Origin of the sequence: Myceligenerans pegani, assembly GCF_014892515.1 — a bacterium.
Lineage (GTDB): Bacteria > Actinomycetota > Actinomycetes > Actinomycetales > Cellulomonadaceae > Myceligenerans > Myceligenerans pegani.
In genome coordinates this window covers 1-115343 of the sequence record NZ_JADBGR010000057.1, presented here as the reverse complement: position 1 = coordinate 115343, position 115343 = coordinate 1, and the positions used below count along the sequence as shown (strand labels likewise).

The 115343-nt window shown below is 72.2% G+C and carries 96 protein-coding genes, 2 tRNA genes and 2 pseudogenes; 28 read left to right on the top strand and 72 right to left on the bottom strand.

Annotated elements, in window-relative coordinates:
- Positions 1 to 116 precede the first annotated feature (116 nt).
- The 4 genes from IIE03_RS05705 to IIE03_RS05690 all read right to left on the bottom strand — a co-directional run bounded on the left by IIE03_RS05705 (position 117) and on the right by IIE03_RS05690 (position 3927).
- A complete protein-coding gene (locus IIE03_RS05705) occupies positions 117 to 1724 on the bottom strand; it encodes a phytoene desaturase family protein (RefSeq protein ID WP_192861769.1) in 1608 nt (535 codons plus the stop codon).
- Positions 1725 to 1967: 243 nt separating this feature from the next.
- On the bottom strand, positions 1968 to 2171 hold the full coding sequence (locus IIE03_RS05700; RefSeq protein ID WP_192861768.1) for a cold-shock protein: 204 nt from the start codon (positions 2169 to 2171) through the stop codon (positions 1968 to 1970).
- A gap of 720 nt (positions 2172 to 2891) precedes the next feature.
- Positions 2892 to 3551 carry a hypothetical protein gene (locus IIE03_RS05695; RefSeq protein ID WP_192861767.1) on the bottom strand — a complete coding sequence of 220 codons (660 nt, stop codon included), beginning with the start codon at positions 3549 to 3551 and terminating at the stop codon, positions 2892 to 2894.
- 31 nt (positions 3552 to 3582) lie between these two features.
- Positions 3583 to 3927: a DUF3263 domain-containing protein gene (locus tag IIE03_RS05690; RefSeq protein ID WP_192861766.1), complete on the bottom strand. Its 345-nt coding sequence runs from the start codon at positions 3925 to 3927 to the stop codon at positions 3583 to 3585.
- Between the two features lie 175 nt (positions 3928 to 4102).
- On the opposite strand from IIE03_RS05690, the gene IIE03_RS05685 reads away from it, so the two are divergent.
- Both IIE03_RS05685 and IIE03_RS05680 read left to right on the top strand, forming a co-directional pair.
- A complete protein-coding gene (locus tag IIE03_RS05685) occupies positions 4103 to 4804 on the top strand; it encodes a uracil-DNA glycosylase (RefSeq protein ID WP_192861830.1) in 702 nt (233 codons plus the stop codon).
- Between the two features lie 623 nt (positions 4805 to 5427).
- Entirely contained in the window at positions 5428 to 6186 is a 759-nt protein-coding gene (locus tag IIE03_RS05680) for an SGNH/GDSL hydrolase family protein (RefSeq protein WP_408632829.1), read from the top strand.
- Between the two features lie 171 nt (positions 6187 to 6357).
- Here IIE03_RS05680 and IIE03_RS05675 read toward each other — a convergent pair.
- Positions 6358 to 6430 (bottom strand) — tRNA-Thr (locus IIE03_RS05675).
- 92 nt (positions 6431 to 6522) lie between these two features.
- Complete coding sequence (locus tag IIE03_RS05670; RefSeq protein WP_192861764.1) at positions 6523 to 6804, bottom strand: hypothetical protein; 282 nt, start codon at positions 6802 to 6804, stop codon at positions 6523 to 6525.
- A 111-nt stretch (positions 6805 to 6915) separates the two neighbouring features.
- On the opposite strand from IIE03_RS05670, the gene IIE03_RS05665 reads away from it, so the two are divergent.
- On the top strand, positions 6916 to 7101 hold the full coding sequence (locus IIE03_RS05665; RefSeq protein ID WP_192861763.1) for a hypothetical protein: 186 nt from the start codon (positions 6916 to 6918) through the stop codon (positions 7099 to 7101).
- A gap of 815 nt (positions 7102 to 7916) precedes the next feature.
- Here the strand turns inward: IIE03_RS05665 and IIE03_RS27120 are convergent.
- A pseudogene (locus IIE03_RS27120) lies at positions 7917 to 8098 on the bottom strand (hypothetical protein); the annotation flags it as partial.
- Positions 8099 to 9726: 1628 nt separating this feature from the next.
- On the opposite strand from IIE03_RS27120, the gene IIE03_RS05660 reads away from it, so the two are divergent.
- On the top strand, positions 9727 to 11013 hold the full coding sequence (locus tag IIE03_RS05660) for a low temperature requirement protein A (protein ID WP_225997305.1): 1287 nt from the start codon (positions 9727 to 9729) through the stop codon (positions 11011 to 11013).
- A 90-nt stretch (positions 11014 to 11103) separates the two neighbouring features.
- On the opposite strand, the gene rlmB is transcribed toward IIE03_RS05660, so the two are convergent.
- The 5 genes from rlmB to IIE03_RS05635 form a co-directional block, all read right to left on the bottom strand.
- Positions 11104 to 12090 (bottom strand): 23S rRNA (guanosine(2251)-2'-O)-methyltransferase RlmB, encoded by a 987-nt coding sequence (gene rlmB / locus IIE03_RS05655; protein WP_192861762.1) that lies wholly within the window; start codon positions 12088 to 12090, stop codon positions 11104 to 11106.
- A gap of 73 nt (positions 12091 to 12163) precedes the next feature.
- Entirely contained in the window at positions 12164 to 13603 is a 1440-nt protein-coding gene (gene cysS / locus IIE03_RS05650) for a cysteine--tRNA ligase (RefSeq protein WP_192861761.1), read from the bottom strand.
- A gap of 118 nt (positions 13604 to 13721) precedes the next feature.
- Positions 13722 to 14996: a DUF4032 domain-containing protein gene (locus IIE03_RS05645; RefSeq protein WP_192861760.1), complete on the bottom strand. Its 1275-nt coding sequence runs from the start codon at positions 14994 to 14996 to the stop codon at positions 13722 to 13724.
- Between the two features lie 81 nt (positions 14997 to 15077).
- Entirely contained in the window at positions 15078 to 16187 is a 1110-nt protein-coding gene (locus IIE03_RS05640; protein WP_192861759.1) for an ABC transporter ATP-binding protein, read from the bottom strand.
- A gap of 205 nt (positions 16188 to 16392) precedes the next feature.
- On the bottom strand, positions 16393 to 18693 hold the full coding sequence (locus tag IIE03_RS05635; RefSeq protein ID WP_192861758.1) for a bifunctional alpha,alpha-trehalose-phosphate synthase (UDP-forming)/trehalose-phosphatase: 2301 nt from the start codon (positions 18691 to 18693) through the stop codon (positions 16393 to 16395).
- 178 nt (positions 18694 to 18871) lie between these two features.
- Here IIE03_RS05635 and IIE03_RS05630 point away from each other — a divergent pair, with 178 nt between their 5' ends.
- Together IIE03_RS05630 and IIE03_RS05625 are read left to right on the top strand one after the other, a co-directional pair.
- Positions 18872 to 20737: a serine/threonine-protein kinase gene (locus tag IIE03_RS05630; RefSeq protein ID WP_192861757.1), complete on the top strand. Its 1866-nt coding sequence runs from the start codon at positions 18872 to 18874 to the stop codon at positions 20735 to 20737.
- A 291-nt stretch (positions 20738 to 21028) separates the two neighbouring features.
- Complete coding sequence (locus IIE03_RS05625; protein ID WP_192861756.1) at positions 21029 to 21934, top strand: DsbA family protein; 906 nt, start codon at positions 21029 to 21031, stop codon at positions 21932 to 21934.
- Between the two features lie 434 nt (positions 21935 to 22368).
- On the opposite strand, the gene IIE03_RS05620 is transcribed toward IIE03_RS05625, so the two are convergent.
- The 6 genes from IIE03_RS05620 to IIE03_RS05595 form a co-directional block, all read right to left on the bottom strand.
- Positions 22369 to 23568 (bottom strand): alanine racemase, encoded by a 1200-nt coding sequence (locus IIE03_RS05620; protein WP_192861755.1) that lies wholly within the window; start codon positions 23566 to 23568, stop codon positions 22369 to 22371.
- Positions 23568 to 24887: a D-arabinono-1,4-lactone oxidase gene (locus tag IIE03_RS05615; protein ID WP_225997327.1), complete on the bottom strand. Its 1320-nt coding sequence runs from the start codon at positions 24885 to 24887 to the stop codon at positions 23568 to 23570. The genes IIE03_RS05620 and IIE03_RS05615 overlap by 1 nt, the downstream gene beginning before the upstream one ends.
- 142 nt (positions 24888 to 25029) lie before the next feature.
- Positions 25030 to 25656, bottom strand: a complete 627-nt coding sequence (locus IIE03_RS05610) for a TetR/AcrR family transcriptional regulator (protein WP_192861753.1) — start codon at positions 25654 to 25656, stop codon at positions 25030 to 25032.
- Entirely contained in the window at positions 25653 to 26210 is a 558-nt protein-coding gene (gene ispF, locus IIE03_RS05605) for a 2-C-methyl-D-erythritol 2,4-cyclodiphosphate synthase (protein WP_192861752.1), read from the bottom strand. Before ispF ends, IIE03_RS05610 begins: the two co-directional genes overlap by 4 nt.
- 15 nt (positions 26211 to 26225) lie before the next feature.
- A complete protein-coding gene (ispD, locus tag IIE03_RS05600; protein ID WP_192861751.1) occupies positions 26226 to 26933 on the bottom strand; it encodes a 2-C-methyl-D-erythritol 4-phosphate cytidylyltransferase in 708 nt (235 codons plus the stop codon).
- 31 nt (positions 26934 to 26964) lie between these two features.
- Positions 26965 to 27447, bottom strand: coding sequence for a CarD family transcriptional regulator (locus tag IIE03_RS05595; RefSeq protein WP_192861750.1), 483 nt, complete (start codon positions 27445 to 27447; stop codon positions 26965 to 26967).
- Positions 27448 to 27832: 385 nt separating this feature from the next.
- Between IIE03_RS05595 and IIE03_RS05590 the strand changes: the two genes are divergently transcribed.
- On the top strand, positions 27833 to 28435 hold the full coding sequence (locus tag IIE03_RS05590; protein ID WP_192861749.1) for a hypothetical protein: 603 nt from the start codon (positions 27833 to 27835) through the stop codon (positions 28433 to 28435).
- A gap of 148 nt (positions 28436 to 28583) precedes the next feature.
- Positions 28584 to 29120 carry a septum formation family protein gene (locus IIE03_RS05585; RefSeq protein ID WP_192861748.1) on the top strand — a complete coding sequence of 179 codons (537 nt, stop codon included), beginning with the start codon at positions 28584 to 28586 and terminating at the stop codon, positions 29118 to 29120.
- A 155-nt stretch (positions 29121 to 29275) separates the two neighbouring features.
- On the opposite strand, the gene pstB is transcribed toward IIE03_RS05585, so the two are convergent.
- The 7 genes from pstB to IIE03_RS05550 all read right to left on the bottom strand — a co-directional run bounded on the left by pstB (position 29276) and on the right by IIE03_RS05550 (position 36825).
- Positions 29276 to 30055, bottom strand: a complete 780-nt coding sequence (pstB, locus tag IIE03_RS05580; RefSeq protein WP_192861747.1) for a phosphate ABC transporter ATP-binding protein PstB — start codon at positions 30053 to 30055, stop codon at positions 29276 to 29278.
- A gap of 46 nt (positions 30056 to 30101) precedes the next feature.
- Positions 30102 to 31046 (bottom strand): phosphate ABC transporter permease PstA, encoded by a 945-nt coding sequence (pstA, locus tag IIE03_RS05575; RefSeq protein ID WP_192861746.1) that lies wholly within the window; start codon positions 31044 to 31046, stop codon positions 30102 to 30104.
- Positions 31046 to 32062, bottom strand: a complete 1017-nt coding sequence (gene pstC, locus IIE03_RS05570) for a phosphate ABC transporter permease subunit PstC (protein WP_192861745.1) — start codon at positions 32060 to 32062, stop codon at positions 31046 to 31048. The genes pstA and pstC overlap by 1 nt, the downstream gene beginning before the upstream one ends.
- Before the next feature lie 132 nt (positions 32063 to 32194).
- Positions 32195 to 33301 carry a phosphate ABC transporter substrate-binding protein PstS gene (locus tag IIE03_RS05565; protein ID WP_318842819.1) on the bottom strand — a complete coding sequence of 369 codons (1107 nt, stop codon included), beginning with the start codon at positions 33299 to 33301 and terminating at the stop codon, positions 32195 to 32197.
- Between the two features lie 268 nt (positions 33302 to 33569).
- Positions 33570 to 34667: a phosphate ABC transporter substrate-binding protein PstS gene (gene pstS / locus IIE03_RS05560; protein WP_192861743.1), complete on the bottom strand. Its 1098-nt coding sequence runs from the start codon at positions 34665 to 34667 to the stop codon at positions 33570 to 33572.
- Between the two features lie 233 nt (positions 34668 to 34900).
- Positions 34901 to 35599, bottom strand: a complete 699-nt coding sequence (locus IIE03_RS05555; RefSeq protein WP_192861742.1) for a response regulator — start codon at positions 35597 to 35599, stop codon at positions 34901 to 34903.
- Entirely contained in the window at positions 35596 to 36825 is a 1230-nt protein-coding gene (locus tag IIE03_RS05550) for a sensor histidine kinase (protein ID WP_192861741.1), read from the bottom strand. Before IIE03_RS05550 ends, IIE03_RS05555 begins: the two co-directional genes overlap by 4 nt.
- Positions 36826 to 37037: 212 nt before the next feature.
- On the opposite strand from IIE03_RS05550, the gene phoU reads away from it, so the two are divergent.
- Positions 37038 to 37700: a phosphate signaling complex protein PhoU gene (phoU, locus tag IIE03_RS05545; protein ID WP_192861740.1), complete on the top strand. Its 663-nt coding sequence runs from the start codon at positions 37038 to 37040 to the stop codon at positions 37698 to 37700.
- A gap of 40 nt (positions 37701 to 37740) precedes the next feature.
- Here phoU and IIE03_RS05540 read toward each other — a convergent pair whose 3' ends face one another.
- The 24 genes and pseudogenes from IIE03_RS05540 to dacB all read right to left on the bottom strand — a co-directional run bounded on the left by IIE03_RS05540 (position 37741) and on the right by dacB (position 66969).
- The gene (locus IIE03_RS05540; protein WP_192861739.1) at positions 37741 to 38478 is read right to left on the bottom strand and encodes a phosphoglyceromutase; all 738 of its coding nucleotides are present in this window, start codon (positions 38476 to 38478) and stop codon (positions 37741 to 37743) included.
- On the bottom strand, positions 38475 to 39920 hold the full coding sequence (locus tag IIE03_RS05535; RefSeq protein WP_192861738.1) for a glycosyltransferase: 1446 nt from the start codon (positions 39918 to 39920) through the stop codon (positions 38475 to 38477). The genes IIE03_RS05540 and IIE03_RS05535 overlap by 4 nt, the downstream gene beginning before the upstream one ends.
- Positions 39920 to 41044: a lactonase family protein gene (locus IIE03_RS05530; RefSeq protein WP_192861737.1), complete on the bottom strand. Its 1125-nt coding sequence runs from the start codon at positions 41042 to 41044 to the stop codon at positions 39920 to 39922. Before IIE03_RS05530 ends, IIE03_RS05535 begins: the two co-directional genes overlap by 1 nt.
- 89 nt (positions 41045 to 41133) lie before the next feature.
- Complete coding sequence (locus IIE03_RS05525; RefSeq protein WP_192861736.1) at positions 41134 to 41463, bottom strand: histone-like nucleoid-structuring protein Lsr2; 330 nt, start codon at positions 41461 to 41463, stop codon at positions 41134 to 41136.
- A 189-nt stretch (positions 41464 to 41652) separates the two neighbouring features.
- Complete coding sequence (locus IIE03_RS05520) at positions 41653 to 41868, bottom strand: hypothetical protein (protein WP_192861735.1); 216 nt, start codon at positions 41866 to 41868, stop codon at positions 41653 to 41655.
- A 28-nt stretch (positions 41869 to 41896) separates the two neighbouring features.
- A complete protein-coding gene (gene lysS / locus IIE03_RS05515) occupies positions 41897 to 43417 on the bottom strand; it encodes a lysine--tRNA ligase (RefSeq protein WP_192861734.1) in 1521 nt (506 codons plus the stop codon).
- A gap of 41 nt (positions 43418 to 43458) precedes the next feature.
- Positions 43459 to 44382 carry a carboxylating nicotinate-nucleotide diphosphorylase gene (nadC, locus tag IIE03_RS05510; protein ID WP_192861733.1) on the bottom strand — a complete coding sequence of 308 codons (924 nt, stop codon included), beginning with the start codon at positions 44380 to 44382 and terminating at the stop codon, positions 43459 to 43461.
- A gap of 9 nt (positions 44383 to 44391) precedes the next feature.
- Positions 44392 to 48201 (bottom strand): hydantoinase B/oxoprolinase family protein, encoded by a 3810-nt coding sequence (locus tag IIE03_RS05505; RefSeq protein WP_192861732.1) that lies wholly within the window; start codon positions 48199 to 48201, stop codon positions 44392 to 44394.
- A 79-nt stretch (positions 48202 to 48280) separates the two neighbouring features.
- Positions 48281 to 48754, bottom strand: a complete 474-nt coding sequence (locus IIE03_RS05500) for a heme-degrading domain-containing protein (protein ID WP_192861731.1) — start codon at positions 48752 to 48754, stop codon at positions 48281 to 48283.
- A 114-nt stretch (positions 48755 to 48868) separates the two neighbouring features.
- Positions 48869 to 50551: an L-aspartate oxidase gene (locus IIE03_RS05495; protein WP_192861730.1), complete on the bottom strand. Its 1683-nt coding sequence runs from the start codon at positions 50549 to 50551 to the stop codon at positions 48869 to 48871.
- A 155-nt stretch (positions 50552 to 50706) separates the two neighbouring features.
- A pseudogene (gene panD / locus IIE03_RS05490) lies at positions 50707 to 51117 on the bottom strand (aspartate 1-decarboxylase); the annotation flags it as partial.
- A 101-nt stretch (positions 51118 to 51218) separates the two neighbouring features.
- Positions 51219 to 52313 (bottom strand): pantoate--beta-alanine ligase, encoded by a 1095-nt coding sequence (gene panC / locus IIE03_RS05485; protein WP_408632828.1) that lies wholly within the window; start codon positions 52311 to 52313, stop codon positions 51219 to 51221.
- On the bottom strand, positions 52313 to 53296 hold the full coding sequence (locus IIE03_RS05480) for a Rossmann-like and DUF2520 domain-containing protein (protein ID WP_225997303.1): 984 nt from the start codon (positions 53294 to 53296) through the stop codon (positions 52313 to 52315). The genes panC and IIE03_RS05480 overlap by 1 nt, the downstream gene beginning before the upstream one ends.
- Positions 53293 to 54837: a PH domain-containing protein gene (locus IIE03_RS05475; protein ID WP_318842818.1), complete on the bottom strand. Its 1545-nt coding sequence runs from the start codon at positions 54835 to 54837 to the stop codon at positions 53293 to 53295. Before IIE03_RS05475 ends, IIE03_RS05480 begins: the two co-directional genes overlap by 4 nt.
- On the bottom strand, positions 54834 to 55316 hold the full coding sequence (locus tag IIE03_RS05470) for a PH domain-containing protein (RefSeq protein ID WP_192861729.1): 483 nt from the start codon (positions 55314 to 55316) through the stop codon (positions 54834 to 54836). Before IIE03_RS05470 ends, IIE03_RS05475 begins: the two co-directional genes overlap by 4 nt.
- Before the next feature lie 139 nt (positions 55317 to 55455).
- Positions 55456 to 55935: a DUF3180 domain-containing protein gene (locus IIE03_RS05465; RefSeq protein WP_192861728.1), complete on the bottom strand. Its 480-nt coding sequence runs from the start codon at positions 55933 to 55935 to the stop codon at positions 55456 to 55458.
- A gap of 9 nt (positions 55936 to 55944) precedes the next feature.
- Complete coding sequence (gene folK / locus IIE03_RS05460; protein WP_318842817.1) at positions 55945 to 58413, bottom strand: 2-amino-4-hydroxy-6-hydroxymethyldihydropteridine diphosphokinase; 2469 nt, start codon at positions 58411 to 58413, stop codon at positions 55945 to 55947.
- Entirely contained in the window at positions 58410 to 59537 is a 1128-nt protein-coding gene (gene folP, locus IIE03_RS05450) for a dihydropteroate synthase (RefSeq protein WP_192861823.1), read from the bottom strand. Before folP ends, folK begins: the two co-directional genes overlap by 4 nt.
- A 14-nt stretch (positions 59538 to 59551) precedes the next feature.
- Positions 59552 to 60175, bottom strand: a complete 624-nt coding sequence (gene folE / locus IIE03_RS05445; RefSeq protein WP_192861727.1) for a GTP cyclohydrolase I FolE — start codon at positions 60173 to 60175, stop codon at positions 59552 to 59554.
- Complete coding sequence (gene ftsH, locus IIE03_RS05440; protein ID WP_192861726.1) at positions 60172 to 62187, bottom strand: ATP-dependent zinc metalloprotease FtsH; 2016 nt, start codon at positions 62185 to 62187, stop codon at positions 60172 to 60174. The genes folE and ftsH overlap by 4 nt, the downstream gene beginning before the upstream one ends.
- 186 nt (positions 62188 to 62373) lie before the next feature.
- A complete protein-coding gene (hpt, locus tag IIE03_RS05435; RefSeq protein WP_192861725.1) occupies positions 62374 to 62928 on the bottom strand; it encodes a hypoxanthine phosphoribosyltransferase in 555 nt (184 codons plus the stop codon).
- A 22-nt stretch (positions 62929 to 62950) separates the two neighbouring features.
- Positions 62951 to 64312, bottom strand: a complete 1362-nt coding sequence (locus IIE03_RS05430) for a tRNA lysidine(34) synthetase (protein ID WP_192861724.1) — start codon at positions 64310 to 64312, stop codon at positions 62951 to 62953.
- Between the two features lie 6 nt (positions 64313 to 64318).
- The gene (locus IIE03_RS05425) at positions 64319 to 65401 is read right to left on the bottom strand and encodes a zinc-dependent metalloprotease (RefSeq protein ID WP_318842816.1); all 1083 of its coding nucleotides are present in this window, start codon (positions 65399 to 65401) and stop codon (positions 64319 to 64321) included.
- Between the two features lie 161 nt (positions 65402 to 65562).
- The gene (gene dacB, locus IIE03_RS05420; protein WP_192861723.1) at positions 65563 to 66969 is read right to left on the bottom strand and encodes a D-alanyl-D-alanine carboxypeptidase/D-alanyl-D-alanine endopeptidase; all 1407 of its coding nucleotides are present in this window, start codon (positions 66967 to 66969) and stop codon (positions 65563 to 65565) included.
- A gap of 250 nt (positions 66970 to 67219) precedes the next feature.
- On the opposite strand from dacB, the gene IIE03_RS05415 reads away from it, so the two are divergent.
- On the top strand, positions 67220 to 67717 hold the full coding sequence (locus IIE03_RS05415; protein ID WP_123813025.1) for an inorganic diphosphatase: 498 nt from the start codon (positions 67220 to 67222) through the stop codon (positions 67715 to 67717).
- 22 nt (positions 67718 to 67739) lie between these two features.
- Here the strand turns inward: IIE03_RS05415 and IIE03_RS05410 are convergent, their stop codons facing one another.
- Positions 67740 to 69203 carry a C40 family peptidase gene (locus tag IIE03_RS05410; RefSeq protein ID WP_192861722.1) on the bottom strand — a complete coding sequence of 488 codons (1464 nt, stop codon included), beginning with the start codon at positions 69201 to 69203 and terminating at the stop codon, positions 67740 to 67742.
- 477 nt (positions 69204 to 69680) lie between these two features.
- Between IIE03_RS05410 and metX the strand changes: the two genes are divergently transcribed.
- The 3 genes from metX to IIE03_RS26330 all read left to right on the top strand — a co-directional run bounded on the left by metX (position 69681) and on the right by IIE03_RS26330 (position 74147).
- Entirely contained in the window at positions 69681 to 70865 is a 1185-nt protein-coding gene (gene metX / locus IIE03_RS05405) for a homoserine O-acetyltransferase MetX (protein WP_225997318.1), read from the top strand.
- A 201-nt stretch (positions 70866 to 71066) separates the two neighbouring features.
- A complete protein-coding gene (locus IIE03_RS05400) occupies positions 71067 to 71531 on the top strand; it encodes a VOC family protein (RefSeq protein ID WP_192861721.1) in 465 nt (154 codons plus the stop codon).
- Between the two features lie 390 nt (positions 71532 to 71921).
- Positions 71922 to 74147 (top strand): restriction system modified-DNA reader domain-containing protein, encoded by a 2226-nt coding sequence (locus IIE03_RS26330; protein ID WP_192861720.1) that lies wholly within the window; start codon positions 71922 to 71924, stop codon positions 74145 to 74147.
- A 17-nt stretch (positions 74148 to 74164) separates the two neighbouring features.
- Here IIE03_RS26330 and IIE03_RS05390 read toward each other — a convergent pair whose 3' ends face one another.
- The 4 genes from IIE03_RS05390 to cofD all read right to left on the bottom strand — a co-directional run bounded on the left by IIE03_RS05390 (position 74165) and on the right by cofD (position 78671).
- Positions 74165 to 75124, bottom strand: a complete 960-nt coding sequence (locus IIE03_RS05390) for a zinc-binding dehydrogenase (protein WP_192861719.1) — start codon at positions 75122 to 75124, stop codon at positions 74165 to 74167.
- Between the two features lie 131 nt (positions 75125 to 75255).
- Positions 75256 to 76476 (bottom strand): YncE family protein, encoded by a 1221-nt coding sequence (locus IIE03_RS05385; protein ID WP_192861718.1) that lies wholly within the window; start codon positions 76474 to 76476, stop codon positions 75256 to 75258.
- Between the two features lie 153 nt (positions 76477 to 76629).
- Positions 76630 to 77667, bottom strand: coding sequence for a hypothetical protein (locus IIE03_RS05380; protein WP_318842815.1), 1038 nt, complete (start codon positions 77665 to 77667; stop codon positions 76630 to 76632).
- Positions 77664 to 78671, bottom strand: coding sequence for a 2-phospho-L-lactate transferase (gene cofD / locus IIE03_RS05375; RefSeq protein WP_192861717.1), 1008 nt, complete (start codon positions 78669 to 78671; stop codon positions 77664 to 77666). The genes IIE03_RS05380 and cofD overlap by 4 nt, the downstream gene beginning before the upstream one ends.
- 190 nt (positions 78672 to 78861) lie before the next feature.
- On the opposite strand from cofD, the gene IIE03_RS05370 reads away from it, so the two are divergent.
- Positions 78862 to 79185, top strand: a complete 324-nt coding sequence (locus tag IIE03_RS05370) for a thiamine-binding protein (protein ID WP_192861716.1) — start codon at positions 78862 to 78864, stop codon at positions 79183 to 79185.
- A gap of 157 nt (positions 79186 to 79342) precedes the next feature.
- On the opposite strand, the gene IIE03_RS05365 is transcribed toward IIE03_RS05370, so the two are convergent.
- Positions 79343 to 80329, bottom strand: coding sequence for an aldo/keto reductase (locus tag IIE03_RS05365; RefSeq protein WP_192861715.1), 987 nt, complete (start codon positions 80327 to 80329; stop codon positions 79343 to 79345).
- A gap of 265 nt (positions 80330 to 80594) precedes the next feature.
- Between IIE03_RS05365 and IIE03_RS05360 the strand changes: the two genes are divergently transcribed.
- A complete protein-coding gene (locus IIE03_RS05360; RefSeq protein ID WP_192861714.1) occupies positions 80595 to 80762 on the top strand; it encodes a hypothetical protein in 168 nt (55 codons plus the stop codon).
- An 11-nt stretch (positions 80763 to 80773) separates the two neighbouring features.
- Here the strand turns inward: IIE03_RS05360 and IIE03_RS05355 are convergent, their stop codons facing one another.
- Positions 80774 to 83860: an FAD-binding and (Fe-S)-binding domain-containing protein gene (locus IIE03_RS05355; RefSeq protein WP_408632827.1), complete on the bottom strand. Its 3087-nt coding sequence runs from the start codon at positions 83858 to 83860 to the stop codon at positions 80774 to 80776.
- 70 nt (positions 83861 to 83930) lie between these two features.
- Here IIE03_RS05355 and IIE03_RS05350 point away from each other — a divergent pair, with 70 nt between their 5' ends.
- Positions 83931 to 84578: a nitroreductase family protein gene (locus IIE03_RS05350; protein WP_192861712.1), complete on the top strand. Its 648-nt coding sequence runs from the start codon at positions 83931 to 83933 to the stop codon at positions 84576 to 84578.
- 153 nt (positions 84579 to 84731) lie between these two features.
- Here IIE03_RS05350 and IIE03_RS05345 read toward each other — a convergent pair whose 3' ends face one another.
- From IIE03_RS05345 to IIE03_RS05300, 10 genes are all read right to left on the bottom strand, one after another.
- Positions 84732 to 85175, bottom strand: coding sequence for an OsmC family peroxiredoxin (locus tag IIE03_RS05345; protein ID WP_192861711.1), 444 nt, complete (start codon positions 85173 to 85175; stop codon positions 84732 to 84734).
- Between the two features lie 49 nt (positions 85176 to 85224).
- Complete coding sequence (locus IIE03_RS05340; RefSeq protein WP_192861710.1) at positions 85225 to 86730, bottom strand: hypothetical protein; 1506 nt, start codon at positions 86728 to 86730, stop codon at positions 85225 to 85227.
- A gap of 106 nt (positions 86731 to 86836) precedes the next feature.
- Positions 86837 to 87385, bottom strand: coding sequence for an RNA polymerase sigma factor (locus IIE03_RS05335; protein WP_192861709.1), 549 nt, complete (start codon positions 87383 to 87385; stop codon positions 86837 to 86839).
- Positions 87386 to 87527: 142 nt separating this feature from the next.
- Positions 87528 to 89384 (bottom strand): glycosyl hydrolase family 18 protein, encoded by a 1857-nt coding sequence (locus IIE03_RS05330; RefSeq protein WP_225997301.1) that lies wholly within the window; start codon positions 89382 to 89384, stop codon positions 87528 to 87530.
- 169 nt (positions 89385 to 89553) lie between these two features.
- On the bottom strand, positions 89554 to 91911 hold the full coding sequence (locus IIE03_RS05325) for a glycosyl hydrolase family 18 protein (RefSeq protein ID WP_225997300.1): 2358 nt from the start codon (positions 91909 to 91911) through the stop codon (positions 89554 to 89556).
- 155 nt (positions 91912 to 92066) lie between these two features.
- Positions 92067 to 94166, bottom strand: a complete 2100-nt coding sequence (locus IIE03_RS05320) for a helix-turn-helix transcriptional regulator (RefSeq protein ID WP_192861708.1) — start codon at positions 94164 to 94166, stop codon at positions 92067 to 92069.
- 131 nt (positions 94167 to 94297) lie between these two features.
- On the bottom strand, positions 94298 to 94723 hold the full coding sequence (gene dtd, locus IIE03_RS05315; protein ID WP_192861707.1) for a D-aminoacyl-tRNA deacylase: 426 nt from the start codon (positions 94721 to 94723) through the stop codon (positions 94298 to 94300).
- 271 nt (positions 94724 to 94994) lie between these two features.
- Entirely contained in the window at positions 94995 to 96044 is a 1050-nt protein-coding gene (locus tag IIE03_RS05310) for an asparaginase (protein ID WP_192861706.1), read from the bottom strand.
- The gene (locus tag IIE03_RS05305; RefSeq protein ID WP_192861705.1) at positions 96038 to 96364 is read right to left on the bottom strand and encodes a DUF2516 family protein; all 327 of its coding nucleotides are present in this window, start codon (positions 96362 to 96364) and stop codon (positions 96038 to 96040) included. Before IIE03_RS05305 ends, IIE03_RS05310 begins: the two co-directional genes overlap by 7 nt.
- Before the next feature lie 27 nt (positions 96365 to 96391).
- The gene (locus IIE03_RS05300) at positions 96392 to 96763 is read right to left on the bottom strand and encodes a DsrE family protein (protein ID WP_192861704.1); all 372 of its coding nucleotides are present in this window, start codon (positions 96761 to 96763) and stop codon (positions 96392 to 96394) included.
- 134 nt (positions 96764 to 96897) lie between these two features.
- Here IIE03_RS05300 and IIE03_RS05295 point away from each other — a divergent pair, with 134 nt between their 5' ends.
- The 3 genes from IIE03_RS05295 (at position 96898) to IIE03_RS05285 (ending at position 99858) form a co-directional block, all read left to right on the top strand.
- Positions 96898 to 97431, top strand: a complete 534-nt coding sequence (locus IIE03_RS05295) for a heme-binding beta-barrel domain-containing protein (protein WP_192861703.1) — start codon at positions 96898 to 96900, stop codon at positions 97429 to 97431.
- Between the two features lie 90 nt (positions 97432 to 97521).
- Positions 97522 to 98685: a CAF17-like 4Fe-4S cluster assembly/insertion protein YgfZ gene (ygfZ, locus tag IIE03_RS05290; RefSeq protein ID WP_192861702.1), complete on the top strand. Its 1164-nt coding sequence runs from the start codon at positions 97522 to 97524 to the stop codon at positions 98683 to 98685.
- A 51-nt stretch (positions 98686 to 98736) separates the two neighbouring features.
- Positions 98737 to 99858 (top strand): FUSC family protein, encoded by a 1122-nt coding sequence (locus IIE03_RS05285; RefSeq protein ID WP_225997299.1) that lies wholly within the window; start codon positions 98737 to 98739, stop codon positions 99856 to 99858.
- A gap of 152 nt (positions 99859 to 100010) precedes the next feature.
- On the opposite strand, the gene IIE03_RS05280 is transcribed toward IIE03_RS05285, so the two are convergent.
- Positions 100011 to 100751: a hypothetical protein gene (locus IIE03_RS05280; protein WP_192861701.1), complete on the bottom strand. Its 741-nt coding sequence runs from the start codon at positions 100749 to 100751 to the stop codon at positions 100011 to 100013.
- A gap of 236 nt (positions 100752 to 100987) precedes the next feature.
- Between IIE03_RS05280 and IIE03_RS05275 the strand changes: the two genes are divergently transcribed.
- Positions 100988 to 101827, top strand: coding sequence for a winged helix-turn-helix transcriptional regulator (locus IIE03_RS05275; protein WP_192861700.1), 840 nt, complete (start codon positions 100988 to 100990; stop codon positions 101825 to 101827).
- A 255-nt stretch (positions 101828 to 102082) separates the two neighbouring features.
- The gene (locus IIE03_RS05270) at positions 102083 to 103045 is read left to right on the top strand and encodes an alpha/beta fold hydrolase (protein ID WP_318842814.1); all 963 of its coding nucleotides are present in this window, start codon (positions 102083 to 102085) and stop codon (positions 103043 to 103045) included.
- Positions 103046 to 103145: 100 nt separating this feature from the next.
- Here the strand turns inward: IIE03_RS05270 and nth are convergent, their stop codons facing one another.
- Positions 103146 to 103916 carry an endonuclease III gene (gene nth / locus IIE03_RS05265; RefSeq protein WP_192861699.1) on the bottom strand — a complete coding sequence of 257 codons (771 nt, stop codon included), beginning with the start codon at positions 103914 to 103916 and terminating at the stop codon, positions 103146 to 103148.
- 155 nt (positions 103917 to 104071) lie between these two features.
- On the opposite strand from nth, the gene IIE03_RS05260 reads away from it, so the two are divergent.
- The 4 genes from IIE03_RS05260 to IIE03_RS05245 all read left to right on the top strand — a co-directional run bounded on the left by IIE03_RS05260 (position 104072) and on the right by IIE03_RS05245 (position 108622).
- Positions 104072 to 105700 (top strand): MmgE/PrpD family protein, encoded by a 1629-nt coding sequence (locus tag IIE03_RS05260; RefSeq protein ID WP_192861698.1) that lies wholly within the window; start codon positions 104072 to 104074, stop codon positions 105698 to 105700.
- A complete protein-coding gene (gene prpB / locus IIE03_RS05255; RefSeq protein WP_192861697.1) occupies positions 105700 to 106623 on the top strand; it encodes a methylisocitrate lyase in 924 nt (307 codons plus the stop codon). Before IIE03_RS05260 ends, prpB begins: the two co-directional genes overlap by 1 nt.
- Before the next feature lie 36 nt (positions 106624 to 106659).
- Complete coding sequence (locus IIE03_RS05250; protein WP_192861696.1) at positions 106660 to 107781, top strand: bifunctional 2-methylcitrate synthase/citrate synthase; 1122 nt, start codon at positions 106660 to 106662, stop codon at positions 107779 to 107781.
- Positions 107782 to 107944: 163 nt separating this feature from the next.
- Positions 107945 to 108622, top strand: a complete 678-nt coding sequence (locus tag IIE03_RS05245) for a Crp/Fnr family transcriptional regulator (protein ID WP_318842813.1) — start codon at positions 107945 to 107947, stop codon at positions 108620 to 108622.
- 84 nt (positions 108623 to 108706) lie between these two features.
- Here IIE03_RS05245 and IIE03_RS05240 read toward each other — a convergent pair whose 3' ends face one another.
- Both IIE03_RS05240 and IIE03_RS05235 read right to left on the bottom strand, forming a co-directional pair.
- The gene (locus IIE03_RS05240; protein WP_192861695.1) at positions 108707 to 109732 is read right to left on the bottom strand and encodes a metallophosphoesterase; all 1026 of its coding nucleotides are present in this window, start codon (positions 109730 to 109732) and stop codon (positions 108707 to 108709) included.
- A gap of 3 nt (positions 109733 to 109735) precedes the next feature.
- Positions 109736 to 112126, bottom strand: a complete 2391-nt coding sequence (locus tag IIE03_RS05235) for a transglycosylase domain-containing protein (protein WP_192861694.1) — start codon at positions 112124 to 112126, stop codon at positions 109736 to 109738.
- A gap of 107 nt (positions 112127 to 112233) precedes the next feature.
- On the opposite strand from IIE03_RS05235, the gene IIE03_RS05230 reads away from it, so the two are divergent.
- The 3 genes from IIE03_RS05230 (at position 112234) to IIE03_RS05220 (ending at position 113049) form a co-directional block, all read left to right on the top strand.
- Positions 112234 to 112398, top strand: coding sequence for a DUF4177 domain-containing protein (locus IIE03_RS05230; protein ID WP_170176929.1), 165 nt, complete (start codon positions 112234 to 112236; stop codon positions 112396 to 112398).
- Complete coding sequence (locus IIE03_RS05225; protein WP_192861693.1) at positions 112395 to 112880, top strand: RidA family protein; 486 nt, start codon at positions 112395 to 112397, stop codon at positions 112878 to 112880. The genes IIE03_RS05230 and IIE03_RS05225 overlap by 4 nt, the downstream gene beginning before the upstream one ends.
- 92 nt (positions 112881 to 112972) lie before the next feature.
- Positions 112973 to 113049 (top strand) — tRNA-Pro (locus IIE03_RS05220).
- Positions 113050 to 113221: 172 nt separating this feature from the next.
- On the opposite strand, the gene IIE03_RS05215 is transcribed toward IIE03_RS05220, so the two are convergent.
- A complete protein-coding gene (locus tag IIE03_RS05215; RefSeq protein WP_192861692.1) occupies positions 113222 to 113422 on the bottom strand; it encodes a helix-turn-helix domain-containing protein in 201 nt (66 codons plus the stop codon).
- Between the two features lie 171 nt (positions 113423 to 113593).
- Positions 113594 to 115231 carry an IS1634 family transposase gene (locus IIE03_RS05210; protein WP_192861465.1) on the bottom strand — a complete coding sequence of 546 codons (1638 nt, stop codon included), beginning with the start codon at positions 115229 to 115231 and terminating at the stop codon, positions 113594 to 113596.
- Between the last annotated feature and the right edge of the window lie 112 nt (positions 115232 to 115343).

The window sequence follows — 115343 nt, the reverse complement described above, 5'->3', positions numbered from 1 at the left end:
TCGCCCAGGAAAACAGACCTCGCCTGTCGGCCCTGCTGTCACTCTCAGTGCGAGAGTGCTAAGACATTATTGGCACTCTCGCCCCGAGAGTGCAAGCAGACTCCCGCGTCGGTCCACTACGGCGACAGGTCCGGCGGGCGGCGGATCTCGAACTCACGGAGAAGGGCCCGGCGCGCGGCGTGCCAGCCCGACATCCCGTGGACACCCGGACCCGGCGGCGTCGCGGCCGAGCACAGGTACACGCCGTCGGCCCCCGTCGCGTACGGATCCCAGCGCATCCCCGCCGGGCCGGGCGCGGCGAGCATCCTCCGCATCGTGGCCGCGCCCGCGCCGATGTCTCCGCCCACGTAGTTGGCGTTGTGCGCGGGCATCCACGCCGCCGGCACGCACCGCGCGGCCACGACGACGTCGCGGAACCCCGGCGCGAACCGCTCGATCTGGCCGACGACGTCCTCGGTGACGTCGCGCTCCGAGCCCGCCGGCACGTGCGCATACGTCCACAGCGGACGCAGGCCGTCGATCTCGCGTCCCGGGTCGGTCACGGCCGGATCGCTGAGAAGGCAGACCGGGCGCAGGGCATGCCGCCCCGCGGCGACGGCCGCCTCCGCCGCGGCCATCTGCTCGCGGGTCCCGCCGAGATGCACGGTCGCCGCGCGTCCGACGTCGGGCACGGACCATGGCACGGGACCGCGCAGCACGAGATCCACCTTCGCGGCCCCGCCCCCGAACCGGTGACGCCGCGACGCGGCGGCGGACCGCGGCGGCATCCGATCACCGAGGACCTGCGAGACGACGCGAGGGGCGGTGTCGAACAGGTACGCCCGGGCCGGCGGGAGGTCGGACCGGGTGCGGACCGGGCGCGAGGTCTCGATCTCGCCGCCGTGGGCGAGCAGGTCCGCGACCAGCGCGTCGACGATGACCCCCGACCCACCCACCGGCAGGGCCCAGCCGAGCGGCCCGTGCGCGAGCGCCCCGAGGAGGAGCGCGGTGCCCGCACTCGCGAGCGACGGCAGCGGGGACATGACATGGGCGGCGACGCCGGTGAGGAGCGCGGGGGCGACGTCGCCGGTGAACCGGCGGTTCCAGAGGCCGGTCCCCTGCTCGAGCAGGCCGGGCCCGAACGCGAGCGCTGCCCGCAGCGCCTCGGCTGCCTCGCGGCCGAGACTCCGGGAGCTCGCGGGCCCCGCGGTCGACGGCGTCGCGAGACTGCGCTTGTCGCCCATGGCCAGGGCCGTGACTCCGGGCCACCGGTCGGCGAGCGGGCCGATCAGCGCCCGCCAGGCGGCGCCGTCGGCCCCGAGCCCGTCGACCGTCCGGTCGAGCTCGTGGAAGGCGAGCCCGGCGCGAGGCTCGCCGGGCCCGGCGACCGCGTCGAGCGGCTGGGCGTACGAGACCTCCGGGGTGCGGAGCTCGACCCGTTCCGCCAGGCCGAACGCCCGGAAGAACGGCGACGCCCAGGCCATCGGGTGCACCGCGGAACACAGGTCGAAGCGCAGTTCCGCGCCCGTCGCACGGTCGGAGCCGATGACGGGGAACGACGCCCGCGGCTCGTCCGGCGCGGGCGCCGCCCCGGCCAGTTCCGCACCGGTGAGGGTTCGCGCACCACCGCCGATCGTGGACTGCTCCTCCAGCACGCGGACGCGGAGCCCGGCACGCGCGAGGGTGGCGGCGGCGGCGAGTCCGTTGGGCCCGGAACCGACGACGACGGCGTCCAGCACAGTCATGTCCTCATCGAACCACGAGCCTGCACCGCGGAGTCGGGACGCGCGATGCGGGGCCGACGACGTGGCAACGGGCCGACCACATCGTGGGGGCCTCATGCCTGCGGAACACGCATGCGAAGAGGCCCCGACCGCGTCGGGTCGGAGCCGGGAGAAGTGACGGGACGGGAGGCGAGCGGGTCGGGGCCGCACGCCGTCCCGTCGATCGGAGAGACCGGCCAGGGGGAAACCGGTCCGGGACTCAGATCAGAGGGGGCGGACCATCTCTGCCTGCGGGCCCTTCTGACCCTGTCCCACTTCGTACTCAACCGCCTGTCCCTCGTCGAGGGTGCGGTAGCCGTCCACCTGAATCGCGCTGTAGTGGACGAACAGGTCCTGCCCGCCGGAGGTCGGGGTGATAAAGCCGTACCCCTTCTCCGCGTTGAACCACTTGACGGTGCCCTGGGCCATGCACTTCTCCTTGCATCTCGCACGGGCCACTCGGTTCGACCCGTGGTGATTCGAGGCTAGTGCTCCAAGTCACACTATGGAAGGGGTAAATCGCTATTTGACGGATTCCGCGCAGGGCGAACGCCCAGGTCAGACGCCCTGGCCTGGGTGCGGCCACGCCCCTGATGGCCATGGTGGTGGACGACGCCGTCACACAGGGGTGAATTCAGTAACGGCCCGTAACGTTTCGACCACCATTGGATTCGACCAATGAATCCACGACCCGCCGAGGCCGCAATCGCACCCCGCCGCAATACATCGCCGGCACCGCCTACCGACGGAGTCGTCGAACAGCAGAGGCGCGCTCGCAATCTCGGGAATGGCATACGTGTCCCCCGACAACTGGGGACCGCGAGTCTCGCGCCGCCAATCGTGCGAGCCGCCAAGAATGCGGTGGGAAGCCGACGTGCCCATCCTGGAAAGCAGGATGGGCACGTCGGCTCGATGTCTCAGAAGGATGCGAGAGTGATCGTGGCACGTGGCCGGCCCTCCCCGGCTCTGGGCTCGCTCGCATCACTCCGCGTCACGAGCCCGTGCACGGTCAGGCCCTGCGGACTCACGAGGATGCCCCGGAGCCTTCCGACGGATACGCAGCAGCGTCCGCGGACTCCTGGATGTTGGCTCCCGAGGTGCCGAGCGACTCGACAACCGAGCGCTCGCAACGAGGACCGCCTTACGGGATCATGCGGGCGCCGTGAACATGAAGACCCAGGCGGCCTGCTGCGAGTTCGTGACGGCGTCGTTCATCACGACGTTCGAGTCCGGGATACCGAGCACCGCTGCGAGTGCCTTGCCTTCTGCTTCGCGCCCCTCGCCGTACCAAATGGTGTTCGCCGAGATACCGCTGACGTCGACGCCTTCAGGAGCGGCCGCGGTGCTCACCTCAGCACCGGAGACGCCCTCAGCCTCCAGATTCGTCACCGTCGTGGCGGCCAGTTGATCAATGGTGCGACCGGTGTTGTGGACGAGATAGGTCGCTGCCGGGTCCATCGCCGCAACGAGATCCGCGGTACTCGGCGCCGAAGGCTCCTCGCTGGGTTCGTTGCCGCCTTCACCGCCTTCGCCCCCGTTCTCGCCATTGCCTTCACCCTCGCTGGGGCTCGCGGACGGCGCGGCCGAGACGCTGGCGGTCGGCTCCGCTGCCGAGTCGCCCTCGTTCCCACCGCCGGACAGAAGAGTGATGCCGCCCCACGCGACACCGGCGCAGACCAGCGCGACCAGCAGGAACGGCCATGCCGAACTCCAACCGCTGCGCGGCGCGCGGTGCACGCCAACGGGTGCGCCGCCGGGCACGGCGACGTCGAACTCGTCGGGCGGGTAGCGGTACGTGCTGTTGGTCACGGCGGACAGGGTAGCCCAGACTGCTGGGCGCTCAAGGCTTCTCGTCCGCGAGCCGTCCGGCGGATCGTGCGCTACGCCGGGTCGAGCGCATCCGGCGCAGGCGCTTGACCAGCACCGGGTCATGGGCGAGGGCGGCGGGGGTGTCGATCAACGCGTTCAACACCTGGTAATACCGTGTGGAGGTCATGCCGAACAGCTCACGGGCCGCCTCCTCCTTGGCGCCGGCGAACCTCCACCACTTGCGCTCGAACGCCAGCATCTCGCGGTCGAGGTCGGTCAGCTCGCCCGTGGTCTCGTCCGACGCGGGTTCCGCGACGACGGCCCCCGTGGGCTCGACGTCTACTTCCTCCGAGGACTCGACCAGCATCTCGCTCATGCGGGCCACCTTACGACCAGGTGAACACTTGTGTCATTGTCCGGCGTGTCAGAAAGGTCGGTGCGGCCGCGGAGCCGGCCTCAGCCACCGGGCGCCGCGTGGATCTGCCACGATGATCGCCGGTAGGCATGCACTTTGTCAGTGTCCCCGAGTAGTGTCCCGACGCGTGGAGACCATGACGCCCGATACCGACGAAGCCCGAGCCCGCAAGCCGTTGTCCGAGGTCATCTCGCCCGATTGGGCGGAAGCGCTGGCCGGCGTCGAGCCGCGCATCCACGAGATGGGTGACTTCCTGCGCGCCGAGAACGCGGCGGGCCGCGGCTACTTCCCGCCCGGCCCGAACGTGCTCGCCGCGTTCCAGCGGCCGCTGGCGGAGGTCAAGGTGCTCATCGTCGGCCAGGACCCGTACCCGCGGCCGGGCCACGCGATGGGCCTGTCGTTCTCGGTCCAGCCGGATGTGCGCCCGCTGCCGCCGTCGTTGCTGAACATGTACAAGGAGCTGGAGACGGACCTCGGCATCCCGATGCCGTCCAACGGTGACCTGCGCCCTTGGGCCGATCAGGGCGTCATGCTCCTCAACAGGGTGCTGACCTGCCAGCCGGGCAAGTCGGACTCGCACGCCGGCAAGGGTTGGGAGGAAGTCACGGAGGCCGCGATCAAGGCCCTCGCCGCGCGCGGCGGCCCGCTCGTCGCCGTGCTGTGGGGCGCGAAGGCGCGCAACCTGAAGAAGTTCCTCGGCAACGTCCCGATCGTGGAGAGTGCGCACCCGTCGCCGCTGTCGGCCCGTAACGGCTTCTTCGGCTCCCAGCCGTACTCTCGTGTCAATGCCCTCCTGGAGGAGCAGGGCGCCGCGCCGATCGACTGGCGCCTGCCGTAGGCACGTCACGCCGCGCGCGGCCGACGAGATGCCGGTCGCGCGCGGCGACGGTTCGCGCAGACGACGCCGTTCGTGGCGCGCAGCATACCCATATCGGATGTGCACGACACGGCCTGGTCGGACATGCAAGCGCGGCCGAGTCGGGCGCACGACGCCGCCGGGCCGGGCGCACGAGGCACGGCCACGGCCACGGCGGGCGTGCCGCGAACACCCTTCCGTGGCGCGTCTCACCCGCCGGTTACCTCGTACCGGACTGCACAGAACCCGGAGTCCCGGCAAGAATGTGCGACGTGAGCGCGACTTCCTCCCAGAATCCCGAAGCTTCGCCCGACCCGGCGCCCGCGACGCCGCCATCGGATCCGACGGCGCCGCCGACCGGCCCAACGATGCCGCCATCACGCCCGACGACGTCCGACCTGGCGACATCGTCACCCCGCCCAACGGCGCCATCGACCGATCCGACAACGCCATCGGTCCATCCGACGCCGTCAGCACGTCCGACGCCGTCAGCACGTCCGACGACGACCGCCGAACCGGCGCCATCGCCGACCCAGCCGACGACGACCGCCGGCCCGGCGGCCCCGCACGACGACGCACCCCCGCGCTGGACGCGATACGTGGCGATCGGCGACTCCTTCAGCGAAGGACTGTGGGACCCGTATCCCGGCCTGGAGGACACCCAGCGTGGCTGGGCCGACCGCCTCGCGACGTCGCTCAGCGAGCGACGCACCGCTGCCGGCGAGCCGGCGATCGAGTACGCGAACCTCGCGATCCGCGGGCGGCTGCTGCGCCCGATCATCGCCGAGCAGCTCGACGTCGCGCTCGGCATGAAGCCCGACCTCGTGTCCCTGATCGGCGGCGGCAACGACATCCTGCGGCCCGGCGTCGACCTGGAGACCATCTGCTCGGCGCTCGAGGACGCCGTCGTGAGGATCCGCGCCACCGGCGCCGATGTCCTCATGGGCACGGGCTTCAAGGCCGGTGGCACCCTGGCGTGGACCAACAGCCGGGTCGGCGTCTACAACGCGAACATCTGGTCGATGGCGCGCCGCCACGGTGCCCATGTGCTCGACCTCTGGGGCATCCGGTCGCTGTTCGACCTGCGCATGTGGTCCGCGGACCGCATCCACCTCCTGCCGGAGGGCCACGAGCGTGTCAAGAACGCCGCGCTCGTCGGCCTCGGCCTGTCCCCGGACGACGACGCCTGGGACGAACCGCTCCCCCCGGCGCCGCGGCTGACCCGCATCGCGACCACGAGGGCGAACGCGGCCTGGGCCCGCGAACACGTCGGCCCCTGGGTGAAGCGCCGGGTCACCGGCCGGTCATCGGGCGACGGCCGCACCCCGAAGTGGCCGACGACGGAGCCCTGGCCCCGCACCTGAGCCGCCGCCACCGATTCCTCGCCCAGAAAGCGAACCGGCACGGCTCCCACCCCACGCACCACGGCGGGGGTCCGGGGGCGTGCCCCCGGGGGCGGGGTGTGGGGGGCTCCGCCCCCGCAAGAAGAGCGAGACAGCCGGGCCTACGGAGCAGGCACAGCTGTCTCGCTGTCGAGCCGCCTGTCGGGTTCGAACCGACGACCTTTCGCTTACAAGGCGAGCGCTCTACCAGCTGAGCTAAGGCGGCGATGCCGAGGTTTGTGGCCCGAGCGGAGTACAGCCTAATGCACCGGCCGGGCCCCCATGAGAACTGCCCCGGCTTCTGTGGAGAGTTCGGCCTCAGTTCTTCGCGTGGCGGGTAAACCCGGCCCGAGAGGCCATCGGCCGCACTCTCGGCTCAGCTCCGCAGGGGAAGCGTGAGGAGCCTGCCAGCCAGGCAGTGCCCTGAGACTCGCGGGTCGCGAGCCCGGAGAGCGTCCGTGTTCCGAGGTGTCGGCGTACGGCTGCCACGGCCCGGCCGACCGCCTCCAGCAGGTCGCCCATGACCATCCCGGCCGGGATGCCCTTCGCGATGTCGTCGCCCACCTCGAACACCCACAGTATGGACTGCCCGATCAGCACCAGTGCGTTCGCGGCAGGCCGCCCCGCGCGTAGCCCCAGGGCTGCAGCCGCCCCGGGGCGCGAAAGACACGACAGCGCTCCAGCAGCCAGGCGACGTCGACGCTGCCGGTCATGGCCACGAGCAGCGCGTCCGATGATCACAGATCCATGGCGAACGGCGCTCACTACAAGGGCGCGTTCGACGAGGCCGCCCCACCGCGTGGTGATCTTGCGGATCTTGACACGATCCTTTATGCCCGACATGATAAAGACGTCATCAACCGCTATACCGTGATTCAGGAGGCACGTCCGTTATGAGGGCTAAGATCCGTAGTCGGATCGCAGGAATCGCGATCGCGGCCACCGCACTCGTAGGCGCCGTCGCAGTTCCAGCCGAGGCGGTCGTCAGGTGCAGCGCCACTTACACGAACTTGAACGGATTGGAGGGCGTCGGTATCGACTGCTCGGGGTCCGGAAGCGCTCGCCACATCCGAGTGACCCTGCCGTGCGGCCGCTGGCCTGACCCGACAACGACGGGCTGGTACTCACCCGGCAACCACTTCTGGAGGGTGAGTTGCTTCACGGACCTCCCTGGGGACCCGTACATCACCTACCTTGACTAGGGGCATCCCTTCGGCGCAGACGCACTCTAATGCACGATGCACACGCGCCTGGCAACATTCGCCACGTCCGACAAGGAGAGACCGCTAGTGAATACCAAGATTCGAAGGCGGATGGCCGCAATCGCCGTTGCCGCAACCATGCTCTTGGGAGGCATAGCCGCTCCGGCGCATGCACAGGTCTACTGCGATGCCTATCTGACAACTGCGGGAGGGAATGAGGGTGCTCTCGTCAACTGTTCTGGCAGCGGCTCTCGCGAGGTCACAGTGATCATCCACTGCGCAGGACCAGACGCGTACTCGACAGGAACCTACTCGGCAGGCAACCATTTCTGGCCTGCGCCATGGTGGTGCGTGTCCCCGAGCGGGGTCTCTCTCGCCTACTAAACGTCAGCGACTCGGGTGACTTCCGTCGTTGGGGAATTCCGAGTCGTGAGGGTCTGACTCCCCTAGGAATCGCCCGCTGACCTGCCCAGACCCACGTCTTAGCAGGTCAGCGGGCCTCTTATGCCACTAGATGGTTGATTCCAAGGGGCAGTGGTCGTAGGCGGTGACGCGGCGGGTGTCGGCTCCGATGTGGTCGTTGTGCCAGATCGCGGGTTTCAGCGCGAGCAGTCGTTGCCAGACGCAGACGATGACGTCGGTGGGGTACGGCCGCCGTGGCGTTCGAGGCCGAGCTGGGATTTGAGGGGCTCGTTGGCCACCCGCCACGAACTTCTTGTTCATCACAAGCAACGAAGCATCCCGGCGGTGGCCGCCCCGCGTCCAACGTCACCCCAGGTCAGAGCCAATCTACGGCTGTAGTACTAGTTGCGCCCCTCGCTGATGCCCTTCAAGTACAGGACAACAGGGCAGTCCGGACGATCCGACTTGCGGACCTGTGCCAACCCTTGGATCGACTTGGGGAATAGTGGAGCCCCGCCCGGCTCAGTGACGCTACCCGACCTGATCGCCGCAATTAGGTCGGTTCAAGTGCGTAGAGCCTGGTTTTCCATTGGGTTTCGAACGTTGCAACGGAGCAGAGGCCCGGAATCGTCGAGATCCCGGACCTCTGGAGCCGCCTGTTGGGTTCGAGCCGAAGACCTTTCGCTTACAAGGCGAGCGCTCTAGCATCTGGGTTAAGACGGCAGAACTATGGCAGCACCGATGCTTACGCAGGTCTCAGGGTCGGAAACCGGCATCTCCCAGACCCGTCAGGGGTTGAGGAGGTAGATACCCGCGTCCAGTACACCGAGGGTGCAGGACTGTGTCCAGGTAGCGCTCTCACCCGGGTGCGGGTACGTCACCGTCCTGTAGTACGTGCCCGAAATGCAAATGACATACGATCGGACCATGGCGCCCCCCGAACAACTCGCCGTGAACCGGTAGGCGTATCCGTTGTTAATTGGGTACATGTCCATCGAGCTGCAAGACGCGGCCGTGGCCGGGGCGGCCGCAACCACACCACCGCCGACGAGCAGCCCTACCGCGATCATGAGGCCAGCAGCCCGCTTCTTCCAGGTCATGAGATCTCCATCCTATCTCGACCATTTCTATAGCTTTGAACGACCAACTCGTGGTCTGAGCCAGAAGCTAGCAGCATGCCAGGGTCCGACACAAGTACTTGATCCCGTTTTTTCCTAGCCACCAACATCTGTCGATCGCCCGCCGTCGCGGCGCCCATGTGCTCGATCTGTGGGGCACCAGCGCGATCTTCGACCTGCGTCTCTGGTCCGCGATGACGGCATCCACCTCCTCGCCAGGGGTATGAGCGCGTGAAGAGCGTCGCGTTCGTGGGCCTCGGTCCCTCCCCTCGGCTCAGCGGCTGACCGGCATCGAGAGTGCGAAAGCGTACGCGGCGTGCGCGAGGGAACACGTCGGCCCCAGGGCGAAGCGTCGGGTCACGGGCAGGTTATCGGGCGACGGCCGCACCCCGAAGTGGCCGACGACGGAGCCGTGGCCCCGCACCTGAGGATTTGGGCACAATCGATACGTTGATGTCGTGTTGGCGGCCAATATGTGTGTGTCTGCTGAGAAAGCCTCGACGCTGGTCGGAGGCGGTTTCCGACCCGCGGAGCAGAGTCTCCAGACTCGCCGGGGCGCCTCATACCTGCAGCAACGGGCAGACCTGCTCCCACAGCCGGCCAGGCCAATCCTCGATCACGAGCCCGCAGCCTGCACGCACCGCCAGGTCAGGCATAGCGGGCACGCTGGCCATTCTGAAATGAGGTCTAAGAGGGTTCGGCGCAGCGATGCACCGGGCTACCCGACCGAACCGGATTGTCAGCCCCCCCGGAGGACTGGCCTGGTGGTTCGATCCGCGGCGGGCGGGCAGGATGTGGCCATGGCACTTCACCACCACATGCGGCCCATGCGGGGTCGCGACCCGCGCGAGCCCCATCGTCCGGCGACCCCGCTGGAGCTGCTGTTCGACCTGGCGTTCGTCGTCGGCTTCGGCGTTGCCGGCGAGCAGGCTGCCCACCTGCTGGCGGAGGGTCACCTCGGCTCGGCGGTGGTCGGCTTCGCCTTCTCGATGTTCGCGGTGGTCTGGGCGTGGATCAACTTCACCTGGTTCGCCTCCGCCTTCGACACCGACGACTGGTTCTACCGCGTCACGACCATGGTGCAGATGACCGGCGTCGTGGTGCTCGCCCTCGGACTGCCGGAGATGTTCCACAGCCTCGACGAGGGAGGGCTGCTGCACAACGAGGTCATGGTGGCCGGGTACGTCGTCATGCGCCTGGCGATGCTTGTCCAGTGGCTTCGCGCCGCACGGCAGGCGCCCGAGCACCGGGCCTCCTGCTACGGGTACGTCTGGACGCTGCTGGTCAGCCAGATCGGCTGGGTAGCGCTCGCCGTCGCGCCCACCGGCGCGGGGACGTTCTTCGCCATCGGCGCCGTGCTCGTCGCCGTCGAGATGGCAGGGCCGTGGATCGCCGAGCGGGTCGTCCCCGCCGCCGGGCCGGAGGGCGGGGCCGAGGGCGGCGCGGCCCGCACCGGGATGTGGCGCGGCACGCCGTGGCACGCGCACCACATCGTGGAACGCTACGGGCTGCTCGCCATCATCACGCTCGGCGAAGGGGTCATCGGCACGGTGGCCTCGCTGAGCGCCCTCGTCGAGCACCAGGGCTGGACCCTGGACGCCGCCCTCGTCGCGTTCGCCGGGATGGCCCTGACCTTCGGCCTCTGGTGGACCTACTGGATCACGCCCGCCGCCGCGATGCTGCACGCGCACCGGGAACGCTCGTTCGTCTGGGGCTACGGTCACATCGTCATCTACGCGGCGCTCGCGGCGGTCGGGGCCGGGCTGCACGTGGCCGCGTACTACCTCGAAGGCGAGTCCCACCTGGACGCGACCGGGACCGTGCTGGCCGTGGCGGTGCCGGTGGCGGTCTTCATCGCGGCCGACTACCTGATCTTCATGGCTGTCACCCGCAGCACGCACCGCCTGCACGTCGTGCTCGTGGCGGGCGCGGGGGCGCTGCTGATCGCGGCGGTGGCGGCGGCCGGCGCCGGGGTGGCGATGGCGTGGTGCCTGCTCCTCGTGATGCTGGCGCCCGCAGTGAGCGTGATCGGCTACGAGACGGTCGGGCACCGGCACGTGGCGCGGCTGGTGGACGCGGCCGTGTAGACCGTCCTGGTGCCGGCCGGTCCGGCACCGGCGACGGGCGCCGGCTCGGCGTCGGCCGGCGCGGCGGGCTCGCCGTGGCGGTGCGGGCTGTCAGGCCTGCCGGCGCTGCCTGGCCACCTCGTAGAGTGCGATGCCGCCCGCCACCGCGGCGTTGAGGGACTCCGTGGTGGCGGCGATCGGGATGGACGCCACCGCGTCGCAGGCCTCGCGCACCAGCCGGGACAGGCCCTTGCCCTCCGAGCCCACCACCAGGACCAGCGGATCGGCCGTGAACGGCACGTCGCCGACCTCCGTGTCGCCGTCGGCGTCCAGGCCCACGACGAAGCAGCCGGCCTTCTTCAGCGCCTCGAGCTCCCGGGCCAGGTTCGTCGCCCGGGCGACCGGGACCCGTGCGGCCGCGCCGGCGGAGACCTTCCAGGCGGATGCCGTCATGCCCGCCGCCCGCCGCTCCGGCACGAGCACGCCGTGCGCCCCGAAGGCCCCGGCGGACCGCAGGACGGCACCGAGGTTGCGGGGGTCGGTCACGCCGTCGAGCGCCACGACGAGCGGAGGCTCGCCCGCGCTCGCCGCGGCGTCGAGCAGATCGTCGGCGTCGGCGTACTGGTACGGCGGCACCTGGATCGCGATGCCCTGATGCACGGCGTGGTCCGTCAGCCGGTCGAGCTCCAGCTTTGACCCCTCCACGAACTTCAGGGACCGCGCGGACGCCAGCTTCAGGATCTCCTCGGTCCGGTCGTCGGGGTCCAGCCGCGACGCGATGTACACACAGGTCACCGGCATGTCGGCGCGCAGTGCCTCCAGCACCGCGTTGCGCCCCGCCACGACCTCCGTCGCGTCGCCGCGGCGCCTGGCCTTCGCCGCGGGGCCGCGCGCCGGTCCCCGCTGCTCCTGCCGGGCGGCGCGCCGCTCGGCGGCGAGCTTCCGCTGATGCGCGGGGTGGTAGACGCGATCCTCCGCCTTGGGCGTGGGCCCCTTGCCGCGCAGTGCCTTGCGGCTGTGGCCGCCAGTGCCGACCTGCGCGCCCTTCTTGGTACCGGGCTTGCGGGTCGCCCCGCGGCGCTCCGAGTTTCCTGCCATGGTGCATTCCTTCCGGCCGCTACGCGGCGGTTGCGACGGCCAGTTCTGCCCGACCCGTCCGGTGGCGGTCCGGTCAGGACCCGGCCAGTGCCCACCGCGCGCCGTCGGCGGAGTCCTGGACCTCGATCCCCGCGGCCGTGAGCCGGTCACGGATGGCGTCCGCCGTGGCCCAGTCCTTCGCCGCGCGTGCCGCCACCCGAGCCTCCAGCTCCACCGTGACCAGTGCGTCGAGCGCTGCCGCGTGCCGGTCCCCGGTCGGCGCCGTCCACTGCGGATCCGCCGGATCGAGTCCGAGCACGTCCAGCATCGCACGGACCGCCACCAGCTCGGCGCGTGCCGCGTCGTCGTCCCCGGAGGCCAGCGCGCTGTTCCCGGCGCGCAGGTGCTCGTGCACGACGGCGAGTGCGGCCGGCGTGTTGAGATCGTCGTCCATCGCGGCGGCGAAGTCCTCCGGGACGTCCGCCTTGGCGATCTCGTCGGCCGGGACGTCGCCCACCGTCTCGCCGGCCCGGCTCACGAACCCGGTCAGTCTGTCCCAGGTGGTCCGTGCCTCGTCGAGCGTGTCCGGTGCCCACTCGAGCATCGAACGGTACTGCACCGACACGAGCGCATAGCGCACGACGGGGGCCGGAGCGTGCTCCAGCAGCTCGCTGACCAGCAGTCCGTTGCCGAGCGACTTGGACATCTTCGTGCCCTGCTGGGTCACCCACGCGACGTGCATCCAGGAACGCGCGAAGGCGTCCCCGGCGGCGCGGGACTGCGCCTGCTCGTTCTCGTGGTGCGGGAACCGCAGGTCGAGGCCGCCGCCGTGGATGTCGAACTCGGTGCCCAGGTAACGGCGCGCCATCGCCGAGCACTCCAGGTGCCAGCCGGGCCGCCCCCGACCCCACGGGGTGTCCCAGGACGCCGTCGCCGGCTCACCGGGGCGGGGAGCCTTCCACAGGGCGAAGTCGTGCGGGTCACGCTTCTGCGCGGCGACGGCGCCGGCCTCCGAGGGCAGTACGCCGTCGTCCTCGATGCCGAGGTCCTCCAGCTTCTGCCGGGTGAGCTCGCCGTAGGCGGGCCAGGACCGCACGTCGAACCAGACGTTCCCCTCCGTGGTGGCGTACGCGTGACCGGCATCGATCAGGTCCCGCATGAGGGCGATCATCTCGGGGACGTGTCCGGTCGCGCGGGGCTCGTAGGTGGGCGGCAGGACGCCGAGCGCGTCGTAGGCGCGGGTGAAGACGCGCTCGTACCGCGCGGCGTGCGCCCACCACTCGACGCCGGCCGCGGCCGCCTTGGCGAGGATCTTGTCGTCGATGTCGGTGACGTTCCGGATGAACGTCACCTTGAGGCCCTGGCGGGTGAGCCAGCGGCGCAGCACGTCGAAGGCAACGGCCGGGCGCAGGTGACCGACGTGCGGTGCGCTCTGCACGGTGGCGCCACACAGGTAGATGCTGACCTCACCCGGGTTGACGGGGTCGAGGTCACGCACTTCCCGCGTGGCGGTGTCGTACAGGCGAATGTTCACCTGACCAGCCTACCGGCGGGCGGGGTTCCCTGCGCCGGGTTATCCACAGGCGTGCGTCACGTCCGCGCGGGCTCGTGCCGGTCCGACGCGGGCAGGACGTACGCCGGCACCGCCGTCGTCACGTCGACAGGTGGAAGTAGTCCGACTCCGGGTCGTCCTCCGAGGGCTGCCTGCCCGGCGGGAGGCCGAGGAGGGCCTTCTCGTCGGGGCGGTGCCGCAGCACGTCCTCGACATAGGAGGCGACGGCCTCCGGGAGCGGGATGTCGCGCTCCGCGCGCTCGGAGACGTACCAGCGGTGGTCCAGCACCTCGTGGAAGATCTGCGCCGGCTCCAGCTTGCGGCGCAGCTCCCGCGGGACGGCGTTGACGGTCGGCTCGAACACCGTGCGCAGCCAGTCGTGCGCCACGAGCTGCTCGCCGTCGTTCTGCCGGCCCGTCGCGGCGGCGTAGGAGTCGAGGTCGTTGAGCAGCCGGCGCGCCTGGTTCTCCTGGACGTCGAGCCCGGTGAGGCGGAAGAGCCGGTTGGAGTGGTGGCCGGCGTCGACCACCTTGGGCTGGATCCGCACCGTGGTGCCGTCGATGTCCGTGGTCATCTCCAGCTCGCCGACGTCGAAACCGAGGCGGTTGAGGCGCTCGATGTGCGCGTCGACGCGCCAGCGGTCGTCGGCGACGAAGTACTCGGCGCCCGTCAGGGCGTCCCAGAGCTCGTTGTACCGCTCGACGAGGGCGTCGCCGATCCCCACCTCGTCGACCTCCTCGTCGAGCATCTCGCCCGCGGCCAGGTCCATGAGCTCGCCGATGATGTTGGTGCGGGCCAGGTCGATGTCGTAGTTGCGCTGCCCCGGGGTGAGCTCGCGGTGCAGGTCACCGGTCTCGGCGTCGACCAGGTAGGCGGCGAACGTCTCGGCATCGCGCCGGAAGAGCGTGTTCGAGAGCGACACGTCGCCCCAGTAGAAGCCCACCAGGTGCAGGCGGACGAGCAGCACGGCGAGGGCGTCGATGAGCCGGGTGGCGGTGTCGGGGCGCAGCGCCTGGCTGAACAGCGCGCGGTAGGGCAGCGAGAACTGCAGGTGCTCGGTGACCAGGACGGCCTCGAGCCGCTCGCCGTTCGCGTCACGTCGCCCGGTGATCACCCCGACCGGCACCACCGACGGCACGTCCAGCCGGTTCAGCCGCCGCAGCAGCTCGTACTCGCGGTGGGCGACGGACTCGCCGATCTCCTTGATGGCGAGCACCCGTCCGGAGAGGCGCACGAAGCGCACCACGTGGCGGGAGATGCCGCGGGGGAGAGCCGCCAGCACGTCGTCGGGCCAGGAGATCAGCGGGATGTCCCAGGGCAGGTCGAGCAGCGCGGGGTCGGGCCGCGCGGCGGTGATCTGCAGGTTCTGTGTCATGAGGACTCCCGGCAAGAGACGCGCCGAGGCAGTAGGCCCCGCCCGGGACCTACTGCCTCGGCGTCGTGTTCGGAGAAGGGATCAGCCCAGGCGCTCGCCCGTCGAGGCGGAGAACGCGTGGGTCTGCTCCGGCCTGATCGTGACGGAGATCGTGTCGCCCTTGTCCGGCACGTCGCGCGGGTCGATGCGCACGATCACCTGGTTGCTGTCGCCGGCGTGCAGGTCGCCGCCGTTCTTCAGCGAGCCGTAGACGAACGCGTCGGAGCCGAGCTCCTCGACCAGCGTGACGTCGACGTCGAAGGCGCCCTCGCTGCCCGCGGAGACCACCTCGAGCGACTCCGGGCGGAAGCCCAGGGTGACCCGGCCGCCGTCGGCCGCCGTGATGCCGTCCGCGACCGCGCGCTCCAGCGCGAGCGACGCACCGCCCACCTGGGCCCTGCCGTCGGTGACGTCGAAGGTGCCGATGTTCATGGCCGGCGAGCCGATGAAGCCCGCGACGAACACGTTGGCCGGCTTGTCGTACATCTCGCGCGGCGTGCCGACCTGCTGGAGGACGCCCGCCGACAGCACGGCGATGCGGTCACCCATGGTGAGGGCCTCGGTCTGGTCGTGCGTGACGTAGACCGTGGTGACGCCCAGGCGGCGCTGGAGCGACGCGATCTGCGTACGGGTCTGCACGCGGAGCTTGGCGTCCAGGTTCGACAGCGGCTCGTCCATGAGGAACACCTGCGGCTGGCGCACGATGGCGCGGCCCATGGCGACGCGCTGGCGCTGACCACCGGACAGCGCCTTCGGCTTCCGGTCGAGGTACTCGGTGAGGTCGAGGATCTTCGCCGCCTCCTCGACCCGCTGGCGGATCTCCGCCTTCGGGGTGCCGGCGATCTTGAGCGCGAAGCCCATGTTGTCCGCGACGGACATGTGCGGGTACAGCGCGTAGTTCTGGAAGACCATCGCGATGTCGCGGTCCTTGGGCTGCACGTCGGTGACGTCACGGTCACCGATGAGGATGGCACCGCCGTTGACGTCCTCGAGGCCGGCGAGCATGCGCAGCGACGTGGACTTACCGCAGCCCGAGGGGCCCACGAGAACGAGGAACTCGCCGTCCTCGATGTGCAGGTCGAGCTGGTCGACGGCCGGGCGCTCCGTGCCCGGGTAGACGCGCGTCGCCTTGTCGAAGGTGACCGTAGCCATGGTGAGACTTCCCTCCACCGGCAGGTACGTGCCGGACGATCCGTTGTGTCGGGTGTCGTTGCTTCCACTTGCGTGTCGGCGGTGACACAGATTGCAGCGTGATAGTACCCCGTCCGGGAGCGGAACCACTATCCACTGGTCAAGAGACCAGGTGATGGTGCACGACGGCGGTCATGACGGGGTCACGTCACACCGGCGTGGCTCATCACCGGGTCAGCTCGTCGGCGATCCGTTCGAGGACGACGGCGAGCGTGTCGGCGTCCGGCACGCGGTGCTGGGCCAGGGTGTCACCCATGCCCACCTTGACGGCCAGGTCGCCGGACTCCAGCGCGGCGAAGGCGTGTTCGTCCGTGGTGTCGTCACCGGAGTAGAAGATCCGTACGGTCTGCGCCCCGGTCTCGTCGGCGACGACGTCGCGCAGCTGCCGCAGGGCCTCGCCCTTCGAGGTCGAGACCACGGACACCTCGACGACGTCCTTGCCGTGCATGGGCTGCAGCCCGAGGTTCGCGGCGACCTCGTCGGCCGCCACCGTCACGGCGGCGGCGTCGTCGGGCCCGGCCAGTCGTGTGTGGATGACGGCGGCCCCCGGCTTGGTCTGCACCCACACGCCCTCACGGTCCGCGGCGGCCGCCTCGAACCCGGCGATCAGCGTGTCGAGCTGGGTGTGCTGGGCGGGGGAGAGCTGCAGCGGCACCGACTGGATGCCGTCGTCCGTGACGCGCCCCGTCTCGGCGCCGTGCGAGCCGACGAGGAACGTGCCGGGTGGCGCCTCGGTCACCTCCGCCAGATCCTCCAGGTCGCGCCCGGAGACGAGCGCGAACCGCACGGGCATGTCGTCGGCCAGCCCGGCGATCCGGTCGGCGGCCGCGCGGGCGGCCGGTGTCATCCTGCTCGCCTTCGGGTCGTCGACGAGCTGGGAGAGGGTGCCGTCGAAGTCGGAGGCGACGAGCCAGGCGACGGGAGGCTTCGCGTTCCTCCGACGACGGCGGGCGGCCGGCTGGGCGGTGAAGGCCCGGACCGAGTCGGCGAGGGTCCCCGTCGGCTCCATGTTGCGCGGCTCGGCCGAGACCGGCGGCTGCACCGCGTAGAGCACCGAGAGGAAGGACTCCGACCACTTGGCGACGTCGTCGGTCATGATCTTGCGGCGCAGCCGGCGCATCCTGCGGCGCTGTTCCTTCGGGTCCATGGCCGCGGCCGCGACGATGATGTCCTTCATCCCGTCGATGTCGTGCGGGTTGACCAGCAGCGGCCCGGGGGACAGCTCGTCGGCCGCGCCCGTGAACTCGGACAGCACGAGCACGCCCCGCTCGTCGCTGCGCGCGGCGACGTACTCCTTGGCCACGAGGTTCATCCCGTCGCGCAGCGCGGTCACGAGCATGACGTCCGCGGCGAGATAGAGCGCGGCCATCTCCTCGGGCGGGTAGGAGTGGTGCAGGTAGTGGATCGCGGAGTGGCCGAGCTCGCCGAACTCCCCGTTGATGCGACCGACCAGGATCTCCACGTGCTCACGCAGGTCCTGATAGGCGCCGACGTTCTCCCGGCTCGGGCTGGCCACCTGAACGAGCGTCGCGCGGGTCACGTCCAGCCGGCCGTCCTCGAGGAGCTCGCCGTAGGACTTGATGCGGTGGCGGATGCCCTTCGTGTAGTCCAGGCGGTCGACGCCCAGGTACACCGTCTCCGGATTACCGAGGTCGGCACGGATCTCCTTGGCGCGGTTCTGCACCTCCGGCGTCCGGGCCAGCTCGTCGAAGCGGCGCGAGTCGATGGAGATGGGGAACGCCTGCGCGCGGACGTGCCGGCCGGGACGGCCCTCGGCGTCGGGCATGGTGATGACCGGGCCCCGGGTCGCGTAGTCGGTGAGCCGGCGCACCGCCCGTACGAAGTTCGCGGCGTCGCCGTTGCGCTGGAAGCCGATGACATCGGCCCCGAGCAGCCCGTCCACGATCTGGCGTCGCCACGGCAGCTGCCCGAACAGCTCCACGGGCGGGAACGGGATGTGGTCGAAGAAGCCGATGCGCAGGTCCGGCCGCAGGTCCCGGAGCATGCGCGGGACGAGCTGCAGCTGGTAGTCGTGCACCCAGACGGTCGCGTCCTGTGCGGCCTGTTCCGCGGCGGCGTCGGCGAACCGCTGGTTGACCCGCCGATACGCGTCCCACCACTGCCGGTGGTACGTCGGTGGTGCGATGACGTCGTGGTAGAGCGGCCACAACGTGTCGTTGGAGAAGCCCTCGTAGTAGCGCTCGATCTCGTCCGCGCTCAGCGTGACCGGCACGAGGCGCACGCCGTCGGCGTCGAACGGCTCGTGGGCGAGGTCCGGCGCGCCCGACCAGCCGACCCAGGCTCCGTCCGCCTCGCGCATCACCGGTTCCAGGGCCGTGACGAGGCCACCCGGAGAACGCTGCCAGGTCAGATCCCCGGTGGGGCTCACCGAGAAATCGACGGGGAGGCGGTTGGCCACCACGACGAGGTCGTATCCGTCTTTGCCTGGCAACGATCTGCACCTCAATCCATATTGACTGCGTTGACTCGAACTTGCCTCGTTCAGGGTAGCGACGCCGGGGAAGGTCGCGCAGTTATGTCCATCACCTCATTTCGGGCGAAACCGAAGCTCCGCTGCAGGTCAGACGCGCGAAGACGGGTGAGTTGCCGCGCGATGGCCAGATTCGCCCGCTAGCGTTTGAACCATGGGAGCAGAAGGGGCCGTCGAGGGCGCCGAACAGCGGACGGACACGGGCACCGTCTCCGTCCGTGACCGCGCCGCCGGCTCCGTCGTGGGCGGGTACACGGTGACCGGACGGATCGGCAGCGGCGCGATGGGCACCGTCTACAGCGCGACGGACGACGGCGGCAACGCCGTCGCGCTCAAGCTGCTGACCCCCGGACGCGACGAGGCCGGGGCGCGCGAACGGCTCCGCCGCGAGGCCCGGGCGCTCCAACGGCTGAAGCATCCGGCGGTGGCCACCGTGCTCGACGTCGAGCTCGACGCCACCGACGCCTTCATCGTCACCGAGCTCGTCGAGGGCCCCACCCTCGAGGAAGAGGTCGACGCCCGCGGCCCGCTCGACCCCCGCGACCTCTACGAGCTCGCCGATCAGCTCGCCGACGCCCTGGAGGCCGTGCACGCGGCCGGCGTCGTCCACCGCGACCTCACCCCGTCCAACGTCCTCATCTCCCCCACCGGGCCCGTGCTCATCGACTTCGGCCTCGCGCACGCGCCCGGCGACGCGCGGGCCACCCGCACCGGTTTCGTCATGGGCACACCGGGCTACCTCGCACCCGAACTGCTCGACGGCGGCGAACCCGTGCCCAACACCGACTGGTGGAGCTGGGCCGCCGTCCTCGCCTTCGCGGCGACCGGTCGCTCGCCGTTCGGCGTCCGGCCGCTCGAACTCGTGCTGCGGCGCTCCCGGGAGGGCGACGCCGACCTGACCGGGCTGGAACCACGCACCTCCCGGGCCCTCGCGGCGGCCCTGCGTCCCACGCCGGCCGAACGATGGGGGCCCACGGAGGTGGCGCGATCGCTGCGGGCGGCGTCGGAGGCGTTCGTCGCGGCGGCGCGGGCCGCGGACCCCGAGGTCCCGGCCGACGACATCGGCGACCGGCGGACCCAGGTGATGGAAGGGCCGACGACGGTCGTGGAACCGATCACGCCGAAGCTGGAACCCGTCACCGCGGTGGTCGAGCCCGCCGCGGCGGGCCAGGACACCGCCCCGATGCGGGCGAACGGCGGAGGCGGCGCCGGCGGGCTCGGCGCCGGCCCCTCCGGCCACGGACGGTCCGTCCGCAGTCATCCGGTCGGGGCTGTGCACGGGGCCTCGCCGGGGGCCGGAGGCCCCGGTGGACATCCAGGTGGACACGGGGTCGCGCCGCCGGCAGCCGTGCAGCCAGGGCCGATACCCGTGCCCGTGGCCGGCCGGATGGGGCGGTACCCCGCGCGGACGGGCACCGTCACCGCCGTCGGCGGAGCCCTCGTCGCGCTCGCCGCGACCCGGCCCGGATGGGCGCTCGCGGCGTTCGTGGTGCTCTGCGTGCTGTGCCGCGCGTCGGGCGCCGCGGCGAACGAGATGTGGAACTGGCGGATGCGGCACGGGACGGTGACGGGCGGGAAGGGCCGCGCCGTGCTGCTGATGCCCTGGTACCTGGTGCGTTCCGTCTTCGGCGTGCTGCCCGCGTTGCTGATCGGGAGCGCGGTCGGGGCCATCGTGGCCCTGGGCGGGTTCTGGCTGTTCGCGCCGGGGCGGGTGATCGTGCTGCCGCTGGAGGACCTCGCGTCGCGCGCGGTCGGTGGCACGAACGATCCGATCGTCGACACCTGGGTGCTGGCCGTGGCCATGCTCGTCACGATGCTGCTCACCTGGTGGGGACCCGTGGCGCAGCTCACCCGCGAGGGCAGCAGGGCGCTCCTGTCCACGGTGGCGCCCGGCTGGGTCGGCGCGGGGCTCCTCGTCGTGCTCTCGCTCGCGGTGGTCGGGCTCGGTGCGGCGGCGATCGTGGCCGATCCGCTGGTCGTCGACTGGTGGCCGCTCGCCGAGCGGCCCGACGTGCGGTGAGTGGGGCGCGCGAGACGTGGGCCGGGCGGTGGCCGCGATCGCCGTCCTGCCGCCGTCTCCGGTCCGCCCTGCGAACGCGTTCCGCCGTACGCGGCCGGCCCCTGACCGTCGTCGTACGGAAGAATCGGCGCCGCTCGGCGACCGTCACGGAATAGTGATGCGATGCCCAGGCCGCTCCCAGGGCGCTGTGGATAGGCTGTGGTGCCACGGCGACCAAACGCCGTGCGACGCCACCACCGTGGCGCCGGGAAAACGCTGGCCGGGGGGCCGCGCACCGAGGAGAAGGACTCGATGTCGAACATGACCAAGGCACAGCGGCGTGAGGCCGCCCGCGCCGAGGCTCTCGCGATGCAGAAGAAGGCGCAGGGGCGCGAGCGGATGTACCGGATCGTGACCCTCGGCGTGCTCGGGCTGCTCATCGCCGGCCTGGGCATCGCGATCTGGCTGATTTTCGCGGAGTCCCAGAAGACGCCGATGGAGCGGGCGGACAACGTCCCGAACGGCGTCGTCGACGAGACGGGCATCCCGGTCGGCGAGGACGGTGCGGCGGGAACGCTCGTCGACGGAGCTCCGCAGCTCGACGTCTACGTCGACTTCATGTGCCCGATCTGCGGCCAGTTCGAGGCGCTGAACGGCGCGGACATCGCCGAGATGCGAGAGGGCGGCGAGGTCGCCCTCGTGGTGCACCCGGTGGCGATCCTGGACCGGTACTCCCAGGGCACGGAGTACTCCACGCGCGCGGCGTCGGCGGTCGCGTGGGTGGCCGACCAGGCCCCCGAGGCGTTCATGGAGTACCACGACCTCCTGTTCGCGAACCAGCCCGCCGAGAACTCGCCTGGCCTGAGCGACCAGCAGCTCGCCGACTTCGCCGAACAGGCAGGCGTCCCGGCCGACGTCGCGCAGGGGATCGCGGACGGTGAGGCCACCAGCACCTTCGGCGACTGGGTGACGGCGGCATCGGACAAAGCGGGGGCGGCCGACGAGCTAGCCAACGCGCAAGGCAACTTTGGGACGCCTACGGTGATGCTCGACGGCGAGCGGTTCGAGGACTGGCAGACCCCGGGCTCGCTGATGACGGCGGTCACCGGTGCTGACACGGGCGACCAGGCCGACGACGGGACCGAAGCCGATCAAGGGGCCGAGGACAGCGGATCCGGCTCGGAGGAGAGCAGCTCCGGCGAGTCGGCGGGTGGGTGATCCGGGTGTGATCACGCCTGCGCTGTCGCGCGCGCAGTGCCGTTGCCGACGCGTCGTGGTGCGCGTCGGCAACGGTGCTTCTGGTTGGGTACCACCGCCGTTGCGTTGGCGCGCGGGACCACCGGGCGAGAGATCCATGGTGATCCACTGGTCGGCAGGGTTCGGTTGGCCTAGCGGGAAGCATCCGCTGCGAGAACCCCAACGTGGTCGGCCGTGTACCCTCAGGCGCCGCTGCGAGCACGAGGTCAGGAGATTGGCAGGTGTTAGCGATGAGCTTCGTCACTTCGCCAGGAAAGTAGTCAGGTCTCCACGACGGCGCTCCGCGGAACGGTGAGGGACCGTCTCCCCTCACACAGCTATTGCTGTGCTGGTCGTAAGGGGCGCGCAACCCGACCAGCGCGCGAGGTATCGGGTTCCATGTGCGACCGTGGCATTCAGCCGAAGTTCCTGCCCTCGCCGCGGTAGGTGGGAACCGTCTCGACGATCTCGCCGCCCCGGACCAGGTGCACCTCGTCGAACCGCTCCATGAGCTCGCCGGCCTTGGCGTGGCGGAACCAGGCACGGTCCCCGGTGCGCAGCGCCTCGGGTCCCGGGCGTCCGCGGCGACGCGCCCGCAGCGGCGTCTGCACCTCGCCGGCGCCCTCCGATCCGGTGAGCTGCCAGCCGGAGGTCACGACGCGCGGGAGCCGGGAGTTCGCGGCCGGTCCGGAGGCGATGTAGCCGCCGGAGAACGCGGTGACCCAACCGGGCGCGGGTTCCCGCACGACGTCGAGCCCGAAGAACGCGGCGGGCCGCGGGCGGAACGCCCGGTACGCGTCGAACAGCCCGGGCGTGTACAGCCCCGAGCCGGCGGTCGCCTCGGTGACGCCGGGGCCGGCCGCGGAGGTCTCCAGCGACCCCGTTCCCCCGGAGTTGACGAGGTCGAGGTCGTGCCCGACGGCGTCCCGCGCGGCCGCCAGGAGCTCGGGCCGACGACGGTCGAGGTCACGCACCGAGAGCCGCTTCACCAGGCGGACGGCCGGGCTCGAGTCGGGCAGTCCGGCGACCTGTGCCTCGTAGAACATCAGGCCGCGGAGGCGCACGCCCCGGGTGCGGGCGACCCGGGAGGCGAGCCGTCCGACGTCGTCGGGCGTTCGCAGCGGCGAGCGCCGGACGCCGAGATGGGCGAAGGCGAGCCGGAGGCTCGCGTCGACGTCGAGGCAGACCTGCAAGGAGGGGATCTGCTCCCCGGCGGCCGCCCTCGCCCGCTCGACGGCGTCCGCGATCAGGTCCAGGTGCAGCGGCGAGTCGATCATCAGGGTCACCGCGCGCCGGGCCGCGGGGTCCGCGGCGAGCTCCGCGAGCGCGGCCCGGTCGACGCTCGGGTAGCCCACGAGTACGTCGTCGAGCCCCTGGGACGCGAGCCACCGGGCCTCGCGCGGCGAGTAGGCCATGACGCCGGAGAAGCCCGCCCCGAGTGCCCGCTCGACGAGGGCCCGTACCCGGACGGACTTGCTGGCCAGCCGCACCGGCACGCCGTCGGCGCGGGACAGCAGGTCGCGGGCGTTGGCGTCGAACCGATCGAGGTCGACGACGGCGACGGGGGCGGGCAGGTGCGCGGTCGCCGCGCCCAGGCGCGCCGTCAGGGAACTCATCAGCCCAGCACCTTCCGGGTGTAGCGGTTGTGGAACACGCCCTCCGGGTCGTGCTCGAGGCGCACCCGCGCGGCGTCGTCGAACCGGGGATAGAGCGGGGCGAGGTCGTCGGAGTCGCGCGAGTGCATCTTGCCCCAGTGCGGCCGTCCGCCCGCGGTCACGAAGATCCGCTCGGCGGCCTCGAAGTACCGGGAGTACGGCAGCCGCCAGTACTGGTGGACGGCGACGTAGGCGGTCTCGCGACCGTGGGCCGTGGAGAGCCAGACGTCGTCGGGCGCGGCGAACCGCACCTCGATGGGGAACGGCACGTTCTCCCCGGACGTGCGCAGCCAGTCGTCCACCTCGGTGATGACGTCCCGCACGCTCTCCCGCGGGATCGCGTACTCCATCTCGCGGAACCGTACCCGCCGCCGGGTGCAGAACACCTGGTACGACGGCGCCTGGTAGGTCCGCGCCGACAGCGCGCGGGCCGAGACGGCGTTGAGCCGCGGCGTCAGCCCGCCGAATGCCGTGGCGACCCGGTTGACCATCTCGAACGCGCCGTTCGACAGCAGTTCCTCGTCCAGGAAGGAGCGCGCGGCCCGCCCGGCCCGGGCGACCCGGCCGATGGTCGCGGGCTCGACGCGAGTGTTCCGCAGGGTGAGGGCCCGTCCCGTGACGGGGAAGAAGTAGAGCTCGAAGTGGTCGCTCGTCGCGACGACGCCGTCGGGTCCGTCCAGCGACTCCAGCGCCTCGGCCAGTGGCACGGGCCGCTCCTCGGCGCGCAGGTCGTACGCCGGCACCACCTCCAGCGTCACGGCGCTGAGCACGCCCGTGGTGCCCAGACCGAGGCGCGAGGCCTCGAAGAGCGGGTCCCCGGGGCCGACGTCGTGCACCGTGCCGTCCACGCCGATCACGCGCAGGCCGCGCACCTGCGTGGCGAGCCCGCCGAACGTGGCGCCGGTGCCGTGCGTGCCCGTGGAGATCGCACCCGCGATGGACTGCCGGTCGATGTCGCCGAGGTTGCGCATCGCGAGGCCGTGCTCGGCGAGCATGCGGTTGAGCCGGTGCAGCCGGACGCCGGCGCCCACGGTGACCAGTGTGCTCCCGGTCTCGGGGACGGGCTCCACGCGTTCGAGGACGCTGACGTGGTCGAGGTTCAGGAGCACGCCCGACGTCGTCGCCGCGGGTGTGAACGAGTGGCCGCCGCCGACGGCGCGGACGGAGCGCCCGTCCGCGGCCGCGCGGGCGACCACCTCGGCGAGCTCCGCCTCGGACCTGGGCTGGGCCCGGCCGGCAGGGCTGCACGTCGCGGTGCGGGCCCAGTTGCTCCAGGTCAGCGGCTGAGATGTGGGGGTACGGTGAACGACGTCGGACACGGGGGCACTATCCCATGGCTCCGGCGCCACGAACAGGGGCACGGCCGAGTTCGCGGGCGCTCTCCGCCTCGTCGCGGGCCCGTCGGGTGCTCCCGGCGGGCGCTCACTTCCGGTCGAACGCGGGCACCAGGTAGCGGAGCACCAGTCGCCCCAGCTCGTCGTAGGCCTTCCGGGCCGCCTCATCGTCCCGGTCGACGAGCCACCCGATCTCGATCCCGTCGATCTGCTGCGCGGCGAAACGCGCCAGGAAGTCCACGTCCACCGAGAACCGGGCGCCGCCACGGTCGGCGAGCTTGTTCAAGTACTCCTTGGTGAACCGATAGCTCTGGTCCAGGTGGGCCTGCGCTACTTCGCGCAGCACGCGAGAGCGGACACCGGCCAGCGCGAACTCGAAGGTCAGGAGGCGCATGTGCTGGTTCTGCTTGAGCCCGTCAAGCATCGACTGCGCGGACGCCGCGACCAGCGCCTCCGGGTCGTGACTCTGGTCGAGCGCGGCGAGGGCGGGCTCCGAGGCGGTCAGGGCGATCGCGCGCCCCATCGCGCGCAGCATCTCGGCCTTGTCCTCGAAGCAGTAGTGCACGGTACCGAGTGAGATCTCGGCCTCCTGCGCAACGGCACGCACCGAGACCGCTTCCACACCCTCACGGAGCGCCACGCGCAGCCCGGCCTCGACGATCTCCTGGCGACGCTCCTCGAGCGTCTTGCGCCTGCTGGCACGCGCTTCGGTCATGAGGTCTCCCCGTCCGGCATCGCCGCGTCCGGCGCAGATGGTGTGGGCTGCGCGGTGAACACCAGCGCCGTGGCGATCGCCGCGACGCCCTCACCACGGCCGGTGAGCCCGAGGCCGTCGGTCGTGGTCGCGGAGAGACTCACCGGAGCACCCGCGGCGGCACCGAGCACGGCCGACGCCTCCGCACGCCGCGGACCGATCTTGGGACGGTTCCCGATCACCTGAACAGACACATTCCCTATGGTGAACCCTGCGGCACGAACTCGCCTAGCAGCCTCGGCCAGCAGATTCGTCCCGGACGTTCCCGACCATTCCGGCTCGGCGGTCCCGAAGTTCGTCCCGAGATCGCCGATTCCGGCCGCCGCGAAGAGCGCGTCGGCGGCGGCGTGCGCCGCGACGTCCGCGTCGGAGTGGCCGGCGAGGCCCCGCTCGCCGGGCCAGTGCAGGCCGCCGAGCCACATCTCCCGGCCGGCGTCCTCCGGGGCGAAGGCGTGCACGTCCGTTCCGATACCGATGCGCGGCACGGGGCACGGAGGAGCGAGTTCGACGTTCACGCCTGATTCTCCCACTCAGTCCTCCAGCTCAAGGGCTGCCATGCGCAGGTCGCGCTCCGTCGTGATCTTGGCTGCTGCCGCGTCGCCCCGCACGATGTGCACCGGCTCGCCGAGCGCCTCGACGAGCCCTGCGTCATCCGTCGCGGCGGCGGCCTCCGAGCCCGACCGCTCCCGCCCGGCCTTGTGCGCACGTTCCAGCAGTTCCCGCGTGAAGCCCTGGGGCGTCTGCACCGCCCGCAGCCACGCGCGATCCGGGGTGCCGACCACGAGTTCGACGTCGTCTCCGGGGACCACCTGCTTGACCGTGTCGGTGACGGGAAGGCCGGGGACGACGGCGTCGTGGCCGGCCCGGACGGCGGCGTCTACCCGCCGGACCAGGTCCGCGGGAACGAGGGGGCGGGCCGCGTCGTGCACGAGGACGACGTCGTGGCTCGCGTCGGCCACGGCGAGGCCGGCGGCGACCGACGCCTGACGCGTCGGGCCGCCGTCGACCACCGTGACCGGAACGGTCACGTGGGCATCGGTGATGAGGAGATCGGCGACGACGTCCCGCAGGCCGTCGGGTGCCGTGACGACAAGGGCGTCGACGACGCCGGAGCCGACGAGCCGGCGTGCGGCGTGCAGCACGAGAGGGAAGCCGCCGAGGTCGACGAGTGCCTTGGGCAAGTCACGCCCGAGACGTGCGCCGGATCCGGCGGCGGTGAGGATCGCGAGCGTGGTCATGTCGGGACCCCGCGTGCGGGGTCGAGGCTGATCAGCCGGCGAGAACCTCGTCGAGGATGGCCTCGGCCTTCTCCTCCTCGGTCTTCTCCGCCAGCGCGAGCTCGGAGATCAGGATCTGACGGGCCTTGGCGAGCATGCGCTTCTCTCCCGCGGAGAGGCCCCGATCGGCATCGCGACGGGAAAGGTCCCGCACGACCTCGGCGACCTTGATCACGTCACCGGACGCCAGCTTCTCGAGGTTCGCCTTGTACCGCCGCGACCAGTTGGTGGGTTCCTCCGTGTACGGCGCGCGCAGCACCTCGAAGACTCGCTCGAGGCCCTCCTGGCCGACGACATCGCGCACCCCGACGAGGTCGACGTTCTCCGCCGGGACCTCGATCGTCAGATCGCCCTGGGCGACCTTGAGCTTGAGGTACATCTTCTCCTCGCCCCGGATCTTGCGGGTCTTGACCTCCTCGATCAGCGCCGCGCCGTGGTGCGGGTAGACAACAGTCTCGCCTACTGTGAACGTCATCTGCAGATGTCCCCTTTCCAGGACACAAGGTTACCACGTTGCGGCCCCCGGTTTTCTTGACCTGACCGGGTTCGGAAGCCGCGCTGACGTTGACGTCTGCGCAGGTCAGCGGGCGAATTTTCAGGACTGCAGCACACCTTTGCCCTGTCGGACCAGATCCTTCGTATCGATCCGATCACCCACTCTTGACCTAATTTTTGATGCGCACAGAATGGCCGCCGCCCATTTCTCTCCATCAGTGGCGCCGAGCCCGCCGTCGTCGTCCGGGAGCCGGTGACACACACCACTGATCTCCTCGCGCCGGCGACGTCCCCCGCGGCACCGCGGCGGCCGCGGACCACTAGGATGTTGGCTGATCCACCGCCTGACCTCCAGGGAGTAGACCGTGTCCCGTCGCACCACCGCCCACCGACGCGCCCGCACCGTCGCGGTCGCGGCCGTCACCGCGGCGGGTGCCGCCCTCCTGTCGGCATGCGCCCCCACCACCACCGCGCTCGACTACTCGCCGTCCGACGGCGTCATGGTGTCCGTGGGTGCGCAGGACGGCGAGGAGTTCACCGACCTGCGCGGGCTCAACCTCATGGTGGTGTCCGCGGAGGAAGGGGCGCCCGGCACCCTGCTCGGCGCGCTCACGAACGGCACGCGGACGGACGCGACGTTCACCCTCGCGCCCGAGGGAGCCACGCCGCTCGTGTTCGACGTCGGCGCGGGGGACACCCTCTACCTGGGCGGCGAGTCCGGCGAGACGGTCCTGCTCGACGTCGTCACCGCCATGCCGGGATCCAGCGTGCCGACGGTCCTCGAGGCGGGCGGCGAGTCCCAGAGCTTCGACCTGCCGGTCCTCAACGGCGAACTCGCCGAGTACGCGGCCTACGTGCCCAGCCCGGCGCCCGCGGGGTCCGCGTCCCCGGAGACCTCACCGTCCCCGCAGACCTCGCCGTCCCCCGAGACGTCCGCGTCGCCGGAGGGCACGACGACCGACGAGTGAGCGGGCTCGCGGGCGTCGCCGCGCGCCGGACACGCGCGGTGATCTTGCTCGCCCTCGACTTCCCTGGTCGATAGGGTCCTGTCGGGCGATCCGTCCAGGCTCCCCCTCCCCGCCCGACGCGGGGGCGACCCCCCGAAAGGCTCGAAGTTTGCTTCTGCGCACCAAGTCCCCCGCCGCCCGCCGTGTCCGCGCCACCACCGCCGTCGTCGGCGCCGCCCTGGTCGCCGGCCTCCTCTCCGGCTGCTCGGCGATCGACGGCTTCCTGGACGGGAGCTCCGACGAAGCCCCGCGCGACGAGAACGGCGAGATCACCGAGGCGTCCGATGCCGACGCGATGGCCGTGGAGATCGGGGACTGCCTCGACGTCACCGCGCTCGAGAACCAGGCCACGTTCACGGATCTCCCCGTCATGCCGTGCGACGAGGAGCACACCGGCGAGATCTACGCCGAGAAGGACCTGGCCAACGGCGAGTACCCCGGCGAGAAGGACGTGACGGACGAGGCCGACGCGTTCTGCGAGAGCGAGTTCGAGGCGTTCGTCGGCCTGCCGTACGCGGACTCCGAGCTCTACTTCTGGTCGTTCTACCCGACCGAGGAAAGCTGGGAGCAGGAGGACCGCACGATCCAGTGCGTCGTGCAGTCGGAGGAGCCGGTGACCGAGACGCTGGAGGGCGTCGAGAGGTAGCGCCCGAAGGCCCCCAGGGATCGAGGATCCCTGGGGGCCTTCCGCACGTTCACGCCCACCGCACCGGTCCCGGGCCGCCGGAAGCGTAGCGACGGCGCCCGCAGGCGAGGAACGAGCCGAGGACGACGGAGCCCGGCGGCTCCGGAAGACACAGGTCAGCCGAAGCGGCCCGAGACGTAGTCCTCGGTGGCCTGCTCCGACGGGGAGCTGAAGATCGTGGCCGTGTCGTCCATCTCGATGAGCTTTCCCGGCTTGCCCGTGCCGGCGATGTTGAAGAACGCCGTCCGGTCGCTCACGCGGGCTGCCTGCTGCATGTTGTGCGTGACGATGACGATCGTGTAGTCCTTCTTCAGTTCCTGGATGAGGTCCTCGATCGCCAGCGTGGAGATCGGGTCCAGGGCGGAGCACGGCTCGTCCATGAGGACCACCTGCGGCTTCACCGCGATGGTGCGGGCGATGCACAGGCGCTGCTGCTGACCGCCGGACAGGCCCGAGCCGGGCTTCTCGAGGCGGTCCTTCACCTCGTTCCAGAGGTTCGCCCCCCGGAGGGAGGACTCCACCAGGTCGTCGGCGTCGGACTTGGAGATCCTGCGGTTGTTCAGCTTCACGCCGGCCAGGACGTTGTCCCGGATCGACATGGTGGGGAACGGGTTCGGCCGCTGGAACACCATCCCGATGTTCCGGCGCACCGCCACCGGGTCGACGTCGGGCCCGTACAGGTCGACGCCCTCGAGTTCCACGCTGCCGTCCACGTACGCGCCGGGGATGACCTCGTGCATGCGGTTGAGCGTGCGGATGAAGGTCGACTTGCCGCAGCCGGACGGCCCGATGAAGGCCGTCACGGAGCGCGGCTCGATGGTCATCGAGACGCCCTCGACCGCGAGGAAGTCGCCGTAGTAGATGTTGACGTCCTTGACGTCGATGCGCTGGGCCATGGAGAAGATCCTTCGTTGTGCGCCGGGCGAGGTGAGGTCCTGCGCGTCAGCGCAGCTTCGGGGCGAACCACCGGTTGACGAGGCGACCCGCGATGTTGAGGAGCATGACGACGACGATGAGAACGAGCGCCGCGCCCCACGCGTTCTGGTTCGAGATGTCCACGATGCAGTTGAGCTGGTCTTCCCGACACGTCGCCGGGCCCTGACTGTACTGTCGGTAGATGAACACGGGCAGAGTCGTCATCCGCCCTTCGAACGCGTTGAGGTTGATCGAGTCGGTGATGCCCACCGCGACGAGCAACGGCGCGGTCTCACCGATGACGCGGGCGACGGCCAGCAGGATCCCGGTCGTCAGGCCGGCCACCGAGGTGCGCAGGACCACGCGGACGATCGTCAGCCACTTGGGCACACCGAGCGCGTACGACGCCTCGCGCAGTTCGTTCGGGACGAGCTTGAGCATCTCCTCGCAGGAGCGGACGACCACGGGGATCATCAGCACCGACAGCGCGATCGCACCCATGATCCCGAACCGCGCTCCGGGGCCGAGGAAGATCGTCATCAGGGCGACCACGAAGAGACCCGCGACGATCGAGGGGATACCGGTCATGACGTCGACGAAGAAGGTCACCGAGCGTGCCAGGGCGCCTCGCCCGTACTCGACGAGATAGATCGCCGTGAGGAGACCGATCGGAATCGAGATCAGCGCCGCCCAGCCGGTGATGATCAGGGTGCCCATGATGGCGTGGTAGATCCCGCCGGAGGGATCGCCGCCGAAGATGCCACGCATCGAGTAGGTCAGGAAGTCGATGCTGATCCGACCGGAGCCGTTGACCAGCACCGTCCACAGCAGGGACACGAGCGGGATCATCGCGACGACGAACGCCGCCCAGATCAGCACGGTCATGAGCCGGTCCACGGACTTCCGGCGAGGCTCGGAGGACGTCAGGAGGGCGCGGGTCCGCTCCGTGGATTCCATCGTGGCGGTGCTCATCAGTTGGCTCCCGAGAATTCTTTGCGGCGCGCCACGATGGCACGGGCGATCATGTTCACGGCCATGGTGATCAGGAACAGCGCGAGACCGGTCGCGATCAGGGCGTTGACCGCCAGACCGGTGGCCTCGGCGAAGTCCAGGGCGATGTACGCCGCGATCGTCTGATGCTGCGCGCCGGCCAGGATCTGCAGCGAGTAGATGAGGAACCCGGGGCTGATGATCATCAGGACCGCCATCGTCTCACCGAGCGCCCGCCCGAGGCCGAGCATCGCCGCGGAGATCACGCCCGATCGCCCGAACGGGAGAACGGCGGTCCGGATCATCTCCCAGCGCGTGGCGCCGAGCGCGAGTGCGGCCTCCTCGTGCAGCTTGGGCGTCTGCAGGAAGACCTCGCGCGACACCGCCGTGATGATCGGCAGGATCATCACGGCGAGAACGACCGAGACCGTGGCGAGGGACTTTCCGGTCGCCGAGACGTCACCCGCGAACAGCGGGAACCATCCGAGGTTGTCACCCAGCCAGAACCAGATCGGCTTGACCACGGGCGCCAGGACCAGGAAGCCCCAGAGGCCGTAGACGACCGACGGGATCGCCGCCAGCAGGTCGACCAGGTACCCCAGGACCTGAGCCAGCCGGCGCGGTGCGTAGTGCGAGATGAAGAGGCCGATTCCCATGGCCACCGGCGTGGCGAGCGCCAGGGCGAGAACGGCGGCCAGCAGGGTGCCGAAGATCAGGGGGCCGATGAACTCCAGGAGGGACGTGCCCTCCGGATATCGTCCGACGGCGCTGGAGATCTCCTCGTCCGAGGCCGTGATCGCGGGCCATGCGCGCAGGAGCAGGAAGAGTGCCACCGCGGCGAGCGTCGCCAGGATCAGGGATCCCGCCCCGGTGGCGATCCACCGGAAGACCCTGCTGAAGCCACGCTCGGTGTCGCCACTCCTGCGGCGTCGTGCAGTCGCCCGCGAGACAGGCCCCTTCGGCGTCGCCGTGGGCTGCGGGCTGTCGGTCGTTGTCACGCGAGTTCCTCGCTACTCGTGGTCACTGCTCAATGATCGTCCATGCACGGCCGTGCCGGTGACCGCCTGACCCGCTGTCATGGGGCCAGGCGATCACCGGCAGCGGCGTCCAGCTCGGACCCTCAGCCCGGCTCAGCCGGCGGCGGAGATCGTCTCGACCGCCGTCAGGAACTCGGAGCGGAGCTCCTCGCTCACCGGGGCGGAGCCCGCGGCCGCGGTGCCCTGCTCCTGGCCCTCGTCGCTCAGGATGTAGGAGTACAGGCCCTTGACGAGCTCGGCGGTCTCCGCGTCCTCGTACGTGGTGCAGGCGATGTGGTAGGAGACCAGCACGATCGGGTACGTGCCCGGGATGTCGCGGGCCAGGTCGTAGGCCCACACGGTGTCAGCGGTGCCCTCGACGCGAGGCGACTGGGCGACCACCTCGGCCGCAGCCTCGGGGCTGTACGGGACGAACTCGTCGCCCACACCCACGGCCACGGAACCCAGCTCGCCGATCGCCGATGCGTCGGCGTAGCCGATGGTGCCCTCACCCGCGGTGATGGTGCTGACCACGCCGGAGGTGCCCTGGGCGGACTCCTGGCCCTCGACCGGCCAGACGTCCTCGACCTCGAAGTCCCAGACGTCCGGGACCACGGTGCTCAGGTACTCGACGAAGTTCTCGGTGGTACCCGAGGGGTCCGAGCGGTGCACGACGGTGATGTCCGTGTCGGGCAGCTCCACGTCGGGGTTGTCGGCGGCAATGGCCTCGTCGTCCCACGTCGTGATGTCGCCCTTGAAGATCGAGGCGATCGTCTCCGGGGTCATGTTCACGGAGTCGATGCCCTCGAGGTTGAACGCGACAGCGACCGGGCTGATGTACCCCGGGTACTCGATGACGTCGCTGCCGCAGGTCTCCTCGGCGGCGGTCATCTCGTCGTCCTCGAGCGCGGCGTCCGAGCCGATGAACGGGAAGGCGCCCGCGATGAACTGCTCGCGGCCCGTGCCGGAACCGGTCGGGTCGTAGTTCACGGTGACGTCCGGGTGCTGGCTCTGGAAGCCGGCGCGCCAGGCCTCCATGGCAGACTCCTGCGACGACGCACCGCCGCCGCTGAGCGTGCCGGAGAGCTCCATGCCGCCCTCGGTGGCCTCGGCGGTGCTGTCATCGCCGGTGTTCGGGTCGGTGCCGCAGGCGGCGAGGGTCAGCGCGAGCGCGCCGACCATGGCGGCGGAACCAGCGCGGGTGAATCGGCTGAGCTTCACGTGTCTTTCCATCCTGTTCAAAAGTTCTGGGTCGGACCTCGGCAGTCGCCGACGTCAACCGCGACGCTAGGGAGACGGGATGACCTCGCGCCCAGGTTCAAGTGAACGGAAGATGAACACTGGCGGGAGACCGCAGTGAGGTCGGACACTCCCGTTGCCCTTCCGTGACCTTTATCGGATGATGGGCGACTACGCAATTCATCCATCGCGTCCGCCAGTCGATCTCGACCTGGCGCCGCCTCGCGACCCGAGGGCTGCCGCCCCGGCGTCAGCCGAGGTAGATCGACTTCGCCGCCTCCTCGACGTTGCGCTGCACGAACTCCGAGATCGGCGCGCTGCCCGCCGCCTCCGCCGCACGCTGCTGCCCCTCGGGCGACGCGACGTAGGCGAGGAACTCCTTCACGAACCGCCCCGTGGGCTTGTCGGTGTACCGGGAGCACACGATCGCGTACGACACGAGCACCAGCGGATACGCGTAGCTCTCCGTCGTCTTCCGGTCGATCTCGTAGGCGAGGTCGTACTTGGTGCGGCCGTCGATGAGCGGTGACACGTCGACGGCGGAGGCCGCCGCCTCGGGCGTGAAGGGGACGAACTGGTTTCCCACCCGGATGGCGGCGTTGCCCAGCTCCGCCGTCCGCGACGCGTCCGCGTACGTCACGGCGCCTGGGTTCTTCCGGACGAAGTCGGTGACGCCGTCCGTTCCGTCGGCCGCCTGACCACCCTCCAACGGCCAGACGCCGTCCGCCTCGTGCGGCCACTGCTCCGGCACGACCTGCGACAGGTAGTCCGTGAAGTTTTCCGTGGTCCCGGAGTCGTCGGCACGGTGCACCGGAACGATCGCCAGGGACGGCAGGTCGGCGTCGGGGTTGTCGGCGGCGATCGCGGCGTCGTCCCATCGCGTGATCTGCCCCGTGAAGATCCTCGCGATGACCTCGGCCCGCAGGTTGAGCCGGTCGATGCCCTCGAGGTTGAAGGCCACCGAGATGGGGCTGACGTACACGGGCAGGTCGATGCCGTTCCCGCCGGCGCACACCTCCGCCGAGGCGTCGAGCTCGTCCTCCGACAGCGCGGCGTCCGAGCCGGCGAAGGCGACCTTGCCGGCCAGGAACTCCTCGCGGCCGCCGCCGGAACCGATGGCGTCGTACGAGATCTCGACCTCCGGGTGCTCCGCGGTGAAGCCCTCGATCCACGCCGCCATCGCCTTCTCCTGCGCGGAGGATCCGGATCCCGCGAACGAGCCCGCCACCTCGACGGGCACCGGCGCCACGTAGCTGCCACCCATCTGGCTGCATGCGGCAAGCGGAAGGACGAGGGCACCGGCGGCGACGATCGCGACGGCACGAGCACGGCTTCTGGGGAGGGTCATGTCTCACGACGCTAGGGACGCCAGGTGACCACCAATACAGACAAAAGCGAACGCAAGGTGAACACGGGCGGTGACCTGGCCCACGCGCCGAACCGGTCGCCGCGGGCAGCAGTACGTCGTCGGACCGTGGCCCGACGACGTGCCGGCGCGCAATCGCGCACGAGAAAGCCGCGCGGGCGCCGTCGTCACGGCGCACGCGCGGCCTCACGTCCGGCCGGTTCCCGCGTACCCGCCTACTCCTCGGTGTCCGCGAGCTTGTACCCCAGCCCGCGGACCGTGAGCAGGTAGCGCGGGGTCCCCGGGTCCGGCTCGATCTTCGAGCGGATGCGCTTCACATGCACGTCCAGCGTCTTGGTGTCGCCCACGTAGTCGGCGCCCCAGACCCGGTCGATGAGCTGCCCGCGCGTCAGCACGCGCCCCGCGTTGCGCAGCAGCAGCTCGAGCAGGTCGAACTCCTTGAGCGGCAGGGAGATGGTCTCGCCGTTCACGGTCACCGTGTGCCGCTCGACGTCCATCGTGACCGGACCGGCCTCGAGGACGCCCGCGCTGTCGTCCGCCGTCGGTTCGACGGGCTGGCGGCGGCGCAGCACCGCGCGCATCCGCGCGAGCAGCTCCCGGAACGAGTAGGGCTTGGTGACGTAGTCGTCGGCGCCGAGCTCGAGCCCGACCACCTTGTCGATCTCCGAGTCCTTCGCGGTGAGCATGATGACCGGCACGTCGCCGCGAGCGCGCAGCTCCCGGCACACCTCCGTGCCGGACAGGCCGGGGAGCATCAGGTCGAGCAGCACCAGGTCGGCCCCGTCGGCGTCGTAGGCCGCGAGCGCGGCGTTGCCGTCCGCCGCCTCGACCACCTCGAACCCCTCGCGGGCGAGCTGGTAGGTCAACGGGTCGCGGTACGACTCCTCGTCCTCGACCACCAGGATGCGCGTCACGCGCCTACCTCCTCGTTCGTCGCCACCGGGTCCGTCCCGGCTCTCGCGTCACCGGCCGCGGGTCTCGCCCCCGGCTCGGTCGTCAATGCATCGGCCTTCATTCCCGCGGAGGGAATGCGCAGGGTGAATGTCGACCCGCGGCCGGGCTCCGACCACATCGTGACGTCGCCGCCGTGATCGGCGGCGACGTGCTTGACGATGCTGAGCCCGAGACCGGTGCCGCCCGTGTCGCGGGAACGGGCCGGGTCGACCCGGTAGAAGCGCTCGAACACGCGGTCCTGCTTGCTCTCGTCGATCCCGACGCCCTGGTCCACGACGGCGATCTCGACCAGCCCGCGCCGTTCCGTGACGCCCACCCCGACACGGGTCGCGGGCCCGGAGTAGGCGACGGCGTTGTCGAGCAGGTTCCGCACGGCGGTGACCAGGAGGTTGTGGTCGCCGTAGACCACGCTGTCCAGCGCGCCGCCCGACGTGATGGCGATGTTCTTGGCCTGCGCGGCGGTCCTGGCCCGGTCCACGGCCTCGTCGATCACCGCGCGCACGGACACCGGCGTGTCCTTCTGCACGGCGCCCTGGGACTGGAGCCGGGACAGCTCGATGATCTCCTGCACGAGCTCGGACAGCCGCTGCGCCTCCCGGTGCATGCGCTCGGTGAAGCGGCGCACGGCGACCGGGTCGTCGGCGGCGTCGGCCACCGTCTCGGCCAGCAGGGCCAGCGCGCCGACCGGGGTCTTGAGCTCGTGCGAGACGTTGACGACGAAGTCGCGGCGGATCGCCTCGACGCGCGCGGCCTCGGTGCGGTCCTCGGCGAGCACGAGCACCCGGTTGCCCAGCGGCGCGACGCGGACCTGGAGCAGCACGGTGCCGCTGCCCACCGGGCCGCGCGGCAGCTCGAGTTCCTGCTCGCGGATCATTCCGTCCCGGCGCACCTGGGCCACCATGTCCCGGATCGCGGCGTGGGCGATGGCGTCGTTCCGCACCACGTTGAGCGCGTAGGCGGGGGGCGACGCGCGGATCACCTCGTCCTCGTCGTCGACCACCACCGCGGCGGAACGCAGGACGGAGAGCACACGGACGAGGCCGTCGTCGAGCTCGGCGACCGGCGCTTCCGGCCCGGAGCGCTGACGCCGGTCGGAGATACGGAACGCGAGCGTGGCGACGACGCCGACGATCACGCCGACGATGCCCGCGCCCAGCACCGAGACCCCCTGGATGAATCCGTCCACCCACCCAGAGTAGGCAGTGGCACTCCGTATACCCGACCAGGGAGCCGACTGGCCCGATTGACGTCACCAGGAGTTCATCCTGCGACGGGAAGCCGTTAACCTGAGGGTTTACGTTCGAGTGCGACGCTTGGCGTCGCGCCGGAGGAGCCGGCCGGCGTCGCGCCAACGCGGTCAGCCCGCGATGCACGGCGCACTCCTGTGGAAGGAAAGCGATGCGACAGATCTTCGAGGCCGAGCTGCGACAGGTCGGCGACGACCTCGCCGAGATGAGCCGACTCGTCGAGTCAGCGATCGGCAAGGCCGGCAAGGCGCTGAGAGAAGCGGACCTGCAGCTCGCGCAGGAGGTGATCGCCTCGGACAAGACCATCGACCAGCTCGAGGCGTCCCTCGACGAACGCTGCGTCCACCTGCTCGCCCAGCAGGCGCCGGTGGCGACGGACCTGCGCGTCATCGTCAGTGCGCTGCGCATGAGCTCGTCGCTGGAGCGCATGGGTGACCTGGCCCGGCACGTCGCACAGGTGGCGCGGGGCCGGTACCCGGCGCAGGCGATCGCGCCGGCCGCCGCCGATATCTTCACCAGGATGGACGAGGCCGCGGTGCGCGTGGCCGAGCGGACGACGCGCCTCCTCGAGACGCGCGACCTCGAGGTGGCGCAGGCGATCGAGCAGGACGACGACCTGCTGGACGAGCTGCACCAGGAGACCTTCGGCGCCCTGCTCGGCGAGGACTGGGACGGCACGGTCCAGGAGGCCGTCGACATCACCCTGGTGGGCCGCTACTACGAGCGATTCGGCGACCACGGCGTGTCGATCGCCAAGCGCGTCACGTTCCTGGTCACGGGCGACTTCCCGGAAGACCACCAGCACAACCAGTAGCGGCGGTGAGGGCGACTGCCCGGGCAGTCGCCCTCACTGCTCAGCGCCCCTGGTTCGCGACGGCCGCGATGGCGTCCTTCGCTGCCTCCGGGTCCAGGTAGGTGCCGCCCGAGGTGATCGGGACCAGCGACTCGTCGAGCTCGTAGACCAGCGGGATACCCGTCGGGATGTTCAGGCCGGCGATCGCCTCGTCGGAGATGCCGTCGAGGTGCTTGACCAGCGCGCGCAGCGAGTTGCCGTGCGCTGCCACGAGCACGGTCCTCCCTTCCTTGAGGTCCGGGACGATCTCGTCGTCCCAGTACGGCAGCGCCCGCTCGAGCACCTGCTTGAGCGCCTCCGTCCGCACCAGGGGAGCGCCCTCGTACCGGGGGTCGGCGTCCTGGCTGTACTCCGAGCCGAGCTCGATCTCCGGCGGCGGCACGTCGTACGACCGGCGCCACGTCATGAACTGCTCCTCGCCGAACTCCGCGAGGGTCTCCTTCTTGTTCTTGCCCTGCAGCGCGCCGTAGTGCCGCTCGTTGAGCCGCCAGCTGCGCTTCACCGGGATCCAGTGGCGGTCCGCGGCGTCCAGCGCGAGGTTCGCGGTCGTGATCGCGCGCCGCAGCAGCGAGGTGTGCACGACATCGGGCGCGATGCCGGCCTCGGTCAGCAGCGTGCCGCCGCGCCGGGCCTCCTCGATGCCCTTCTCGGACAGGGGAACGTCCACCCAGCCGGTGAACAGGTTCTTGGCGTTCCACTCGCTCTCGCCGTGGCGGAGCAGGACGAGCTTGTAGGTCATGCCCCCATCCTGCCCGACTCCGCGTGGTGCTTGCGTGCCGTCTCGTAGACGGCGAGGATCTCGTCGGCCGCGTGGTCCCAGCTGAATCGCGCGGCCGACGCGGCCGCCGCGCGCGCCATCCGGGTACGACGGCGGTCGTCGGCGAGCAGGTCGTGCAGCACGCGCGCCCAGTCGGTGGGCTCGTGGCCGTGCACGAGCACCCCGGACTCGCCGTCGGCCACCACCGTGCGCAGGCCACCGACCGCGGCCGCGACCACCGGCGTCCCCGACGCCAGCGCCTCCGCCGCCACGAGCCCGAACGACTCGCTGTGCGACGGGACGGCCACGAGATCCGCGGCACGGAACCAGTCGACGAGCTCGGCCTGCGGCACCGGCGGGTGCATCAGCACGTCGCCCGTCACGCCCTCCTGCCACGCGAGCGCCTCCAGCTCGCGCACGGCCGTGGCCCTGCCGCTCGCACCGCCGAGCACGACCAGGAGCGGGCGGGCCGCCCTGCCCGGCGAACCTGCCTGCCCCGCTACCCGCGGCACGGCCTGGTCGACCGCCGGACGCGACGGGCCCGCGCCGGTAGCCGCCGTCGGCGTCGTCGTCGTCGTCGGCGCCGGCGCCGGCGGCCAGGATCCCAGCGCACGGACGAGGACGTCGGGCCCCTTGAGGAGTTGCACGCGCCCGGCGAACAGCACGACCTGCCGGTCGGAGGGCAGGCCGAGGCGCTCGCGCAGCGCGCGCCGAGCCTCGGCGACCGCCGCGCGCTCCTCGTCGTCCTCCACGGGACACGAGACGGTCCGCCGCCCGGCTCCGCCCCGTCCGCCGAGCGTCACCTCGAGCGGCGCGAAGAGGCGGGTGTCCACGCCGGGCGGCACGACGTGCACGCGGGCCCGGTCGGCGGCGTACCGCACGACGAGGTCTTCGGCCTCCTGCTCCGTGCTCGCCACGAGCGCGTCCGCCTCGGCGACGACCTGCTCCTCCCCCACGACGCGCCCCATCGGCTCCGGGGTGTCCCCGGGTGCGAGCGCCGCGTTCTTCACGCGCGCCATGGTGTGCATGGAGTGCACCAGCGGAAGGTCCCAGCGCTCGGTCGCGAGCCAGCCCACCTGGCCGGACAGCCAGTAGTGGGTGTGCACGACGTCGTACCAGTCCGCGGGGCGGTGCGCCTCCGCGCGCAGCACGCCCGCCGCGAAGGCGCACAGCTGGCCGGGCAGGTCGTTCTTGTCCAGGCCCTCGTAGGGGCCGGCAGGGATGTGGATCACCTTGATCCCCGGCTCGGCGTCGACCACCTTGGGCTGCGCCGACGACGTCGCGCGCGTGTAGATCTCGACCTCGGTGCCCCGGCGCGCGAGCGCCCGCGACAGCTCCAGCACGTACACGTTCATGCCGCCCGCGTCACCCGTGCCGGGTTGTTCGAGCGGCGAGGTGTGCACGGTGATCATCGCGACGCGCATCAGGCCACCAGCACGCAGGCGGGCGGGACCGGGAACGGGAGCCGTGCGACGACCTTCCCCGTGCCGGACGCGTGGTCCACGAGCACGGAGATCAGCTCGCCGGTGTTCTGGGCGGCGACGACGATCAGGTCGTGGGCGCGCGCCGGATCGGCGACGCCGGACGGGCCGGGTCCGACGACGGCGTGGTGACGGGGCCAGGCGCCGGCGCCGAGTTCCACGTCGAGGGCGTGCCGGGCCTTCCAGCCGGCGAAGACGCGCTCGAGACGCAGCACGGCGAGCACGTCCGGGCCACGGACGCCGACGTGCACGTACCGGCCGTCGGGCGAGAGCGTCAGGTGCGACGGGAAGCCGGGACCACCGTCGGGGCCCCAGGTCGCGCCGGTGATCGCGAAGCCGTCCGCGAGGCGGTAGCGGGGCAGCGTCTGCGGGCCGAGGTCCGGGACGAGCAGGTGCAGGTGGCAGTCGAGCTCGCCGGCCACCAGGAGCGCGCCGTCGGGCAGCTCCACGAGGTGCCGGGGGCCCGCACCCGGAGGGAACGTCGCGGCGAGTTCCGAGCCCCTGCCGCTGTCCGGGGCCGCCCGATGGGTGCGGAGCTCGTCGGTACCCAGGTCCGCGACGAGCGCGGTGGCGCTGTCACCCGGGAGGTGCACGGAGTGGGCGTGCGGCCCGGCCTGCCGGTCGGGGACCGGGCCGGAGCCCTGGTTGCCGAACGACTCGTGGCTCGCGGTGGGCAGGCCGTCACCGTCGGTGGGCCATGCCGCCGCGATGCCGTCGGCGTAGTTGGCCACCCACACGTGGCTGGTGCCTGCCACGACGTGGCAGGGTTCAGAGCCGCCCGAGGCGACGGTGCGCCGCGGGACGAGCGAACCGTCGTCGTGGACGCCGAGCACGGTCAGCGACCCGGGGTCGGTCTCCCCCACGGCGTAGAGCGTGCGCCCGGAGGGGTGCGCGGCGAGGAACGAGGGCGCGGGCAGCGCGATCGCACGCCGCGGGTCGCTCAGCGCGCCGGTGACGGTGTCGACGTCGACGCGGAACACTCCCTCACCGCTACCGGGATCGGCACCGGGACGGGGATAGGTGCCGATCCACAGCGAGCGGGTGCCTGAGTCTTGCTCCGAGGTCATGGGACCAGCCTAGGGCTCGCCCCACGAGCGGATGGCGCGGGAGTCCGCGGGCGGTGGTACCGCCCCGCGTCACCCGCTCACACCGTCTCTCAGGCGTTGGCCTTCTCGTACGCCGCGACGATCTCGGCGGCGATACGGCCGCGGTCGCTCACGGTGTGGCCCTGAGCACGCGCCCACTCGCGGATCGCCGCGGTGTTGTTCGAGCTGCGCGAGCGCCGGGACGAGCGCGACGCCGCCGGTGTCGACTTCGCCTTGCGGGCGGCGCCGACCCACGGGGCGAACGCCTCGCGGAGCTCCGCGGCGTGCTCCTTGCTCAGGTCGATCTCGTAGTTGGTTCCATCGAGGCCGAAGCTCACCGTCTCATCGGCGACGCCGCCGTCGATGTCGTCCTCGAGCACCAGTTGAACCCTCTGGACCATTGTCCGCACGCCCTTTCATTTCAACAAAACATCTGGGTGTTGTCGAAAGCATGCCGCACGGGTGTATCAGCCGTCAAACAAAGGGCCCCTGGCCGAGATTTCGTACACACAGAAACTTCACCGTCGCGGCACCGCCGCCCGCACCGGCGGAATCGGGCCGGGAATTTCTGCGACCAGCGGTTCCACGGCTCAGGGATTGTCGCTGGACACCACGCCGTCGGAGGCGGATTCCGCGGGCGTCGCCGTAGAATCCCCCGCCCCGTCGCGGGACCCGCTTCCCATACGCTCCATGGCGAGGCGCTCGTCACGATCGGCACGCATGATCTTTCGCATCGCGAACCAGAACAGAACGCCTACACCGATCGAGGGCAGCAGGCCCGCGATCACCGCACCGAATGTGTCCACCACAGGATCCTCACAATCGCGTCGACCGTCAGCCCTGCGGCTTGACGAGGGGGAACAGGATGGTCTCGCGAATGCCGAGGCCCGTGAGCGCCATGAGCAGGCGGTCGACGCCCATGCCCATTCCGCCCGACGGTGGCATCGCGATCTCCATGGCGGTGAGGAAGTCCTCGTCGATCGGCATCGCGTCCTCGTCCCCGACCGCGGCCATCCGGGCCTGCTGCTCGAAACGCTGCCGCTGGACCACCGGGTCGACGAGCTCGGAGTAGCCCGTGCCGAGCTCGAATCCGCGCACGTACAGGTCCCACTTCTCGACCTGGCCGGAAATACTCCGGTGTTCCCGCGTGAGCGGAGAGGTCTCCACCGGGAAGTCGCGCACGAACGTCGGGGCATACAAGCCGTCACCCACGTGATGCTCCCACAGCTCCTCGACGAGCTTGCCGTGATTCGCCTTCTTGGGGTCGAGAGAGATCTCGGCCTTGTCCGCGAGCTTGGTCAGGTGTTCAACACCGGTCTCGGGCGTGATCTCCTCACCGATCGCCTCGGAGAGTGATCCGTACATCGTGATCTGCGCCCACTCGCCGCCGAGGTCGTATTCCTCACCGTCCGGAAGTGTCACCACGGTGCTTCCGAGCACGTCGTTCGCCGCCGTCTGGACGAGGTCCTGGGTGAGCGCCCCGATCGTGTCGTAATCGCCGTACGCCTCGTAGGCCTCGATCATCGCGAACTCCGGGGAGTGCGACGAGTCCGCGCCTTCGTTGCGGAAGTTCCGGTTGATCTCGAAGACCTTCTCCACGCCACCGACGACGGCCTTCTTGAGGAACAGCTCCGGCGCGATCCGGAGGAAGAGCTCCATGTCGTAGGCGTTCATGTGCGTCGAGAACGGGCGGGCCGAGGCGCCGGACGCGACGGTCTGCAGCATCGGGGTCTCCACCTCGAGGAAGCCCCGGCGGTGGAAGTTCTCCCGCAGCGAGCGCATCACGCCGGCGCGCAGCCGCACCATGTCGCGCGCGGCGGGCCGGGCGATGAGGTCCACGTACCGCTGGCGGACCCGCGCCTCCTCCGACAGCTCCTTGTGCAGGACCGGGAGCGGCCGCAGCGCCTTCGCGGCCATGCGCCACTCGTCGGCGAACACGCTCAGTTCGCCGCGACGCGACGAGCCGATCCTGCCGTGCACGAAGAGGTGGTCGCCCAGGTCGACGTCGGCCTTGAAGTTCGCAAGGGCCTCCTCGCCCACGACCTTCTGGCTCAGCATGGCCTGCAGGCGGCCGCCCTCGCCGTCCTGGAGGGTCACGAAGCAGAGCTTGCCCGTGTTGCGGAGAAAGACGACGCGGCCGGCGACGCCCGCGACGTCGTCCGTCTCCTCGCCGTCCCCGAGGTACCCGTAGCCCTCACGGATCTGCGCGATCGTGTGCGTGACCGGGAGGTTCACCGGGTAGGCGGCGTCGCCGCGAGCGAGGATCCGCTCGCGCTTCTCGCGCCGGACGCGGGTCTGCTCGGGCAGGTCGTCGGTCTCGGGCGCGGGGCTGGTCGCGGTGGTCTCGGAAGTCACCCAGAGATTCTATCGGCGCGCCGCCGGACGCCTTGACCCGCTCAGGGCCGGAGGTCGAGGGCCAGGTCCAGGATCGGGGCGCTGTGGGTGAGGGCGCCCACGCTCAGGTAGTCGACACCGGTGGCGGCGACCTCGCGGGCCCGGTCCAGCGTGAGGTTGCCCGTGGCCTCGAGTTCGACGTGCGCGGGAGCACCGTCGCGGCCCTCGCGATCGCGCACGGCCCTGACGGTCTCGGCGAGGACGTGGGTCGGCATGTTGTCGAGCAGGAGGAAGTCGGCCCCGGCGCCGAGGGCCTCGATCGCCTGCTCGGTCGTGTCCGCCTCCACCTGGATGTCGACGTCGGGGAAGGCCGCTCGGACGGCCGCCACGGCGCCGGCGACGGACCCCGCCGCCACGACATGGTTGTCCTTGACCATGGCGACGTCGTACAGGCCCATCCGCTTGTTGGTGCCACCCCCGGCCCGGACCGCGTACTTCTGCAGGGCGCGCAGGCCCGGCGTGGTCTTGCGGGTGTCGAGCACCCGGGCTCCCGTCCCCTCCAGGGCGCGGGCGAACGCACGGGTCGCGGTCGCCACGCCGGAGGCCCGGGAGGCCAGGTTCAGGATGGTGCGCTCCGCGACGAGCAGCGCCTGGACCGGCCCGGCGATCGTGGCGAGCACCCGCCCGCGTCCGACGTCGTCCCCGTCCCGGGCCTCGAACGTGACCTCCGGCACGTCCAGGCCGAGTCGCTCGGCGACCTGGAGCAGCGTCTCGGGGACGACGACGAGCCCGGCGACCGTCCCGTCCTCCCGCGCCACGAGGTCCGCGGTGCCGGTGGCCGACCGCGGGATCGTCGCCTGCGTGGTCACGTCCCGACCGGGCGCGGGACCGAGATCCTCGTCGAGCGCGACGGCGACGGTGCGCGCGATCCACGCGGGATCGAGCCCGGGCTCGACGACGGACGGAACGACATCGGCAGTACTCACGCCCACAACCTAACCTGCCCGGCCGAAGCCGCCGCCGCCCGGGGTCTCCATGATCAGGATGTCGCCCGGGGAGAGCGCCACCGTGTCGCGGCCGGCCAACGGCTCGCCGTCGTCGGCCCCCTTCCGGAGGACGGAGTTGCGGCCCAGCGCGCCCGGCTCCCCGCCGGCCATCCCGTACGGCGGAACCGTGCGGTGCCCGGTGAGCAGGCTCGCCGTCATCGGCTCACGGAACTCCAGGGCCCTGACCACGCCGTCGCCCCCGCGCCATCGTCCGGCGCCGCCCGAACCCGCACGCACGGCGAACTTCCGCACCAGCACCGGGAAGCGCGCCTCCAGCACCTCGGGGTCGGTGAGCCGAGAGTTCGTCATGTGGGTCTGCACGGCGGACGCCCCGGCGAACCCGTCGCCCGCGCCGGAGCCGGAGGCGACCGTTTCGTAGTATTGGTGGCCGGCGTTGCCGAACGTGAGGTTGTTCATCGTGCCCGAGCCCTCGGCCTGTACCCCGAGCGCTCCGTACAGCGCGCCGGTGATCGCCTGGCTCGTCTCCACGTTCCCCGCCACCACCGCGGCCGGGTACTCCGGCGACAGCAGCGTGCCGGGCGGGATGACGATGTCCAGCGGGCGCCGGCAGCCGTCGTTGAGCGGGATGTCGTCGTCGACCAGCGTGCGGAACACGTACAGCACGGCCGCGACCGCCACCGACGACGGCGCGTTGAAGTTGGACGCCACCTGCGGCGACGTCCCGGTGAAGTCGATCGTCGCCCGACGCCGCTCGTGGTCCGTCGTCACCCGCACGGCGATCGTGGCGCCGTGGTCGGTCTCGTACGTGAACTCGCCGTCGGACAGCGTGTCGACGACCCGGCGGACGGCCTCGGCCGCGTTGTCCTGCACGTGCCGCATGTAGGCCTGCACGACGTCGAGCCCGAAGTGCCGGACCATCGCGCCGACCTCCTCGACGCCCTTGGCACCGGCGGCGATCTGCGCGCGCAGGTCCGCCAGGTTGGTCTCGGGGTCACGGGACGGGTGGCGCGCCGTCGTGAGCAGCTCGCGGGTCTCCCGCTCCCGCATCCGCCCGTCGGCGACCAGCAGCCAGTTGTCGAAGAGCACGCCCTCCTCGTGGATCTCCGTGCTGGTGGCGGGCATCGAGCCCGGCGTGATCCCACCGATCTCGGCGTGGTGGCCGCGCGAGGCGACGTAGAACAGGATCTCGTCGTCGGGCGTGTCACCGCCGGTCACGCCGCCGCCGGAACCCGCGCGGCCGGCGTGCGCGTCTCCGGCCTCCTCGCGGGTCGCCGCCGCGACGCCGGCGCCCGGCACCTCCCCGGCGCCCTCGCGGAACACCGGCGTGATCACCGTGACGTCCGGCAGGTGGGTGCCGCCGTGGAACGGGTCGTTGACGGCATACGTGTCGCCGGGCCGCATCGTCCCCCGGCGGCGGGCGATGACCTCCTGCACGGTCGTCCCCATCGATCCGAGGTGCACCGGCATGTGCGGCGCGTTCGCCACGAGGTTGCCGTCCGGGTCGAAGATCGCGCAGGAGAAGTCGAGCCGCTCCTTGATGTTCACCGACTGCGCCGTCGCCTCCAGGCGTGCGCCCATCTGCTCGGCGATCGACATGAACAGGTTGTTGAAGATCTCCAGCATCACGGGGTCGGCCGCGGCCGAGACGCTCGCGTCGGCGCGCGGGGTGGTCCGGCGGACCACGAGGTGCCCCTCGGCGGTGGCCTCGGCCCGCCACCCCGGTTCGACGACGGTCGTCGCGTTCTCCTCGGTGATGACGGCGGGTCCGGCGACGACGTCGCCGGACACCAGTTCCTCCCGCTGCCGCAGCGGTGCATCCCGCCACCTGCCCCCGGCGAACACCCGCACGACGTCCTGGCCTGCCGAGCCTTCGTCCGTCGTCGCCCGGTCAGCCGTCAGGCCGTTCCCTCCCGCCGACGACGGCGCCACCGCCTCCACCGCGACCGCGTCCGCGATCAGCGGCCGGTCCAGCAGGAACGAGTACACGCTCCGGTGGGCGGCCTCGAACTCGGCGACCATCTCGTCGGGGTCCCGCAGCCGCACCGGAACGGTCGTGTCCGTGCCGTCGTAGCGCAGGTGGACGGTGCGGGTGACCACGACGCGCGGTGCCCCCTCGCCGTCGTCGCGTACGCCCTGTTCCGCCAGGTCCGCCCGGGCCGCGGCCTCCAGCGCGTCGGCGGCCTCGCGCAGCCGGGGCAGCGCGTCGTCGGACAGCACCGACCCGACCGACTGCTCCCGCATCACCGTGGTGTCGGCCAGGCCGATGCCCAGGGCCGACAGCACGCCCGCCATCGGCGGCACCAGGACCGTCCCGATGCCGAGCGAGTCCGCGACGGCGCACGCGTGCTGCCCGCCCGCGCCCCCGAAGGTGGTCAGGGCGTAGCGGGTGACGTCGTGGCCCTTGCGGACCGTGATCTTCTTGACCGCGCCCGCCATGTTCGCCACGGCCACCGCGAGGAAGCCCTCGGCGACCTGCTCAGGCGTGCGGCCGTCGCCGATCTCGGCCGCGAGCGACGCGAACTTCCGCCGCACCACGTCGACGTCGAGCGGCTGGTCGCCGCCCGGCCCGAACACCGCGGGGAAGTGCTCGGGACGGACCCTGCCGAGGAGCACGTTCGCGTCGGTGACGGTGAGCGGGCCGCCGTTGCGGTAGCAGACCGGGCCCGGGGAGGCGCCCGCCGAGTCCGGGCCCACGCGGTACCGGCTGCCGTCGAAGTGCAGGATCGACCCGCCCCCGGCGGCGACGGTGTGGATGTCGAGCATGGGCGCGCGCAGGCGGACGCCGGCCACCTGGGCGTCGAACACCCGCTCCAGCTCGCCGGCGTAGTGGGAGACGTCGGTGGAGGTGCCGCCCATGTCGAAGCCGATGACGTGGTCGTGGCCCGCGAGCTCCGACATCCGCACCATGCCGACGATCCCGCCCGCCGGCCCGGAGAGGATCGCGTCCTTGCCGCGGAACCGGTGCGCCTCGACGAGCCCGCCGTTGGACTGCATGAACTGCAGCGGCACCCCGGTCAGCCGCCCGGCGACCTGGTCCACGTACCGCCGCAGCACCGGCGAGAGGTAGGCGTCGACGACGGTGGTGTCGCCGCGCGGCACGAGCTTCAGCAGCGGGCTGACCTCCGCGGACCGGGAGACCTGGGGGAACCCGATCCGCCGGGCGAGGTCGGCGACCCGGTTCTCGTGGTCGGGGTACAGGTGGGAGTGCAGGCAGACGACGGCGACCGCGCGGAACCCGTCGTCGTGGGCGCGGCGCAGTTCGGGCTCGACCCCGTCAAGATCGGGCTCGCGCAGCACCTCGCCGGTCGCGGTCACGCGCTCGTCGACCTCGATCACCCGGCTGTACAGCGGCTCGGGCAGCACGATGTGCCGGTCGAAGATGCGCGGCCGGTTCTGGTAGGCGATGCGCAGCGCGTCGCCGAATCCGCGGGTGATCACGAGGACGGTGGGTTCGCCGGTGCGTTCCAGCAGGGCGTTCGTCGCGACCGTGGTGCCCATCCGCACGGCCTGGATCGTGTCCGACGACGGTCGCGGGGCGCGGTCGTCGCCGGCGGCCCGGGAGGCGCCGCCGTCCGCAGGAGGTGCACCGTCCTCGGCACCGGACGACGGGCCGGCGGCCCTGCTCCGGGGCTCCGCCCCCGCCCGCCGCAGGATCCGCTCGATCCCGGCCACGGCGGCGTCGTCGTACCGCTCCGGGTCCTCCGAGAGGAGCTTGTGCGTGCTCAGCGCCCCGTCCGGGTGTCGCGCGACGATGTCGGTGAACGTTCCGCCTCGGTCGATCCAGAACTCCCAGCCCATGCGCCGAGGGTAGTCAGCGACCGGGCGGGGTGCCGCTGTTGTCCGTCATCCCGCCCGGTGCCGGTTTCACCCCGCGGTTCTACCCCGCGACCAGCTCGCGCAGCGCCTCGACCACCAGGGCGTGGTCGTCCTGTTGCGCCAGGCCCGAGACCGTCACCACGCCGACGATCCCCACCCCGGCCACCCGGATCGGGAACGCTCCGCCGTGCGCGGCGTACTCCTGGAGCGGGAGGCCGTGGGTGGCGTTGAAGTCCCCGCCCTTGGCCCGCGCCTCCAGGCCCACCCGGTACGACGACGCGCCGAACCGGTAGACCACCCGCACCTTGCGTTCCACCCAGGAGTCGTTGTCCGGCGTCGTCCCCGGGCGTGCGGCATGGAACACCTGCTGCGTCCCCGTGCGGATGTCGATCGTCACGGGAAGCTCCCGCTCCGTCGCGAGCTCGGTGAGCCGCGAGCCCAGCCGCCAGGCGTCGTCGTGCGTGAAGGCGGTCAGGACCAGCTCGGTCTCCTGCTCGGTCACCTCGGCGAGGGCTGTCTGCGCGTCGTCGTTCATGAGGCCCATCATGTCGGATCCAGGCCAGGGCCCCGGACGGCACACCCCGGCCTTCCGCCGGCGTGACGTCGATATCGACGTCACGCTGTTCGACCTCGATCTCTTGAGCGGGTGTCAGCGCACGCGGAGTACGCCGTCGTCGTCCAGGTAGACCAGGACGCGGCGTTCCCAGTCCGGGTCGGGCCGCGGGTGGTCGGCGCGGAAGTGGCCGCCGCGGGACTCCGTGCGGAGCCACGCCGCCCGGGTCAGGGCACGCGAGACCTGGTGCACGTTCGTGGTCTCCCATTCGGCGGCCTGCGGCTGGGCGACGACCTCGGCCGCGACGTGCGCGTCCGAGCGTACGGCGGCCAGCCGCTCGTCGGTCCGGGCGAGCGACGCCGCCGTGCGGATCACGCCCGACCCGTCCGACATCGCCTTCTGCACGCGGGACCGCGCCACCGCGGCGACCAGGGCGCTCCCGCCGGGCCGCTCGGCCGGCTCGGGAGCCGTGGACAGGTTCCCCGCCGCGAATCGTTCGGCGACGTCGTGGGCGGCCCGGTGCGCGAACACCAGCCCTTCCAGCAGCGAGTTGGACGCCAACCGGTTCGCGCCGTGCACGCCCGTGCAGGCCACCTCCCCCACCGCGTACAGGCCGGGCACCGACGAGCTCCCCGCCAGGTCGGTCACGACCCCGCCCGAGTGGTAGTGCTGGGCCGGCGCGACAGGCACCGGTTCCTCGGACCAGTCGATGCCGAGCTCGGCGAGCCGCCGGGTGATGGTCGGGAACCGCCGGGAGAGGAACGCCCGGCCGAGGTGCCGCACGTCGAGCAGCACGTTGTCGGCGCTGGTCGCGGCCATCTGCCGGACGATGGCGTGCGCGACGACGTCCCGCGGCGCGAGCTCCGCCATCTCGTGCACGCCGGGCATGAACCGGTGGCCGTCGACGTCGAGCAGCATGGCGCCCTCGCCCCGCACGGCCTCGCTGATCAGCGGGAGCTGGCCCTTCGCGCCGGACCCGAGCCACAGCACCGTCGGATGGAACTGCACGAACTCGAGATCGCCGACGACGGCCCCGGCCCGCAGCGCCGCCGCGATCCCGTCGCCCGTGGCGCCCGCCGGGTTGGTGGACGACCGGAACACCTGCCCGATCCCCCCGGTCGCGAGGATCACCACGGGAGCGAGGACGGCCCCCACCCCGTCCCGGCTGCCCTCGCCCCGCACGTGCAGGGTCACCCCGGCGACGCGGCGCACGCCGCCCCCCGCCGGCGCGGACGTGAGGATGTCCAGGACCAAGGCGTGCTCCACGACCTCGATGCCCGGGTCGTGCCGGACCGCCTCGATCTGGGCGACCAGCGCGCGGGAGATCTCCGCGCCCGTCGCGTCGCCGCCGGCATGGGCGATCCGGTCGGCGCGATGGCCGCCCTCCCGGGTGAGCGCGATGTCGCCGCCGGGGCCGGCGTCGAACACGGCGCCGCGCGCCACGAGTTCGCGGACCCGCTCCGGGCCCTCGGTGACCAGCACCTTCACCGCGTCGTGGGCGGAGAGGCCGCCGCCGGCGGCGAGCGTGTCCTGCAGGTGCGCCTCGGGGGTGTCCTGCGGGTCGAGCGCGGCGGCGATGCCGCCCTGCGCCCACACGGTGGAACCGCTGGACAGCTCGCCCTTCGTCACGAGCAGGACCCGGGGCACACGCGTGCGGAGCTCGAGCGCGGCCGTCAGGCCGGCGATCCCGGAACCGACGACCACCGCGTCCACCCGGGTGCTCCAGCCCGGCGCGGGCGCGGCCAGGGCCCGCGCGAGCCGCGCGGTGGGTAACGTCATGCGCCGCGCGACGGGACGGGGTCGCCGGCCTCCGCGCCGCCCGGTGTCCCGGCATCGGGCCCGGCCACCGGGTCTCGCCCGGCTCCGGGGACGTCCACCGCCCCGGCCACCTCGCCGGCCATCCGGCCCGCGGCCGTCCGCACGAGCCCGGCCTGCTGGTAGGGCTCGATCGGGAGGCCGCTCTCGGTGAGGCCGTAGCCGTCGGGCACGTGGCCGGGCTCGTCGCTGCGTTCCACGATCCGGTTGTTCTCGTCCACGAACACGACGTTCGGCAGGAACGTGCGCGCGTCCGCGTCGGAGAGCATCCCGTAGCCGATGATGATGACGATGTCACCGGGATCGACGAGGTGCGCCGCCGCGCCGTTGATGCAGATCTGCCCGGAGCCGGGTTCGCCGGGGATGACGTAGGTGGTGAGCCGCGCGCCGTTGGTCACGTCGACGACGTCGACCTGCTGTCCCGGGACGAGGTCCACCGCGTCCAGCAGATCGGAGTCGACGGTGATGGATCCCACATAGTGCAGGTCGGCCTGAGTGACCGTGGCGCGGTGGATCTTGGCGATCATCATCGGCCGCTGCAGCGACGCCGGGCGGCGTACAGGTGCCCGGTGCGGAGTGTCGTTCACGCTTCGTGCCTCCTGGACTCTCGTGCCCGCCGCACCTCGATCACCTACGTGACCTGCGACGACACCTCGACAGTCTGGTTGTCGATCAGTCTGGTGGTGCCCACCCGCGCCGCCACCAGGAGCAGCGCGGGGCCCGAGTGGTCGTCGGGCACATCATCAACGGTAATCGGATCGACGAGTGCGAGGTAGTCCACGTCGACGCCCTCGGCGGCGTTGAGGACCTCCGACGCCGCGCGCCGCACCTCGGCGGCGCCACCGGGCCCCGCCTCCTGCCCCGCCCGCAGTGCCCGGGACAGGGCGAGGGCACGCTCACGCTCGGCATCGGACAGGTAGGCGTTGCGGGACGACAGGGCGAGGCCGTCCCGGTCCCGCACCGTCGGGACGCCGAGGATCTCCGCGTCCAGGTCCAGGTCGGCGACCATGCGCCGCACGGCGAGAAGCTGCTGCGCGTCCTTCTGACCGAACAGTGCCACGTCCGGCCGCACCAGGTGCAGCAGCTTGAGCACCACGGTGAGGACGCCGTCCATGTGGCCCGGCCGGAACTCGCCCTCCAGCACCCGGCCGATCCGCCCCGCCGACACCCGCACGATCGGGTCCCCGTACGGGTAGACGACGTCGGGCCCGGGCGCGAACACCACGTCGGCACCCACCGACGCCAGCTTCTCCACGTCGCCCTCCAGGTCCCGGGGGTACGCCTCGAGGTCCTCGCCCTCGCCGAACTGGAGCGGGTTGACGAAGATCGTCAGCACGACCTGACCGCCCGGCCCGGCCGCGGCCCGGGCCTGCCGGACGAGCTCCAGGTGCCCCTCGTGCAGGGCGCCCATCGTCATCACGACGGCGCGGCGCGCCGGGCCCTCGCCGGTCACGCTGGCGATCGGGGCCGACATCGTCCACCGCACCAGGGCCTCGCGCAGGTCGTTACGCGTGCGGACGACCAGTGGGCGGGCCGGGGGCACCGCGGGGCCGTCGGCCCCAGCCGCGGCGTCGCCGCTCGCCACGCCCGCGTCGCCGCTCGCCACGCCCGCGTCGCCGCTCTCCGCCGCCTCCTCCGCGGCGATCACGTCGGCCCCGCGGACGAGATTCCCCGCGTCCGTGTCACGGCCGCCCATCGGCCCGGCGTCGTCGGTCCTCGGCGTCATCAGTGGCCCTTCCTCTCCGCGCGAGCCCGGTCCAGCGCGTCCAGCAGCGCGCTCGCCGCGTCGTCACCGATGCGGTGACTCGCCAGGGCGCGGCGCGTCGCGCCGCGGGCGAGCTCGCCGTACCCGGCCGGGATATCGGTCGCGCCCGTGCGCGCCGCGAGGTCCGCCAGCGCCTCGGTGTGCCGCTCCACGGTGCCCACGTCGCCCCGCGACACGGGGCCCGTGAGCGCCATGATCGCGCCCGGGCCCTCGTCGCCCGCGGCGTCCGCCGCCCGGGTCGCCGACTCCAGGGCCGCGCCCAGCAGCGGCGCCAGCACCCTGCCGGGCGCGGCGATCCCCGCCTCCCGCAGCGCCTGCGCCGCCTGCGCGACGAGCACCACCAGGTGATTCGCACCGTGCGCGAGCGCCGCGTGGTACAGCACGCGCGCCTCCTCCGGCACGATGACCGGTTCCCCGCCGATCTCCACGACGAGCGCCTGCCCGATCGGCTGCACCGCGGCCGGGGCCGTCACCGCGAAGGTGCAGCCCTCCAGCCGGGCCAGGTCCAGCGAGGTGCCGGTGAACGTCATCGCGGGATGGATCGCGAGAGGGATCGCACCGGCCGCACGGGCCGGCTCCAGCACCGCCGTCCCCGCCGCTCCCGACGTGTGCACCGCGAGCTGGCCGGCCTGCCACGCCCCGGTGTCCGCGAGCCCGGCGACGAGCGGCGCGAGGGCGTCGTCGGGCACCGCGAGCAGCACGAGCTCGGCTCGCTCCACCACCTCCGCGACCTCGCACACCGGCACGCCGGGCAGCAGCGTCGCGATGCGCTCACGCGACGCCTCGGAGATGCCGCTGGCGCCGACGACGGTGTGTCCCGCGGCCCGCAGGGCGCTGCCCAGGACCGCGCCGACCCGCCCGGCGCCCACGACGCCGACCCCCAGCCTGCCGGGCCTGGCCGCGGATCCCGCGGCCGGTTCGGTCGGTGTGGGCGGTGTGGTCAACGGGGCCCCTCCATCCAGCGTTCCGGTCCGGCGTGGGCGCGCGCCGTGCGGGCCCGTGCCGCTTGTTCCTCCAGCAGCTCCGCCGCGTCGGCGGCGGCGAGGTGGTGCACGCCCGGGCTGACCGGCCCCGGCGTGGAGTGCACCTCGAACGAGGCGAGCCCGAGCCGGCGCTGCAGCGGCCCCGCGGCGATGCCCAGGGACTGCGTCCGCTCGTGCGGCACCACTGCCAGGATGCGGTACAGCCGCCCGCTCCGCAGCAACAGCGCGCGTCCGGTCACGGCGAAGCCCTGGCGCCGCCAGCCGATCGGGTCCACCCAGACCGCGTTCGGCGGACTGCCGGTGAAGGGGCCGGGGGTCCGCGAGTCGCCGGCCAGCCCCGCGTCGAGGACGGCCCGCGGGTCGTCGATGCCGAGGTCGGGCAGCACGAGGGAGAGCACCGTCAGCGCCTCGTCGCGAGTGCCGACGGGCAGCAGCACGTTGGTGGTACCGGCGTCCCCGTCGCCCCCGTACCCGGCCACGTTGACCTGGACGCGCCACCAGTCGGGGCCCCGCCACAGCAGGCCCTGGGTGAGCGACACCGCCTGCACCCTCCCGGGCGGGATCGTCTGCGCGCGCGTCTCCAGCAGGCCGTGCCGCAGCCGGATGCCGTCCGCGCTGATGGCGACCCGGAACGCGAACTCGGTGGAGAACCGGTTGAAGAGGTAGCCGCCGATACCGATGAACGGCGCGATCACGGCGAACACGACCTGCGGGGTACCCGTGACGATCACCGTGACGATCAGCCCGGCGATGAAGAGCGCGAAGAAGATCGTCACGCTCGTGCGCAGCAGCGAGGCGATCAGGCGCGCCGGCGGGACCTCGAGAACGGGCTGCTCGGGCGCTTCCGGGGCGCCGACGGGAGGCCCGTCCACCCTCGCGGGGACCTCCTCCGGCCCGCCGGAGCCCTGCTCCGCCGCCACGCGGGACGATCCGGCCACCGCCGGAGGCGTGTTCCGCAGGCCCGCCGCGCGCGCGAGGAGCTCGTTGCGCAGCTCGCTCGCGTCGGCATCGCGCAGGTATCCGATCGCGATGCCGGAGTCCGAGCCGCCGGCCACCTCGAGCTTGAGCTCGCTCAGCCCGAACAGCCGTGCCACGAGCGGCTGGCGCACGTCCACGGCCTGCAGCCGGTCGAGGCGCGCGTGCCGCTGCTGCTTGAACACGACGCCGCGGCGCAGGTGGACCGTCTCGTCGCCGACGGCGTACGTCGTCATCCGCCAGGCGAGCGCCGCGAACCCGAACCCGGCCAGGCCGATGACGATCAGTCCCAGTGGCACGGTCCACCAGTACGGGCTGGTGAGCAACCCGACGACGCCGCCCTCGTCCGGGCCGCCGTCGAGCGTCTGCTGGCCGATGATGAAGATCGCACCGCCGACCACGGCCCAGCCCCGGACCATGGGCGTGACGGGGTGCACCCGGCGCCAGTGCAGCGCGGCGTCCCGGTCGGGTGCCCGCTCCGGCTCCTGGCCCGGCACCGGGTCCGGCGTCGTCCCGGGCGCGTTCACAGGCCCGCCAGCCGGGCCTCACCGCGGGAGGCGAGGCGGTCCCGCAGCCGCGCCGCCTCCTCCGGGGGAAGGCCGGGGATCTGCGCGTCGGTACCCACCGACGCGGTGTGGAGCTGCACCTTCGCCAGGCCGAGCCTGCGGTCCAGAGGGCCGGCCTCGACGTCCACGTACTGCATGCGTCCGTACGGGACCACCGTGAGCGAGCGGAACAGGATGCCCTTGCGGATGAGCAGGTCGTCCTCGCGCTCCGCGTAGCCGATGGCACGCACCTGGCGGGGCACGACGATCGCCGTCCACACCAGGAGCAGCACGAACGCCCCGGCGAGCAGCCAGAACCACGGCGAGACGGTCATCGCGAGGACCGACCCGGCCACGATCGGAAAGGCGAACGTGATCGTCGCCGGGATGAGACGCGCGGCGGTCAGGCGGGTCGAGACCCGGCTCCAGGTCACGTCGGCCGGGTCGAAGGGGCTGGTCATGATGTCATCCTCGCACGCTGTCCGGCCGCACCCGGGCCTACCTCGGGCCCGGGCCTGTCATCAGGGGACGTCCCCTGCGGGCCGGCACGCGCGTGCCCGGCCGCACCGGAGACCCGACCGCGCGCCGCCTCCCGGGGAGTCAGGCCGTGGCCGTCGAACCGTTCGTGTCGTTCTCCTCACCGCCCGGCGGCGGGAGCTGGCAGAACCTCTCCACCACGAGTCCCACGACGGACAGCCCCACCGCGCACACGACGGCGATGGCCGCCGCGATCGCCTTGTCCCGGCGCGGCTCGACGGCCAGGTCCGGCAGCACGAGCAGGACCTGCGCCAGGTACCAGCCGCCGAGCAGGGCCCCCGTCAGCGCCGCCGCCTTGGCGAGCACCAGGGTTCGCGCGGCCCGGAGGCCGTCCAGCGACGGACGGTCCCCCTTCTGGTAGGCGCGCACGGTCCAGCCGAGCCAGAACACCCCCGCGGCCAGCGCCACGATCGCCACGTCGACGAGCCACGGCACCGTCGGCAGGTAGACGCCGTTGCCCTCCAGCGCGCGCAGTACCGGCCAGCCCACGACGGCGATCCCGACGAAGACCGCGACCAGAACGATCACCGATGTCCGCTGCATCCCGGGGCCTCAGCCGCGATGCCCGTGCTCGTCGGACCGGACGGGCGCCCAGGCGGGGCGGTCGTCCGCGGGCTGCGCCCGCTGCTGGTCCGCCGGTGCCGGGTGCACCGGGGCGAACGGGACGTCTCCCGGCTGCGGCCGCACGGGCGCGAACACCGGGTGGACCGGCTCGACCGGGACCTGCTCCGCGGAGATGTCGTGGTGCGCCGTCTCCCGCACGGCCGGCGGAACGAGCGGCGCGGCGGGCGGCGTGTGCGGCGCGCGCGCCGCCGGGTGGTCGCCGACCGGCGCCTGCGGGGCCGGCACCAGCGCCTCCTCCGGCGGCGGCACGGTGCCCGGCACCTGTGCCTGCGGAGGCTGCGCTGCGTCGGGGCCGAAACCCTGCGGGTGCGCCGAGGCGCCGTTCTGCGGCTGCTGGAACGGGTCCTGCGGCGGGAACACGTCCTGCACCTGCTGCTGATACGGATCGGCGGGGCCCTGACCCGGCTGCCGGCCGTCGCGGAAGCCCTGGTCCTGCGGCGACCGGCCCTGCTCCGGGGCCTGCTGGTCCTGGGCGGGCGGGGCGGGCTGCGGCGCGGCCGGCGGATCGTACGGGCGATGCGACGCGGTCGGCTGCGGCTCGACGTCGCCGGTCGGGTCGGCGCCGGAGTTCGACTCGGTGAGCCAGTCCAGCGCGAGCCAGCGGATGCCCTGCCGGTCCTCCGCCGTCGCCGCGAGCTGCGCGACCGGGCCACCGCCCAGGCCCGGCAGCACCGCTTCCGGCTTGAGCTGGGCCCACGGTTCCAGCACGAACGCCCGCTCGTGGGCGCGCGGGTGCGGCACCTCGAGGTCGTCCGCGGCCGCCGTGAGCAGCCCGTAGGTGATGATGTCGATGTCCAGGGTGCGCGGTCCCCAGTGCTCCTCGCGCGTCCGGCCGTGGGCGTACTCGACGGCCTGGCAGGCGTGCAGCAGCCCGCGAGGCGCGAGGCTCGTCCGTGCCACGACGACGGCGTTGAGGTAGTCGGGCTGCTCCGGACCACCGACGGCCGCCGTCCGCGCAAGCGGCGAGACCTCCGTGATCTGCAGGCCCGCGACGCGGTCCAGGTCCATCACGGCCGCCCGCAGCGTCGCCTGCGGGTCACCGAGGTTCGCGCCGAGCGCGAGGACGACCTCCACCGGTTCGGCCGGGACCTCGTCGAGCCGGTCCTCGGGCGACGACCCCTGCGCGACGCCGTTCGCCGGGGCGGGCTGCCCGGCGAACGGCGGCTGCGCCTGTCCCGGGAACGCCGGCTCGGCCTGTTCGGCGAAGGGTGCCTGCGCGCCCTGCTCGGGCTGGAACTGCTGCTGGGGGTCCTGCTGGAACTCGGGCTGGTAGACCTCCGGCTGGTAGGCCTCCGGCCGGTACTGCTCGGGCTCGTACTGATCCGGCTGGTACGGGCCGGACCGGTACTGCTCGGACTGGTACTGCTCGGCACCTCGAGCCGCGTCCTCGGGCGCCTCGGCCGCGGGCGCGCCCGCGAACGCCGCCGGAGCCTGGGCCGCCGGGTCGTAGGCCGGCCGGAGGGCCGCCGAGTCGTCCTCGGCGGGTCGCGCGGGTGCGTCCACGTGCGGCTCGAACGCGGGCACGCCGGACTCGGCCGAGGGAACCGCGTCGATCATGCCCGCGTTGTCGATCATGCCCGCGTTCCGGGGCTGCGCCTCGGACCCGGCCACCGGGGTCTCCGCGTCCGACGCCGGAGCGCCGGCCGCCTCGTACCCGGCGCCCGGCTCTGCCGGAGTGATCTCGGGGATCACGAGGTTCTCGGCCGACACGGGCGGGCCGGTGCCGGCGTCGGCGGCCGGCCAGCCGGCCGGATCGGAGGACTCGCCCTGATCGACGGCGGGAGCGGGGGCTGCCTCGCCCGCCTCGACGTCGGCGATCGGCGCGGTCAGCGGATCGACGGCCGGAGCCGCGGGCGCGGCGGACGTCGTCGGCTCCGGGATCTCGCCGGACTCGGCCACGGAGGACTCGCCCGGCGCGTCCGGTTCGGCGACCGCGGACTGCGGGCCGGCCGCCGCGACGCCGAACGGCGCGCTGCCCACCACGGGCGGCGTCGCGACGCGGTCCCGGCGGATCACGACCTCCACGTCGCTGAACGAGACCGGGATCGGCGCCTGCGGCTTGTGCACGGTCACGTCGACGGCGTGCACCGGCTCGTGTCCCAGCGCGACGGCCGCGATGCGCTCGGCCAGGGTCTCGATGAGGTCGACCGGCTCACCCACGAGCACGTCGTGTGCTTCCTGGGCGACGTCGGCGTAGCTGACCGTGGCGCGCAGGTCGTCACCCTCCGCGGCCGGCCGGGTGTCGACGTGCAGCACGACGTCCGCCCGGAACTCCTGGCCCGTCGCACGTTCCGACGCCAGCACGCCGTGGCGGCCGCGCCCGTTGACTCCCGTGATCCGGATCTGGTCCAGTGGTCGTCCATCCGGACCCGGCACCGCTCCCGCAAAGTTGGTCACCGTGGGCTCCCCCCGTGATCGTCGCACGTCTGAGAATCCTGCCAGGTCGGCGCAAGTCCCCCGGCATCCGTTCCATCGTCTGTGAGAGAATCCACGGACTTGTCCGTTCTCTCCCCGACATCTCCTCGCGGTCCGCTCCGGGCGGACACCGCGGCCCTCGGTTCCCGCTCCCTCGCGGGCACTCCGCCGGCTTCCGCCGCCTTCCCGGAGGCCCGCTCCCAGGCGGCCGCGACCCGTACCGCGTCGGCGGACGCCCGAACCGCGTGCACCCGCACGCACCAGGCGCCCGTGGCCGCGGAGAGCGCCGATACCGCCGCCGTCGCATCGTCCCGCGCACGCGGGGGTACGGGCTCGCCGGCTCCGCTCCGGGGCGTCCGTGTCTCGCCGGAGAGGGAGGCGCGGGAACCGCCGGAGGCGTGCCGGGCCAGCAGGTGCCCGAGGAACCTCTTGCGTGACGCGCCGATCAGCACCGGCCGGCCGAGCTCCCCGAGGGCGTCCAGGTGCGCCAGCAGCGGCCAGTTCAGCGCGCCTGCCTTGGCGAACCCCAGTCCGGGGTCGAGCACGATCTGCGCAGCATCCACACCTGCCCCCACCAGAGCGTCCATGCGGGCGGCAAGTTCATCACGAACGTCGGTGACGACGTCGTCGTACATCTCGAGACTGTCCATCACGTCCGAGTGGCCGCGCCAGTGCATCGCGACGTAGGGCACGCCCATCTCGGCGACGGCGCGGGCCATGCCCGGGTCGGCGAGGCCCCCGGAGACGTCGTTCACGATGCGTGCGCCGGCGGCCACCGCGCGCTCGGCGACGGCGGAACGCGTCGTGTCCACCGAGACGATCGCCCCGCGAGCGGCCAGTGCCTCGATCACGGGCAGCACGCGCGCCAGCTCCTGGTCCTGCGGCACCCGCCCGGCGCCGGGCCGGGTGGACTCCCCGCCGACGTCGAGGATGTCCGCGCCCTCGCCGAGCAGCTCCAGGCCGTGCGCGACGGCGCTGTCCGGCTCGAACCACTCGCCGCCGTCGGAGAACGAGTCGGGCGTCACGTTGACCACGCCCATCACCAGCGTGCGCCCCGTACCGGACAGCTCGGGGAGCCCGGCGACCTCGGCGTCGCGCGCGTCCATCGTGGCGCCCATCGTCACTTCCCGATGATCAGGCTCATCGCCTCGGCGCGCGTCACGGCGTCGCGCATCTGACCGCGGACCGCCGACGTGACGGTCCGCGACCCCGGTTTCCGCACACCGCGCATCGACATGCACAGGTGCTCGCACTCCACGACGACGATCACGCCGCGCGGCTCGAGGATCTTCATCAGCGAGTCGGCGATCTGGCTGGTCATCCGCTCCTGCACCTGGGGGCGCCGGGCGAACACCTCCACCAGCCGCGCCAGCTTGCTCAGTCCCGTGATCGCGCCGTTCTCGTTCGGGATGTAACCCACGTGCGCGACACCGTGGAAGGGCACCAGGTGGTGCTCGCACGTCGAGTACACCTCGATGTCCTTGACCAGGACCATCTCCTCGTGCCCGAGGTCGAACGTCGTGGTGAGCACGTCCTCCGGCTCCTGTCGCAGGCCGGCGAAGGTCTCCGCATAGGCTCGCGCCACGCGCGCCGGGGTGTCCTTCAGGCCCTCGCGATCCGGATCCTCGCCCACCGCGATCAGGAGCTCCCGGACGGCGGCCTCCGCGCGGGCGGCGTCGTACGGCGGGACGTCCGCCGCACTCCGCCCGACCGCGGTCACCGGGGAGATCGGACCGGAAGTCATCCCGAGACCGCCGGGCCGTCGGGCGCCTGGTCCTGCACCACGCCGGACTCGCTCGTGGCGGACAGGCCGTTCCGCGCCGCCTTCTCGGGCATGGCCACGGGGCCGCGCGTGTGCACGGTGCGCTGCTCGCTCGAGAGCCAGATGTCGCGGGCCTCGCGCTTGCGCACCGGGGCGAAGACCTCCTCGAGCTCCTTCTGGTTCAGCGTCTCCTTCTCCAGGAGGCGCAGCACGAGGTCGTCGAGGACGTCGCGGTACTCGGTGAGCACCTCCCACGCCTCGTCGTGCGCCGCCTCGATGAACCGGCGCACCTCCTCGTCGACGATGCCCGCCACGGCCTCCGAGTAGTCACGCTCGTGACCGTAGTCGCGCCCCAGGAACGGCTCGCCGTTGCCGGAGCCGAGCTTGATCGCGCCGACACGCTCGCTCATGCCGTACTCGGTGACCATCTTGCGGGCGGTGCCGGTCGCCTTCTCGATGTCGTTCCCGGCGCCCGTCGTCGGGTCGTGGAAGACGATCTCCTCGGCCACCCGGCCGCCCATCGCGTAGGCGAGCTGGTCCAGCAGCTCGTTCCGCGTGACGGAGTACTTGTCCTCCGTGGGCATGACCATCGTGTAGCCGAGCGCGCGCCCGCGCGGCAGGATCGTCACCTTGGTCACCGGGTCGGTGTACCGCATGGCGGCCGCGACCAGCGCGTGCCCGCCCTCGTGGTACGCGGTGATCCGCTGCTCCTTGTCGTTCATCACCCGGGTGCGCTTCTGCGGGCCGGCGACCACGCGGTCGATGGCCTCGTCCAGGGCGCGGTCGTCGATGAGCTGGGCGCCGCTGCGCGCGGTGAGAAGCGCCGCCTCGTTGAGCACGTTGGCCAGGTCGGCGCCGGTGAAGCCCGGCGTGCGGCGGGCGACGGCGTTGAGGTCGACCTCCTCCACCATCGGCTTGCCCGCGGCGTGCACCTTCAGGATCGCCTCGCGGCCCTTGAGATCCGGTGCCTCGACGGAGACCTGCCGGTCGAAGCGGCCCGGGCGCAGCAGCGCGGGGTCGAGGATGTCGGGGCGGTTCGTCGCGGCGATGAGGATGACGTTCGTCTTGACGTCGAAGCCGTCCATCTCGACGAGCATCTGGTTGAGCGTCTGCTCGCGCTCGTCGTGCCCGCCACCCATGCCGGCGCCGCGGTGGCGGCCGACGGCGTCGATCTCGTCCACGAAGATGATCGCTGGGGAGTTCTGCTTCGCCTGCTCGAACAGGTCACGCACGCGGGAGGCGCCCACGCCGACGAACATCTCGACGAAGTCCGAGCCCGAGATGGAGTAGAAGGGCACGCCCGCCTCGCCCGCCACGGCGCGCGCGATGAGGGTCTTGCCGGTGCCGGGCGGGCCGTAGAGGAGCACGCCCTTGGGGATCTTCGCGCCGACCGCCTGGAACTTGGCGGGCTCCTGCAGGAACTCCTTGATCTCCTGGAGCTCCTCGACGGCCTCGTCCACGCCCGCGACGTCGGCGAACGTCACCTGGGGCATGTCCTTGCTGATCAGCTTGGCCTTCGACTTGCCGAAGCCCATGACGCGGTTGCCGCCGCCCTGCATCCGGGACAGCAGGAACCAGAACAACAGGCCGATCACGAGGAACGGGATCAGCACCGAGAACATCGAGCCCCAGAAGCTGGGTTGCGGCACCTCGGAGTTGTAGCCGAGTTCCGGGTCCGCCCCCTTGACCGCGTCGACGATCTCCTCGCCCTGCGGCTCCACGTAGAAGAACTCGACGCTCTTCCCGTGCTCGACCTCCTCCTGCTGCTCGCCCTCCTTGGCCGTGAAGTCCTCGGAGAGCTCGAGCTCGACCCGCTGCTCGCCGTCGACGATCAGCGCACGGGTGACCGTGTCGCCCTGGAGCAGTTCCAGGCCCTGGGCCGTGGTGATGCGCGAGACCTGGGGTTGCAGCAGAGAGGTCAGTGCCAGCGAGAGCACGACAAGGGCAAGGATCACCCAGATGATCGGCCCGCTCAGAAACTTCTTGATGTTCATCGGTGACGGGGCGCGGCCCCGCATCCCTCCACTAGGGGTAACTGTGCACTTTCGCCGAGAGGCAGCTGTGTACTCTAGAAACTACACGGGAACCCTGTGGGTTCCCGCGGCGTTTCACCGAGAGCACGAAGCGCTCACGCGAAGCGCCCGGCCGGCGCTGTGTGAGCCGCCACTGCGTCGCCCTCGTCAGCCGCTGTAGACGTGGGGCGCCAGGGTGGCAACGAACGGCAGGTTCCGATAGTTCTCGGCGTAGTCGAGGCCGTATCCCACCACGAACTCGTTCGGGATGTCGTACCCCAGGTACTTCACGTCGACGTCGGCCTGTGCGGCGTCCGGCTTGCGCAGCATCGCCGCGATCTCCACCGACTGCGGGCCGCGCGACCTCAGGTTCGACACGAGCCAGGAGAGCGTCAGGCCCGAGTCGATGATGTCCTCGACGATGAGCACGTTCCGCCCGCTGAGATCCGAGTCCAGGTCCTTGAGGATGCGCACGACGCCGGACGACTTCGTGCCCGAGCCGTAGCTCGACACCGCCATCCAGTCCATGGTGATCGGATGGTGCAGGCGCCGCGACAGGTCGGCCATCACCATGATGGCGCCCTTCAGGACGCCGACGAGGAGCAGGTCCCGGCCCGCGTAGTCCTCGTCGATCTTCGCCGCCATCTCGTCCAGCTTCTTGCCGAGGTCCTCCTCGCTGAGGAGGATCTTCTCGAGGTCGGTGCCGACGTCGGACTGGTCCACTGCTCGCTCCAGGGTTGGTGATCTACGCACGCTCTCGGCGCAGGAAAAGCCTGCCACACGAGCGCTCCGCCCGTGCGCCACCGGGGAGGTGCGCGGGCCCCTGCCCGCTCCATCCGACGACGAGCGCGTCCAGCGCGTCGATGTGCCGCGCCGTCGTGGGTGCCGCCGCGACCTCGTGCGCCGCGAGCCGCAGCGCCCGACGCCGCACGGCCGCGGGCGCGCCGGCAAGCACGGTGACGTCGAGCACAACGCTGTCCCTCCCCTCGGCCGCGGTCCCGGCCTGTGGTCGGCGGGTTTCCGTGTGGTCGGGCAAGTGATCGACCGACCACGCGGAAACCTCCCGACCATGCGGCTCGTTCTCGCCCTCGTCCGCGAAGGCGACGCGGGCCCGGGCCAGGAGCTCCGCCGCCAGCGTCTCGAGCGCGTCGGCGTCGTCGCGGAGCTGGGCCGCGCTGCGGGCCAGCGCCTCCGCGACCCCGGGTCCGAGCACGTCCTCCAGCACCGGCATCACGATCCCGCGGACCTGCGACCGCAAGGGTGCCGCGCCGGCGTCTCCCGCGGTGGTGGCGGGCCCGGCGGCCCCGGCGGGTCCGGCCTGGGCGGCAGGCCCGCCGCCCGGGCGGTCGGCCTGATCCGGGCTCGGCACGAGGTTGGTCGGATCCACCCAGTAGTCCAGGCCCGACGCCGCGCACACCGCCTCGGTCTCCGTCCGCCGCAGCCCGAGGAACGGCCGCCGGTACCTCCCCCGCTCCGCCGGCATCCCCGCCAGCGACCTCGCCCCCGCCCCCCGCGCGAGCCCGAGCAGCACCTGTTCGGCCTGGTCGTCCAGGGTGTGGCCGAGCAGCACGAGGTCCGCCCCCGTCTCGGCCGCAACCTGCTCCAGCACCGCGTACCGGGCCTCCCTCGCGGCGGCCTCGGGCCCGGTGTTCACCCGCGCGCCCGCGGCCGTCCCCACGTCCGTGCCCGACTCCGTGTCCACGTCCTGGTCCCCGTCCGGCGCGGGACCCCGCATCGCGACCGGCACGGCCGGTTCCGGGCCCGTACCGGGCACTCCCTGCCCCACACGCCCGCCCGGGGTGGTCCGCCGCACCACCACGGGATCCAGTCCCAGGTCACGGCACTGTTCGGCGGCCCGCGCGGCGACGTCGTCGGACCCCTCCTGCAGGCCGTGGTCGACGACGACGGCCCCGGCGCGCACCCCGTGCGCCCGGGCCCGCACCGACCGCCCCACGCGAGGCGCCTCGTACGCGAGCGCGGCTGCGAGCGCCAGGCTGTCGGCCCCGCCGGAGCAGGCCACGAGCACCAGCGACCCGGCGGGCAGCCCGGCGAGAACGTCCCGCACGGCGCCCCGCGCCCGCCTCACGGCCGACTCGACCCGCGCCACGACCACTCACCCGTGGACGCGCCGGACCCAGGCCCGGGGGTCCGAGATCTCTCGGGCGTCCGGCAGGTTCGCCGGTGCGGCCCAGACGGCGTTGAGGCCCTCGCGACCCACGGTGCGCTCCACGGCCCGCACGAACGCCGCCCCGTCGCGGTACTGGGCCAGCTTCGCGTCCATGCCGAGGAGCCGCCGGAGCACGACGTCGAACGCGGGCCTGCCCTCGCCGTCGCGCCGTCGATCGAACCGGGCGCGAATGCGCCGCACGGACGGCACCACGGACGGCCCGACGGCGTCCATCATCACGTCCGCGTGCCCTTCGAGCAGGGCCATGACGGCGGTGATGTCGGCGAGGGTGTCCTTCTGGGCGGGGGTGAGGAAGCCGTCCACGAGAGTGTCGCCCCGGCCGCGCAGCGCGTCGAGGACCGCCCTGCCGACGACCGCGATCTTGCGGTCGATGCTCGCCTTCGCGAGCTCGGCCGACGTGCGGGTCAGCTCCGTGACGAGGCCCCGGGTGCGGTCGCGCAGGTCGTCCGCGAGCCACGGGGCGGCGGCGAACTGCCAGGCGTGGGTCTGCTCGTGCAGGCACACCCACAGCCGGAAGTCGCGGGCCGGGACGCCCATCGAGGTCTCGGCCTGGAGCAGGTTCGGCGCCACGAGGAGGAGGCGGCCGGGGCCTCCTCCGGGCAGGTACGGGTCGAACTGGCCGAGCACGCGCCCGCTGAGCAGCGCGAGCACGGCGCCCACCTCGGCGGCTCCGGCCACCTGGACGATCGGTCCGAGGGACGGCGGGACGACGTCCTGGATCCCGTCGACCATCGTGGACATCGACTGCGTGTTCGCCCGCGCCCAGGAGGCGCGGTCCACGACCACGACGGACGCGGCGTCGCCTGCGGGCGACATGCGCGTGACCTCCTGCACGTGCCCGACCGCGGCCCCCGCGGCCTCGCGCAGCCCGCCGACCAGGTCGTGCAACCGCTGGTGCGGGGCGATCGGGCCCGGCGGGGCGAGCCGGCCCGCGATGCGAGCGGCCGCGGACCAGTCGACGGCGGGCTGGGCGGCGGCCGTCGACGACGCGTGCGCGATGGGCTTCACCGCTCCACCGTAGGTGATACGGAGCACGGCGCCGGACACGGACGGGTCGCGCGCGCTGTGGCCGGTCGGTCGTCGCGAAGTCGGCCGACCGAGGGACCGACTTCGCGACAACCGACCGACCGCTCGACGACCGGCCGACCACGCCGGGGAGCCGGATGCTCTCAGGAGGATGCGGAGTAGGCCGCGAGGGAGCCGACGAAGTCGTCGTAGATCGGCACGGCCCCCTCGGCGTAGTCGGGGATCGAGTCCGCGAGCACGACGAACACGAGCTGGCGCTGGTCCGCGGTGACGACGGTGCCCGCGAGCGCGCGGGTCTTGCTCAGGCTTCCCGTCTTGGCCCGCACGAGTCCGCGCGCGGGGTTGTCGCCGCGGAACCGGTCGTTCAGGGTGCCGTTCAGCCCGCCGACCGGCATCCCGACGGCGACGTCGCGGAGCCGGGGGTGCGCGGGGTCGATCGTGAGCTCGACGACGTCGGTCAGCTGCCTCGCGCTGAGCCGCGAGCCGTCGCCGAGGCCCGAGCAGTCCTTGAGGTCGGCCCCCTCGAGGTCGACACCGAGCCCTTGGACGGCGTCGACGACCGCCTGCGTCGCGGCCTCGTTGGAGCCCGGCTCGCCCGCCTCGACGGCCACCAGGCGGCAGACCACCTCGGTCATCGTGTTGTTGGACGTGTGCAGGAAGAACTCGGTGATCTCGGAGACGGGAGCGGACCGCACCTCGCCGATCTTCTCGGCGTTCTCCGGTGCCGTGCCCCGGGCGACGCCGGTGACGTCGATCCCGCGCTCGCGCAGGTGCCCGGCGAAGATCTCGCCGGCGCGCTTCGCCGGATCCGCGACCCAGGGGCCACTGGGGCTGTAGGAGTCGCCGGCGAGGCCGATGTTCACGCCGAGCGGGGCGGCTGCCCCGATGTACGCCATGTTGGCCTTCGGCACCGCCGGTGCGACGCCGGGTCCGGTGAACAGGGTGTCGTCGATCGCGAGCCGGACCTTCCGCATGCCCTCTGCCTCGAGCGCACCGGCCACCTGGTCGGCCAGGTCGGCGAGTCCGGCGTGCCCGTTCACCTCGGTCGGCCTGCCCTTGCCCGCGGCCAGCATGATGTCGCCGCCGCCCACGAGCGTGACGGTGTCCTCGCTACGGACGACGGTGGTGGCGAGCGTGCGGTCCGCCAGGGGCGACGACAGCGCCGCGACGCCGGTGAGGATCTTCTGCGCCGAGGCGGGGGTCATGAGTCGGTCCTCGTCCGCGGAACCGAGCGTCTCACCGGTGATGGCGTCGGCCACGACGACGCCGACCCGCGAGCCGAGGCGCTTGTCCCCGACGAGATCGGTCACCCGGCCCTGGACGGCCTCCGCGTCCGGCACGGGCGCGGACTGGGGGAGCACCGGGAAGACCGTCCCGGGAGGCGGGACCTCGACGGCGCCGGGAGCCGTCGGGAAGGGTTCGGCCTCGGGCCACGGCTCGGCAGTGGTCAGCATTCCGGGGACGACGTCGAACGCGTCGAACGCGAGGTATCCCCCGAGCAGCCCCAGCAGCACCACGACCGCGGTACCCGGCCGCGCTGACCTGGTCATCGGCTTCCCCTCATCGTCATGCTGAACCCACAGCCAAGCCTAGGGGAAGCAAAGCTCGCACCGGGCCCGCGTACCCCGCCCGCATTATGCCGAATCCGGCGAGTGGGACTCGCCACATGTTCGCCCCTCGGACCGGTCGGAACACCTTGCCATGGCAGACTGGACGGGCGCGGCCCCGCTGCCGTGCCAGCCAGCCGCACCGGGGCGCCATTGCCTGGGGCGACCCATCCGAAGAAGTGGAGCACGAGGCGTGGAGTTCGACGTCACGATCGAGATCCCCAAGGGTCAGCGGAACAAGTACGAGGTGGATCACGAGACCGGACGCATCCGCCTCGACCGCATGCTCTTCACGTCCACGCGCTACCCGGACGACTACGGTTTCATCGAGGGGACGCTCGGTGAGGACGGCGACCCGCTGGACGCCTTGGTCCTCCTGGAGGAGCCCACCTTCCCGGGTTGCCTGATCAAGTGCCGCGCGCTCGGCATGTTCCGCATGCGCGACGAGGCCGGCGGCGACGACAAGGTGCTGTGTGTGCCGACGGGTGACCAGCGTGCCGCCTGGCGCCAGGACATCGACGACGTCTCGGACTTCCACCGCCTCGAGATCCAGCACTTCTTCGAGGTCTACAAGGACCTGGAGCCGGGTAAGTCCGTCGAGGGCGCCCACTGGACGGGGCGCGCCGAGGCGGAGGCCGAGATCGAGCGTTCGTTCCAGCGCGCCAAGGAGACGGGCTACTACAAGCACTAGAGGTCGCTCACCTGCGCGACCTCTATGGGCGCCCCGCCCAGGGCATCGCCCCCGAGAGGCGCAGGTCCGTCTCCCGGAGGGAGACGCCCGGCATGACGGCCTCGATCATGCGGCCGTCTCCGCTGTACATCGCCACGTGGTAGATGCTCTGCGGGTCCGCCGGGTCCGATCCGTAGAAGATCAGGTCGCCCGGTCGCAGTTCCTCGTATCCGATCTTGGCCACCGCGAGGTACTGCGACCGCGACGTCCGGGTGATCCACCGGCCCGCGAACTCCCACGCCTCGGACGTGAGACCGGAGCAGTCGTACGACGTCGGCCCCTCGGCACCCAGCTCGTACGGCGAGCCGATCTTGGTCCGCGCCCAGGCGACCGCCGCCTCACCCTGCGCGGCGGTGCCGGACCAGGAACCCGACGGGCCGGGCGCCGGCGGCTCGGGCGCGGGCGGCCCGGGCTCCGGCTCGGGGGCGATGCCTCCGCCGGGGCCGGGATCCGACGCGGAACCCGAGCCCGGGTCAGGCTCGGATCCCGGCGCTCCGCCCGCCGCCCGATCGCCTCCGGCGTCCTCGCCGCCCTCCGGGAGCCCGCCCGCGGCCCCGGCCTCCGCCTGTGCCGCCTCCAGCGCCGCACGTGCCGCGGCCTCGCGCTCCGCCAGCGCGGCCGCGGCCCGAGCCTCCTCGCGCTCGCGCTCGATCCGGATGCTCGTGTTCCGCAGGTCCGCGAGGCGTTCGACCAGGAGCGTCCGGTCCCGCTCGGCGGCCTCGGTACGCTCGGCCAGGTCGACGACGGCCCGCTGCGCCGCCTCGTACGCCGCCTCCGCCTGCGCCTTCGCGGCGGCGCGCGCCTGACGGGCCGCCGACCACCGGGCGTCGGCGGACTCCGAGACCGCCCGAGCGTCCGAGTACTGCGCCAGCGCCGCGGCCAGCTTGCGGCGGACGGCCCGCTCGGCGGCATCCTGCCCGATCAGGTCGTCGACGTCCTCGGCCTCGAGCACCACCTCGAGCGGTCCGAGCGCGTCCGTGGCACCACCCGAGCGCTGCGCGGCCCGGTACACCGCGGCGAGCCCGGCACGCGCCTTCGCCTCGGCGTTCCCGGCTCGCTCCGCGGCCTCGCGGGCCTGCCGGACCTCGGCCTCGGCGGCGTCCAGGGCGGCGACCGCGTCCTCGTGGTCCGCCGCCGCGGACTGCACGCGGATCCGCGCGTCCTCCAGCTCCTGGCGCAGGCCGGCCAGGGCGGCCTCGGCCTGGGCGACGTCGAGCTCGCCGGCCCGTACGGCGTCGCGGGCCTCGACCGCCTCCCGCTCCGTCGGGCCGGCGGGCGGCGCGACGTCGTCGGCCGTCGCGACCGGACCCCACGGGTAGACCAGGGCGATCACGAGGACGAGCACCGCGAGCACGCGCCAGCCCACAGGTCCGACCCGCACACGGCGACCACTCCCGCGAACCCACCAGACCACCGCGTCCCGGATCGCTCCGGGTTTCGTGCTCACCAACTCCGAGGCCATGCTCAACCCCCTGCTCAGGTCACACAGCACATGACGCCCGACCACTGCGCATGTCTTGTGTACGACGGCGTGTCGCCTTGCACATAACCTTCACTGCCATCAGGCTCACCCGACTTCTCCGATCTCGCACGCCGAAAACTCTCTCGTCGGACGTCGCCGACAGAGCGGGACACGTGACCTCGCGACCGAGCCGGACGCGTCTCGGATGGTGGTCTCGAATGCTGGTCTCAGCATGCGGCCACTGCTTTCTCCGTGAGGCGGCGGCGCGATAACGTGCGCGGCATGACTCGTCGAATGTGCCGCTGACTCCAGCGCACCCCTGACGCTCGCGGGCGTGCGCACCCACGCATCCCCACCCCCGCACGAGAGCCGCAGGAGAGTCCCTTGACGATCGAGGCACACCACGTCCCCGCCGTCCCCGGCCCCGAGATCGACGTGCCGTTCCCGCCCTTCGCGACCGGCCTGAGCGCGCCGTCGGCCCCGCCGCGCAAGCCCGGCCAGGCACCGGTCCCGGCGAGCGGCGCCTGGCGTGAGGGCGACGATCCGGGGCGTCGGCGGTTCGCCGACCTCGGCGCCTTCGACCTCGAGGCCGGCGGCCGTCTGCCCGCGGTGCGGGTCTCCTACGAGACCTGGGGCGAGCTCGCGGCCGACGGGTCCAACGCCGTCCTCGTGCTGCACGCGCTCACCGGCGACAGCCACGTGACGGGCGAGGCCGGTCCGGGGCACGTCACGGCCGGCTGGTGGCAGGACCTCGTCGGCCCGGGGCGGCCCATCGACACCGACCGGTACTTCGTCGTCGCGCCGAATGCCCTGGGCGGCTGTCAGGGCACGACGGGTCCCGCGTCCACGGCGCCCGACGGGCAGCCCTGGGGCGGGCGCTTCCCCTTCGTCACCACGCGCGACCAGGTCGCGGTCGAGGTGGCGCTGGCCCGGGAACTCGGCATCGACGGCTGGGAACTGGTAATCGGCGGCTCGATGGGTGGCCTGCGGGCGCTCGAGTGGGCGATCCAGGGCCCGGAGGCGGGCATCGAGGTGCGGAACGTGGCCGCGATCGCGACGACGGCGCAGGTCGGTGGCGACCAGATCGCCTGGTCGCACCCGCAGCTCGCGGCGATCCGCGCCGACGCGGGCTTCCGCGGCGGCGACTACTACGACGCCCCGGACGACGCGGGCCCGCACCGCGGCCTGGCCATCGCACGGCAGATCGCGCACGCCACCTACCGCACCTCGTCCGAGCTCGACACGCGGTTCGGGCGCCTGCCGCAGGGCGGCGAGAACCCGTTCGACGGCGGACGGTTCGCCGTGCAGTCCTACCTGGACCACCACGGGGACAAGCTCGCGCGGCGGTTCGACGCGAACTCGTACCTGGTGCTCACGGAGTCGATGAACTCCCACGACCTGGGCCGGGACCGGGGCGGCGTGGAGCTCGCCCTGTCGGGGATCACCGCGCGGGCGCTGGTGGTCGCCGTGGACTCGGACCGGCTGTTCCCGCCCGAGCAGTCGGCCCGGCTCGTGCGTGGCATCCCGGGGGCGGACCCGCTGCGGATCATCACCAGCGACTACGGCCACGACGGCTTCCTCGTGGAGGGCGACCAGCTCGCCCCGATCGTCGGAGAGTTCCTCGCGGCGCGGCGGGGCGGCGAGTAGGCGGTCGCACCGGCGGGTCGTCCCCGTTCCGTTCGTCGTGCGCTCTGCTCGTCGTGCGCTCTGCTCGCCCTGCTCCGCTCGTCGATGTCAGTGTCCCGTCCTACCGTGGAACTGGATCGGCCGCAGCGCCGAGGCAGGGCTCCGCCGGTCCGCCCGCATCCGCACGACGCCGTCGGACACCGGCGGCCCGAGGAGACGACCATGACCAAGCTCAATCCCTATCTCAGCTTCCGGACAGAGGCCCGGGAAGCGCTCGAGTTCTACCAGTCCGTGCTCGGCGGTGACCTGAACATCAGCGCGTTCGGCGACATGCCGATGCCCGGCATGGACGACGTGGACGGGAACCTCGTGATGCACGGCCAGCTCGACGCACCGAACGGCCTCACCCTCATGGCCGCCGACTCCCCGGACGTCGCGGGCATGCCGCCCTACGTGGCCCCGACGTCGGGCGTCACCGTCGCGCTGACCGGCTCCTCCGCCGAGCACGAGTACATCGCCGCGGCGTTCGACAAGCTGTCCGACGGCGCGAGCGACGTCATGCCGTTCGAGAAGGCCCCCTGGGGGGACTTCTACGGGCAGCTCAAGGACAAGTTCGGCATCTCCTGGATGTTCGACGCCAGCACCCCGGAGAGCGAAGCCGCGATGGCGGCCGCCCAGCAGGGCTGACGGCTCTCGCCCCGCAGGACCCCGTCGTGCCGCCCGGTACCTGCATGCCGGGCGGCACGGCGGACGTCGGCACGGCGGACGTCGGCACGGCGGACGTCGGCACGGCGAGCGTCCGCACGGCGGGCACCGACGCGGCGGTGTCGACACCGCGCGCATCGGCACCACGCGCGCCGACTCAGCAGGTTCACGGTCGGCAGGAGCGTGCCCGGAACCGAGGGCATAGCATCGCGACGACGGGGCCATGGTCCAGGAGTTACGAGCGCCGCACGGTGGTGACAAGAGTCACGGGACCTTCACCGAGACGTGTTTCAAGTCACCACAGCACGCGCCGTAAGATCTAGCGGACCGTGGTCATCGGGACCATGGCCGAGGATCCGGGGGAACGCCGCTATGCCACTGTTCGAGGTCGACGCCACGCGGCCCTTCCTCGTGCAGAGCTCGGGGAACGGCGCCGGTGGCGAGCCGGGTGTCCACACCTCCGCGCATCGCGTGGTCGAGTCGCACATCGACGGCCTCCTCGGCGAGCAGGTGTTCCCGGTCGCCCAGGGCTCCGGGCCCGACGAGCCACACCTCCTGGCGCTCGACGCCTCCGGCCTGCCGGTCGTGGTGGAACTGGTCGGGGACCTCGACAAGTCGACGCTGACCCGCGCTCTCGACCACGCCGGCGCCGCCGGCCGCCTCACGCGGGGCGAGCTGGCCGCGCGGTACCACGGCGGGCAGCACAGCTTCGCGCACGACGTCGCCGAGTTCTACGACAGCGTCCCGATCACGAAATCGAGCAGCACGGGGGGCGGGAGCGGCGCGCGCCTCATCATCATCTGCCAGAACGCGCCCCAGGAGATCCTCAACGCCGTCGACTTCCTCCGCCAGCCCACCATGCCGGTGGAGGTGCTGAAGATGGACGTGGTCAAGTCCGACGACGGACGCCGCTTCCTCGACGTGTCCCCCCTGGTCATCCACGTCCCCCCGGGGTTGCCGTCGCCCCGCCAGGCAGATCGGGGCTCGATCACCCGGGGGAACGAACCGGAGCACGTGACGCCCGAACCCGTCGCATCCGCGCCGATGTTCACCTCACGCTCGCAGAGCGCGGACGCCGACCCCTTCGCCGAGGGCGTCAAGGTCGGGTACGCGCTCACGGGGAAGCTGCCCGTGGTCGCGCACGAGTCGAGGCCGGCCCGTCAGTCGCCGGTCGGCCCGGCCGAGTCCGCGAGGCCGCCGATCTCGGAGCCGACGCCGGCCCCGGTGGCGGGCCGGGGCAAGAATCCGGCCCGCGGGCTGCGTCGGTCGCTCGCCCGGGGCGGTGAGACGCCGTCGGCGACGGGCGCGGAGAACGCGCCGGGTTCCGACAACGGCCGTCCCCTCCCCCCGAGCCGCTCCGCGCGGCGCGCGATGGCCGAGCGGGACGCGGCGGCACCGTCGAGCGGGTCCACGCCCATGCCGCTCTCCTCGGGACGCCCCGGCCGGGACGCCCCGAGCCCGTCGCCCCAGGCCTCCGCGCCGGTCCCGATGCCCGCCCCGGCGCCGGCGCCCGCCGGCGAGCCCGACCCGTCGGCGCCGTCGTCGGACACGCTTCCACGCGTCCCGAAGCCGGCGCAGGCCCCGGTGCGACGGCGCTCGCGCAAGGACCGGTTCGCGTCGGCGCCGGACGAGCGGCCTGCCGCGCTCGCCGAGGACTCCGCGCCGTCGCCGGCACCGATCGACTCGGCCCCGCAGGTCCCCGACCTGCCCGAACCCGGCCCTGCCCCACTCTTCGGCGACGACGCGCCGGCCCTGGCGGGCGGAGCGTTCACCGCGCACTCCCCGGTGCCGCCGCCCCCCGCGGCCGAGGCGCCCGCCCCGGGCCTGTCCGCCGCGCCCGCGGAGGAGAATCTCTGGCAGCCGGCACCGTACCCGGACGGCGGGTATTCCGCCCCGGTGTCGTCGGCCCCGGCAGAGCCGTTCGCCTCTCCGCCCGCGTCCGCGGCCCAGGAGCCGGTCTTCCCGTCGTTCGAGTCAGGGCACCCGAGCGGTGCCGTCGGGCCGATCGACTCGGCGCCGTTCGAGCCTCCCGTCATCGACAGCCAGTGGCAGGAGTCCGGATACACGCCGGACGCCGGGTACGGTCAGGAAGCCGCGTTCGCCGGTGCCGCCGGGCAGGAGCAGGTGTACGACTGGTCCGCGGACCCGAGCTTCGGCCCGCCGCAGGCCGGGGCGATCGGGCAGCCGGAGTACCCGGACCCGCAGGCGGGCTACCTGCCGCCTGCGCCCTCCGCGCAGCCTCCCTTCCCGGGGCAGGCTCCCGAGGCGCAGATCCCTCCCGTCCCGTCGGACGAGAGCATCCGCGCGAACACGCCCGGCCTGTTCGACGAGGAGGAGGACCCGGACCTGGAGGCGCTGGCCCGCAGCTTCGGTGCGCCGACGCGCATCGTCTGGTCCCGGCCCCGCCGCAACCAGCACCACGAGGCGGTCCTCCACCCGAACGGCGTGATCGAGCTCGCCGACGGCGGCCAGTACCGCCACCCCGACACGGCGGCGACGGCGGCCTCCGGGTCGTACACGGCCGACGGCTGGAGCGTGTGGAGGGTGGGCGAGCAGGGGCCGAGCCTGACGGAGGCCTTCCAGCAGCGGTTCGTCTGAACCCTTTCGTCGACCACCTACACCGTGATGACGACCTTGCCGAACTGGGCGCCCGAGAGGAGCCTCGCCATGGCTTCCTGGGTGTTCTGCAGTGGGTGAACCGAGTCGATCAGGGGCTTGATGTCCTGGGTGGACACGAAGTTGGCGAGAGCGGCCAGGTCGTCGCGGGTGCCCATGGTGACGCCCTGGATGCGGATCTCCTGGAAGAAGATCCTGGTCAGCTCGGCGGGAGGCGCGTCGCCCGATGTTGCCCCGCATACCGCGATCGTGCCGCCCGGCCGGACCGAGCGCACCGAGTGCTTCCAGGTCGCCTGCCCGACGGACTCCAGTACGACGTCGACCCGCTGGGGCAGGCGCTCGCCCGGGGCCACCGCCGCGGCGGCGCCGAGGGACAGCGCCCGCTCACGCTTCTCCGCGGAGCGGGAGGTCACGAACACCTCAAGGCCGGCGGCGACCCCCAGCAGGACGGCCGCCGTGGACACGCCGCCGCCGGCGCCCTGGATCAGGACGCTGTTGCCCGGGGCGAGACCACCGGCGGTGAACAGCATGGTGTAGGCGGTGAGCCACGACACCGGGAGGCACGCGGCCTCCTCGAACGAGAGGCCGGCAGGCTTGGGGATCAGGTTCGCCGCCGGGACGGCGACCCGCTCCGCCAGCGTGCCCGGGTGGTGCTCGCTCAGGAGCGTGCGGCGCTCCCGCGGCCCGACGCCGTGCCCGTCCGCGCCGATCACACCGTGCACGATGACCTCGGTGCCGTCGGGCGCGACGCCCGCCGCGTCGGTCCCGAGGATCATCGGGAGCTGCTCCTCGCGCAGCCCGACGCCGCGCAGGGACCAGACGTCGTGGTGGTTGAGACTCGCCGCGCGCACGTCGACCGTGGTCCAGTGCTCCGGGGTCACGGGTTCGGGAGCATCGCCCACCTCCAACCCGTCGAGCGGACTGTCGGGCGAGAACGAGGTCACGGACGCGGCGAGCATGCGGCCAACCTATCTGCCCGAGAGCCGGTCCGTCCGGGGGCAGCCCGCCGGAGCCGGACCGCCGAGAGCCGGGGGCAGCGCGGTGCCGCCGGTGCGCTGCCCCCGGCACTCCGGCGAGTGGGGCCGGCTGTTCAGGACCAGTCCGCCGGGACGTGGCCCAGGCGCACCCGCTGGGGGTGGTCGCCGACCGGTGTGGAGCCGATCTTCTCGCCCGTGGCGAAGTCGATCGCCGTCACCTGGTCCGCGCCCGACTCCGACACCACGCAGGCGCCCCCGTCGCCGGTCACGGTGGCCCAGTACGGCTTGTCGACGGTGACGAGTGGCCCTTCGGCGAACGTCTCCCGGTCCACGATCACCGCGTAGTCGTCCATGGTCCCGGCCACGCACAGGTGCTCGCCGCTCGGCTCCATGGTCAGGCCGTGGTGTCGCGAGTCGTTGACCATGTCGGTGCGGCCGCCGTCGAACCTCTCCGGGAGGGTGTGCTGCCGGGTGATCGTGTCCGAGGCGACGTCGTACTCGAAGAAGCCGTGGTAGAAGGAGGTCTGGAAGTAGAGCGTGGACTCGTCGGGGCTGAACGCGGCGGGCCGCACGGCGTCGGACCAGCCCGCGCCGGCCGGGAGGCCGAAGTCGTCGAGCCGGTCGCGCATGTCGATCTCGCGGACGACGTCGAACGTGGTGGCGTCGGCGACGGTGATGACGCGGTCGCCCTTGGTGAAGTCGAGCCAGGGCGCGTCGAGGGCGTTGTTCACCTCGCCGATCGACATGTTCCAGATGTGACCGTCGGCGGTGAAGACGTTCTCGTGCGGCTTGTCGCCGGTCGGGAAGGAACCGAGCTCCGCGCCGGTGGCGACGTCGAGCACGTGCACGCGGTTGCCCGTCGAGGCGGACACGGCGACGCGGGTACCGTCCGGGGACAGCGCCATGTGGTCGGACCGGTAGCCGTCGACCCGGAACCGCCAGTTGATCTGGCCGCTGCGGACGTCGATCGAGACGACGTCGGCGAAACTCGGCCGGGACACGACGACGGCGGACCCGTCCGGGGTCGAGTACATGTCGTCGGCGAACTGGTCGTGCCCCTCGCCGACGGTCTCGCGGATACCGAGGAAGAACGCCAGCCAGATCGGGTTCCGGCGGATCTCGGCCATCCGCTCGGCCCGGTCCGGGATGACGTTCAGCTCGCCGACCGGCGAGAGCGACGCGTCCGACGTGACCACCGACGCCGTGCCGTCCCAGTTGTTCGCGACGAACAGCACCTCCCGCGGCGGCGGATCGGCGTGTGCGGGCACCGCCGAGCCCGTGAGCAGCAGCGTCGTGGCGGCGAGAGCGGGCAGGATCCGTGAGCGCGTGGCCATGCGAGCATCTCCTCGGCAGTGAGGCGAGTGGGCAGGGGCCACGTTACTGGAGTTGCCCTCAGTAGGGAATGGGCCCGGCGAGCCGATACCTCAGCCCGCGATCTTCCCCAGCACGCGGATGCCCTCGCCGACCCCGTCCTCGCCCCGGATCCCTCACGGGGACGGGAATCGGGCGTAGCGGCCGACGGCGGAGCGGACGGCGGCGGGGAGCTCGTTCCAGTCGTCGACCGTGTCGAGGTCGACGGCGGTGCCCGGGCTGCTGATCGTCACCGCCCGCAGGCCCAGTCGCGCGGCCTCGGCCTCGTGGGCGGCGCGGCTCGCCGGCCCGAACCGGAAGCGGAACTCATGTTCCGCGCCTGGCCTCAGGAGCAGCAGATTCGTGCCCTGCCCCATTCGATCGGTCGCGATCACGACGTCGGCGGCGTGCGGCCTGCCCGAAGGCGCATCACCGCCCGATGCCGGTGCCGGACGGTCGGCCGGATCCGATGACGCACGGCCGGCCGGATGCCGGGTGGCCGGGCGCTCGGGGCGCCGACGGCTCGCATGCCCGGCCGCCGGCATCACCAGGTCCGTGATGTCGCCCGGGGTGAGGGCGGGGAGATCGGCGTGGGCGACGAGCAGGGCGTGGGGAGTGGGGGCGCCGCCAGGCGCGACGTCGATGCCGCCGGGCGCTGTCTCCGGCAGGCGCGATCCGATGGCCTCCCGGGCCGCGTCCAGCGCGGCGTTCAGCCCCGGCCGGTCCGTGGGCTGAGCCAGGAACGCCAGGTGTCCGACGTCGGACAGCTCGCCGAGCGCCGAACGTGCGAACGGGGCATCCGCCGTGACCACCACGACACCGTCCACCTGCGGCGTCGCCAGCAGCGTGCCGACCACGTGCTGGGCCAGCACGGTGATCAGGGCGCGGCGGGCGTCGTCGTCCAGGACGGAGGCGAGGCGGGACTTGCCGGAGACGCCGTCGCGCAAGGGAACGACGGCGGTCACGCCCGTGGCCCGGACGCCCGGATCGGCGTCGGGCGCCGGCTGGACCACCGGACCATGGGAATCCATGGCCGCGACGCCCGGATCGGCAGCTGACGCCGCCTGGAACGTCGCGCTACGGGGGTCCGCGACCGGGACGGTCTGTCCGGCGGCGCCTGCCGCCGGCTCCACCAGGCGACGGGCGCCGCCTTCCGGGATCTCGTGAGGCTTCACGCCGGATTCCCGAGCAACTCCCGCGCGAGCCGTTCCCGGCCCTGGGGACTGCCCATGATCGTGTCGGTGACCATGACCTCGAACCCGAGGTCCGCGATCGGGTCCGCGAGGTGGACGTCGCGCTCGTCGATGCACATGAGGTCGACCAGCCCGGTGTAGAGCCGGGCCACCCCCAGGGCCGACACCTCATGGCCCAGTGACTCCAGGATCTGCGCGGCCGGCCCCTTGATCGCCGCGCCGCCCACGATGGGGCTGACGGCGATGCGACGTGCGGCGGTCCCGGTCAATGCCTCGCGTACGCCGGGCACCACGAGCACCGGGTCGATCGACAGGAACGGGTTCGACGGCGCGAGCAGCACCAGCTCGGCGTCGCGCAGCGCGTCGATCACCCCCGGCGCGGGACGCGCCACCTCCGCACCCTCGAAGTGGAGCGCGAGCACCTCGTCGGCGTGCTGGTGACCTACGAAGTACTCCTGGAAGCCGAGCCGGCCCGAGGGCGTGTCGACCATCGTGGCCAATGGGTCGTCGGTGACGGGCACGATGGTCGGCCGCACCCCCAGCGACCGCGCGACCTGCGCCGTCACCTCCGACAACGGCGTGCCGGAGCGCAGCCGGGCCGTCCGCACGATGTGCGTCGCGAGATCTCTGTCGCCGAGCGTGAACCAGGTGTCCTCGCCGAGCCGCGCCATCTGTTCGAGCGTCGCGTACGACTCCCCGCGCAGTCCCCAGCCGCGCTCCTCGTCGTTCAGTCCGGCGAGCGTGTACAGGACGGTGTCGATGTCGGGGGATACCCACAAGCCGTGCAGCTCGGTGTCGTCGCCGACGTTCACGACGACGGTGAGGGGGTGGCGGCTGCTCGCCGCTTGCCCGGATTCCGGGTGGCGGGGGCCCGCAGGGTTGGTGCCCGGCGTCGGCTCGTCGAACGACGGTCGCAACGCCAGGTCGAGACCGTGCGCGAGGCGGGCACCGCCGACCCCGCCGGCCAGGAGAGTCACTCGTTCCACGGGGTCGAGCCTATGCGCCCGCGCGAGCCGCCGATGCGGTCGGCAGCGTGTCGAGCAGTCGGCGGCTTGTCGTGAAGTCGGTCCCCCGAGCGACCGACTTCACGACATCGGACCGACCACGCCTGCCGGTGCGAGTGGCTCGGCCGGTCGGACGGCCCATGCCGGCCCCTCCCGTGCCACGATGGATCGCATGGCTCTCTTCGCGTTCTCCGTTGCTCCGATGACCGGAAGCGAATCCGTCTCCGCCGCCGTGGCCGAAGCGGTCCGCATCGTGCGGGAATCCGGCCTGCCGAACCGCACCACCTCGATGTTCACCGAGATCGAGGGCGAGTGGGACGAGGTGATGCCCGTCATCAAGGCCGCGACCGACGCCGTCGCGGCCGGCGGCCACCGCACCTCGCTCGTCGTCAAGGCCGACATCCGACCCGGCGCCGAGCCGGGCCAGATCGACAGCAAGGTCGCCCGCGTCGAGGAAAAGCTGGCCGCCGACGACCAGTCCCTGGGCCACAGCTGACCCAGCCCCACCACCCTGGCCCACCACGCCTGACCCACAGGCCGTCGACCCGTCGCGCGACCACGCCGTTCCGCGCGGCCACCGACCACGCCATCTTGATCGATGGGAACGCAACCACCCACCAAGATGGCGTGGTCGACGTCGGTCAGGAGACGGGTCAGGCCGCGTTCAGCCGGTCTCGGGTCTCGTCGTCCAGGTCGAGCTCCGCCGCCCCCAGGAGCTCGTCGAGCTGTTCCACGCTCGACGCGCCGATCACCGGAACCACCGGGACCTCGCCGCCCAGGAGCCAGGCGAGCGCGAGCTGGTTGGGCGTGACGCCGAGCTCACCCGCCACCTGGCGCAACACCCGGATCCGCTCACGCGAGGCCGGGTTGTCCGCGCCGTCGCGCAGCGGCTTGTCGTCACGGACGAAGACGCCCTGGTGCAGCGGCGAGTAGGCCATGACGGTGAGCCCGGGGCGTCCGTCCACCCCGGTCGAACGGGCGTAGTCGAGCAGCTCCGGGCTCGCCCAGTTGGTGCGGATCGGCTGGGGCGCCGGGTACATGTAGGAGTAGCTCTGCTGAACGGCTCCGTACGGCGCGACGCCGAGCCGGCGTGCCACCTCCCGGGCCTCGACCACCCGCCAGAGCGCGACGTTGGAGATGCCCGGAATCCCGACCGCCCCCTCGTCGACGAGCTTGCCGAACGCGCCGACGGTCTCGTCGAGCGGAGTCTCGCGGTCGTCGACGTGCCCGTACAGCACGTCGATGTGGTCGATACCCAGGTGGCGCAGGCTCTCCCGCGCCTCACGGTCGATCACCTCGGCCGACAGCCCCTGGAAGTTGGTGGGCGGCGTGTTCGCCAGGGGCAGGTCCGGGTCCTTCTTGGCCGCGCCGAGCTTCGTCGCGATGCGGACCCGGTCCCGGGCCTCGGGCCGCGCCGCGAGCCACCGGCCGATCACGTCCTCGGAGTCCCGGCCGTGGCCACCGACCCACGCGTTGTAGTTGTTGGCCGTGTCGAGGAATGTCCCGCCGGCCTCGACGAACCGGTCCAGGATCGCGAACGACGTCGTCTCGTCCGTGCGGGTGCCCATGAACATGGTGCCCAGGCAGAGGGTGGACACCTCGAAGGACGTGTGTCCGTTGTCGAGAGTGCGATAGCGCATGATCTCCTCCTTGAACGCGTTGATCGCGGGTACGCGACAAGCAGACAACCTGGAGCGCGCTCCAGGTCAAGCGGCGCGGTGACCTGACCGGACGGACGGCGTCGCCGGCCCCTGTCGAATCCGCGTCCATCCGCGACCTCCTCATGCGCATCCACAGCCCCGAGTTCCAGGCCATGTCCGAGAGGGTCCTGCAAGCCACGGAACTGACGTCACGGACCAGCGCGAACTCCTCGCGATCCGCCTGGTCGACGCCGAACCGACCCTGGTGGACTGCGACTCCCAGACGCTGGTCGAAGGCGATGCGCTCGGCCCTCGCGACCTCCGGGAGTGCCTGTGGATCTGCGGCCAGACCGACGAGGAACGCACCGTGTCGGTCGGCGTCCGCAAAGCCACCGACGACGACGTCACGATGCGGATCCGCGTCTGGGAGTGAGGCCCGCGCCCCTACAACCGCTCCGCGATCAGCTCCACCAGGGCCTTGCCCCGCACGTCCGCGAGGTGGTCCGCCTGGGTGCGGCAGGAGAAGCCGTCCGCGAGGTAGATGTCGCCCGGCCCGGCGTCGCGCAGGGCGGGGAGCAGCGCGTTCTCGGCCACCGCGACCGACACGTCGTAGTGGCCCTTCTGCATCCCGAAGTTCCCGGCGAGCCCGCAGCAGCCCGCGAGCTCCTTGATCCGTGCGCCCGCGGAGGTGAGCACCTCGCGGTCCGGGGCGAAGCCCATCACCGAGTACTGGTGGCAGTGCGGCTGCACGACGGCGGTCACGTCCTCCAGCGAGGGCAGGCTCCACTCGGGGCGCGGGGCCGGGAGCGGGATCGTGTCCGGCGCACCCTTGCCCGTGAGCAACTCGGCCACCGTGACGACGGCGCGGGAGACGGCGAGGGCGCGCGGGTCGTCGGGAAACAGGTCGACGAGGTCGGAGCGGAGCACCGCCGTGCACGACGGCTCCAGCCCGAGGATCGGGATCCCGTTCACCGCGTACGGTCCCAGCACGCGCAGCAGGTGCTCCAGCCGCCGCCGGGCGCCGTCAAGCTGGCCGGTCGAGATCCAGGTGAGGCCGCAGCAGGCGCCGTCGTCGGGCACCACGGCCTCGTAACCCATGGCGGTGAGCACGTCGATCGCCGCCTGCGGGACCGACGGCGCCATCGAGTCGCTGAACGAGTCGGCCCAGAGGACGACCTTGGGCGTGGTGGCGAGCCGTGCCGCGGTCTCGGCCTCGTGGCCGGGCGTGGCCCCCACGCGCAGGCCCGGGACGCCGCCCGTGGCGCCCCCGCGGCGCCACCACTCGCGGAACGGGACCTCGGCGAACTTCACCATCTCGCGGCGCGGGTCCATCCCGCCGGCCCACAGGACGGCCTGCTGCACCCAGCGGGGCCGCAGCGCACGGTTCACCCACCGGGCGACCGGCCCGACGAGCCGCGCCCAGCGGGGCAGCCAGCCGAGCACGTAGTGGTCGATCGGCCGGAGGCGCCCCTGGTAGGTGCGGTACAGCACCTCGGACTTGTACTGCGCCATGTCCACGCCGGCCGGGCAGTCGGACGAGCAGGCCTTGCAGCTCAGGCACAGGTCGAGGGACTCGTGGACCTCGGGCGCGGCGAGGCCGCCCACGAGGTTCCCGTTGACCGCCTCCTGGAGGACGCGCGCGCGGCCGCGGGTGACGTCCTTCTCGTCGCGCGTGGCCTGGTAGCTCGGACACATGAACGACGTGGTGGTGCCGCCGGGCTCCGGCACGACCCGGCACTTGCCGACGCCGACGCAGCGGTGCACGGCCGTCGTGAGGTCGTGGTGGTCGTGCGCGAACCCGAACCCGGTGTACCCGGTGCGTGCGGACGGCCCGCCGAGCAGCGTCGAGACGACGCCGGTCAGCGGCTTGACCGACGACGTCGGCCGCGCGGCGGGGCGGCGCAGATCCTGGTCGACGGCGCGTGGGCGCACGACGACGCCGGGGTTCATCAGGTCGTCGGGGTCGAAGAGCGCCTTGAACCGCTCCATGAGCCGGATCGCCTCGGGCGAGTAGATGAGGGGCAGCAGCTCGGAGCGGGCGCGGCCGTCGCCGTGCTCGCCGGACAGCGAGCCGCCGTGCTTGGCCACCAGCTCGGCGGCGTCGTGCATGAACGTGCGCAGGATCGAGCCCGACGACTCGAGCGGGATGTCGATGCGCAGGTGGATGCAGCCGTCGCCGAAGTGCCCGTACGGGAGCCCGTCCACGCCGTAGCGGTCCATGAGGGCCTGCAGGTCGCGCAGGTAGTCGCCGAGTCTCTCGGGCGGGACGGCGGAGTCCTCCCAGCCTGGCCACGCCTGCTCGCCCGCCGGGGTGCGGCCGGCCAGGCCGGCGCCGTCGGCCCGGATCTGCCACATGCGGGCCGCGTCTGGACCCGCGGGCAGGACGGCGGTGTCCAGGGCCGACGACGCGGCCGCGATCGCCTGCGCCCGCCCGAACGCCTCCTCCTGGGTGTCGCCGCCGACCTCGATCATCAGCCAGCCGGCACCGTCGGGCAGGTCGGGCACGGACTGCGCGCCCTTGGCGTTGCGGACGACGTCGACCAGCCGCGCGTCCAGGCCCTCGATCGCGAGCGGGTCGAAGCGGAGGAGGGCCGGGACGTCGTCGGCGGCGGTGGCCATGTCCGGGTAGCCGAGCACGACGAGCGTCGGCGCGCTCGGGAGCGGGACCAGGCGCAGCGTGGCCTCGCACACGGTGACGAGCGTGCCCTCGGTGCCCACCAGGGCGCGAGCCAGGTTCGAGCCGTTCTCCGGGAGGAGATGCTCCAGCGAGTAGCCGCTGACCTGGCGGCCGAACCTGCCGAACTCGGTCCGGATGAGCGCGAGGTTCTCCCGGACGAGCTCCTTGAGGCCGGGGACCGCCGTGAACTCCGGGTCGCCCGAGCCGGCGACGAAGCGGCGGCCCCGGCCGTCGATCACGTCGAGCTCGACGACGTTGTCCGCGGTCCGCCCGTACGCCACCGCGTGCGGGCCGCAGGCGTTGTTGCCGATCATGCCGCCGAGCGTGGCCCGGTTCTGGGTGCTGGGGTCCGGGCCGAACCGCAGGCCGTGCGGTTTCGCGGCGGCCTGGAGCGTGGACATGACCGTGCCGGGCTGTACCCGCGCGGTGCGGGTCGCCGGGTCGATGTCGAGGACGTCGCCGAGATGCCGCGAGAAGTCGAGCACGACGCCGGTCCCCACCGAGTTGCCGGCCACCGAGGTCCCGGCGCCGCGTGCCGTGACCGGCACCTCGAGTTCGCGCAGCAGCTCCCGCGCGGCGACGACGTCGTCGGACGACTCGGGGAAGACCACCATCTCCGGGACGACGCGGTAGTTCGACGCGTCCGTGGAGTACTCGGCGCGGCGGCGCGTGGAGTGGTCGACCTGGCCGGCGACCACGGTACGCAGCGCGTCGGCGACCGCCTCGCGGGCGATCGCGGCGGCGTCCTGGGCCTCGGCCTCCGCCGCGAGGAGGGCTTCCTCCTCGGCGATCCGGCCGGCAGTCGTGGCGTCGGCGTCGGCGGGGACCTGGGCGCGGCGGGTCTGCGGGGGCACGACGGCGATTGTCCCACTCCGAGCTGCCAGGTGCCGCAACGTCCGCGCGTGGAAACGGCAGGATGTCCCTATGGAGTTCCAGGAGGTCGTCCGCCGGCGGCGCATGCATCGCCGGTTCACCGGGGAGCCCGTCGCGGCCGAGGCCGTGGACCGGATGCTCCGCAACGCCGTCCGCGCACCGAGCGCCGGATTCAGCCAGGGGTGGGCGTTCGTCGTCGTGCAGGAACCGGCGGATCGCGACCGGTTCTGGTCAGCGGCGACGCCGTCGGGCGGTCCGACGGCGTCCGGCGGCACGCGGTCCGGCCGGGACATGTCCGAGTGGCTGGCCGGGATGCGCACGGCGCCGGTCGTCGTCCTCGTGCTCACGTCCAAGGATGCCTACCTGCGGCGATACGCCGAGAAGGACAAGGGCTGGGAAGATCTCGACGAGTCTCGCTGGCCCGTCCCGTTCTGGCACGTCGACGCCGGGATGGCGTCGCTGCTCATCCTGCAGACCGCTGTGGACGAGGGGCTGGGCGCGTGCTTCTTCGGTGTCCCGCCGGGCGAGGTGCCCGCCGTCCACGCGGCCCTCGAGATTCCCGGGGAGTACGAGATCACGGGCGCGATCGCCGTCGGCCACCCGGCAGAGGGTGGCGCGGCGGGCTCACCGACCCGCCGCCGGCGCAAACCGCTGGAGGACCTGGTCCACCGAGGCCGCTTCACCCACCAGTCCGGCTGACCCACAACCCGACGCCGAACCGCAGGCTGATCCGGCCGGCCGTAGCCGAACTGCGGCGTGAGTCGTGCCAAAGAGCGATTTGAACGATTCAACCTGCGGTTCGGCACCGGCCGGCCGGATCAGCCTGCGGTTCGGCGAACGGGCGGGTTGGAATCAGCCCTCGAACGTGACGTCCAGGGTGATCTCCCCGACCCCGCCGAGGGCCTTCGAGACGGGGCAGCCCGCCTTGGCGGCCTCCGCCGCCGCCTTGAACCCGGCCTCGTCGACGCCGCTGGCGTAGCCGCGCACCGTCAGCGCGATGGTCGAGATCTGGAAGCCGCCGGCCGGGTCCGGCGACAGCGTGACGTCGGCGCCGACCTCGACCTGTTCCGGCGTGCCGCCGGCGTTGCCGAGCTCGGCCGAGAAGGCCATGGCGAAGCACGAGGAGTGCGCGGCCGCGATGAGTTCCTCGGGGCTGGTGACCCCCTCGGCGTCGTCGGCCGCGCGGCGCGGGAAGGACACGTCGAACGTCGCGGCGCCCGACGATGTGAGTTCCACCTGACCGGCACCCTCCTGGAGGGTGCCGTTCCAGGCGGTGCGGGCGGTACGGACTGGCATGAGAGCTCCTTCTGCTCGGTGGTTGCGCAGTCCGAACCTATCCCTGTGCTCACCGTCCCGCGAAGTCCAGAAGATCCTCCGAGACGGCGACGACGGACCAGGTACCGCCGGCGCCCGTCAACTCGTACGCGGGGATCAGCACCACGGCGCCGTCGGTCAGCACGTGCTGCGCCACACCGAGCCGGGCACTCGTGATCGTGACGTCGCGCACCGGCCAGGCGATCGGGGCGCCGGGCTCGAGGGATGCGGGCGGCCCGGTCGGCGCGGACCCGTCCTCCGGTCCCGTCGCCGCGGCGAGCGGCCGGACGTCACCCGGCGTCGCGCCGAAGCGCGCGTCGCCGAGCCGCTCCACCGCCTCGCGCTCCGAGACCACCGGGTAGGTGCCCAGCTCCGTGACCGGGGCCAGGAACCCGTTCAGCGAGACGATGCGGGTGTCGGACGCGCCCGACAACGTCGCCGACCACTGCAGTCCCGTCCGGCGGCCGTCGATCCGGTGGAACGCGGTGACGCTGGTGCCCATCCCCCGCGCGTCCGTCGTGAAGTCGAAGGCGTCCACGTCGACGTCGAGCGCCTCCATGACGCGCCGCAGTTCGTCGCGCGCCTCCGCGTCCGACGGCGCGCCCGCGTCGTCCTCCAGGCAGGGCGGCGCGAAGCCGTCCTTGCTGTCGACGCCGCCCTCGGGGACCGTGGCGCCGCCGGGGTCCGCGGCGCCCGAGGAGCCCTGCCCCGTGCCGGCCGCGCCGTCGTCGCCGGTGGGATCGTCCGGCAGGCCCGGCTCGACGACGTCGCAGCGCCATGAGTCGGGCCAGACGTCGTTGAACCAGATCGAGGTCGTCCCGTCGGCGGCGATCCGGAGGGACGCGCCGGACCCGTCGTCCGGGCCGACCACCCACGCGCCGCCCTCCTGCCGGACCTCGCCGCGCAGGCCCAGCGCGCGGGCCGCGCTCTCGGCCGTCTCTCGCGTGAACGACGCCTGTGCGTCGAGCGTGTACGCCGCGAGCTCGCCCGCGTCGTCGGAGAGGCCGGCTCCCGCGTGGAAGACCGTGTGCGACGGAGCGGGGTACATGAAGCTGCCGACGGCCGGCTCCCGCCCGACCTCCTCCTGGACGTCCGGCGCGACCTCCTCCGCGCTCTCCGTCCCCGCCAGGCCCTCGGCGGAGTCCCCGGCCGCGTCGTCGCCCCCCTGGTCGAGCGTGATGGGCGGCGCCGCGTCGGCCACGGTGGCCGACTCCGCACCCCCGGTGCTGTCGCCGCCACCCGCCGCGAGCAGCCCGTTCGCCCCGGCCGCGTACCCGCCGCCGCCGATCGCGACGAATCCCGCCACGGCGGCCGCCACCAGCCACGGCTGTCGGCCCCGCGGCCGCCGTCGGGCGAGCTCGTCCGTGCCCGCACGGCCCGACGACGGGTCGCCGCCGGGCGCGGCCCCCGCGGTCCCGGTCGGGGTGTCCGTCCCGATCAGTGCGTCCACCTTGGCCCGCAGCACTCCGGCGGCCGGCTCGGACGCGTCGTGCGCGGGGTCGGCAGCACGGAGGCGGTCGAAAGCGTCGTCGTTCATCGCGTTCCCTCCGCTACTCCGTTCGTGGTCCAGGGTTCCCGTCTCCGGAGCAGGCTCCTGGCCGTCCTGCTCACCCGGGCGTGAACCTTCACCCGGGTCTATGTCGTCACGCGTCATGAACTTGCTCACTGGTGAGCCACGCCTCGCGGAGGCGGGAACGGGCACGGGACAGCGCGGCGTCGGCGCCGCCGCGCGAGACGCCCAGGACCTCGGCGAGCGCGTCGCCGTCGAGTCCGTCCCAGGCGACGAGCAGCAGGATGCGCCGGTCGCGCGGGCTCAGCGACGCCAGGACGGTGCGTACGGCGTCGTCGTCGACGGCCAGGGTCTCGGGGTCGACGTCGTCCGGTTCGTCCGGGACGATCGCGACCGGCAGCGCGCGGATCTTCCGGCGATGGTTCGCCAGGACGAATCCGCAGGTGCGGTAGAGCCAGGGGAGCTCCGCGCCGTCGGGCACGTCGTCGCGGCGGCGCCACGCCGTGGCGAGGACCTCGGCGGCGAGATCCTCCGCGTCACTGGTGCGGGCCCCGCCGGTGGCCGGCAGCCGGCGCACGAAGTAGCGGAAGAGTGCCCGGTGGTGCGCGTCGAAGAGCGCGGCGAACCAGGCGTCGTCGTGCGGCGGTGCTCCGCCTCCGGCCGACCTGTCGGTGTCCTCCATGCCCCCACTATGTCTGCTCTGCCCGACCACTTGCACCGGTCTGCTCCAGGAGGCCGACCGGCAGACTGCCGGACCCGCGAACGGCCGAGGCGGCACGCCCTGTGGGACGTGCCGCCTCGGCCGCGTCAGATCCGGACTCCGGTCAGCAGGCGCCCAGGTCCTCCCACGGGCCCCACTCGCCGGCACCCGGGGTGTCGCCCTGGGTCCACCACTTGGCGCGCCAGACGTGGCCGCCGTACTCGGCCTCGTCACCGCCCGTGTAGACCGCCGTCGCGCTCCAGGCCGCCGGGCAGTCGCCCGTGCCGGGGTCGTCGGTGGGGTCGGGGTCCGGGCCGCCGGAGCATGCTCCGAGGTCCGCCCAGACGTCGGCGCTGCCCGGGGTCTCCCCCTGCGTCCACCACTTGGCCCGCCACTCGTGGCCGTTGTGCGACGCGGTGTCGCCGCCCGTGTAGACGGTCGACGCGGCCCACGGCTCCGAGGCGCAGTCGTCCGACGGCGGGTCGGTCGGGTCGTCCGTCGGGTCGTCGGTGGGATCGTCCGTGGGCTCGTCGGTCGGGTCGTCCGTCGGGTCCGGGCCCGGGTCGCCCGAGCCGAACTCGGCGGCCACTGCGTCGGTGAGGTCGCCGGACTCGTCGCCGGACAGCTCCCACCACATGGCACCGCTGAGACCCTGGGCCTTGAGCCACCGCGCCTTCTGCGTGACGGACTGCGGCGTGTCGAGGGTCCACCACTGGGTACCGTCGTACCGCCAGGCCGCGCCGACCTGCTCGTCGAAGTACTCGGTACCGAGGTTCTTCAGGATGTCGTAGTCCTCGTTGCCGGCCTCGTAGGTGCCGGGTGCCGCGCCGGTGGCGCTGCCCCACGCGTCGGACTGCGTCACTCCGGTCCAGCCGCGGCCGTACATCGCCATGCCGAGCGTGAGCTGCGCCGGGTCGATGCCGTTGCCCGTGTACTCCGCGAGCGACTCCTCGATGCTGAACTGGCGCGCCGGCTCACGCGGGTCGGCCGGGTCCGGGTACAGGTTGCCCTGGTGGCCGGTGAGGCTCGGGTTCCAGGCCCCGTGCAGGTCGTAGCCCTGGAGGTTGCCGAAGTCGAGCGAGTCGAAGATCTCCGGGTCGTTCCAGCCGCCCGCGGCGATGTCCTCCGGGTTCGCCGGGAGGAACGCCGTCAGCTCGTAGTGCTTGCCGCTCTCGGCGCCGTAGGCGTCGAGCTGGCGGCGGAACTCGGCGAGCAGCGCCTTGAAGTTCGCGGCGTCGTTCTCCGGGTCGACGTGGTTGCCCTCGTTGCCGTTCGGCGAGCCGGGCCACTCCCAGTCGATGTCGATCCCGTCGAACACGCCCGCGGCCGCGCCCGGACCACCACGGCCGTCGATCACCGGAAGGTTGCCCTTGATGTACTGGTCGATGCAGGAGGACACGAAGTTCGCGCGCGACTCGGGCGTCGCGGCCGCCCGCGAGAAGTTCTTCGACCAGGTCCAGCCGCCGAGCGAGATCATCACCTTGAGGTCCGGGTACTGCTCCTTCAGCTGCTTGAGCTGGTTGAAGGAGCCGGCCAGCGGCTGGTCCCAGGTGTCGGCGACGCCGGACACCGAGTTCGCCGCGGTGTATCCCATGCCGTAGTCGGCCCACGCGTCGCCGGCGCCGTCGGACCCGTTGGGGCCCTCACCCTGTGCCTTGTTCGCCTCGAAGCACTCGAGGGTCTGGTGGTGGATGTTGCCGAACGCGTAGTTGATGTGTGTGAGATCGTCGGCGATCCCCGCGTCGACGATGTCTTTGACCTGGTAGTCGCGCCCGTACACGCCCCATTGCGTGAAGTAGGCGACGTTGCGGTAGCCGTTGACCGAGGTGGTCGCGGCGGGGGGCTCCTCCGCGTTCGCGGTGGTGGCCAGCGCGGTGAGCGCCCCGGCTCCCGCGACGGCGAGCGCCGCGAGGCTCGCGACGACGGTGCGTCGCTTCCTGCGCCTGGCGCTCGACGACGCCGGGCTGTGCTGCAGCTCCATGAGGGGTCTCCTTCGTCCTCGTGCCCGGCCGACGGCCGGTGCGGTTCTTCGGTGTCGGGTCTGCTGGTCGGTGCTGGTGGTCGGTCCTCGCCGCCCTTCCTGGTGGTCGTCGGCCGGCCTGGTCGGCGCCGGGCCGGCTCGTCCGCCGCGGGTCCGCCCGCTCACGCGCTCACGGGTCGACGACGGTGACACCCCGCGGGTGGTCGTAGGTGGTCGCATGGTCGACGCCGTCGATCGTCACGACCACGTTGGAGAACTGCGCCACGGGCAGCGCCCACTTGAGGTTGTTCGTGATCGACCCGCCGGCCGGGATCCCGCCCGCGGGAACCGTGAAGGTCGCGGTGTGGAAGTCAGCGCCGAGCCCGCCGACGTTGGGGCCGGACCGCCCCGGCGTCGTGGTGGTGCCGAGTCCGGACCAGTCGCTCATCGCCCCGGTGTCGGACGTGGCGTACTGGAAGGTCACGGTCGCCCCGGCGGGGACGGCGGTGTCCGAGCGGTTGTGGAACAGCACCTTGGGCGCGATCGGGTAGTTGTTGTCGCCGAGCGCGAAGTCGGTGTACTCGAGGTCGACGTCGAGGGCCACGTCCGGCATCGGCGTGTCGGCCTTGGTGCTGCCGTACGGCGAGGTGCTCGACAGCTTCGCGTGGAGGAGGTCGGTGAGCGTGGAGCCCATCTCGTACTGACCCTTGGCCTGGTCGTAGCCGTAGTCGCCGGCGAGTTCCCAGATCATGACGCCGCCGAGTCCGGTGTCGGCCACGTAGTCCGCCTTCTCGCCGATGGCCCACTCCGCGTCGCCGGACAGGAACGTGCGGGTCTCGGCGTTCCACCACCACTCGTTCTTGGTGACGTCGTCGGTGTGGTGCCGATAGCTGCCCTCGATGGTGCCGGGCACGCCGTACTCGTCCGTGTAGTCGCCGACGACGCCGTCGGCCAGGTTCTTGACGTGCCAGATCGGGTTGACCCCGGCGGGGACCGGGCTGCCGGTGGGGTCGGTGTCGTACCAGAGGTTGTCGATGCCGTCCGCGCCGTGCCCGCACGCGTTGTTGGTACCGGGCGGGCAGGCGTAGCCCGACGGCGGTACCGCGGTGCCACCCATGCCGTTCGTCCCGCCGGTCACGCCCTGGAAACCGCGCGTGTAGTACGGCACCCCGAGGTTGATCCGGCCGGCCTGCATGGCGCCCCGGAAGTAGTGTGCGGCCCAGTCGCCGTTGAGGTAGCCGATGCCGTCGTAGGCCGTGTACACGCCACCCGCGGTGAGCTCCGGGTCCTTCCCGTCGTCGAACAGCGCGGCGTTGCCGCCCACGTACTTGTTCCAGGCGCCGTGCAGGTCGTAGGTCATCAGGTTGACGTAGTCGACGTACTCGGTGACCTGGTAGACCTCCATGCCCCGCAGCAGCCAGCCGGACGACGGCGTGGCCGTGGTGAGCATGTAGTACTTCCCGTCCTCGGCGCCGGCGGCGTCGAGGTGCTCCCGGAGGGTCTTCATGAGGGCGACGTAGCCCTCGACCAGTTCGCCGCGACGCGCGTTGGAGAACTGGAAGTCGAGCGGGTTACCCGCGTCGTTGTTCGACGTGGGGTACTCGTAGTCGATGTCGATCCCGTCGAACCCGTACTCGCGGATGAAGTCCACCACGGAGGCGGCGAAGGTGTCGATGCGCGCCTGGGAGTCGGTCATCGTGTAGAAGCCGCCCGAGGCGACGCGGTCGCCGTCGCCGTCGAAGTAGCCGCCGGTCTCGGCCCAGCCGCCGACGGCCGGGATGACCTTCACGCCGGGGTGTCGCTCCTTGTACTGGTGGAGCAGGTTGAAGTGCCCGGTGTAGGGCAGGTCCGGGTCCATCTCGGCGCCCTCGACGCCCGGCCAGGTCATGTCCGTGGCGGGGTTGCCGGGCACGTCGGCGTTGACCGACACCCGGTAGTCCTCGCCGACGTGGGCGAAGGCGTAGTTGAGATGGCTCACCGACTCCCACGGGATGTCGCCGGCCAGGTAGGCGGGCTGACCACCGGCGCCGGTGCGCCAGCTCGTGAAGTAGCCGATCACGCGGCGGTCGAGGCCGTTCGGCAGGATCTCGCGGCCGTCCGTGTCGTAGACGTCGCAGTAGGGGGTGTCGACCCCGGCCGTGGGCGCCATGCCGTCCGGGCGGCAGACCTCGTCCGGGTTGGTGCCCACGGGCGGATCGGTGGGCTCGCCGGTCGGGTCGTCCGTGGGCTCGTCCGTCGGCTCGCCGGTGGGTGTCGGCGTCGGCTCGGGTGCGCCGCACGCGCCCTGGTCCTCCCAGGGGCCCCACTGCGCGGCGCCGGGGGTCTCGCCCCGGGTCCACCACTTGGCACGCCAGTTGTGGCCGTCGTACGAGGCGACGTCGTCGGCGACGTACACCGTCGAGGACGACCACGCGGCGGCGCACTCGACAGCCGCGGCCTGCGGCGCGGCGGCCGTCGCGGCCACGCCGCCGCCGGCCACGGCCAGCGCCACCGCGAGCGCGATGCCCCGCCAGGCCCGGTGCCGGCGTGGTGTGTGTTCGGTCTTCATTGCCCCTACCTCTCCTCGTCCCCCTAAAAGTAAGGAGAGGTTCCTTTTTAAGGAATCCGTGATCTCCACAATGGCGCCCGGAGAATCGGCCCCGCCATACGGGAAACCCCGTACGGCACGGTCGGGAACACCGGGCAGCCACGGAGTCGGGGTGGTCACGCCGTGCGGTAGGCCAGGACCGCCAGTTCCGTGCGGGAGCGGACGCCCAGCTTGCGGAACACGCGCCCCAGGTGCACCTCGACCGTCCGGACGGAGACGTAGAGCCGCTCGGCGACCTGCCGGTTCGTCCGTCCCTGCGCCACGAGCCGCGCCACGTCGAGCTCCCGTTCCGTGAGCAGCTCGCCCCAGCGGGCGAACCGGTCGTGGACGCCCTCGGCCACGCGCGTCCCACGCTCCTGACGCTCGAAGTCGAGGCGCGTCACGTTCTCGGGCGTGCCGCCGTCTCCGGCGCCGTGCCCCGGGGCCCCGTTCCCCGCGGCACCCTTCCGCGCGGCGTTCTCCGCGGTGCCGCCTCCGGCCGTCGTCTCGCCCCTGCGGGCCGCACCGGGCGACGGCCGGCGCTCCGGGAGGAAGGCCAGCGCGCCGGACTCCGCGAACAGCGCGCGCCCCGCCAGCAGGTGCGCGGCCGCCTCGGCGTCGCGCCCGTGGCGCTCGAGCGCCCGCGCGATCACGACCTCGGTCAAGCCCCGCTCGAAGGTGGAGCCCACAGCCTGCGACACCTCGACCGCCCGTTCCGCGGCGCGCTGGAGCACGCTCGGATCCGCGAGGGCCACCTCGGCGCGCGCCAGGTCCAGTTTCAGGCGCAGGCCGGCGACCCGGGGCGCCGGGCCGAGCACGGCGGCGCGCAGCTGGGCCAGGTGGCGGCGTGCGGCGCGCTGCTGGCCGGCGCGCACGAAGAGCTCGGCGGGGTCCGGGGTCGGGAGCCACCACGCGCGCAGCTCGGCCCCGCCGCGCTCGGCCGCCAGGCTGAGAAAGGTGGCCGCCTGCACGTCACGTCCCGCCTGCGCGGCCTCGACGGCCTTGTCACCGAGCTGCGCCGCCCGCACGATCCCGGCGGCGGCTCCCGCGGAGGACGCCTCGAGCGCTCGCGTCATGGCGCTCACGCCGCCGGTTCGGATCAGGTCGAGCCGGCGTGCCAGGGCCACGCCGAGTCCGCCGAAGGCGAGCGCGACGGGGAGCCGACGAGCCGCGTCGCCGAGCACCGCGGCGGCCCGGTCGAGGTCGCCGGACCGCATCGCGACCAGCGCCTGGACGACTCGAAGGTGCGCCTCGACCAGCGGGGTCACGCAACCCGGCGCCTCGAACCAGCAGCTGGAGCGCCGCGCGGGCGCCACGTCGGGCAGCACCTCCGCGAGGATCGCCGCGGACTTCTCCACATCCCCGTGGACGACGGCGAGCGCGCCGACGGCGGCGCGCAAGGCGGCGCGATCGTGCTCGGACTCCACGACGTCCGCCAGTCCGGGGTCCGGGTCGCCGTCGCGCAGGGCCAGCGCGGCGGTGAGGGCCGGGCCGACGTCGCCCGCCTGCCGCGCGAAGGAGACGGCGTCGTGCACGTGGCCGCCGAGCAGGGCCGCCCGGCCGGCCACCGCGCCGGCACGCCGCTGGGTCTCGCCCGTACCCTGGCTCACGGCCTCACGCGCCACCTCGTGCGCACGGTCGGTGTCGCCACAAGCCAGGTGCCTCTCGGCGAGCTCGACGAGGCCGTCGGCGAGCAGGGCGTCGCCCTCCATCGTGCTGAGCGCCGTGTGCCAGAGGGCGACCTCGGCGCGCCCGGAGCCGCGGAGCACCTTCGCCAGCCCGACGTGCACGGCCGTGCGGGCGGCCAGGTCGGCGTCGTCGTGCACGATCTGCCGGACCCGCTGGTCGCGGAACGAGAACCGGCCGCCCACCAGGTGCAGGTGGTCGCCGGCGGGGCCCGAGACGAGGTCGTCGATGTCGGCCCCGGCGGCGGCGAGCAGTACCTCGGCCCGATCGACCACGGCGACGGCGGCGGTGAGCAGGATGCGGCGGGTGTCCTCGTCCAGGTGCGTCAGGCCGGGGTAGGCGGCCCTGGCGGCGGGGACCGCCGGCAAGGGGTCCGGGAGCAGCGCCGCACCCGTCAGATGCTCGGTATTGAGGATGTTCTCGAGCTCGGCCCGAGCCTCGGGGTCACCTTCGACCTTGTCGGACAGGGCGGCCGAGACATGCGGCGCGACGGTGCGGCGCTGCGTCCCGGTCGTGGACTCTTCCGTACGAGCTGATATGGCGGAAGCCATCACGCCTCCCGATTTGTTCACGACGGGAACAAGTATGCACCCCAGATATTTCACCCGGGTGAATCACTTGGTCGTCTGTCCATTCGCGACGCGTCGCGCGGCCCGTTCAGGCGTCCAACAGCCCGGCCCGTTCAGGCGTCCAACAGAATCGTCACCGGGCCGTCGTTCACGAGATCCACCGCCATGTCCGCACCGAAGCGGCCGGTGGCGACCTCCAGCCCACGGGAGCGCAGGTCCTCGACGACGGCGTCCACCAGCGGCTGGGCGACCGGCCCCGGCGCGGCGGCGTTCCAGGTGGGACGCCGGCCCTTGCGCGCGTCCCCGTACAACGTGAACTGGCTGACGACCAGGACGGGCGCGCCGACGTCGGTGACGGAACGCTCGTCGCGCAGGATGCGTAGCTCGGCGATCTTGCGGGCGATGGTCGCGACCTGCTCGGGGCCGTCGTCGTGCGTCGCCCCGACGAGGGCCAGCAGCCCCGGCCGGTCGATCTTCCCGACGATCTCGCCGCCGACGGTCACGCTCGCGCGCGTCACGCGCTGGATCACGGCTCTCATGCGGGCGATCCTACGAGCCGGCGCCTCGGACCGGATCCGGCGCGTGGTCGGCGGGACGTCGAGTGGTCGCCACCATGTCGAGTGGTCGGCGCCATGTCGAGTGGTCGGCGCCATGTCGGATGGTCGGCGCCATGTCGGATGGTCGGCGCCATGTCGGATGGTCGGCGCCATGTCGGATGGTCGGCTACCCGGGCGGCCGACCGTCCGACACCCAGCCGACCACATCACGCGCAGCCGACACCGCGACCGACCGGGCGCACACGGGGCCGCGCTACGCGAAGGGCACCGATACCCGTCCCACCGGGCGCCCGCCGCCCAGGACCGGAACGTCGCCGATCGAGTCCAGCGCAGCCGGGTCCGCGCCGGGCACGTCGGCCGCGCCTGCCGCCCGGAGCGCGGCGGCGAGGATCGCGGGCCGCGGCCGGGGACCGCCGTCGAGCACCTTGAACGCGACGGCCGAACCGTCCGGCAGGCCCGCGCCGTAGACACCGTCGGCCCCGTCCTTCGCGACCAGGCCCGGGACGGCCCGCATCGCGAGCGTCGCCTCGCGCCCGTCGCCCCCGACCATCTCGGGGTGGGCGTTCATCGCCCGCGCCACCCGCGCCTCGGGCCCGTCCGGCGCGGCAGCGATCCGGCCGAACGCCCGCGCCAGGCCTGACAGGGTGGTGCTGAACAGCGGCGCGCCGCAGCCGTCGACGGTGACGCGAGCCGGTTCGACGCCGGTGAGCGCGGCGAGCCGTTCGCGGACCGCCACCTGCAACGGGTGGTCGATCTCGAGGTAGCCCTCGCGCGACCAGCCGGCCGCCACGCACGTCGCCAGCATCCCCGCGTGCTTGCCGGAACAGTTCTGCGCGATCGGCGCAGGGCCCGGACCGTCGCCCTCCTCGACGTGGTCCGCCATCTGCCATGCGAACGCCGATGGGGCGTGCAGCGGCATGTCGGGCGTGTTCCGCAGGTCCCCCGGGGTGAGCCCGGCACGGCCGAGGATCTCCCGCACACCCGCGCGATGGAACGGCTCTCCGTTGTGACTCGCCGCGACCAGCGCGAGGAGCGGGTCCGGCAGGTCGAGGCCGTGCTCCAGCATCGCGAGCGCCTGCACCGGCTTGGCCGACGACCGCGGCCAGATCACCACGTCCGGGTCCCCGACCGCGAGCCGCACCGCCCCGTCGGGGCCCAGCACCACGAGGTGCCCGAGATGGACGGACTCGACGAGGCCACCGCGCAGGACGTGCGCCAGCGGAGCCGCCGCGTCGGCCACGGTCGGGCCGTGAGTACCGATCTTCGTGTCCGACGACGGCGCCACCTGTGAGCGCGTCACCATCCGCCGGCGTTCCCGCCCGGGCGCTGCGGGCCGCCGCCCGTGCCGTACCTCAGGAGGCGCGGGCGCACGTCGACCCAGTAGATGGCGGCCGGGACGACGGCGACCAGGTTGAGGAAGACCCCGATCATGCCGAGCGCGCCGAGAAGGGCGACGACGCCCGCGAACCCGAGGATGAGCATCCACTTCGTCTTGTCGAGCTTGCCCTCGGACCGGTAGCCGTTGTCCGGCCGTCGCGCGGCGTCGACGATCGCGACGACGAGCGCGATGAGGACGCCCCAGCCGATGATCAGCGTCACGAGTCCTTGTGCGGAGAGGATCACGCGACGAGCCTACGGCAGCGACCGGCGTCAGTACATGAGCGCCTGGGCGTCCGGGCGCAGGATCTCCTCCACGAAGACCGGGGCCCCGGCGATGCGGATGCCGGGCAGGATGTCGTCGGGCCCGATGTCGCGCCGCGCCGCGCACTGCGTGCAGAGCGTGACCGTGCCCGCCGCGAGCACCGCCTCCAGGAGCTCGGGCAGCGGGGCGGCGTGCTCCAGTTCCAGCTCGGCCGCCCGCCCGGGCAGCGCGAACCACGACGCCTCGCCCGCGAGCCACAGACTCACCTCGGCCCCGGCGGCCACCGCGGCGGCGGCGACCGTGAAGGCCTGGTTGGTCGTCTCGGGCCGATCGAGACCCGAGGTGGTCTTGATCACGAGGGGCCGGTGCGTGTCGGTCATGGCAGTTAGGATCCCACCATGCACGACTACCAGGCGCTCGAAGGCGTGTTCATCGGCCTCCTCGTGGCCGCCGTCCTGACCATCACCTGGTTCGCCGGGTACACGGTCTACAAGCTCTTCTCCGGCCAGCGCTGATGCCCTTCACGTTCCCCGAGGGCCTCTCGCCCGAGGTGTATCCGCTGGCCTGGCTGGTGGGCACGTGGAACGGCAGCGGCGTCATCGACCACCCCGCGGTCGGCAAGCGGCCGTTCACGCAGGAGCTCACGTTCGACCACGACGGCGGCCCGTACCTCCGCTTCGAGTCGACGCTGCGCGTCACGACCGGCGAGCCGGTCGACGGCGAGACCGGCGACGCCGTGTGGTCGACCGAGACCGGCTACTGGCGGGTCTCCACCGACCGGCCCGAAGGGCTCGAGGAGGACCGCCACCCGCTCGAGGTGGTCGCCGCGGACGCCGCCGGGCGGATGACACTGTACGTCGGCGCCGTCGGCAACGGCCGTGTCGACCTGGCGAGCGACGCCATCGCGCGCACGTCGACGTCGAGCGACGTGCGCGCGTCCAAGCGCCTGTACGGCCTGGTGGAGGGACGTCTCCTGTGGGTCGAGGAGCTGGCCGCGTTCGGCGAGCCGCTCCGCTCCTACGCCTCGGGCGAGCTCGACCGGCAGTGACCCGCCTGTCGTAGGCTCGCTGTGCCGGGAGACACTGTCGAGAGCGGGAATTCGCGCCTCCGCCAGGGCGCTGTGGAGAAGGTGAATGACGTGACCACGTACACGAGCCCCCTGCTCGCCCGACCGGGAGCCGTCGCGGCGACCGGACCCGACGAGGGGGTGGCCTGGCACTACGGCGACCCGGTGGCCGAACAGCGCGCGCTGGAGCACGGCGGCGCCGTCGTCGACCAGTCCCACCTGGGCGTCGTGCGCGTCGCCGGGCCCGACCGGCTCAGCTGGCTGCACTCCATCACCTCGCAGGACGTCGAGCACCTGCGACCGCGCGAGTCCACCGAGCTGTTCGTCCTCTCGCCGCAGGGACATGCCGAGCACGCGGCCGGCGTCGTCGACGACGGCGAGGCCACCTGGCTGATCACCGAGCGCGCCTCGGCGCCCGGGCTCGCGGCGTGGCTCGAGCGCATGAAGTTCATGATGCGCGTCGAGATCGAGGACCTCACCGGGCGGTACGCCGCGATCGGTGAGGCCGTCGACGCCGAGGGCACCGAGGACGAGCCGGTCACCTGGCGCGACACGTGGCCGCACGTGGTCGGCGGCGGCACGCGGTACGGCCCGCCGGAGAATGAGCACCCCGGCGCGGACCGCCACTGGCGGCTCGTGCTGGTCCCCGCCGAGTCGCTGGCCGAGGAGGTCGCGGCCCGCGAGGCCACGGGCTGGCGCCTCGCCGGGACCTGGGCGACCGAGGCGCTGCGCATCGAGGCCTGGCGTCCGCGGCTGGGCCGCGACGTGGACGAGCGAACGATCCCGCACGAGCTCGACTGGCTGCGCACCGCCGTGCACCTGGCCAAGGGCTGCTACCGGGGCCAGGAGACGATCGCCCGGGTGCACAACCTCGGCCGGCCGCCGCGCCGGCTCACGTTCCTGCACCTCGACGGGTCCGGACATGTCATCCCCGAGCCCGGCGCCGAGGTCCGCCTGCGGCCGGAGGGTGCTCCCGGGGCGTCGTCGGGCAAGGTCGTCGGGAAGCTGACCTCCGTCGCACGGCACCACGAGCTCGGACCCGTCGGACTGGCCGTGCTGAAGCGCAGCGTCCCGGAGGACGCGGAACTGCTGGTGGTGTCGGAGGCCGGCGGCGACGTCGTCGAGGTGGCGGCCGCGCAGGAGACCGTGGTGCCGGGTGAGGGACTCTCGGCGGACCGCCCGGAGTCGCACGGTCGGCTCACCCCCGGCCTGCGCGGCGGCGACGGGCTCCTGTGAGGCGGGTGTGAGGCACGTCGACGCCGCGCCGACGGACCCCCGGGCGCGGCGTTGAGCGCACTCCCGGGTCCCGCGGACGCGATGTTCCGGCGCGCACTGCGCGTCCTGGTCCTGCGCACGCGGATACGGCAAGGCTGGACACGAGCACGCGCGGGGCTCGTCCCGATCGGCCAGGCGGCCGTGGCGGCCGGCCTCGCCTACCTGATCGCCAACCGGCTGCTCGGGCACGCGGAGCCGTTCTTCGCCCCCGTCGCGGCATGGCTGTGCCTGGGCTTCACCTCGCAACGCGACGTCCGCAAGGTCGCGGAACTGGCGGTGGGCGTCGCCGTCGGCGTCGGCATGGGCGACCTGATCGTGCACCTCATCGGATCGGGCTGGTGGCAGCTCACGGTGGTGCTGTTCGTCTCCGCGGTGCTCGCGCGCTTCATCGACTCCGGGCCGCTGCTCGTGATGCAGGCCGGGGCGCAGGCCATCATCGTGGTGGGCCTGCCCGCCGCGTCCGGCGGGCCGCTCGGGCGGTGGACGGACGCACTGGTCGGCGGGGCGATCGCACTGCTCGTGGCGGTGCTGGTGCCGGGCGACACCCGGCGCCGCCCGCGGGCCCTCGGCGAGCGGGCGCTGACCGAGCTGGCCGAGACCCTGGAGGTGCTCGCGCGCGGGATGCGAGAGCGTGACGCCTCCGCGGCGCGCGCCGCGCTCGTGCGCGGGCGGGCGTCCGAGCCGGTGCTCGAGGAGTGGCAGACCGCCGCCCGCGGCGCCCACGACCTGGCGCGCGTGAGCGTGGGCCGCCGCCACCGGTACGAACTGGAACGACTCGAGGAGCAGGCCGTCCTCACCGACCGGGCGATGCGCTCCGTGCGGGTGCTCGCGCGACGCTCGGCCGCGGTCGTCGCGGCCGAGGTGCCGCACGACGTCGGCCCGGTCGCGGACCGTGTCGAACGGTTCGCGGCGGGCGTGCGGCTGCTGGCGTCCGACGTCGGCCGGGGCGGGGCCGGGCTACGCGCGCGGGAGGTGCTGGAGCAGACCGCGGGCCTGGCGGACCCGCACGCCGTCGGCTCCGGCGACTGGCAGGTGCAGTCGCTCGTCATGCTGCTGCGCTCGCCGCTGGTGGACATGCTGGAGGCGACCGGCACCGGCCCGGAGCGAGCCCGCGCGGCGCTGCCCGAGCTGTAGGCGCGGGCGACGACGTCACGGAGCCCATTCGCCGAGAACGCCCATTCGCCGAGAACGCCCTGAGCGTGAAATCCGTGGCACCTCACCACGGTGTCGCCGGCGACGGCGATGCCCGTCACCCGCCTGCAAGAGGTCGGCCGGCAGGAGGCGGGCTACAGGATGACGAGGCGCCCCACCACGAAGACGAACATGCCCGTCACCGTGACGGGGATCGTCGCGGCGGACAGCCCTGCGAGCTTCCCCCTCAGCGCGGGCAGGCGTTCCAGGAGCAGGTGGAGACCGCCCACGACGATCCCTGCGACGGCGCCCGTCCACGACCCGCTGACGGTGTCCATGGACGGAAGCAGGGTCGCGACGCCGCCGCCCGTCACCACCGCGGCGACGACCGCCACGATGAGCGCCCGCCAGCCCTTCAGCGGCAGCGCGGCCGATGCCGCGGCGATGGCCAGCGCGAACGCGGCGGTCGCGACGAGCATCGCGCCGGCCTCGGTCCGGGCGGCGGCGACCCAGCCCGCCGCGCAGACGGCGACGACGATCCCGGACACGGTGCCCGTGACCGACTCGGTCAGCCGGCGGCGGCCGTCGCGCCGCATCATCTCCGCGAGGAACGCCAGGACGAAGGCGATCGCGATGATCATCGGCAGGTGCCGGAGCACCGGCTCGCTCGGCGTGTACCAGGTCGCGGCGGCCGCGCCGAGACCGCTGAGCAGGACCACGAGCCGAGATCCTCCCGGTGCCGGAAGCCGCAGGATGTTCGGCCAGCCGAGCGCGAGCAGGACCACCAGGAGCCCCGCCACGCCGACGAGGGCCAGGGGACGTGGTTCGACATAGGCGCCGGCTGCCACGGCCGCGGCGAGCACGGCGGTCGTCACGGCACGGGATGACACAGACACGCCCCAGAGTGTTCCAGATGACCGAGTCGCAGCGCATGGACACCCCGGTGCGCCCGGAACGCGCGTGCACCCGCGCGCCCCGAACGGCCGACACGCGCGGATCCGACGCTCGCTTCACAACCCGGTCACGTGCCCTGACGTCGCCGATCGCGTCCAGGAAAAGGCCGTGTAACATGCACGCAACAAGCAACAAGGCAGACTTCCGCAGAGCCTGACCGGCGAGAGGAGGTGCGTCGATGGCAGAGTTGTTGATCCTCACACCCGCCAACGGCGGATCGGCTGACGTGCTCCCGGCCCTCGGGCTCCTGTCGCACCGGGTCCGTGTGCTGCCCATGGAGCCGTCCGCTCTCGTGGATGCCCCGGACGCCGACGTCGTCCTGCTCGACGCTCGCCGCGACCTCGTCGCCGCCCGCACGACCTGCCGACTCCTGCACGCCACCGGGCTCACGGTCCCTCTGGTGCTGGTCCTCACGGAGGGCGGCCTCACGGTCGTCACGCACGAATGGGGCGCCGACGACCTGCTGCTGGAGTCCGCCTCCCCCGCCGAGGTCGAGGCCCGGCTGCGACTCGTCGTGGAACGCTCGGCGCGCGGCCCTGCCGAGGAGTCGCAGCAGGAGATCGCCGCGGGAGACCTCGCGATCGACGCGGGCGGCTACACCGCCCGCCTGCGCGGCCGGCCGATCGACCTCACCTACAAGGAGTTCGAGCTCCTCAAGTACCTGGTGCAGCACCCGGGCCGGGTCTTCACCCGCGCCCAGCTCCTCCAGGAGGTCTGGGGCTACGACTACTACGGCGGCACCCGCACCGTGGACGTCCACGTGCGGCGCCTGCGCGCCAAGCTCGGCCCCGAGCACGAGCAGCTCATCGGCACCGTCCGCAACGTCGGCTACCGCTTCGACCCGCCCAAGGAGCGCGCCGCCGAGCCGGAGGAGGCCACCGAAGTCCCGGTCACGGAGGCCGCGAAGCCCGACGACGCCGCAACGACGGCGGTGGCCGACGACGGCGGTCCCACCGCGAAGCCCGCGTCCGGCCCGCGACGCGGCCAGTCCAGGACGGCTCCGCGGTCGCCTCGGTGAGCGCGATCCCCCACGGAACGCACGGGCCGACGATCGCGGCCGGAGTTTCTGGCCCAGCCACATCACCGCGGCCCGTCCCGCGGGATGCGTGGAAGGTGCGCCGGCGGGACGTGAAGATCGCGCCCGCCCACGATCGGGCGTAGGGCACACCGGTACAGCCCGGGTCGGGGGCCCGCACACCGGTACAGCTTGGGTCGGGCGCCCGGCGCACCGATTCACCCCGCAGGGCCGACGCGGGTCGCGTAAGTTCGAACCGTGACCGTGGTGTCCCGGACCTCGAGTGCTCCCCCGAGCGATGTCGCCGTTGCGCTGCCCGACGGGCCGTGGCGGCACGAGATGGTGGCCTCGGGCGGGTCACGGTTCCATGTCGCGGTCGCCGGGCCGGCGGACCGGCTCGCGCCGCTGGTCGTCCTGCTGCACGGCTTCCCGCAGTTCTGGTGGGCGTGGCGGCACCAGATTCCCGCGCTGGCGGAGGCCGGCTATCGCGTGGCGGCGATGGACGTGCGCGGCTCCGGAGCGTCCGACAAGCCTCCCGGCGGGTACGACGTGCTCGCCCGCGCACGCGACGTCGCCGGCGTGGTGCGATCGCTGGGGCGGGAGCGGGCCGTCCTCGTCGGGCACGGGACGGGGGGCATCCTGGCGTGGGGCGTGGCGGCGCTGCATCCGCGGGTGGTGGCCGGCGTGGCCGCGCTCGGGGCGCCGCACCCGGCGCGCGTCGTCGTCCCCGGACGGGCCGCCCTGACACCCCTGGCCCTGCGACACCTCGCCTTCTACCAGCTGCCCACGATGCCGGAGCGGGCGCTGACCGGCGGCTATCTCGTCGCGCGGGTTCTCGCGCACGGTGCGGCCGTGCCGTTCGCACCCGACGACGTCACCCGGTACCGCGACGTCATGCGCATCCCGTTCGCGGCGCACTCGGCGATGGAAGCGCTGCGATGGTCGGTGCGCTCGGCGCCCCGCGCCTCGGGACGCCGGCTCCGCGCCGCCGTGCGCCGTCCGCTGGCGATTCCCGCGCTCCAGATCCACGGGTCCGCGGACGGCCTGGTGCGCCCGGAGATCGCCGACCTCGACGCGGCCCGTCTGGTACGGGACTTCCGTTACGACGTCGTCCCCGGGGTCGGTCACTTCCTCCCGGAGGAGGCCCCGGAGGAGGTCAGTGAGATCCTGGTGAACTGGCTCCGCCCCGTGGCGGACCGGCATGCGCTCTGGGGTGCGTGACGTCCCGAGGCGACGCCGGACGCGGCAACCTGCGCCGGGCATGGGCGGCACGCCCCGACCGGGCGCAAGGAGGTGCCCGGAGCAGCGGAGACCGACCGGCTCAGTTGGGTCCGGCCGTGCGCACCAGCGCGGCAGCCGCGACCGGGTCCTGCTCGCCGATGCCCGACGACGGGCACCAGCGGGCCACCGGGCACGCGCCGCACGCCGGCCGCTTCGCGTGGCACACCCGCCGGCCGTGCCAGATGAGGTGGTGGCTGAGCATGACCCAGTCCTTGCGCGGGAACAGCTCCCCGACCGCGTGCTCGACCTTCACCGGGTCCTCCTCGGTGGTGAACCCCAGGCGCCGCGCGAGCCGCCCGAAGTGCGTGTCGACAGTGATCCCGGGGACCCCGAAGGCGTTGCCCAGCACGACGTTCGCCGTCTTGCGCCCCACTCCCGGGAGCGTCACGAGGTCCTGCAGGCGGCCCGGCACCTCGCCGTCGAACCGGTCCACGAGCGCCTTGCCGAGCCCCATGACCGCCTTCGCCTTGGCCCGGAAGAACCCGAGCGGCCGGAGCACCTCCTCCAGTTCCTCCGGGTCCGCCGCCGCGTAGGCGGCCGCGTCCGGATACTTCGCGAACAGTGCGGGCGTCGCGGCGTTCACGCGCACGTCGGTGGTCTGCGCGCTCAGCACGGTCGCGACCAGCAGCTCGAGCGGCGTGGTGAAGTCGAGCTCGGCCCGCGCATCGGGGTAGGTCTCGGCCAGCACCCGGTCGATCCGCCGCGCCCGGCGCACGAGCGCGAGCCGGCTCTCGCCGGTCGGAGTGGCGTCCACGGTGCTGGTCGTCTCGGGAGTCGTCACGCCCGCCAGAGTATCGAGGGAGGCCGACATCCGATCATGGCCCGCGTCCAGGCGCCGGAAGAGTTCCGGATTCGCGAAGTCGCGGCGTAGTTCCGCGCGGTTCCACGAACCGGCGCGTCAGATTCACGGCATAGGCTGGACGACGCTACGACGTCGTATCGCCGATCGCATCGGGAGAGCACAGAATGCCGTACACCCATCATCTCCGCGTCTACAAGAGCGCGGAGAGCCTCGAGCGCCGGGATCAGCTCGCGTGGAAGCTGGCCGAGCTGGCGACCGACCAGGTCGCGCCCACGCCCGAGATCACCGACATGGTCGTGAACCGCGTCATCGACAACGCGGCGGTCGCGGCGGCCAGCCTGACGCGCGGCCCGGGAATCGCGTCCCGCGCGCAGGCCGTGGCCCACCCGTACACTCCGGGCGCGACGGTGTTCGGCCTGGCGACCGACCGGACCTGCAGCCCCGAGTGGGCCGCGTGGGCGAACGGCGTCGCCGTGCGCGAGCTCGACTTCCACGACACCTTCCTGGCCGCCGAGTACTCCCACCCGGGCGACAACATCCCGCCGATCCTCGCCGTCGCGCAGCACACGGGCGCCGACGGGGCGGCGCTCCTGCGCGGCATCGTCACCGGTTACGAGATCCAGGTGGACCTGGTCAAGGCGATCAGTCTGCACAGGCACAAGATCGACCACGTCGCGCACCTCGGCCCGAGCGCCGCCGCCGGCATCGGCACGATGCTCGGCCTCGACACCGAGACCGTGTTCCAGGCGATCGGCCAGGCGCTGCACACCACGACGGCCACCCGGCAGTCCCGCAAGGGCCAGATCTCCACGTGGAAGGCGCACGCGCCCGCGTTCGCGGGCAAGCTCGCGGTCGAGGCGGTCGACCGCGCGATGCGCGGCCAGACCTCCCCCGAGCCGATCTACGAGGGCGAGGACGGCGTGGTCGCCTGGCTGCTGGACGGCCCGGACGCGGCGTACGACGTCGTCCTCCCGGGCGCGGGAGAGCCCCGCACCGGCATCCTCGACACCTACACCAAGGAGCACTCCGCGGAGTACCAGGCGCAGGCGATCATCGACCTGGCGCGCGCGCTCGGCACCGAGCGGCCGGACCTGCGCGACCCGGCCAACGTCGAGCGCATCGTGCTGCACACGAGCCACCACACCCACTTCGTGATCGGCTCAGGCGCGAACGACCCGCAGAAGTACGACCCGACCGCCTCCCGCGAGACACTGGACCACTCCGTGCCGTACATCTTCGCGGTCGCGCTGCAGGACGGCGGCTGGCACCACGTGGCCTCGTACGCCCCCGAGCGGGCACAGCGGCCCGACACGGTCAAGCTGTGGCGCAAGGTCACGACGACCGAGGATCCGGAGTGGACGCGCCGCTACCACTCCACGGACCCGGCCGAGAAGGCCTTCGGCGGCCGCGTGGAGATCACCACCGCCTCGGGCGAGACGGTGGCCCGCGAGATCGCGGTCGCCGACGCGCACCCGCTGGGCGCCCGCCCGTTCGCCCGCGAGAACTACGTCGCGAAGTTCCGCACGCTGGCCGAGGGCGTCCTGGAGGAGCCGGAGATCGCGCGCTTCCTCGACCTCGCCGGGCGCCTCCCGGAACTCACGCCGGCCGAGGTCCGGGAACTGACGATCGTGGCGCGGCCCGGGCTGCTGGACGACGTCGAGCCGCCGCGCGGGCTGTTCGACATGGCGGGCTCCCCGGCGTCCGGGCGTGCCGCGACCGCCGGCGCAGGGGTCTCGGCCGGCTCGGCCCCCGGAGCGGCCACGCCGGCCACCACCGGAGCGGAGGTCCGCTGATGCTGTTCAGCCGTCAGACGCCGGCCGCCAAACGCCGGGCTTTCCGCGAAGCGCTCGCCTCGGGCGAGATCCTGCGCCTCCCCGGCGCGTTCAACCCGTTGTCCGCGCGTCTCATCGAGGACAAGGGGTTCGACGGCGTGTACGTCTCGGGCGCGGTCCTGTCGGCGGACCTCGGGCTGCCCGACATCGGGCTCACCACCCTGACCGAGGTGTCGGCCCGGGCGGGCCAGATCGCGCGCGTCACCGACCTGCCCACGCTGGTCGACGCCGACACCGGGTTCGGCGAGCCGATGAACGTCGCCCGCACCGTGCAGACCATGGAGGACGCCGGAGTCGCCGGCATGCACCTCGAGGACCAGGTGAATCCCAAGCGCTGCGGACACCTGGACGGCAAGGAGGTCGTGGAGCTCGGCGAGGCGGTACGCCGCGTACGGGCCGCCGTCGACGGCCGCCGCGACCCGGATTTCCTCATCATGGCGCGCACCGACGTGCGCGGGACCGAACCGGGCGAGCGCGGGCTGCGGCTCGCGATCGACCGGGCCAAGGCCCTGACCGATGCCGGCGCCGACGCGATCTTCCCGGAGGCGATGCGGGATCTGTCGGAGTTCGAGGCCGTCGCCTCGGCCGTGGACGTGCCGGTGCTGGCGAACATGACGGAGTTCGGCAAGTCCGAGCTGTTCACCGTCAAGCAGCTCGAGGACGCCGGAGCGCGTCTCGTGATCTACCCGGTGACGCTGCTGCGCATGGCGATGGGCGCGGCCGAGCGCACGCTGGACACGCTGAACGCGGAGGGCACCCAGCACGCCGTCGTCGGCGACATGCAGACCCGGGCCCGGCTCTACGAACTCATCGACTACGCGGGCTACAACCACTTCGACTCCGCGATCTTCACCTACGAGCCAGGCCGGAACCACCAGCACTGACCGCTCCCCACCAGCCCCTCACGAAGGAGTGACAGCATGACCGAAACCCCCACCAGCGAGATCCGCAAGGGCCTGGCCGGCGTGATCGCCGACACCAGTGCGATCTCGAAGGTCAACCCCGAGACGAACTCGCTGCTCTACCGCGGCTACCCGGTGCAGGACCTCGCCGCGCGCGTGAGCTTCGAGGAGGTCGCGTACCTGCTCTGGCACGGCGACCTGCCGACGTCGGACCAGCTCGACGAGCAGACGAAGGCCGAGCGCGCGGCCCGCGCCCTGCCCGACAACGTCAGGGCGGCGATCCTGGAACTGCCCGACGACTGCCACCCGATGGACGTGTGCCGCACCGCGGTGTCGCAGCTCGGGGCGCACGACCCGCAGGCCGAGGACTCCTCGGTCGACGCGGAGCTCGCCAAGGCGCTGCGGCTGTGGGCGGTCATGCCGTCGGTCGTGGCCCTGGACCAGCGCCGGCGGCGGGGCCAGGAGATCGTGCCGCCGCGCGACGATCTGGGCTACTCGGCGAACTTCCTGTGGATGACGTTCGGCGAGGAGGCCGACCCCGCCGTCGTCAAGGCGTTCGAGGCGTCGATGGTGCTGTACGCGGAGCACTCCTTCAACGCGTCCACGTTCACAGCGCGCGTGATCACCTCCACGCTGTCGGACCTGCACTCCGCCGTGACGGGCGCGATCGGTGCGCTCAAGGGCCCGCTGCACGGCGGCGCGAACGAGGCCGTGCAGGAGACGTTCGAGGAGATCGGCACGGCCGACAAGGCCGTGGCCTGGCTCGACGAGGCCCTGGCATCGAAGCGCAAGATCATGGGCTTCGGCCACCGCGTGTACAAGAAGGGCGACTCGCGGGTGCCGACCATGCGCGCCGTGCTCGGCGACATGGTGGAGCACTACGGGAAGCACGAGGTGCTCGACCTGTACGACACGCTCGAGCAGGCGATGGCGGAGCGCAAGGGCATCAAGCCGAACCTCGACTACCCGGCCGGGCCCGCCTACCACCTGATGGGCTTCGACACGAACATCTTCACGCCCCTGTTCGTGGCGTCGCGCGTCACCGGCTGGACCGCGCACATCATGGAGCAGCGCGCCTCGAACGCCCTGATCCGTCCGGTGTGCGAGTACAACGGGCCCGAGGAGCGGCAGGTCCCCTGACCTCGCGTGTGCCGCGCCACGCCGCGAGGGACACGCCTCGATCAAGGTGTTTTCGCGGATCGTGCGGCACACTGGGTACTGGAACAACACACGGACTTCAGGACGTCGCGCCGGTGATCGCCGCGCGCAGGCACCTGGTCCCCGACAAGTGAGGACATCACTGGTGGACGACGAGGTCGTACTCTCAGCACCCCTGTTCGCGGACATGGAGAGCGGTGAGTCGCGCGCGCTCTTCGAGTCGATGGTCCCGGTGGACCTGGTCCGTGGCGACGTTCTTTTCCGGGAGGGCGAGCCCGGGGACCGGCTCTACGTCATCGCTTCCGGCAAGATCAAGCTCGGCCGCCGCTCCGCCGACGGCCGCGAGAACCTGCTGTCGATCCTGGGGCCGGGCGAGATGTTCGGCGAACTGTCGCTGTTCGACCCGGGTCCGCGCACGGCGTCGGCGTCGTCGGTGTCGGACGCGCTCGTCTACGAGCTCCGGCACGACGCGCTGGTGAAGTGGATCGGCGAGCACCCGAACGTCTCCATGCATCTGCTCGGCGCGCTCGCGCGGCGCCTGCGCCGCACCAACGAGACCCTGGCCGACCTGGTGTTCTCCGACGTCCCCGGCCGCGTCGCCAAGGCCCTGCTGGACCTGTCGACCCGCTTCGGCGAGCCCAACGACGACGGCGTGCGGGTGGCCCACGACCTCACGCAGGAGGAGCTGGCCCAGCTGGTCGGCGCCTCGCGCGAGACGGTCAACAAGGCGCTGGCCGACTTCGCGACCCGCGGGTGGGTCCGCCGCGAGGGGCGGGCCGTGGTGCTGCTGGACATGGACCGGCTGGAGCGGCGGGCGCGCTGAGGCGGGCACCGCACCACCACATGCCGATGGCCGGGACCTGAACGGTCCGGGCCATCGGCGTGTGACGTGAGGAGCCGTACTGCCCTAACTCACCTTGGCCGTGAGGGTGAGGAGCGTGGCCTCCGGGCGGCAGGCGAAGCGGATCTGCCAGTACGGGGACGTGCCCCCGCCGGCGGAGACGTGGAGCCAGGTGGAGTCCTCGCCGCCGTCCTGGTCCGGGCGTGGGCCCGGCCAGCCGTGCAGGCCGTAGGCGCGACCACGGTCCAGGTCGCAGTTCGTGACCAGGGCGCCGATACCCGGGAGGCAGAGCTGGCCACCGTGCGTGTGGCCCGCGAAGATCAGGTCGGTGCCGTCGGCCCGGAGCTGGTTGAGGACGCGCTGGTACGGGGCGTGAACGACGCCGAAGCGCAGGAGAGGGCCCTGGCGATCGTCATGGGCGTCGGCGACGTCCACGCCACGAGTCTCGCCCTCGACCGGGTTCGCGCCGGCCAGGTGACGCGCCGTCGCGGTCCTGCCGCCGACGGCCGTCCGTGGCTCCGGCATGACGTCGCGATCCAGATGTGGATCGTCCATGCCCACCAGGTCGATCACGCGGCCGTCGCGGAGCGTGATCGTGTCCCGGCGATTCGTCAGATCCGCCCAGCCCGCCTCGCGGAACGCCTTCGCCAGGGACTCGGTGGGCAGCGGGACGAGGTCGTCACGCTCCTCGCGGGCGTCCGGCAGAAGGTAGCGGGCCGGGTTCTTGAACGTGGGCGCGAAGTAGTCGTTCGAGCCCATCACGAACGCGCCGGGTACCTCCATGAGCGGCCCCAGCACGTCGAGCAACGGGGCCAGTGACCGCAGGTGCCCGAAGTTGTCGCCGGTGTTGATGACGACGTCGGGCGCGAGGCCCGCGAGCGAGCGCACCCATTCCTGCTTCGTGTGCTGCGCGGGCGTCAGGTGCAGGTCGCTGATGTGCAGCACCCGGACCGGACGCTGCCCGGGCGCCAGGACCGGGACCGTGAAGCGGCGCACCGTGAAGAGCTTCGACTCGAGATGCGCGTAGGCGAGCCCGGCGGCCGCGGCACCGCCGACGGTCGCGAGCGCGGTCAGCGCTGTGCGTACGGCCATGGGTCAGTCGTTCCCCTCGGATCCGCCGCCGTTGCCGCCGCCACCGCCGTTGCCGCCACCGCCGTTGCCAGGACCGCCGTTTCCGCCACCATCGTTGCCGTCGCCTCCGCCGTCGCCGGAGTCGCCACCGTCACCGGAGTCGTCGCCGCCATCGTCGGGCTCGGACTGGACGGGAGCTCTGCCGACCAGATTCGGGTCCGGGCTCGGGAACTTCACGACGGGCATGTCCTTCATCGCCTCGGTCGTGTACAGGTCCCACGCGGGAAGCGCGACGGAACTTCCGTACAGCCACGGGTAGGGCTGGCCGGGCTTCTCGTAGTTGTACGTGCCGCCGTTCACGAGAATGTTCTGGTGCGGGTCGTTGCCCTTGGCCTGGCCGACCCACACGGAGGTGGCCAGGTTCGGCGTGAATCCCGTGAACCAGCTCTGGTACCCCGACTGCGTGGTCCCCGTCTTGCCGGCGACGGGGCGAGTCGCGGCGAACTTGTCCCTGACCGTCCAGCCGGTGCCCCAAGGGCTCCCGGTGAACACCTTGGTCATGGCATAGGCCACGGTGTTCGCGACGTTCGATTCCAGGGTCTGCTTGCACCCCGCGGTCGGCACGTCGAGCTTCTCACCGCCGCGTGTCTCCGCCGAGAGGATCGCGACCGGCTTGCAGTACGTGCCGCCCGTGGCAAATGTCGAGTAGGCCGAAGCCATGTAGAGCGGCGTGGTGGGCTGCGTCCCGAGCGTCATGGACGGCAGGACCTCGATGTCCCTGGCCGTCGCCTCGCCCCGAATCGGTCCACCGCCGTCAATGCTGGCGTGCAGGGACGGGCGGTACCCGGCGTCGTAGGCGGACTTCCGGATGCCGCAGAGATTCATGCGCTGCGACATGCGCGCGTAGACGGTGTTCACCGACTGATATGTGCCCTGTGACACGGTCATGGAGCTGCTCGACGCATCCTCGGCGTTACGCACCCGCCAATCGGCACCTGCAAGTGACGCACCCTCACACCCCGCTGAGAACGACCCCTGGGGCAGTGTCACCGTCGTCGCCGGCAGCACATCGTTCAGATGGTGCCCGGAGCGCAGCCACTCGGTGAGCACGAAGGGCTTGAAGTTCGACCCGGGCTGGAATCCTGTCGATCCACCGTGCAGGTAGTCGGCCGAGAAGTTCAGGGCGGTGTGCAGCGGTTGGGGTTCCTCGGAGGCGTCGTACGGCTTGTTCTGCGCCATGCTGAGGATCTTGCCGGTCCCCGGCTCCACGGACGTGATCGCCGCGTCCAGGCCACTCGGATCGCTGGTCGGCACGACCTTGTTGATCGTCTCGTGGGCCGCCTTCTGCTTCTTCATGTCGAGCGTCGTCACAATGTCGAGCCCGCCCTGGTAGAGCAGGTCGTACCGCTCCTCGCGGGTCTCGCCGAACTCCTCGCTCAGCAGGAACTCCTTGATCACGTAGTCGCAGAAGAAGGCCGATCCGGCGGGCGCCTCCTCGCAGCCGAGCTGCAGCTTGCGCGGCTTGAGCGTGTCCTCGATCGGGGTGTCGCGTGCCTCCTGGTACTCCTTGTCGGAGATGTATTCGAGAGCCCACATCTTGTTGAGCACGATGTCGCGGCGATCCTGGTTGGTCTCGGGGTTCTCCAGTGGATCGAAATGGCTCGGCTCCTTGGTGATCCCCGCGATCGTCGCCGCCTCCACGACGTTCAGATCGGCGGCGTTCTTGCTGAAGTAGCGCTGCGCGGCCACCTGGACCCCGTAGATGCTCACGCCGAACTGCGCGACGTTCAGGTAGCCCTCGAGGATCTCGTCCTTCGTCATCCTCTTCTCGATGGCGATCGAGAGCTTGGCCTCGCGGATCTTGCGCTGGATGGAGTCCTCGCGGGCGTCGAGGATGCCGAACGGGTCGTCGTCCTTGAGGGCCTCCTCGATGAGGGAGTTCTTCACGTACTGCTGCGTCAGCGTGGACGCGCCCTGCTGCGCGGCGCCGGAGGCGTTGCTCACGGCCGCGCGGGCGATGCCCTGCGGGTCGACGCCGTTGTGCTCGTAGAACCGTTCGTCCTCGATGGCGATCGCCGCGTGCTGCATGTGCTTCGAGATCTTCTTCAGCGGCACCACGATGCGGTTCTGCTCGTAGACGGAGGCGAGCAGGGTCTTCCCGTCGCTCGCGAAGATCCGCGACTGCTCGGACAGCGGCGTCAGCTCCAGCTCGTCGGGCACCTCGTCGAACAGCTGCACGCCCGCGTCGACGGTGGTGTCCGTTCCCGCGGCCAGCGGAATGAGCATCCCCGCACCGATGAGACCGCCGGCACCGGCGGTCAGGACGAAGGCGAGGAGAAGTGCGATCAACTGAGTGGCGGGGATCTTGCGCGTGATCCGCCGCTGCTCGGCGTTCAGGGGATGGGCCGACGACATGCGCTCCAGGGTAGTAGGAAAGCCTGTGCCGACACCCGCTACCGAGGGCCGTGCGGTGTGCGGGTCGTGTGTACGGTGCCTGCGGCCGCCGGGCTACGATCGGCCACATGGCAACCACGTGGGAGTACTCGACGATCCCTCTCCTGATCCACAACACCAAGGCCGTGCTCGACCAGTGGGGCTCCGACGGCTGGGAGCTCGTGCAGGTCGTTCCCGGTCCTGACGGCACCGGGCTCGTCGCCTACCTCAAGCGCCCGACGGGCGAGCAGTGAGCACCGCGGCCGAGTCCGCCGCCGGTCCCGAGCAGCGGCTCGCCGATCTCGGTATCGCCCTGCCCGACGTCGTCCCGCCCGTCGCCTCCTACGTCCCGGCCGTCCGCACGGGACAGTACGTCTACACGTCGGGCCAGCTCCCGATGGCCGACGGCGCCCTCCTCGCCACCGGCAAGGTCGGTGACGGCGACGGCCTCGTGGACCCGGAACTGGCCAACGAGCTCGCACGCACGTGCGCGCTGAACGCTCTCGCCGCCGTCCGGTCGCTCACGGGCAGCCTCGACACGGTCGCTCGTGTGGTGAAGGTGGTCGGCTTCGTCGCGAGCGCCCCGTCGTTCACCGGCCAGCCCGCCGTGATCAACGGCGCCAGCGACGTCCTGGGCGAGATCTTCGGCGAACCCCACGCCCGCTCCGCGGTCGGCGTCGCCGTCCTCCCCCTGGATGCCCCGGTCGAGGTCGAGATCGTGGTCGAGCTGGCGTGAGCCGGCTCACCGCTATTTCGGTTTCGTGCCCGGCCCTCGTGTCGGCTATGCTGAGCAGGCTTCCGCAGCCCAAGGGCCTGCGGTAGGCGATCCGGGGTGTGGCGCAGCTTGGTAGCGCGCCTCGTTCGGGACGAGGAGGTCGCAGGTTCAAATCCTGTCACCCCGACCATAAAGGGCCAGGTCAGAAGGCATTTCTGACCTGGCCCTTTCTCGCGGGCACCACATGTGCACCATCGCGTGCAGTTGGGTTAGCGGCCAGAATGTGTGTCTGTCTCGGGCGTGTCGCGGGGTCATCTGGGGCGTCCGGCCCAGCCTTTGCGGGCCCAGAGTCCTTCTTCGGGTTAGCGGATCGTAGGGATCCGGATGGCGAGACGGTCGCGCACCTCGTGGGAGTCCACGCGGATGAGGCGTCCGACTCGGTATCCGGCGATCGTCCCATCGGCGATCCGGCGACGGATGGTCTTGACCGAGATGCCGAGGGCGTCGGCGGCTTCGCTCAACGACACCAGGTGGATGTGATTCTTCAAGGTTGTGGCGGACATGGGCGGGCTCCCTCCCGTGAGGGTCGGTGACAGCCCTCACGGTCCTGGCGAAGCCACGAGTGGCCATCTCGCAGAGGCTCCCGTGTTCCCCGAGTGCCGCACCCAGGGGAGCGTGTCAGCGCCGAGTTCTCAGTCCGCTAGCGTGATGAGTCCCGAGTTTGGTCATTCGGGTTAGTGCGTGACGTCGTCGCGGTTCAGTGCGTCGAGGATGGTCTGCTGTGGGGTGGGGATCGCGGGCGGGAACGTGGCGGTGGTGCCGTTGATGGTGATCGTTGCCGAGCGCAGGGGGCGTAGCTGGCGCACGATGTTGCGGATCGCCAGGCCGGTGCGGTCCTGGGCCGCGCGGGCGACGGCCAGGGCGGTGAACACGATGGTCAGGTGCGCCTCGATCGCGTCGCGGGTGCGGGCGAACATCGGCCGGGCGGCCAGATCGGTCTTGCTCATCCGGAAGGACTGCTCCACGTGCCACAGGTCGTGGTAACAGGTCATCACCTCTGCCGGCGGCATCACCGTGGCCGGGATGTTGGTGACGTAGCCCTTCAGCCCGGCCAGCGCTCGGGCTCGGGCCAGTGCCTTCTCGTCCAGGGTGCGTGCGTCCCCGCTGGTCTTGACGAACCTCGTGGCCTTCGCGGTCCGGGATCCGTCGATCACGTCCCGGGCGCGGTTCTCCTGCAGGGTCAAGGTCGCGTTGTCGCGCACGAACCGTTTGCGGGAGAAGGACCACACCGCCCGCCAGGACCGCGTGTGCGTGGCCGGGTCCCAGACCGGTTCGCTGCGCAGCATCGGGTCGTTCTCGAGGTTCTGCCCGGTCTTCGGGGTGATGGTGTCGATGACCTGGGCGTCGGTGAACGCGTCCCCGTGCCAGCGGAAGTGGGACTCCAGGTCGATCGGTGCCTTGGTCATCCTTGAGCCGACGATGAACCCGAGCTCGGCGCGGTCCAGCTCGGCCAGGTTGCCCGCCGACAGCATGCCCGCGTCGGCGACCACCACGATCCCCTCGATACCGTGGCGAGCCTGGAACTGCTCGATGATCGGCACAATCGTCAGGCGCTCTGCCTTGTTCCCCTCGAAACAGCCGATCTCCAGCGGGAACCCGTACCGGTCCACCAGCAGGCCCACGACGATCTGCGGGTCGACTCGTCGTTCCTTGGAGTAGCCGACCTTCCGCAGCCCGTCCTCTTTCTCGGCCTCGAAGTAGAGCGTGGTGACGTCGTACAAACACAACGACACATCACCGCTGGCCTGCGCGTGATCGAAGCACAACCCGGCGATCTGGTCGCGGTAGCCGTTGCCGACGCAGCGGGCCAGGGTGCGGCGCATCGTCTTCTCGCTCGCCGGGCTGTGGCCCAGGTCCTTCAGAACCCGCCCCACGTCCAGGATCGAGGTCGGCTCCACGATCCGCGCGATCACCAGGTCCCGGAACGTCTCGTCCCCGATCCCGTCGAACCCCAGGTCGGCGAACACGCCTACCAGAGCGTCGAACAAGACACGCGAAGCGGTCGACTCCACCCGCGCGGGACCGACCCGCGGCGCCTGAGACGGGACCGGCTGGCCGCCGAGCAAGGCCGGCTCGCCAGGAGCCGGGACCAGTCCCACCGCGCGCGTCGTGGGCTCCAGACCCAAGTCAAGGACACCCTGCCGGCCGTCGGCAAGCAGGCCGCGGGCCCGTTCCAGCAGGAGGCCGAGCTCGGCCTCGGAGTGCGCCGACCCGAGGTGCTCCACGATCCGCTGACGACGCCCGCCGACGTACTCCGCGATCTGCACAGCCGTCGCCCCGGACGCGGTCCGGACCCGTCGAATGAACGCCACCCACCGAGCGTAGGCCAGCCCGTTAGTGCGTGAAACCGCGCACTAAGACCACCATCACCACAGGTCACAGCACTGCGCCAGCACGGATCAAGCCGAGATGACCAAACTCAGG

Bases quoted from the DNA above. Each gene is read 5' to 3' on its own strand.
- IIE03_RS05530 (WP_192861737.1), bottom strand. From the start codon at position 41,044: ATGACCTCGGAGCAAGACTCAGGCACCCGCTCGCTGTGGATCGGCACC.
- prpB (WP_192861697.1), top strand. From the start codon at position 105,700: ATGCTGTTCAGCCGTCAGACGCCGGCCGCCAAACGCCGGGCTTTCCGC.
- IIE03_RS05240 (WP_192861695.1), bottom strand. From the start codon at position 109,732: ATGGCCGTACGCACAGCGCTGACCGCGCTCGCGACCGTCGGCGGTGCC.
- IIE03_RS05640 (WP_192861759.1), bottom strand. From the start codon at position 16,187: ATGGCTACGGTCACCTTCGACAAGGCGACGCGCGTCTACCCGGGCACG.
- rlmB (WP_192861762.1), bottom strand. From the start codon at position 12,090: ATGGCAGGAAACTCGGAGCGCCGCGGGGCGACCCGCAAGCCCGGTACC.
- dtd (WP_192861707.1), bottom strand. From the start codon at position 94,723: ATGAGAGCCGTGATCCAGCGCGTGACGCGCGCGAGCGTGACCGTCGGC.
- IIE03_RS05345 (WP_192861711.1), bottom strand. From the start codon at position 85,175: ATGCCAGTCCGTACCGCCCGCACCGCCTGGAACGGCACCCTCCAGGAG.
- IIE03_RS05500 (WP_192861731.1), bottom strand. From the start codon at position 48,754: ATGAACGACGACGCGCAGACAGCCCTCGCCGAGGTGACCGAGCAGGAG.
- pstA (WP_192861746.1), bottom strand. From the start codon at position 31,046: ATGAGCACCGCCACGATGGAATCCACGGAGCGGACCCGCGCCCTCCTG.
- IIE03_RS05535 (WP_192861738.1), bottom strand. From the start codon at position 39,920: ATGCGCGTCGCGATGATCACCGTGCACACCTCGCCGCTCGAACAACCC.
- IIE03_RS05320 (WP_192861708.1), bottom strand. From the start codon at position 94,166: ATGGCTTCCGCCATATCAGCTCGTACGGAAGAGTCCACGACCGGGACG.
- panC (WP_408632828.1), bottom strand. From the start codon at position 52,313: ATGACGCCGAGGACCGACGACGCCGGGCCGATGGGCGGCCGTGACACG.
- IIE03_RS05385 (WP_192861718.1), bottom strand. From the start codon at position 76,476: ATGGCCACGCGCTCACGGATCCTGCCCGCTCTCGCCGCCACGACGCTG.
- ispD (WP_192861751.1), bottom strand. From the start codon at position 26,933: ATGACCACGCTCGCGATCCTCACCGCCGCCGGATCCGGCGCACGTCTC.
- IIE03_RS05700 (WP_192861768.1), bottom strand. From the start codon at position 2,171: ATGGCCCAGGGCACCGTCAAGTGGTTCAACGCGGAGAAGGGGTACGGC.
- IIE03_RS05645 (WP_192861760.1), bottom strand. From the start codon at position 14,996: ATGACACAGAACCTGCAGATCACCGCCGCGCGGCCCGACCCCGCGCTG.
- IIE03_RS05495 (WP_192861730.1), bottom strand. From the start codon at position 50,551: ATGACGTTACCCACCGCGCGGCTCGCGCGGGCCCTGGCCGCGCCCGCG.
- IIE03_RS05330 (WP_225997301.1), bottom strand. From the start codon at position 89,384: ATGGAGCTGCAGCACAGCCCGGCGTCGTCGAGCGCCAGGCGCAGGAAG.
- IIE03_RS05625 (WP_192861756.1), top strand. From the start codon at position 21,029: ATGTCGAACATGACCAAGGCACAGCGGCGTGAGGCCGCCCGCGCCGAG.
- IIE03_RS05595 (WP_192861750.1), bottom strand. From the start codon at position 27,447: ATGACGTTCACAGTAGGCGAGACTGTTGTCTACCCGCACCACGGCGCG.
- IIE03_RS05705 (WP_192861769.1), bottom strand. From the start codon at position 1,724: ATGACTGTGCTGGACGCCGTCGTCGTCGGTTCCGGGCCCAACGGACTC.
- IIE03_RS05540 (WP_192861739.1), bottom strand. From the start codon at position 38,478: ATGACCTACAAGCTCGTCCTGCTCCGCCACGGCGAGAGCGAGTGGAAC.
- IIE03_RS05250 (WP_192861696.1), top strand. From the start codon at position 106,660: ATGACCGAAACCCCCACCAGCGAGATCCGCAAGGGCCTGGCCGGCGTG.
- IIE03_RS05690 (WP_192861766.1), bottom strand. From the start codon at position 3,927: ATGAGCGAGATGCTGGTCGAGTCCTCGGAGGAAGTAGACGTCGAGCCC.
- IIE03_RS05215 (WP_192861692.1), bottom strand. From the start codon at position 113,422: ATGTCCGCCACAACCTTGAAGAATCACATCCACCTGGTGTCGTTGAGC.
- IIE03_RS05400 (WP_192861721.1), top strand. From the start codon at position 71,067: ATGACCAAGCTCAATCCCTATCTCAGCTTCCGGACAGAGGCCCGGGAA.
- IIE03_RS05235 (WP_192861694.1), bottom strand. From the start codon at position 112,126: ATGTCGTCGGCCCATCCCCTGAACGCCGAGCAGCGGCGGATCACGCGC.
- IIE03_RS05365 (WP_192861715.1), bottom strand. From the start codon at position 80,329: ATGCGCTATCGCACTCTCGACAACGGACACACGTCCTTCGAGGTGTCC.
- pstS (WP_192861743.1), bottom strand. From the start codon at position 34,667: ATGACCCTCCCCAGAAGCCGTGCTCGTGCCGTCGCGATCGTCGCCGCC.
- IIE03_RS05340 (WP_192861710.1), bottom strand. From the start codon at position 86,730: ATGAACGACGACGCTTTCGACCGCCTCCGTGCTGCCGACCCCGCGCAC.
- IIE03_RS05325 (WP_225997300.1), bottom strand. From the start codon at position 91,911: ATGAAGACCGAACACACACCACGCCGGCACCGGGCCTGGCGGGGCATC.
- IIE03_RS05335 (WP_192861709.1), bottom strand. From the start codon at position 87,385: ATGGAGGACACCGACAGGTCGGCCGGAGGCGGAGCACCGCCGCACGAC.
- IIE03_RS05370 (WP_192861716.1), top strand. From the start codon at position 78,862: ATGGCTCTCTTCGCGTTCTCCGTTGCTCCGATGACCGGAAGCGAATCC.
- IIE03_RS05230 (WP_170176929.1), top strand. From the start codon at position 112,234: ATGGCAACCACGTGGGAGTACTCGACGATCCCTCTCCTGATCCACAAC.
- IIE03_RS05260 (WP_192861698.1), top strand. From the start codon at position 104,072: ATGCCGTACACCCATCATCTCCGCGTCTACAAGAGCGCGGAGAGCCTC.
- IIE03_RS05620 (WP_192861755.1), bottom strand. From the start codon at position 23,568: ATGAGTTCCCTGACGGCGCGCCTGGGCGCGGCGACCGCGCACCTGCCC.
- phoU (WP_192861740.1), top strand. From the start codon at position 37,038: ATGCGACAGATCTTCGAGGCCGAGCTGCGACAGGTCGGCGACGACCTC.
- ftsH (WP_192861726.1), bottom strand. From the start codon at position 62,187: ATGAACATCAAGAAGTTTCTGAGCGGGCCGATCATCTGGGTGATCCTT.
- IIE03_RS05660 (WP_225997305.1), top strand. From the start codon at position 9,727: ATGGCACTTCACCACCACATGCGGCCCATGCGGGGTCGCGACCCGCGC.
- IIE03_RS05350 (WP_192861712.1), top strand. From the start codon at position 83,931: ATGGAGTTCCAGGAGGTCGTCCGCCGGCGGCGCATGCATCGCCGGTTC.
- IIE03_RS05630 (WP_192861757.1), top strand. From the start codon at position 18,872: ATGGGAGCAGAAGGGGCCGTCGAGGGCGCCGAACAGCGGACGGACACG.
- IIE03_RS05275 (WP_192861700.1), top strand. From the start codon at position 100,988: ATGGCAGAGTTGTTGATCCTCACACCCGCCAACGGCGGATCGGCTGAC.
- pstB (WP_192861747.1), bottom strand. From the start codon at position 30,055: ATGGCCCAGCGCATCGACGTCAAGGACGTCAACATCTACTACGGCGAC.
- IIE03_RS05470 (WP_192861729.1), bottom strand. From the start codon at position 55,316: ATGACCAGCCCCTTCGACCCGGCCGACGTGACCTGGAGCCGGGTCTCG.
- IIE03_RS05665 (WP_192861763.1), top strand. From the start codon at position 6,916: ATGGCCACGAGCAGCGCGTCCGATGATCACAGATCCATGGCGAACGGC.
- IIE03_RS05390 (WP_192861719.1), bottom strand. From the start codon at position 75,124: ATGCTCGCCGCGTCCGTGACCTCGTTCTCGCCCGACAGTCCGCTCGAC.
- folP (WP_192861823.1), bottom strand. From the start codon at position 59,537: ATGGACGCGCGCGACGCCGAGGTCGCCGGGCTCCCCGAGCTGTCCGGT.
- nth (WP_192861699.1), bottom strand. From the start codon at position 103,916: ATGTCGGCCTCCCTCGATACTCTGGCGGGCGTGACGACTCCCGAGACG.
- IIE03_RS05685 (WP_192861830.1), top strand. From the start codon at position 4,103: ATGACGCCCGATACCGACGAAGCCCGAGCCCGCAAGCCGTTGTCCGAG.
- dacB (WP_192861723.1), bottom strand. From the start codon at position 66,969: ATGACCAGGTCAGCGCGGCCGGGTACCGCGGTCGTGGTGCTGCTGGGG.
- IIE03_RS05300 (WP_192861704.1), bottom strand. From the start codon at position 96,763: ATGACCGACACGCACCGGCCCCTCGTGATCAAGACCACCTCGGGTCTC.
- IIE03_RS05465 (WP_192861728.1), bottom strand. From the start codon at position 55,935: ATGCAGCGGACATCGGTGATCGTTCTGGTCGCGGTCTTCGTCGGGATC.
- IIE03_RS05610 (WP_192861753.1), bottom strand. From the start codon at position 25,656: ATGACCGAAGCGCGTGCCAGCAGGCGCAAGACGCTCGAGGAGCGTCGC.
- IIE03_RS26330 (WP_192861720.1), top strand. From the start codon at position 71,922: ATGCCACTGTTCGAGGTCGACGCCACGCGGCCCTTCCTCGTGCAGAGC.
- folE (WP_192861727.1), bottom strand. From the start codon at position 60,175: ATGACTTCCGGTCCGATCTCCCCGGTGACCGCGGTCGGGCGGAGTGCG.
- IIE03_RS05525 (WP_192861736.1), bottom strand. From the start codon at position 41,463: ATGGTCCAGAGGGTTCAACTGGTGCTCGAGGACGACATCGACGGCGGC.
- IIE03_RS05505 (WP_192861732.1), bottom strand. From the start codon at position 48,201: ATGGGCTGGGAGTTCTGGATCGACCGAGGCGGAACGTTCACCGACATC.
- IIE03_RS05310 (WP_192861706.1), bottom strand. From the start codon at position 96,044: ATGGTGACGCGCTCACAGGTGGCGCCGTCGTCGGACACGAAGATCGGT.
- IIE03_RS05295 (WP_192861703.1), top strand. From the start codon at position 96,898: ATGCCCTTCACGTTCCCCGAGGGCCTCTCGCCCGAGGTGTATCCGCTG.